Here is a 104,415-nt window from a genome sequence, read left to right on the forward strand (position 1 = left end):
GTCCCCCGTCTCGACATAAACCGCCTTCAGCTGCGAATAATGCGCCAGCGCCGCCAGCGAATTCTCGCGGCCGATCCCGGACTGCTTGACGCCGCCGAAAGGCATTTCCACCGGCGTGAGATTGTAGGCGTTGATCCAGCAGGTGCCGGCCTGCAGCTCGGCGATGACGCGATGCGCGCGCGGCAGGTCGCGCGTGAACACGCCCGCCGCCAGCCCGAATTCGGTATCGTTGGCTCGCTCGATCACCTCGTCCTCGCTGCCGAATTTGAGCACGCTCATCACCGGTCCGAAAATCTCCTCGCGCGCGATCCGCATGCGATCGGTGACGCTGGTGAATACCGTCGGCTCGATGAAAAAACCGCCTTCGAAACCCTGCAGTGACGGCAAATTGCCGCCGCAGGCTAGGCTGGCGCCATCCTGCCTGCCGGCCGCGATGTAGGAAACGACCTTGTCCTGTTGCGCCTTGTTGACCAGCGGCCCCATCTGCGTTTCCGGATCGAGCGGATCGCCGATGCGGATTTTCTTGGTGCGCTCGATCAGCCGGTCGACGAAGCGGTCATGAATGCCCTTCTGCACGAAAACGCGCGTGCCGTTCGAGCAGATCTGGCCGGTGGAGTAGAAGTTGCCGAGCATGGCGCCGCCGATGGCGTTCTCGAGATCGGCGTCGTCGAAGACGATCAGCGGCGACTTGCCGCCGAGCTCCATCGTCGCGTGCTTCATTTTCGAGCCGGCAAGCGACAGCACCTTGCGGCCGGTCGGCACCGAGCCGGTCACCGAAACTTTCGCCACGACATCATGGCCGACGAGACCTGCGCCGACATCGCCGTAACCCTGCACGACGTTGAACAATCCGTCGGGCAGCCCCGCTTCGCTGTATATTTCGGCCAGCGCCAGCGCCGAAAGCGGCGTGTTCTCCGACGGTTTGAACACCATGGCATTGCCCATGGCCAAGGCCGGCGCCGACTTCCAGCCGGCGATCTGGATGGGATAGTTCCAGGCGCCGATGCCGACGCAGACGCCGAGCGGCTCGCGGCGCGTGTAGGCGAAGGGCCCGCCGAGATCGATCATCTCGCCATTGAAGGCGGCGACCGCTCCGGCGAAATATTCCAGGCAGTCGGCGGCCGAAGGTGTGTCGGCCACCAGCGTCTCTTGGATAGCCTTGCCGGTGTCCAGCGTCTCGATGCGGGCCAGATCGGCATTGCGTGCGCGCAGGATGTCGGCTGCGCGGCGCAGGATGCGGCCGCGCTCGACCGGCTTCAGCCGCGCCCAGGCCGGCTGCGCGGCGCGCGCGGCCTCGATGGCGAGCTCCAGAACGTTCGGCGTCGCTGAATGCAGCGTTGCGATGGTCTCGCCCGTCGCCGGATAGATCACCGGCAGCGGCGCACCGCCTTCGTCCTCGATGTAGCGGCCGTTGACGTAGTGCGATGCCGTCGGTTGGGCGCGCATGGCTTTCTCCAGAACTGTTGGCCGATCGGGCGGTCTGCCCGACAATGCCCTATCGGTCCGCCACCTGCCAGCGCGGATTGATCCACGGTTCCTGGTTGGATGGCGCCAGCGGCGTTCGGCCAAGGATGTGGTCGGACGCCTTCTCGCCGGTCATGATCGAGGGCGCGTTGAGGTTGCCGTTGGTCACCCGCGGGAAGATCGAGGAGTCGGCGACGCGCAGCCCCTCGACGCCGATCACCCGGCATTCCGGATCGACGACACTGGTCAGGTCGTCGGCGCGGCCCATCCTGCAGGTGCCGCAAGGATGGTAGGCGCTCTCGGCATGGTCGCGGATGAAGGCGTCGAGCTCGTCGTCCGACTGCACATGGCTGCCCGGTGAAATCTCTTTGCCGCGAAAGCCGTCGAAGGCTTTCTGGCCGAAAATCTCGCGCGTAAGCCGGATGCAGTGGCGGAACTCGCTCCAGTCGTCCGGATGCGACATATAGTTGAAGCGGATCACCGGCTTGGCCTTCGGATCGGGCGAGCGCAAGCTCACCGAGCCGCGGGACTTCGAGCGCATCGGGCCGACATGCGCCTGGAAGCCGTGCGACTTCGCCGCCGACTTGCCGTCATAGCGCACGGCCGCCGGGATGAAGTGGTACTGGATATCGGGATAGTCGATGCCGGCCTGCGAACGCACGAAGGCTGCCGCCTCGAAATGATTGGTGGCGCCAAGGCCGGTCTTGAAGAACAGCCATTGCGCGCCGATCAGCGCCTTGGAGAAGGGATTGAGCACCGAGTTCAGCGTGATCGGCTTGGTCGATTCCTGCTGGATATAAAGCTCCAGGTGGTCCTGCAGATTGGCGCCGACGCCCGGCCGGTCGGCAACCACCTGGATGCCGTTTTCCTGGAGATGCGCACCCGGGCCGATGCCTGACAGCATCAGGATCTTCGGCGAATTGATCGACGACGCCGCGACGATCACCTCACGGCGCGCCTTAACGACCTGAATCTTTTTGTCAGCTTCGATCTCGACGCCGATCGCGCGTTGATTCTCGATTACCACGCGCCGGGCGAAACCCTTGAGCAGCCTGACATTTCCGCGTCTGAGAGCCGGCTTGAGATAGGCGTTCGCCGCCGACCAGCGGCGGCCGCCCAGAATGGTCTGTTCCATCGGCCCGAAACCTTCCTGCTTGGAGCCGTTATAGTCGTCGGTCAGCTCGAACCCGGCCTGGCGGCCCGCCTCAACGAAGGCGCCGTAGAGCGGATTTTTCCGAGTGCCGCGCTGCACATGCAATGGTCCGCCTTTGCCTCGCCAGCCGTCCTCGCCGCCGTCGCAATCCTCCATGCGCTTGAAATAGGGAAGCACGTCGGCGAACGCCCAGCCTGCGGCGCCCTGTTCGGCCCAGTGGTCGAAGTCATGCGCATGTCCGCGCACATAGACCATGCCGTTGATCGAGGACGAGCCGCCGAGCACCTTGCCGCGTGGGGTGGCAAGCACGCGCCCGCCGAGATGCGGCTCCGGCTCGCTGGCGAAACCCCAGTCGTAAAGGCTCATATTGAGCGGGATCGACAGCGCCGACGGCATCTGGATCAGCGGCCCCATATCGGTGCCGCCGAACTCGATGACGATCACCGAGTGCTTGCCGTCTTCCGACAGCCGGTAGGCCATGGCCGAGCCGGCGGAGCCGGAGCCGATGATGACGAAATCCGCTTCAAGCATTGTTCATGTGCGCCATAAAGTCGGCGAGCGAGACATTGCCGCCGGTTGCAACCACAAGGACGGTCTTGTCCTTCACATCCACCTTGCCGCCGAGCAGCGCTGCGAGCGATGCCGCGCCCGAAGGTTCGAGCACCAGCTTCATCCGCTCGAACGCGATCTTCATCGCCCGCCGCACCGAGGCGTCGTCGACGGTGACACCGCGCACCCCGGCAGCGCTCACCGCCGCGAAGGGCGCGTCGCCGGGCTTGCGCGCCATCAGCCCGTCGCAGATCGATTTCGGCCCGATCGGCATCGTCTCGATCGCGCCATGCGCCAGCGACGAGCCCATGCCGTTGAAACCTTCCGGCTCGACGGCGATGATCTCGGTCTTGGGCGACAGATAGTGGAAGGCCAGCGAAACACCGCCGATCAGTCCGCCGCCGCCGACCGAGCAGAACACCAGATCGGCATGCGCCTTCTTCATTGCCAGCTGGTCGAGCGCTTCAAGTCCCGCGCCGGCCTGGCCGGCCACGATCTCAGGATCGTCGAAGGGATGCAGCAAGGTGAGGTGCTCGCTCTCGGCGATCTCGCGCGCTTTTGCAGCCGCAACTTCCTCGCGGGCGCGCTCGCCATGGTCGGTCAGCACCACGCGCGCGCCATAACCGGCGGTCGCGTCGCGCTTGGCGGCGGGCGCGTCGATCGGCATGACGATGGTGACGGGAATGCCCAGCGCCTGGCCGGCCGCCGCCAGCCCTTGCGCGAAATTGCCAGAGGAATAGGCGACGACCCCCTTTTTCGCTTCATCCGGCGAAAGCCGGTTCAACCGCCAATAGGCGCCGCGCACCTTGAAGGAGCCGGCCCATTGCAGCGACTCCGGCTTGACGAAGATCCGCGCTGCACCTGTCTCTTTTGCGAGCGCAACCGACTCCAGCAGCGGCGTCACCTGCGTGGCCGTCGAGGTGATGGCATAGGCCTGTTTCAGATGGTCGAGGGTGGGAACGAGAACGTCAGCCATTATTCGCCTCTCGGATAGCGTTTGCTCTCTTCGAGATTGTCGAGGTTCATGTGATTGCGCATGTAGCGTTCCGACGCCTTCTGCAGCGGCTGGAAATCCCACGGGTAGTAGGCGCCGTTGCGCAACGCCGGATAGACAACCCAGCGGCGCGCCTGGCTTTCGCGCACGGCGGCGTCGAAGGCAGCCATGTCCCAGCGGGCCCTGACCTTGTCCATGAACATCGCCACCAGGGCTGCGTTCGCCGGATCCTCGGCGAGGTTGTCACGCTCGAGCGGATCGGTATCGAGATCGAACAGTTGCGGCGCGTCGAGCTCGCAATGGACGAATTTGTATTTGCCGTCGCGCATCGCGACCAGCGGCGCGTAGGAGCCTTCGGCCGCATACTCCATCAGCACCGGCCCGCTTCGCGCCTTGCCGTCGAGCAGCGGCAGCAGCGACTGGCCGTCGGTCCACGGCGCGATTGCGGCGATGTCTATGCCGGCGAGGTCGCAGAGCGTCGGCGTCACGTCGAGATTGGAAACTGGTGTCTTGATCGGCCCAGCCGGAACGCCCTTGCCGGCAATCATCAGCGGCACGCGGGCAGATCCCTCGAAGAAGCTCATCTTGAACCACAGGCCGCGTTCGCCCAGCATGTCGCCGTGGTCCGAACAGAACAGGACAGTGGTGTCGTCGAGCATGCGGGTACGCTTGAGGACGTCCAGAATCTCGCCCAGCTTGTCGTCGACATAGGAGATGTTGGCGAAATAGCCGCGCCGCGAACGGCGCACCTGTTCCGGCGTGATCTCGAAGGCTTGATAGTCGCTGGCCCGGTAGAGCCGTTGCGAATGCGTATCCTGCTCGTCATGCGGGATGAACGGGGTTTCAGGATCGAGCGCCTGGCAGTTCTCGTAGAGATCCCAATATTGCTTGCGCGCCACATAGGGGTCGTGCGGATGCGACAGCGAAACGGTAAGGCACCAGGGACGGTGACCCGCATCGTCCTGCTCGCGCGACAGCTGGTAGAGTTTTTGCGTGGCCAGGAACACGACCTCGTCGTCATACTCCATTTGGTTGGTGATCTCGGCGACGCCGGCACCGGTGACCGAACCCAGATTGTGATACCACCAGTCGATGCGCTCGCCGGGCTTGCGGTAATCCGGCGTCCAGCCGAAATCGGCGGGATAGATGTCGGTGGTCAGACGATCCTCGAACCCGTGCAACTGGTCGGGCCCGACGAAATGCATCTTGCCGGACAGGCAGGTGTAATAGCCGGCGGCGCGCAGATGGTGGGCGAAGGTCGGAATGGAAGACGTGAACTCGGCGGCGTTGTCATAGACCCCCGTGCGCGACGGCAATTGCCCGCTCATGAACGAAGCGCGGCCAGGCGCGCAGAGCGGCGAGGCAGTGTAATTGTTGGCGAAGCGCGCCGAGCGCGCGGCAAGCGCCTTCAGGTGCGGGGCATGCAGGAAGTCCGCCGGGCCGTCTGGAAAGAACGTGCCGTTGAGCTGATCGACCATGACGATCAGGAAATTGGGTCGCCGGGTGGTCAAGGCAGGCTCCGTCCGTTGAGCTTGGTTTCGAGATAATCTTCCACGAGCGCGATCGCGGTCTGCGCGTCGGGCACGCCGTCCTTCAGCGCGCGGCGGATATAAAGCCCGTCGATCAGTGCCGCGGTCGCTTCCGCCACACGGTCGGCCTCGGTCCGAGGCAGGATGCCGGTCAGCCCGCTCATCAGGTTCGAATTGAGCCGGCGCGCATAGATGCGGAGCAGCCGCCGCAGCTCAGTCGATTTCTGCGCCTCTACATAGAAGGCGAGCCAGGCGGCGATGATCTGTGGCTGGAACTGATCGTCGGAAAAGCTGACGGCGACGACGGCCGAGACGCGCTGGCGCGGCGTGGCGGCAATGCCGAACGCGCGCCTTGTGTCGGTGTTGAGCTCGGCGAGGATGTGCCGCATTGTGGCGAAGAGCAGTTCGTCCTTGGCGCCGAAATAGTGATGCGCCAGCGCCGACGATACGCCGGCGCGGCCGGCGATCTCCGACATCGTCACGTCCAACGACCCGCGCTCGCCGATCGCCGAGATCGTCGCGTCGATCAGCGCCTTGCGGCGCACTGGCTCCATTCCGATTTTCGGCATTTTGGAATCCGGTTCTGCGGTTAGATTATTTTTTATTGACGGATCAATCAATAAAAAATCGAGTGGGATCAACCTTTCATTTCGATCTGGTCCATGCCTGGGGCTGGAAAACGGTTCACTATTGAACAATATTGAATCACGTGCCGCGCGCGATCGTGCTAGGCTGCGGCGCAAATGGAGGCTGCCATGACCGCATGCATCGTCGGCTGGGCGCATTCGCGCTTCGGCAAGCTCGAAGGCGAGACGCTGGAGGGCCTGATCACCAAGGTCGCCGTCGAAGCGCTCGACCACGCCGGCATCGGTGCGGACGATGTCGACGAGATCGTGCTTGGCCATTTCAACGCCGGCTTCTCGCCGCAGGATTTCACCGCGAGCCTCGTGCTCCAGGCCGATGACCGGCTGCGCTTCAAGCCGGCGACGCGCGTCGAGAACGCCTGCGCCACCGGCTCGGCCGCTGTCCGTCAAGGCATCCGCGCCATCGACGCCAACGCCGCTCGCATCGTGCTGGTGGTCGGCGCCGAGCAGATGACGACCACGCCCGGACCCGAGATCGGCAAGAACCTGCTCAAGGCCTCCTACCTGCCGGAAGATGGCGACACGCCGGCTGGCTTCGCCGGCGTCTTCGGCAAGATCGCGCAAGCCTATTTCCAGCGCTATGGCGACCAATCGGACGCGCTTGCCATGATCGCCGCCAAGAACCACAAGAATGGCGTCGACAATCCCTACGCCCAGATGCGCAAGGATTTCGGCTACGAGTTCTGCCGCCAGGAAAGCGAGAAGAACCCGTTCGTCGCCGGTCCGCTGAAGCGCACCGATTGCTCGCTGGTCTCCGACGGCGCCGCGGCGCTCGTTCTCACCGACACGGCGACGGCGCTGAAGATGCGCCGCGCCGTGACTTTCCGCGCCAACGAACATGTCCAGGATTTCCTGCCGATGTCGAAGCGCGACATCCTCTCCTTCGAGGGTTGCGAGCGCGCCTGGGAGCAGGCGCTGAAGAAGGCCGGCGTGACGCTCGACGACCTCTCCTTCGTCGAGACGCATGACTGCTTCACCATCGCCGAGCTGATCGAATACGAAGCGATGGGGCTCGCCAAGCCAGGCGAGGGCGCCAGGCTGGCGCTGGATGGCACGACCGCAAAGGACGGTCGGCTGCCGGTCAACCCGTCCGGCGGCCTCAAGGCCAAGGGCCACCCGATCGGCGCTACCGGTGTCTCGATGCATGTGCTGACAGCCATGCAGCTCACCGGCGAAGCCGGCGGCATCCAGGTGCCGGGCGCAAAACTCGGCGGCATCTTCAACATGGGTGGCGCGGCGGTCGCCAACTACGTTTCCATCCTCGACCGGATCAGGTAGAAGCGGCCCGCATCAAAGCGCGCCCTCCTTGGGCGGCGCGTGCGGGAGGCAACATGACAAATCCGGTTCTGGTCGAAGTCACGCGCGGCGAGGTGGTCGAAAGCGCCCACCGCGGCGCGGTCTCCGTCTTCGACGCCGACGGCAAGACCGTCTGGGAGATCGGCGATACGGACCGCCCGGTGTTCCCGCGCTCGGCGGTGAAAGCAATCCAGGCATTGCCGCTGGTCGAATCGGGTGCCGCCGATGCCTACGGCTTCGGCAACCGCGAGCTGGCGCTGGCCTGCGCCTCGCATTCGGGCGAGCCGGCCCATGTCGAATTGGCCAACGCGATGCTCGCCAGGGCAGGCCTCGACAGGACGGCGCTGGAATGCGGTGCGCACTGGCCCTCGAGCCACGACGCCACCATCGCGCTCGCTCGCGCCGGCAACGTGCCCAACGCTTTGCACAACAACTGCTCCGGCAAGCATTCCGGTTTCCTCTGCACCTGCGTGCATGCCGGCATTTCCCACGCCGGCTATGTCAAAGCCGGCCATGCGCTGCAGGAGATGGTGCACGACGCCATGCAGTCCGTGACCGGCGCGGCGCATGACGTCGACCATTGCGGTATCGACGGCTGCTCGATCCCGACCTACGCCGTGCCGTTGAAGAATTTTGCTCAGGGCTTTGCCCGTATGGCGACGGGCAGGGGCCTTGCGCCCGCGCGCGCCAAGGCGGCGAAGCGGCTGCTTTCGGCCTGCATGGCCGAGCCGTTCCTGGTCGCGGGCACCGGCAGGGCCGACGTCGCGCTGATGCAGGCAGCACCCGGTCGCATCTTCGTCAAGACCGGCGCCGAAGGCGTCTATTGCGCGGCATTGCCCGAACTTGGCCTCGGCATTGCCTTGAAATGCGATGACGGCGCAGGCAGGGGGGCCGAAGTGATGATCGCCGCAGTACTGGCGAAGTTGCTCCGCGACGATGAGGCGGTTGCGGCAAGGCTTACCGAACTCGCCCATCCCGCAATCGAAAGCCGCAAAGGTGCGAAGGTCGGCTTGCTGCGGCCGACGGCGGCGCTCAACTAGCTGTCTTCAGCGACAGCACCAAAGTCATCGGATTTTTTGGGGAAGCCTGGAAGCCATAGCGCTCATAAAACGTCTTGGCTTCATCCGATATGGCATGAACCAGGAGACCGCGAATGCCGAGAATCGCTGCCGCTTGGCCCGTCCGCAGCACCGCGTCCTGCAGCAGAGCAACACCCAGACCCTTGCCTTGCCAGTTCGCATCGACAGCCAAACGGCCAAGCACAGCCATGGGCACGGGATCGGGCATATTGCGCCGGATCGAACCGGGCGCATCCGCCAGGTCAAGTCCGCCCGATGAAAGGCAGTAGTAACCGACGACGCGCGTACCTTCCGCAATCACATAGGTTCTGGACGCACCGCTGACTTGATTGGCGCGCGCCCGCCGTCGAAGCCATTGATCCAGGCTGTCGGTCCCGCTTTGAAGAAGGTCGAGTTCGTGCGCATCGGCTAAAAGAGCTGGCGCCGAAAGCATCAGTCCCGCCAAGGCTTGGGCGCATTCATCAGGCGGGCGAATCCCTCGCCGCTCGGCGGCTGGTCGAGGATATCGAGATAGTGCCGATAGCTTTCGGCATCGACCTTGACGAGCGTCTGGTCGAGCAGCGTGTCTTCGGCTGCGCGGTAGGCAGCGTCGATCATGAAGTCGGATCGGGTCTTCCCGCGGATCTTCGCGGCGCGGTCGATCAGGATGCGGACATCCTCGCGGATGCGCAGATTGACGGGCTTGGCGTGGGTATCTTGATTTTTGGTAGTCATGGCAAATCCTTTCGTTACCGGTTTAGCATTTTTGCATACACAATGTGTATCTAATTCTGAAATTGCCAATTTTCCTCGCTGGCGACCTGGACGGCGCCGGTCCTACGCAAAACCGAACAGCAGCGAGTTCATGTTTCTGCTAGTCTCCCTCACCACCAATCGGATGCTGGGCGCTGGCTATGCTGGAAGCGGACAAGGTGTTTGCCGGGTCGATCCCGGAAAATTACGATCGTCATATGGTGCCGCTGATTTTCGAGGCCTATGCCGCGGAGTCCGCGCGGCGGGCGGCGTCTTTCTCACCCTTGGCCGTTTTGGAGACCGCCGCGGGCACCGGGGCCGTCACCCGTGCCTTGGCGCCGAAACTCTCTCCTGATGCCAGCTACGTCGTAACCGACCTCAACCAGCCGATGCTCGATTATGCGGCTTCGCGCCAGGGGCCTGACAGCCGCATTACCTTGCGCCAGGCGGATGCCCTGAAGCTGCCTTTCAAGGATGCGGCCTTCGACCTCGTCTGTTGTCAGTTCGGCGCCATGTTCTTCCCCGACCGTTCCGCTGCCTATCGCGAGGCAAAGCGGGTGCTGAAGCCCGGCGGACATTTCCTCTTCAGCGTCTGGGATCGCATCGAGGAGAATATATTCGCCGATGATGTGACGAATGCTCTCGCCAGGATGTTTCCGCATGACCCGCCGCGCTTCCTGGCGCGCACGCCGCATGGCTACCACGACAAGGACCTGATCCGCAGCGACCTCGAAGCCGCGGGATTCTCCGATGTGACGATCGACACCAGGGCCGAGCAGAGCCGCGCATCCTCGCCGCGCGTTCCAGCCATCGCCTACTGTCAGGGCACCGTGCTTCGCAATGAGATCGAGGCCAGGGAGGCCGGAAGATTGGAGTCGGCAACTGACTACGCCGAAGCCGCAATAGCCGACAGACATGGCAGCGGCGAAATTGCCGCCAAGATCCAGGCGCATATCATCGTGGCCGTGGCCTAACTCACCTTGTTGCGCTCCACGGTGAGATGCGCGTAGCCCGTATCGGTTGACTGCGTTAGGTCCCCGGTCACTGGATCGGCCCAGCGCTGGCCGACAATGGCGCCGTTTTTCGCGCCGTCGATGACATTGTCTGAGATAACGGCGCTGCCTGAACCTTCGACGACCGAAGCGACGATGCCGGTGCCCGCCTTGCGGATGATATTGCCTGTCGCCACGACATTGCGCAGATAAGGACCCCAGCCGAGCTGCATGCCATAGAGCGGCGCGTTCTCGACGACGTTGCCGGACACCGTTGTGTCGGCCTCGGCGCTGATGCCGACGCCGAAGCCGGGCGGGTCAGCGGTGTAGGGGCCGATGGTCGAGAGGTTGCGCACGATATTGTTCGAGCAGACGGCCATCCGCCCGCCTTCGTTGAAATTGACGATCGAGATGCCGTTGGCGGCGCCGTCGACCAGATTGTTGCTGATGATTGCGCCTTCGAAGGAGAATTCCGAATAGATCCCGGTTTCGCCCGAGCGCGAGCAGGTGTTGCCGGTGATCTGCAAATTGCTTGAGCTGTTGGCGCGGACCGCGGTGAAAGCACAGTCGGAGACGACGTTGCCGGAGATGATGACGTTGTCGGCGCGGAAGGCATTGATGCCGTTGCCGTTCTGCCCGGTGCCGCCGCTGCGCGCGCCGATCCTCTGCACGCGGTTGCAGCTGACGATGGTGCCGTCTTCCGCAGCCTGCCAGCGATGCACCAGTATGCCGCCATTGGCGCAGTCCGAAATGTTATTGCCCGAAATCTCCAACCCGCCGGCCTCGACTGAATAGATGCCGGCATCTGCAGCACCCGAAATATCCGAGCGACCGACGCGACCGACGGCATGCTCGAGCGCCAGCCCGTTCTTGCCGCTGCCGGTCACCTGGCAATTGTCGATGACGAGATGGGCGACACGGCGCAGGTCGAGCAGCCCCTGCGTGTAGTCGGCTAGCCAGCGGTTGGCGCCGTCGAGCACCAGCCCGCTGAGCTCGATATGCTCGGCTTGTTCGGCCATCATCAGATGGCCGTTGCCGCCATAGACGATGCGAGTCGCGCCTGGCACACCCGACAGGCGCACGCGCGCGGGCAGCTTCAGGTTTGAGACGAGATAGCTGCCCGGCGGCAGGAATACCGGCTGGTCGCGGTCGCTGGCCTCGGCCAGCATCCTGGCAAAAACCTTGCTCTGGTCGTCGACCGCGCCCGGCTGCACGCCGATCTCCGTGGCGTTGATCGAGCCGCGCATCGCGGCCATCTCGATGCCCGGCAGCGACTTGGCCGATGCCTTGCCGGCAAAGACGCCGGCAACGGCGAAGCCGGCGGTCCGGGCAAGCAGCGTTCGTCTGTTCAACATCGGCACAGGTCCTGGCGTTTCGCCCTGTCTGTCGCAGGAATCGTGCCAAGGCGGGCTCATCGGCAAACCGCTTGTGCAGTCGCCTCGCCAAGCCTAAGTTCACCGCATGAGCAGAGCTTTCACGCGCGAAGAAGACAGCGAGAACGCCATTGCCGGCGTCGGCGAACGGCCGGTCAGCACGCACCGCAACCTGGTGACGGAGCGCGGCCTGGCGATGATCGAGGACAATCTCGCCGAGCTGCGCGACCTGATGGCCAAGGCTGAAAGGCGTGGCGACCGCGAGCGCCTCGCTGTCGTATCGCGCGACCTGCGCTACTGGACCGCGCGACGCGAAAGCGCGGAGCTTTCGGTGCCGGAGCCGGGCAGCGATGTGGTGCGCTTCGGCATGGGCGTCACCCTGGAAGGCGATGACGGCAGGAAGGTGCATTGGCGCATCGTCGGCGAGGACGAGGCCAATCCGTCGAAGGGCAGCATTTCCCATGTCTCGCCGATGGCCGTGGCTCTATTCGGCAAGAAGATCGGCGAGGTCGTGACCGTCAACGGCAAGGAATGGGAAATCGTCAAGCTCTCGGACAAGGTCGAGAACTAGCAGCCAAGCCTAATTGCCAGCTGCTGTAACAACCCAGCTTCGTATCTGTCCACGACATCGCGAGCAGCGTTCATTTCCCGTTTGTAGTTGTCGTGGCGGATTGGCCTTAGAATGACGCCGTCGTCGGTTTCGGCGATCTGGAGCTCATCGCCGACCTTGGAGGCTCAAGCTGTCAAGCATTTCGCGTGGCAGTAGCAAGGCCCCCGATCCGTCCTCAAGCCTCTGGACGACTGTCTGAATATCATCGCGCCATGGTTGCATCTATTTCCATAGAACAACCTTTTGGCCAAATCGCCAAGCCCTCACTGATCGGCCAGCAACCGATCCATCAGCCGGTTGGCCGCCTCCGGGATGACGGTTCCCGGCGGGAAGATCTCTGCCGCGCCTGCCGCCAGCACCGCGTCGTAGTCTTGTGGCGGAATGACGCCGCCGGCGACGATCAGCATCTCGCCATGGCCGAGTTTCTTCAGCGCGTCCTTGAGCTCTGGGATCAGCGTCAGGTGCCCGGCGGCTAAGGAGGAGGCGCCGATGATGTCGACATCGTGCTGCACCGCGAGCTTCGCGATCTCGTCCGGCGTCTGAAACATCGGTCCGACGGTGACATCGAATCCCAGATCGGCGAACGCGCTGGCGATCACCTTCTGGCCGCGGTCGTGGCCGTCCTGGCCCATCTTGGCGACCAGGATGCGCGGTTTGCCGCCGGATTTCTTTTCGAACGCTTCGATCTTCTCCTGCAGCCGCTCAAGCCCCGGGTTGTCGCCGAGCGCCTCGCGATAGACGCCGAAGATCGTCTGCACCGCCGCCGTGTGGCGGCCGAATACCTTTTCCAGCGCCAGCGAAATCTCGCCGACGGTAGCGTTGGCGCGCGCCGCGCGGATCGCGAATTGGAGCAGGTTCTCGTCGCCCTCGGCGGCACGGGTCAGCGCCGCCAGCGCATCCTCCAGCGCCGCGACGTCGCGTGTGCCTTTCAGCCGCTGCAGCTTCGCCAATTGCCTGGCCTTCACCTCGGCATTGTCGATCTTCAGCACATCGACCTCGATATCCGCTTCAGGCCGGTGCGCGTTGACGCCGACCAGAATTTGCTCGCCGGAATCGATGCGCGCCTGGGTACGCGCCGCGGCTTCCTCGATGCGCAGCTTCGGAATGCCCTTTTCGATCGCCGCCGCCATGCCGCCGAGGTTTTCGACCTCCTCGATATGGGCAAGCGCGCGCGCCGCCAGATCATGCGTCAGCCGCTCGACATAGGCCGAGCCGCCCCATGGATCGATCATGCGCGTGGTGCCGGATTCCTTTTGCAGGATGAGCTGCGTGTTGCGCGCGATCCGCGCCGAATGGTCGGTCGGCAGCGCCATTGCTTCGTCGAAGGAATTGGTGTGCAGCGATTGCGTATGCCCCTGCGTCGCCGCCATCGCCTCGATCATCGTGCGGGTGATGTTGTTGTAGGGATCCTGCGCCGTCAGCGACCAGCCCGAGGTCTGGCAATGGGTGCGCAGCGACAGCGAGCGCTCGTCCTTTGGCGCAAAATTCTTCTTCATCAGGTTCGACCACAGCAGCCTTGCGGCCCTGAGCTTGGCGACCTCCATGAAGAAGTTCATGCCGATCGCCCAGAAGAAGGACAGGCGCGGCGCGAAACGGTCGATGTCGAGGCCGGCGGCGACGCCGGCGCGGGCATATTCGATGCCGTCGGCGATGGTGTAGGCAAGCTCCAGATCGGCCGTCGCGCCGGCTTCCTGCATGTGGTAGCCGGAAATCGAGATCGAGTTGAACTTCGGCATATGCCTGGAGGTGTAGGCGAAGATGTCCGACACGATCCGCATCGAAGGTTTCGGCGGATAGATGTAGGTGTTGCGGACCATGAACTCCTTCAGAATGTCGTTCTGAATGGTCCCGGCGAGATCGTTCTGGGCGACGCCCTGTTCCTCCGCCGCCACGATGTACAGCGCCATGATCGGCAGCACCGCGCCATTCATCGTCATCGACACCGTCATCTCGTTGAGCGGAATGCCGTCGAACAGCTGCCGCATGTCGAGGATGGAATCGATCGCCACGCCCGCCATGCCGACATCGCCGGCGACGCGCGGATGGTCGCTGTCATAGCCGCGATGCGTGGCGAGATCGAAGGCGACCGACAGGCCTTTCTGGCCGGCCGCGAGGTTGCGCCGGTAGAAGGCGTTGGATTCCTCGGCCGTCGAGAAGCCGGCATATTGACGGATCGTCCAGGGCTGCTGGACATACATGGTGGGGTAGGGGCCGCGCATGAAGGGCGGCAGGCCTGGATAGGTGTCGAGATTGGCAAGCCCCTTGAGGTCGCCTTCCGTGTAGAGATGTTTTACGGCGATGCCTTCCGGCGTCATCCGCTGGCCCTTGATCTCGACCGGCGCGCGACGCGGCTCCGACCAGCCGATCTGGCTGAAATCCGGGATCATGATCCGGCTCCGATCGACTGATCGATGCGCACCGGAAACAGCGGCTCGCAGGTCGCCACGCCTTCGGTCAGCGCTGGACGCCGTTCCCGCGGCAGCGTCTCGACCGGACGCTCCACCGGCGCGCGGTAAAGCGTAGTGCCGACAATGCCGCGCTCGCCCGATCGGTAGGCGCCGTTGCGCTTGGCGGCGGCCGTCTGCACTCGGTTCTGGATATAGCCCTGCTGCAGGCTGGCGAGCACGCCGCCCTCGGCCTCGATGCGCTGGAATTCTTCCCAGGCCGCGGCGCAGAGATCGTTGGTCAGCGCCTCGACCGAACCGGAGCCGCAGGCCGGATCGGCGACACGGCCGATGTGGCTTTCCTCGGCCATGATCAGCTGCGCGTTGCGGGCGACGCGGCGGGCAAAGCCGGCCGGTAGCCCATGCGTGATGGTATGCGGCAGGATCGAGATCGAATCTGCGCCGCCGGTTGCCGCCGCGAAGGCCGCGATCGCCGTACGCAAGATGTTGGTCTCCGGGTCGGCCATCGTCATCATGCGATAGGAGGTCTCGGCATGGATGCTGGCGGTCGAGGCCGGGATCGAGCAGGCTTCCTGGACGCGCGCCCAGAGCTTGCGCAACGCCCGCACCTTGGCCATCGACAGGAACTGGTCCTGGTCCACGCTGAGCGCGAAGCCGATATAGGGCGCCGCATAGACCAGCGGCTGGCGCGCCTTCTCGAACATTCTGAGATAGGACACGACCGATGCCATCATCGTACCAAGCTCCTGCGCCTCGGTGGCGCCGGCATTGTGGAAGACGCGGCCGTCGGCCTCGAGCAGCACGCCCGGCACGCCCATCGAGAAGAAATGCGCCAGCGACTGCGGCATCGATTCCTGCAGCGCCTCGATCGAGGTGCGCAGCCGCCCGGTTCCGGCGAAGATCGCTGCCGGGTCGATGCCGAAGGAAAGGTTGAGCTTGGCCGGATCGGAGCGGCGGCGGCTCAGGAAAGCCAGCAGCCAGTCGGCCACGGCGCGGCTCCAGGGGTGCGCGTCGATGCGCACCTGAACGCGGTTGAGCGGCACGCCGTCGAGCACCCTTTCCAGCGCCTCCGCGGTGCGCGGCAAGCCGTAGCCGAAGGCATTCGGCGCACCTTCGAAGACAAGCGACAGGCCAGTGGCACCTTGGGCGATGTCTTCCAGGGCTTGCGCGCTGGCCCGGGCGACATCTGGGTCGTCGACGCGCTGACTGACGATCCAGGGCGCGGTCGGATTTGTACGCGGCAATGGCTCGGTCGTCGAGCGTTGGCTGAGCGGCTCGATGCGGATGCCGTCATCGGTGTGGGAGACGAGCTTTTCCTCGAAGGAACCGCCGGCAAGCGCCTTTTCCGCCAGCGCCTGCCAACGCTTGGCGTCCGGGTTCGGAAGGTCGACATCCCTGGTCAAGGCGCCGGCGCCCATCGCTCTCCTCGCTTCTCTGTCGCATCAGCCGGTCAAGCCAATCTAAGGTCAGGAACCGGATATCACAATGCATCATCCGGCCGGGTTCTCTCGGCCAGCCAATCGATTGCCAAACATGCACCGAATCCGCAAGCGCCAAAGGCCAAATTCGCTGCTCCCAAAATCGAGACTGGGCATTGCCGCATGCGACCGGCGTTACTATACCTCGGGAGAGGCCTTTGAGCGGAACAGATTGCGGAGACCGGACATGGTTGACGAGACCAGTATCTTCATCGGCGCCAGCCGCAAGCCCGACGATTCCTATCAGCGCGCCGAAGAGCTGCTGCTGCGCTACGGCAACCGCCACGGCCTCGTTACCGGGGCCACGGGCACCGGCAAGACCGTCAGCCTGCAGGTCCTGGCCGAGGGCTTTTCCAACGCCGGCGTGCCTGTCTTCTGCGCCGATATCAAGGGCGACCTTTCCGGCATATCCATGATGGGTGAGGCCAAGGATTTCCTGGTCAAGCGCGCCGAGCAGGTGAAGCTCGATCCTTATCAATTCCAGGAATTCCCTGTCATCTTCTGGGATCTGTTCGGCGAGCAGGGCCATCCGATCCGCGCCACCATTTCGGAGATGGGCCCGCTGCTTTTGTCGCGGCTGATGAACCTCACGGAAGCTCAGGAAGGCGTCATGAACATCGCCTTCCGCATCGCCGACGAGGAAGGCCTGCTGCTGCTCGATCTCAAGGACCTGCAGGCGCTGCTCGCCAACATCGCCGAGCGCGCCGACGAACTCAGCGCACGCTACGGCAATGTCACCAAGCCGTCGGTCGGCGCCATCCAGCGCACGCTGCTGGTGCTGGAGAGCCAAGGTGCCGCCAACTTCTTCGGCGAGCCGGCGCTGCGCATCGCCGACATCATGCGCACCACCCGTGACGGGCGCGGCGCGATCAGCGTTCTGGCGGCCGACAAATTGATGATGAATCCCAGGCTCTACGCCACCTTCCTGCTTTGGCTGATGTCGGAGCTGTTCGAGGAATTACCCGAGGTCGGTGATCTCGACCGGCCAAAGCTGGTGTTCTTCTTCGACGAGGCGCATCTTCTGTTCGAAGACGCGCCGAAGGTGCTGATCGACCGCGTCGAGCAGGTAGTGCGGCTGATCCGCTCCAAGGGCGTCGGCGTCTATTTCGTCACCCAGAACCCGCTGGACATTCCGGAAAAGGTGCTGGCCCAGCTCGGCAACCGCGTCCAGCATGCGCTGCGCGCCTATACGCCGCGCGAGCAGCAGGCGGTGCGCACCGCGGCCGAGACCTTCCGGCCCAATCCCGATTTCGACTGCGCCACCGCCATCACCCAGCTCGCCACCGGCGAGGCGCTGGTGTCGATGCTGGAGGACAAGGGCGTCCCGGCCATGGTCCAGCGCACGCTGATCCGGCCGCCGTCATCGCGGCTCGGACCGATCACGCCCGACGAGCGCCGCAAGATCATCGCCGAGAGCCCGGTCGCCGGCCAGTATGACGAGACCGTCGATCGCGAATCGGCCTTCGAAATGCTGCAGAAAAAGGCCAAGGAGGCGCAGGACGCCGAGGCTCAGGCACAGCAGCAGAACAGCGGCGGTTCGCGCTGGACCATTCCGGGCTTCGATGATGTCCTTGGGACAGGCAACCGGCGGTCTTCCAACCGCCAGACCGTTGCCGAAGCCGCCATCAAGTCGGTGGTGCGCTCGGTCGGCTCGTCCGTCGGCCGCGCTATCGTGCGCGGGATTTTGGGCAGCCTGGCGCGAGGCCGCTGAAGCAAAGAGACGGTACCGCGCGGAGCGCGACGCGAATCACGCCTGTAAGCTTTGACGTCGGGCGAAACCCGCTTGCCGTCGCGCGAATCCGTCGCGGAAATGCGCCGCCCCGGAAAGCTGCCCTCGTTACCTCGCGACGATCAAATCTTACCTGCCGACGGGTAAGCCGCATCAGCGGCAGCTAAAACTTTTCGCAAGGGAACTTTTCCCAGCAGAACCGCAATTTCATGAAATACCGGACGCGCCAAATCATGGCCTTTGACGTGCTGTTGCCGGGGGGCAAACTGGATAGCGCCGACAGCACGTGCGATCACGAATTATTGTGGCCAGGGAACCGAAAGCGCCCGCTAAGGTTGGGCCAAGACTGCGGAGGGCTGAGCATCAGGAGTCCAAGTTGCGGCGCGATGACGATCTGCAAGCTTGGTATTCGGAAATCCCTCCTGAAAGGCGGCCGCTGCTGAACGCGAAAGGTGGGCTGTCGCTCGGCCACGCTCGCCTCGTGGCGCAATTCCTGAGCGAAAACTTTTCGCGCAAGCTTTCGCTCGCCGAAATGGCCGCTGTGTGCGGGCTGTCGCCTTACCATTTCGCCCGTGCTTTCTCCAAGACGTTCGGCGTGACGCCGCATCAATATGTTCTTGCCCTTCGCCTTGACTTTGCCGAGAAGCTGCTGGCCGACAGGCGCATGTCGATCACGGACATCGCCTATCTGAGCGGCTTCTCGAGCCAGAGCCATCTCACCACCACGATGAAGAAATACCGCGACGTAACTCCAATGCAGGTGCGAGAGAGGCTGGTTCAATCGGGGGCCGGCAGGCAGGGCTAATTCCCGCGCAGTTATCTATGGATCGGCTTATAAAAGGTATTACTAAAGTAATTTTGCGTTAACCCATGGAAGACCTACGGTATATTTTCAGATAAACAGCAATTTGTTGGAATACGAGCCCCGGAAAACCTGTCTTTCTGCAGCAAATCCGGTATTCGGATTCTAAGCTGGCCGAGGGGACATGAGCGACGACACGGCGGTTCGCCGGAGCCTTTCCGAGGAGATCGGTTACTGGCTGGAGTCGGCATCGAGGACGCTTGAGAAGCGCTATGGAGATGGCGTGCCCCTGGCCAAGCAGGACATGCTGCTGGCCCATTATCTCTACGGCCTCACGACCGTCGTTCACGCGCATGACGCACCTGCCGTCCATCTGGCGGCGGTGCGGTCCTATCTCGAGCGGCTGATCCCGCCGGAGCGGGTTGCCGCGGCGCTTCAGGCTGTGCCCGAGGCGGGTGACGCCTGGCTTGAAAACACGCTCGATCGCGTCGAGGCGATCGGGGAAAAACAGGGCCACGCGCTGCTCGCGCGCGGCGCCGATGTGATCATCCCATTTTCGAGCAGACACGCTTTGGCGGCAGGGTCGGCGGAACCTGCCGTTATCGAGCGCGACCCACCAAAGGAGGCATTCTCGCAATGAACTTCAGGCAAGAACGTATCGCTCGGCGCGGGTCGGCCCGATTTGCTGGAAACTGGGTCTCCGGCGCTCCCGAGAGCCGTTCGCTGCGCCGCCGCCTGATGGCGACGCTGCGCAACGCGCATCGCGTGCTCGGCATGCGACGCAAGGGACGTGGGCTCGGCAAGCTCGGCGTCGGCGCAAGCCTTGGGTATATTGCATCGGCCGCCGCTTTGTTCCTGTTCGCGGCGCCGGCGCAAGCGCAATATGCCGCAGGCGGCGGGTCCGCGACCGCTCCCGAGACCATAGCGATCGGAAATGGCTCAACCGCCAGCCTCAACTGGGCCATAGCGCTCGGCTTCCAGGCTCAATCGACAGCGCAATACTCTGTCGCTATCGGCCGAACCGCGTCGGCCACCGGCCCCGGCGGCGCGGTGGCGCTGGGCTCCGGCACAATTTCGAACAACGTCAATACGGTAGCGATCGGCGTCAGCTCCAGTGCAACCGCCGCGGGCGCCAGCGCCCTGGGAACCTTCTCCGTTGCTTCGGGTGGCAACGCCACAGCCGTCGGCGTCAGTTCCTTGGCCAGCGGCGCCACCTCCTTCGCCGGCGGCTGGGGGACCCAAGCCACCGGGCTGCGCAGTACCGCGATTGGCAATTCATCTGTTGCGTCGGGAATAGATGCCTTTGCTCAAGGTACTTCCGCCACCGCAAGCAACCAGAATGCCATCGCGATCGGCTTCCAGTCGGTCGCTACACAGATCAACTCCATCAATATCGGCGGGCGCACTCTTGCGGGAGCGGGCGCTACTGCGCAGGGCGCCATCGCTCTTGGCACCGATGTGACGGCGTCTCAGCAAAACACCGTTGCCATAGGCATCCTGACCAAGGCAACGGGAACGAGCGCCACGGCTATGGGCAACACAGCCAGCGCCTGGGGCAACCAGTCCATCGCGCTCGGCTTGGGAGCGCAGGCGGGCGTTCAGGCCAATACGGCCCTGCCCAACAGCATCGCGATCGGCACCAATTCGCTCTCTTCGGGCGCTTTCGCCACGGCCATGGGTGCTACTTCAATTGCGAGCGGCTCCGCCAGCACGGCGGTTGGCAACACGGCCGTTGCCAGCGGCCAAAACGCGTCCTCGTTTGGGTCCGGAGCGAATGCGACGGGAGACAATTCGCTTGCTGCCGGCGTGAGCGCCAACGCGGCCGGCGCACAGTCCGTGGCACTCGGCATCGGGACCGTAGCCAGCGCCGACAATTCCACCGCCGTCGGACGTGACACCCGCGCCACTGGACTCAACAGTACCGCGCTCGGCCGCGGCGCCCAAAGCAGCGCCGTGAACTCCATCTCTCTCGGCGCAGGGACGAGGGCGTCCGGGATAGGCGCCGTCTATGTCGGCTCGAGCACTTTTGCAACGAGCGCCAGTGGAGACAACGCCATCGGCATCGGCACGGACGTGACGGCATCTGCGGGCGACGCCCTTGCGATGGGACGCGAGAGCCAGGCGACTGCAGCCAACGCCGTCGCGGTCGGTCTGCAGTCCGCTGCGCTCTCCGCCGACTCCATCGCCATCGGAACGGGCGCGACTACCGATGGCGGCAAGGCCGTGGCCATCGGCGCCGGCAACACCGCCTATGGCGACGGCGCGGTGGCCATCGGCGATCCGAGCTACGCCAGCGGTACCGGCGCCTTCACCGGCGGCGCCAACAACATCGCCAACAGCGACGGCACGGCGACCGCTACCGCCGCCAATATGGCCAACGGCGCCGTTGCCATCGGCAACAGCAACAAGGCGATCGGGCAAGGCTCCGTGGCGCTGGGCAACGGCTCTACCGCGGGCGCCGCCGGTCTCGCCGGCAATGTCGCCCTGGGCGACGGCGCTACTGCGGCGGCAAGCTCCGGCGACGTGGCGCTCGGCTCCGGCTCGGTAACCGCCGCAGCAGTCGGCACCAGCGGCACGACGATCGGCACCACGACCTACGCCTTCGCCGGCACGACGCCGACCTCGACCGTCAGCATCGGCGCTCCAGGCGCGGAGCGGACCCTCACCAATCTCGCCGCGGGCCGGCTCAGCAACGCCTCGACCGACGCCATCAACGGTTCGCAGCTTTTCGCCACCAATCAGCAGGTGACGCAGAACACGACCGATATCGCCAACATCGGGAATACGATCACCAACATCAACACGGGTGCCGGCATCAAGTATTTCCACGCCAATTCGACGCTGCCCGACTCCCAGGCTCTGGGGACGGATTCGGTCGCGATTGGCCCCAATGCTGTGGCCAACAACGCCGGCGACGTGGCAATCGGCCTGAACTCCGTATCCGGCACCACGACGGTGGTCGGCGGCACGACGATCGGCGGTGTGAACTACGCCTTCGCCGGCGGAACCCCGGCGGGCGCATTCTCGGTCGGCTCGGTGGGCGCGGAGCGCCAGATCCAGAACGTCGCGGCCGGGCGGTTGAGCAACTCCTCGACCGACGCGATCAACGGCTCGCAACTGTTCGCCACCAACCAGCAGGTAACCCAGAACACGACCGATATCGCGGCCAACACCGCCGACATCACCACTCTCGGCAACACGATCAACAACATCAATACCGGCGGCGGCATCAAGTATTTCCATGCCAATTCGACGCTTGCCGACTCCCAGGCTCTGGGGACCGATTCCGTCGCGATTGGCCCGAATGCCGTCGCCAACAATGCCGGCGACGTGGCGATCGGCCTGAATTCGGTGTCCGGAACCACGACCAATGTCGGCGGCACGACGATCGGCGGCGTCAACTACACCTTCGCCGGCGGAACGCCGGCCGGCGCGTTCTCGGTCGGTTCGGTGGGCGCGGAGCGCCAGATCCAGAACGTCGCGGCCGGGCAGTTGAGCAACTCCTCGACCGATGCGGTCAACGGCTCGCAGCTCTTCGCGACCAACCAGCAGGTGACGCAGAATACGACCGATATCGCCGCCAACACCGCCGACATCACCACGCTCGGCAACACGATCAACAATTTTGCCGGCGACACCTCGACTGCATACACGGACGCCAATGGCGACGGCATCCGCTACGTGCGCACCAACGACACCACGCTGCCGATTACCGACGCCTTCGCGCAAGGGGTTGGCTCCTCGGCGCTCGGCTATCAGGCGACCGCATCCGCCGCCAATTCCCTGGCCCTCGGCCGCGGCACCGCGGTCACCATCGCCGACGGCGTGGCGCTGGGCTCCGGCTCGGTTTCGGATCGCGCGGTCGCGCCCACGTCGGGATCGATCCTCTCCGGCACCGGCCTCATTCCCTACAACACCGCGGATATGAGCCTGCTCGGCGCCGTCTCGGTGGGAACCTCCACCGCTTATCGCCAGATCATCAACGTGGCCGACGGCACGCAGGACCAGGATGCGGTCACGCTTCGCCAGTTGAAAGGCGCGCTGAGCTCCTTCGCTGTGACGGGGAGCATGTACTTCCACGCCAATTCGACCGCGCCGGACTCGCTGGCAGTCGGCGCCGAGTCGGTCGCGATCGGTCCGCGCACCACCGTCAACGGCGACAACGGTATCGGCATGGGCAACGGCGCCATCGTCCAACAGACGGCGCCGGGCGGTATCGCGATCGGCCAGAACGCGACCTCCAACCAGGCTGACAGCATCGCCTTTGGCACCAACTCGACCGCCAACGGCGCCCAGTCCATGGCGCTCGGCGCCGGCGCCACGGCCAATGAGCCGGGCAGCGTCGCGCTCGGCGCCGGCTCGACGACCGCCGCGGCAGTCGCCACCACCGGCACGACAATCAACGGCGTCAACTACACCTTCGCCGGAACCGCTCCGACGAGCACGGTTAGCGTCGGCAGCGTAGGCAACGAGCGCACCGTCACCAACGTGGCGGCGGGGCGGATCAGTGCCTCCTCCACCGACGCCATCAACGGCAGCCAGCTCTACGCGACCAACCAGGCTGTCGAAGCAGTGCAGGGAAGTGTCGGCAATCTGAATGAGTTCGCCGTCCAGTATGACAAGAACCCGGACGGCACCAAGTCCAATTCGCTGACGCTCGTCGGCGGCGACGTGAATGCGCCCGTCGTCATCCACAATGTCGGTGCCGGTACCGCCGACACCGACGCGGTCAACGTCCTACAGTTCAATAACGGGCTGGCGACAACGTTCGACAACTCCAAGGCCTACACCAACCAGGTGGCGGCCACCACGCTGCAGCAGGCCAATGCCTACACCGACTCCAAGCTCAGCCAGCTCAACATGGATATGGGCGAGGCTCGGGGTGAGGCGCGCCAGGCCGCCGCGATCGGCCTTGCGGCCGCCTCGCTGCGCTACGACGACCGTCCGGGCAAGTTGAGCGTGGCGGCCGGCGGCGGCTACTGGCGCGGCGAAGGCGCCGTGGCGTTCGGCGCCGGTTACACCAGCGAAGACGGCCGGGCGAGGGCGAACGTCTCGGGCACGACGGCCGGCGGACACTGGGGTGTCGGCGCGGGTGTCAGCTTTACCCTGAACTGAGCTCGTTGATGACCAGGCAGACGGCCCTTGCCGTGATATCCGGGACTTGCCTCCTTCTGTCCGGCCCGCACGCGGCCGGGCAGGAGGCGGCCCAGCCTGCCTATCGGATAAAACCTTCCGACGTCGCGGTGCCCGGGGGCGTGAAGCTTGGCGACTATCAGCGCACCACTCGTCCGTTCGAGAACTGGACGCTGATCTGCGACGAGAACCTGCAGGCCAGGAAGAAGGTTTGCAATATCGGCCAGTCTTTCATCGACCAAAGCCAGGCGTTGGTCTTCAGCTGGTCGCTCGCGGCCGACGAGAAAGGCAAACCCTTTATGATATTGCGGACTCCGAGCGCGGCAGGTAAGGGCAGCAAGCTTTCGCTGAGACTCGCCGGCCGCAAACAGCCGGTCGACGTTCAACTGCAGGGTTGCGATGCGTCGGTTTGCGTCGGCTATGTGCCCGTTGGCCCGGTGCTTCGCGAGCAGATCGGCAAAGAGACCACGGTCCAGGTTTCCTATTCCCTGCCGTCGGGGGCGACCGTCAACCTTGATGCCCCGTTCAAGGGACTCAAGACCGCGCTGTCGGCCATCAACTAGAAAGACTTCGAGATGACACGCCAATCCATCGAGGACAGAATCCTGACGCAGCCGGTCGCGCTGCCGGAGCCGCCGGCAAGTCCGCCGCCACAGCGTTCGCCAGGCCGGCGCCTGGTGCGAAACACGGCGCTGCTCGGCGCGTTCGCCATCCTGGTCGCGGCGGCGGTGGTCCTGTCGTTCCGCCTCTATCCCGCGCTTGGAACATTCGTCGCGGGCACGGCCTCCGCGCAGGCGCAGGCACCCATGCAGGGCAAGCCGGCGGAAGCCGTGCCCGCGACGGCCGACGCCTCGGCAAACAAGAATCCCTTTCAGGCGCATGTCGCGCAGGCAGGCGTCCGCACCTGCGCCAATCTCTTTGCCACGATGGGGCAGGCTCTGACTGCCGGGTCGACCTATGCGATCCAGACGCAATGGGACAACACTTCGCCCGACACCCACGCCGTGCAGGCCGTCGCCGGGATGAGCTACAACCTGCCGAACTACAAGACACAAGCCGCGGGCGTCGTTTTTGCCTCGCCTCTCGGCCAGAGCTGCGAGGGCGGCTTCGTGCGCGTGGCGCCGTTCACGCGCTCTTGCCAGGAAGTCGCCGGAACGCTCCCGAAGGGCAGCCTGCTGGCGGACAATCTTTCGAACTCGATGCTTTTCAACCTGGCCGACAATGCCGGCCAGGCGCTGCTGGTCCCGACCGGCAACGCTTGCATCGTCGTCTCGGTCGCGCGCATGGGCGGCTAGAGCCGGGCATGACAGTCGACTGCTGAATAGCTGCAACTGGAGCACGAAGATGCTGATCAATCCCCGCCTTTCGATCCCGCTGCTTGCGGCGCTCGCCGGGCTTACGATTGCGAGCAACGCGGCTGACCTGATCGCCCCGTCACCGCCGGCGCAGACCGGCGAGGAAAAAGGCATCTGGGGCGCGATCGCCTATTCGCCGGGCGACGGCCGTCACGGCTTCTTCTGGGGCGCCGACAAGCGGCAAGAGGCGGAAGACATCGCGCTCAAGCATTGCGAGAATGCAGATGGCAAGGGCTGCCGGGTGGTCGAAGTGTTCCGCAACCATCGCCATTGGGACGATGATGACGGCACCGGCTTTCCCTATGAGCACTGCGCGGCGCTTTCGGTAGGCAAGAGCCGTGGCGAGGCGACGCCGTTCTGGAGTGCAGCATCAGCCGCGACCCGCCGCGAAGCCGAGGAGAAGGCGACAGCCCAGTGCGGAGGCGAGAGCAAGGAGTGCAAGATCCGCGAGTGGGTCTGCACCTGACTTGCTGCGGAACTCAAGCAGCCGCGGCGGTTGGCCGATATCGCGCCGTTCACACTGGAATGAGCGGCGCGACCTCGCGGTCTGAAGGCCGGTCGCTGGATGAGAGGCCGGACACGATACCGGCGCGATCGGCGGCGTTGCGGTTCTGGCTCATCTTGCGCTTGCCTTCGACCTTTGTAATCGGCATGCGCAGGCCGACAATGCCCTTCAGCTGCGATTGGATGAAATCCGCCGGCGCGTCCGACACCGCCCAGGGCGCGGCGCGCTCGCCTTCATGCAGGTTGGTCAGGCGGGTCACGACCTCGAGCAGCCTGTCGGCATCCTCGAAGAATTCGATCGGCCCATGGGCGTGGACGGCGACATAGTTCCAGGTCGGGACGACCTTCCCGGTCTCCTGCTTGGTCTGGTACCAGGCCGGCGTCACATAGGCATCCGGGCCCATGAATATCGCCAGGCCGTTGCCCAGCGGCGGCACGCGCCACTGCGGGTTTGCCTTTGCGACGTGGCCGTAGATCACGCCGTGCTCACCCTCGTTCTCGTCGAGCAAAAGCGGCAGATGCGTCGCCAGCGGCCCATCGGCCGTGGCGGTCACCAGAATTGCCAGCCGCGCCGCGCGGGTCGTGGCCATCAGGCTCTCTTGATCGTCGTCGCGGAAGGCAGGTGGTGTGTACATGATGAAATTCCTTGCGTTGCACAGCAAGATGCCGGAAGCTGGCTTGCTTGGAACATCCAGTTTTGAAGGTTTTTGGTGGTCCAGTTGGAGCAGGACGGCGTCGCGCGCCGCATCATCGCGGCCATCAAGACGCGGATCCACAGCGGCGCCTACAGGCCCGGTGATCGCTTGCCGTCGACGCGGGCCTTTGCCGCCGAATGGGGCGCGTCGCGGACCACGGTGACCGCCGCCTACAGCCAGCTCGATGCCGAGGGCTATCTGATCATCCGGCAAGGGGCGCGCGCTATCGTTGCTCCGGGGCTGGAGAAGGCGTCGGGAGAAGCGCCCGTCGCGGCCGCTTCGCCACGGCACCTGTCGGCATTCGCGCGACGGTTGCTGACCCTATCTCCAGCGGCGTTGGCGCAGCCGGCCAAGATTGCGGATTTTCGCTATGGCGACCTGTCCGGAGCGGACTTTCCCGTGCTGGCTTGGCGGCGGGCGTCGAACAAGGCAATCGTCAACCGCGCCGCGCGGCTGCGCTATGGCGACCCGCAGGGCTCTTCCGGTCTGCGTAATGCGCTTCAGGCTTATCTCTGGCGGGCTCGCGGCATCAATTGCACGCCGGACCAGATCGTCATCGTCAACGGCTCGCAGCAGGGGCTCGACCTCTGCGCGCGACTGCTGCTCGACCCCGGTGACCCCTTTGTGATCGAGAACCCGGGCTATCTGCTGGCACGCCACGCCTTCGTGGCGGCGGGAGGCATTGCCGTGCCCGTTCCTGTCGATGCGGATGGGCTACAGACGGAAAAGCTGCCGCCGGCCCGTCTCGCCTATGTGACGCCCTCGCATCAGTTTCCGCTCGGCGGCGTGCTTTCGGCGACGCGGCGGCGTTCGCTGCTGGCCTGGGCCGTCGGCACGAGGGCCTATATTGTGGAAGACGATTATGACGGCGAATACCGTCACGACATCAGCCCCATTCCGCCGCTGCAGGCGCTGGACGCGGACACGGTCATCTATGTCGGCACGTTGTCCAAGACGCTCTCGCCGACCTTGAGGCTCGGCTATCTCGTCGTCCCCGTCAGCCTGCGCCGGGCGTTCGGCGAGGCCAAGCGTCTGACCGACCGGCATGCTCCGATGCTGGAACAGGACGTGTTGGCCGAGCTGCTGGCGAGCGGAGCCTATGAGCGCCACGTGCGCAGCATCCGCAGGAAGAACGCCGAACGCAGACAGGTCCTGCTGAAGGCTTTGACTGACCATCTGGGGCCGCGGGTCACTGTCTCCGGAGCGGACACCGGCCTGCATGTCGTCGCCTGGATGAACGGCATCGATGCCGGACGCGAACCGGCGATCATCGCCGCGGCGCGCGCTGCCGGCATCGGCCTCTATCCCGTGTCGCCCCTTTATGATCCGAGCAGGCCTAGGCCGGAAACGGCCGGCTTCATCCTGGGCTACGCCGGGCTCGACGCGGAGGCATTGCGACGCGGCGTTGCGGTGCTGGCCGCCATTTTGGCCGAGCACCGCTGACCGATTGGGGTCTTAGAAAATCTCGTTGGTGAGCCGCTTCACCGGGCCGAGCAGGATCGAGCCCGTCGGCACGCCATTGTCGATCGGGATCGCCTTGCGCTCCGGCATGTCCTCTTCAGGCGCGCCGATATTGGCCGTCACGATGACCGGCGTCTTGGTCGGCACGCGGTCGTAGAGGTCGATGATGTCCTGGTTGATCAGACGCACGCAGCCCGACGATACCGACTTGCCGATCGACCACCATTCGGGCGAGCCGTGCAAGCGGTAGAGCGTGTCCTGATTGCCTTGGAAGAGATAGAGCGCGCGCGCCCCGAGTGGGTTCTTCAGGCCGCCTGGCATGCCGCCATTCTTGGCGCTGAATTGCGTCAGTTCCGGCTGGCGGGCCACCATCTCGTCCGGCGGCGTCCATTTCGGCCATTTCTGCTTCCACTGCACGACCGCGTCACCCGACCATTCGAAGCCGGCGCGGCCGAGGCCGACGCCGTAGCGGATCGCCTGGCCGCCCTCGCGCACCAGATAGAGGAAGTGACCGGTGGTATCGACGACGATGGTGCCCGGACGCTGTCCGGTCGGATCGGGGACGATCTGGCGCAAGAATCTGTGATCGATCTTGTTGACCGGGATGGCCGGCAGGTCGAAGCCATTGTCCGACATCGCACCATACATCGTCTCATAATCGCCGAGCGGCGGCTCGACATAGGCGGGCGGCGGCGGCTGGACGGGGGCTGGTGCAGGACCGGTGGTGGTGCAGGCGGACACGGCGGCCGAGGCAGCGCCGAGGGCTGTGAAATTGAGGAAGCCACGGCGGCTGATGCGGAAGGAAGCGTCTGACATGGTTGCCTTTTCTAGGTCTTAATTCGCAAGAAAGCATGAACCCGCGGGCACGTCGCGGCGGCATTCATAACAGTCGGCGGCGATAGGCGGTTCCAATTCTGGCCTGAGGGTGGACAGAAAAAGGCGAAGCTGTGACTGCGCCACAGCTGTTGCCCTGGAGCAACAGCGGCGTTAGGTCTCTGCCAGGAGACCTTCGAGCGAAGGCAGGATCAGCCCCGGCGGGAGGTCGCGATACTCGTCCGGCTGGTTGGTCCGGTTGATCCATACCGTGCGAAAACCGAATCTCGTCGCGCCGGCGATGTCCCAACGGTTCGACGACTGGAACGAAACCGCGCCGGGGTAAAGCCGCCAGCCGGTGACCACCATGTCGTAGACCGAGGGGTCGGTCTTGAAGCGTTTGACCTCGTCGACCGAAAACACGTCGTCGAGGATCTGGTCGAGCGCCGCGGATTGGACCGCCGCGTCGAGCATTTCAGGCGAGCCGTTGGATAAAATAGCGAGCTTCGCGCCCGACGCCTTGAGCGCCTTCAGCACTGCCGGCACTTCCGGATAGCAGTCGAGTCGCCAATAGGCTTCGAGCAGTTTCGTCCGCAGCGCCGGATCGGCCGAGGGCACCTTGCGCAAAGCGAAATCCAGCGCCTGTTCGGTCAGTTTCCAGAAGTCGGCGTATGATCCCATCAGCGTCCGCACCCAGGAATATTCGAGCTGCTTGGCGCGCCAGATTTCGGAGAGAAGCTGGCCGTCCGGGCCGATCTCGCCGGCATGACGGCGCACGGCGGCATGCACGTCGAACAACGTGCCATAGGCGTCGAAGACATAAGCCGCATGATGCATGTCTCAAGTTTTGCGGCGCGCAGGCTTGCCGCGCAAGCATTGATTGCGGCCAAGTGCCTCTGGCCTCAACGATTTTTCCCGATGTCAATTGACGCCAACCGTCAAAGCATCGTCCTATGGCGGACTGAAATCACTCAATTGGACGGCGACCATGACACTGGCGGCGGCGGCGCATACCGCGACTTGGACCTATGTGGACGGCGACTGGTACGAGGGCAACGTCGCCATTCTCGGGCCGCGCAGCCACGCCATGTGGCTCGGCACCAGCGTCTTTGACGGCGGTCGCTGGTTCGAGGGCGTCGCGCCCGACCTCGAACTGCACTCCGCTCGCGTCAACGCCTCCGCGATCGCGCTTGGCCTGAAGCCTTCGATGACGACCGAAGAGATCGTCTGCCTGACTTGGGACGGCCTCAAGAAATTCGACGGCAAGACGGCGGTCTATATAAGGCCGATGTATTGGGCCGAGCATGGCGGCTATATGGGCGTGCCGGCCGACCCGGCCTCGACCCGGTTCTGCCTCTGCCTCTATGAATCGCCGATGATCCCGCCATCCGGCTTTTCGATCGGCGTCTCGCCGTTCCGGCGCCCGACCATCGAGACCATGCCCACCAACGCCAAGGCCGGCTGCCTCTACCCCAACAATGGCCGTGCCATTCTGGAGGCCAAGAACCGCGGCTTCGACAACGCTTTGGTGCTCGACATGCTGGGCAATGTTGCTGAGACCGGGACCTCCAACATCTTCCTGGTCAAGGACGGTCATGTGATGACTCCGGCCCCGAACGGCACGTTTCTCTCGGGCATCACCCGCTCGCGCACCATCAGCCTGCTCGGCGACTACGGTTTCAGGACCACCGAGAAGACGCTGTCGGTCCGCGATTTCCTCGAAGCCGACGAGATATTCTCGACCGGCAACCACTCAAAAGTGGTGCCCGTCACGCGCATCGAAAACCGCGATCTGCAGCCCGGTCCGGTAGCCAAGAAGGCGCGCGAGCTCTATTGGGAATGGGCGCATTCAACGTCCGCCGCCTGACCCGCTGGAGCGTTTCACCGTTTCAGGGAAACGGCGACACGCTCCATCTTCCTGTTTTGCGCAATTCCGCACGGAAAACCGTTTCGCACTTTTCCTGGAATTGCTCTAAAAAGTCGCTCGGCGCTCCATTCCGGAGTTGCCCCGATCCATTCCAGACCTATCTTAGCCCGGTAGTATCACCGGACTTTTTTCCTCGAGGGAGTACCATCCATGGCTTTTGAGTTGCCCGCCTTGCCCTATGACTACGAGGCCTTGCAGCCTTACATGTCGAAGGAGACGCTGGAGTATCACCACGACAAGCACCACAAGGCCTATGTCGACAACGGCAACAAGCTGGCGGCCGAGGCCGGAATGGGCGACCTGTCCGTCGAAGAGGCCGTGAAGCAGTCCTTCGGCAAGAATGCCGGGCTCTTCAACAACGCCGCCCAGCACTACAACCACATCCATTTCTGGAAATGGATGAAGAAGGGCGGCGGCGGCAACAAGCTGCCGGGCGCGCTGCAGAAGGCCTTCGACAGCGATCTCGGCGGCTACGACAAGTTCAAGGCGGATTTCATCGCCGCTGGCACCACCCAGTTCGGCTCCGGCTGGGCCTGGGTCTCGGTCAAGAACGGCAAGCTGGAAATCTCCAAGACCCCGAACGGCGAGAACCCGCTGGTCCATGGCGGCTCGCCGATCCTCGGCGTCGACGTATGGGAGCACTCCTATTACATCGACTACCGCAACGCGCGGCCGAAATACCTCGAGGCCTTTGTCGACAGCCTGATCAACTGGGACTACGTCCTGGAGCTTTACGAGAAGGCCAAAGCCTGAGTGATTTTGACGAAAAGCCCCGGTTTGCCGGGGCTTTTCTTTTTCGGGCAGTGGAAACGGCAAGCCAGCCGGCAAAATCGTCACGGCGAAGGGGAATAATCCCGTTGTGACGTCCGTTAACGTTCAGTCGCGTACCCTCTTTCCTCACCATGGAGCCAATTGAATGAGAAAGCTTGTTCTCGCCATTTCTATGCTCGCTTTTGCCGGTTCGGTCGCCTTTGCCGATCCGATAAAGGATCGCCAGGCCTTGATGAAGGAGCGCGGCAAGCTTGCCGGTCAATTGTCTAAAGTCGTCAAGGGGGAGGAGGATTTCGACGCCGCCGCTGTGCTGACGACGCTGAAGGCCCTGCAGGCCAATGCTGAGAAATGGGATGCCGAGAAACTGTTCCCAGCCGGCAGCGACAAGGGCGACACCACGGCGGCGCCGAAGATCTGGGAAGACAAGGCCGGCTTCAATGCGGCAGAAGACAAGCTGCTGGCCGATGTCAAGGCCGCGGTGGCTTCGCCGCCGGCCGACGTCGACGCGCTGAAGGCGCAACTCAACACGATCGGCGGCGATTGCGGCACCTGCCACCAGACCTACCGGATCAAGAAGAGCTGATCGCCCGGCGATGGCCTGGCTGAGGAAGCTTGTCGGCGCCGCCGTCGTGCTTGGCGGCGCCGCGGCCGCTGCCGGCTGGGTCCTGTCGGCGCCCGCCAGGCTGGACGCCGGCACCGTCGCGCAACTCGGCCCCGGTGACGCCGCCAAAGGCAAGCGCATCTTCTATGCGGGGGGCTGCACCTCCTGCCATGCGAAACCGGGCGCGCAGGGCGACGCCCGGCTGCAATTGGTCGGCGGTTTGGAACTCAAGACGCCGTTCGGCACCTTCGTCCCACCCAACATCTCGCAAGACCGGAAGGACGGCATCGGCGCCTGGAGCGAGGCGGACTTCGCCAATGCCATGCTGAAAGGCGTCTCTCCTTCCGGCGAGCACTTCTATCCGGCCTTTCCCTATGCCTCCTATGCGCGCATGAAGCCGGCCGACATCGCCGATCTCTACGCCTTCATGAAGACGCTGCCGGCGATTGCCGGCAAGGCGCCGGATCACAGGCTTTCCTTCCCCTTCACCATCCGTCGCGGCATTGGCCTCTGGAAGCTTGTCTATCTCAGCCCCGAACCGGTGATCGCGCTGCCAGAGGGCGCGCCGGACAAGGTTCTCGCCGGCCGCTACCTAGTCGAGGGTCCGGGCCATTGCGGCGAATGCCACACGCCGCGCGATTTCGCCGGCGGCGTCAAGAAGACCGAGTGGCTGGCGGGCGCCGTGGCCGCCGAAGGCTCGGGCGTTGTGCCCAATATCACCCCGCAGGGCGGCACCAAGGACTGGTCCGAGGCCGACATCGCCAATTACCTCGAAACCGGCTTCACACCCGATTTCGATTCGGTCGGCGGCTCCATGGTCGACGTGCAGCGCAACATCGCGCAACTGACCGCCGACGACCGCGCGGCGATTGCCGCCTACCTCAAGGCCGTCCCGCCACACCCCAACGGCTATCCGGCGCGCAAGCCGGCGAGTTAACCTGCGCACGCGGCGTCAAACCCGCGACCATACATGATGGCGTAAAGCGGTTTGGCATGCCAATCGGTGGCGAATTAGTTGACTTGAATACTCATGTATTATAGGCGCTTCGGGCCCCGAGGACCGAAGCTTGCCCACGCCCTCCATCGACCTTGTGTCCGGATTCACCCATGACGAGCAGCGCGTGGCGCTTGTCCTCGCCGGCGGACGCATACTGTCCTACAGGGAACTCGGCGGTCTTGCGCTAGACTTCGCGTCACAGTTGGGACGAAGACAAAAGCGGCTCGTGGCGATTGCGGCGGAAGCTTCCGAGCACGCAGTCGCCGCCTATATCGGAGCCCTGCAGGCTGGGCACGCAGCGGCCATGCTGCCGCCATGCGACAATAGGCTTTGGGACGATTTCCAGGCAGCCTTCCAGCCGGATTTCACCTACAGGCCAATTGACGGCCGCTGGCGTCTCGTTGAGGAAGCTCGATCAGCTGGAGATGCGGAGCCGCTGCATCCCGATCTCGCGCTGCTGCTGATGACATCCGGCAGCTCGGGCGCCGCCAAGGCGGTCAGGCTTTCCTACGGCAATCTCGAATCCAATGCACGCTCGATCGCGGCCTATCTCGAGCTCTCTTCCTTCGACCGTGCCGCTCTCGTGCTGCCTCTCCACTATTCCTATGGGCTGTCGGTCCTCAATTCGCATCTGATTGCGGGCGCTAGCGTCCTCTTCACCGGCATGTCGGTCATGGACAGCGACTTCGTCAGCACGATAGACCACGGCGGCTGCACGAATCTGTCTGGTGTCCCGTATTCTTACGAGCTTCTGGAACGGGTGCGTTTCCGCGACGCTGAGCTCAAGGCGTTGCGCATGATGACGGTGGCGGGCGGAGCGCTTGGCCCGGATCTCATCCGCCTTTATCGGAACCACATGGTCGCCAGGGGCGGCCGCTTCTTCGTCATGTATGGCCAGACCGAGGCGACGGCACGCATGGCTTTCGTGCCGCCGGAGAGCCTTTCCGACAAGGAGGATCGGATCGGCGTGGCGATTCCGGGCGGCAGCCTCGGTATCGTCGACGCTGCAGGCGAGCCGATCAGCCAACCAGGCATTCCCGGAGAGCTCGTCTATCGCGGTCCGAATGTAATGATGGGTTACGGCACGCGGCGCCTCGACCTCGCGCGCGGCGCAGAGCTCGAGACCCTGAACACTGGCGACATTGCCGTACGGGACCAACATGGTTTCTTCCGCATCGTCGGGCGCAGAAGCCGCTTCGCCAAGATCGCAGGCCTCAGGATCGGCTTTGATACGATGGAGCAGGCGCTGGAGCGCGCCGGCATTGCCGCCGCGGTGGTTGGCGACGATCGGGGATTGCAGGCCTACGTGATAGGCGCCGACCCGACCGGGAGAGCACGGCGCATTCTTGCCGAGATCAGCCACCTGCCAGCCAATCTGGTTTGGGTTGCGACGCGCGAGGACTTTCCCAGACTTGCCTCTGGCAAGATCGACTATGCCTGCCTCCAGCAGGAGATGTTGGAAGGGCGAACGGAAATCCGCTGTGAGCGGGGCGGTCTGCTCGGTGCCTACGCCCGCGTATTCTATCCCCTGGCCGTCGGCCGCAATGACAGCTTCGTCTCTCTTGGCGGGGACTCCCTTCGATTCCTGCAATTGGCTCTGGAACTCGAGCGTCTCGGCATGAACCTGCCGGACGGATGGGAACGCTTGAGCATTGCCGAGCTGGCAAACCGCGAGGCGGCGGGACTTCCCGAACACCGGCACGCAAGCGAGATGCCGACCGATTTAGTGCTGAGGGTTATCGGGATCCTGCTGGTGGTCGTGCATCACGAAACGCTGTGGCCCATCCCCGGCGGCTCCGGCGTCATGATGCTGCTGGCCGGCTACAGCCTTGCTCGTTTCCAGTCGGCCCATTTCCTTGCCGGTCGAATTGGGCACGCGCTCAAACCTGCGATCAACGTCCTGATCCCGTATTTTCTCATTGTCGCCGCTTACGCTGCAGCCTGGCGGACGATCCCCTGGGCTTCGATGACGCTTACTGGGAATTTCGGCTATGCCGAACCGGAGCGTCACGAGATGATTCCGTACCTTTACTGGTTCATCGAGGCCTATTCGCAGACGCTCCTGCTCTTCGCTCTGATCTTTGCCATTCCTGCAGTCCGCAAGCTTGCCCGGGCTCACCCCTTCGTTTTCTCGCTCGGCCTTTTGGGGGTTGCCGCTGTCGCGCGCTTTTCGTCCCCATCGCTCGTCGACCTAGGCAACCGCCAGATATTCACGATCTATTGGGTTTTCCATTTGGCCGTATTCGGTTGGTGTGCCTGTTTCGCCGATACTCCGGCGAGAAAGCTGACTCTGACCGCGCTTGCCGCCGCTATGCTGGGTTATTTGGCCTTCTGGGAGTCGGTCTGGTTCGGGACGACGGTCAAATATCTGATGATCTTCGCGGCGCTTTTGGTCCTTCTTTACCTGCCGCGCGTTCGCCTGCCGGCCGGGATAGGGCGGCTGGTTGCCCAGGTCGCCGTCGCGGCGTTTCCGATCTATCTTTTCCACCGTTTCGTCCCGGAAATATTGATGGCGCCGGCCGCGGGCAAGCTGCCGGTTCCGATCTTCCAGCTGCTCGCGATCGTCGGTGGCATTGCCTTAGGCATCGTTTCAGGCAAGGCCTTGGCAGGCATCCGAAACCTGCGTGGCAGATTGGCCCTGGGACGCCAGCCGGAATTGCTCTCCGCCTGATCCACGCTCGTGCCGCTCTAAATCAAAGTGATGGAGCATGACGTCGTCCGAAAACCGCTCCACACTTTTCGGGCATCATGCTCTACGGGTGGCGGTCGCCCAGGAAGTCGAAGCCGTTCTCGAAAAAGTGGTTGTAGTCGCAGGTCAGTTCCTCGCCGGGCGCGATGTCGCGCAACGCATAGGCCTCTTCCGGAGAGGAGATATCGCAGTTCGGGTCGTCTGCGTGGTTCATATAGCGGGCATCGTCCGCCTCGAAGACGATGAAGTTGGGATCGCGCCGGTCCGGATAGGAATAGCGGTCGAGATAGGACTTCACCGGACCGGATTCCCCCTCATAGGTCTCCACGGGAATGCGTCGATCGAACCTTGGATCGAGCTTCCAGATCAATGTGCCCCGCGCAATGCGGTGTTTGGCGAAGACGCCGATGCCCTGGATGGGCGATTTGTCGAGATAGACGTCGACGAGCAGCATAGCGAACCTTGCGAATATATCTGGACGCGGCCCCGAAATGGCCACGACCGAAAACGACGGCGCATTGCCTAGCGCGCGAGCCGTGCGATTGCGAGTAGAAAATCAGGCCTTGCCTGTCACTTTCAAGGCAAAGGTGTAAATATAGGCGATCTCCTCCAGCCGCGAGAAGCGACCCGAGGCGCCGGCATGGCCGGACTCCATGTTGATCTTGAACAGGACCGGGTTGCCGCCTGCCTTGCGTTCGCGCAGCCGCGCCACCCATTTCGCCGGCTCCCAATAGGTGACGCGCGGATCGGTCAGGCCCGCCAGCGCCAGGATCGGCGGGTAGTCGAGCGCCGCCACATTGTCATAGGGCGAATAGGCCGCGATCGTCTGGTAGTCGGCGGCGGACGCGATCGGATTGCCCCATTCCGGCCATTCCGGCGGCGTCAGCGGCAGGCTGGCGTCGAGCATGGTGGTCAGCACATCGACGAACGGCACCTCGGCGACGATGCCGCCGAAGCTTTCCGGGGCCAGGTTGGCGATCGCCCCCATCAGCATGCCGCCGGCGGAGCCCCCTTGCGCCACAATGCGGTCGTGCTCAGTGTAGCGCTCGGCAACGAGATGGCGGGCGCAGGCGATGAAATCGGTGAAGGTGTTCATCTTCCTTGCCCGCTTGCCGTCCTCGTACCAACCGTACCCCTTGTCCTTGCCGCCGCGCACATGCGCGATGGCATAGACAAAGCCGCGGTCGACCAGCGACAGGCAATTGGTGTTGAAAGCGGAAGGAACGGTGATGCCATAGGAGCCGTAGCCGTAAAGTAGGCAGGGTGCCGAACCGTCGAGGGGCGTGTCGCGATGATATAGCAGCGAGATCGGCACCAACTCGCCGTCGTCTGCCGGCGCCATCAGCCGGCGCGTGACATAGTGCGCAGGATCGTGGCCGGAGGGCACTTCCTGCGTCTTCAAAAGCACGCGTTCGCGGCTGCGCATGTTGTAGTCGAACAGCTGCGCCGGCGTCGTCATCGACGAATAGGTGAAGCGCATCACTTCGGTGTCGTATTCGTAGGAGCCGGAGAGACCGAGCGAAAAAGCTTCCTCGTCGAAAGAGATGAAATGCTCCTCGCCGCTGGCGCGCTCGCGCACGACGATGCGCGGTAGGCCTTCCTTGCGCTCGAGCCGGACCATGTGATGCTTGAAGCCGAGCACCGACAGGATCAGCCGGCCGGGCTCGTGCGGCACCAGTTCCTGCCAGTTGGCGCGCCCGGGATTGTCGACCGGCGCGGTCATGATCTTGAAGTCCTTGGCGCCGTCGGCATTGGTGAGGACGAAGAAGACGTCGCCGCCTTCTTCCAGATCGTATTGCAGGCCGGTCTCGCGCACCGCCACAAGCTTCGGCTCTGCGGTTGGATCATCGGCGGGCAGCAGGCGGTATTCCGACGTTTCATGATCGTTGATGCCGATCATGATCCAGTCGTTGGCGCGCGTGCCGCCCACGTCCATGAAGAAGCCCGGATCGGTCTCCTCATAGATCAACCGGTCGTTTTCGGACCTGTCGCCCAGCGCGTGGAAGAACACTTTCGACGGACGATGGTTGTCGTCGAGACGGGTATAGAAGAAGCCGCCGTCGCCGGCGTCCCAGACCCCGCCGCCGCCCGTATCCGGGATCTGGTCGGCAAGTTCTTTGCCGCTCGCAAGATCGCGCACGCGCAGCGTGAAGAACTCCGAACCCTTGTCGTCGAAGCCCCACAGCAGCTTCCTGTGGTCGGCCGAATGGTCGACGCCGCCAAGCCGGAAATAGGGCTTGCCCTCGGCTTCCGCGTCGCCGTCGAGCAGGATCTCCTCAGTGCCGCCGTCGCGCGGCGTGCGGAAATAGCGCGGCTGCTCGCCGCCCTGCCGGAACGACGATCCGTAGGCATAGCGGCCGTCCTTCATGGGCACCGTCGAGTCATCCTCCTTGATGCGCCCCTTCATCTCGGCAAACAGCCTGGCGCGCAGGTCCGCGGTGCCGGCCATGAGCGCGGCCTGATAGGCGTTCTCGGCATTGAGATGGGCGCGGATGCGGCCGTCGAGCAGGGAAGGGTCGCGGAACACGGCCTGCCAGTTGTCGGCCCGCATCCAGGCATAGTCGTCGCTGCGGGTGATACCATGATGCGCGTCGGAAACCGGGTGTTTCTCAGGGGTCGGCGGGCTGGCGGCCGGGAAGGCGGAAGTCAAGGCGGAAGCTCTGGTCATTACGTCTCGCTGCGGAATTTGCTTGAATGCCGAATGAACACGCCGCTCAGCGGCGGTTCAAGGGGCGCGGTCCAAGTTGGTCTTCAGAAGCCAAGTTGAAGGGGGAAAGATGAAATCCTGTGTTCTTATCGCGGTGGCAGTTGCGGTCGCAGTATCCGTTCTGGCTTTTTCCACCCAGTCTCATGCAACCGTCTTTGCCGCCTGGCAAGTGGCGGGGGTGCCGTTCGGCGATACGCTCAATGCGCGAAAATATCCGTCCAATGCATCGCAGAAACAGGCCGCCTATCCGAACGGTACGGTGCTGCAGATGACCGGCCACTGCACCGGTGGCGTAAACCTGCTCGATATCGGCCGGCAGCCACAATGGAAGCAGCGCCAGGCGATCCGCTATCGCTGGTGCGAGATCTGGCACGATCCGGCGCAGAATGGTCATTTCGTCACCGGCTGGGTCTACGGCAAATACATCGCGCCTTACTGATGGATCCCGTCGCGTCGCCTTGTCGGTCCAGCCGCCAAGGCGGTATCCTTGCGCTTCGCTGTGCCGCAGGATTCGTTGTGCAGGCGAAAGGGCACCCAAGCATTAGCCAAGCATTGAACGTGGTGTCGAGTGGCGATCGGATGTCTAACATGCGGATGACGCAACGTCATGCCATGCTGGTCTGACCAGAAAAATCTCGCGAAGTTACACGGCGCACGAATTTTTGAAGCTGAATCGGCAATAGTTGATGAATATCGACCAATATAAGTCAATATGCGAATTGACTTACTTTCAATGCGGCGTCATTAAGATAACCGACGCGAATCTCAGAGCCTTTCCTGAACGAAATCCGCGCGATGCCCGATCCATAAAAAAGGGCGCAGTTTTAGAAACAACTCTCGTTGGGGCCTTAGCACTATGGAAATCGTCGAAACACCTTCGAAAAACGGTGACGCGCTGATCGAGCTGACCGCCGATGTCGTCGCCGCCTATGTCAGCAACAATCCGGTGCCGGTTGGGGAACTGCCGAACCTTATCGCCGACGTCCATGCCGCGTTGGGCCGCGTCGGTGGCTCGTCGGAGCAGCCGTCGGCTGAGAAGCAGAAGCCGGCCGTCAATCCGAAGCGCTCGGTCCATGACGACTACATCGTCTGTCTCGAGGACGGCAAGAAGTTCAAGTCGCTGAAGCGGCATCTGATGACCCACTACAATCTCACGCCGGAAGAGTATCGTGAGAAGTGGGGCCTGGACGCCAACTATCCGATGGTCGCCCCCAATTATGCTGCTGCCCGCTCGCAGCTCGCCAAGAAGATGGGTCTGGGCCGCAAGCGCAAGGGCCGTTGATCGGTCTCAGCTCGTCAAGCAGTTCGACGGCGCCCTTGCGGCGCCGTTTTGCTTTCTTGACAGGAGCGATATCGGCCGGATCAGGCCGTCTGCTTCAGCGCCGCTTCCGCATCGCGCTTGATGCGCTTGACCATCGAACGGAGGCCGTTGGCGCGCTGCGGCGACAGATGTTCGTCAAGGCCGAGCTCCTTCAGGGTCGCTTCGGCGTCCGTGTTCTGGATTTCGCTTGCCCGCCGGCCCGAAAACAGCGCCAGCATGATGGCGACGAGGCCGCGCACGATATGGGCGTCCGAATCGCCCTGGAAGCCGATCACCGGATCGGCGCCCGCTCCCTGCTTGGTGGTGAGCCACACCTGGCTCACACAGCCAGGCACCTTGTTCGCAGCCGTGCGCTCCTCCTCAGGGAAAGGCGGCAGGCTCTCGCCGAGCTCGATTACATAGCGATAACGGTCCTCCCACTCGTCGAGCAGGGAAAAGTCGTCGCGGATGGTCTGAATCGAGGTGGCCATTGCCCGCATATAGTGGCGCGATACGGCCGCGTCACGGAAAAAGAAAGACGCCGCGGGCGTCGAGAGATCGGACGGGGCCCGCGGCGTTAGAGCAATCCCAGGAAAAGCACGTAGCGGTTTGCGCCAGGAATTGCGCCAAAACTAAAGTGCCGAGCGAACGGCCGGAAAGAATTCAGTTCTTGGTCGTCAACATCTCCGGAATGTTGACCTTGGTCGGCAACACGATGTCCTCGGCGACGCTGCCGGTGGTCGTGACGGAGCCATCCGCGACCTTCGTTTCGGGCGCGCCTGCCGGCCCGGACTGCTGGTCGTCGATCATGGCCGCGGCGATCTTGGCCGTTTCCTTGGCGCGAACGGTGATGGTGTACATGGCCGATTTGCCGGTCTCGCAGACATCGGGCTTGCGCTCGCAGAGCCCTGCAATGTCGCCGACCGCCTCGCGCGCCGCAAACAGCGCCTGGATCGGTCCGACGCTCTGCTGGCCGTTCTCGCCCGGGCCGACGTCGAGCGGCAGCGCCAGCAGCACCAGCGAAAACCAGAAAGCCATCCTGATCAGAAAGCCCATCTTACTTGCCTCTCATCGGGGATGGAATGATGCATCCATCCGTGACGGATCACGCATCCATCGGCATGACCTCTTTTATGGGCACGATAGTGGCACGGTCACGCAAAGGACGGCTTGCATCGAAGCCGCGAATTTTCCTCAAATTTTAGGCAAATTCGAAAGGATCGGTTTTGACATGGGCTTGTGTCGAATCTCATCGATACCGTTAACTTTATGATAACCATATATCGCGTTGTTATCAAACGACTTTATTCCAGGCGGAACTTAGCCGGTTCAAGTTTCGACCCGTTTTGGCACAGGCCTTGCGGCTAACCCGCCGTTTACCATGGCGCCAACTCGGCATGCTTTGCCGGGCTGGCATCACAATATTTGCCTTGGCGCGGTCGCCGGCTTCGCCAGCCTTATCCATTCCTTAAACGCTGGATGCGAGTTTCAAGCCAATTGATGAGTCACCTGCCAGGCAGGCGTTTTTCACGACCGGGTACGCGTGCGTTGAGTTCTATTTCAGCCAGATACGTTCAATTGCCTGGCGCGGTTTCCGCCGGCTGCGAACGCATGGTTCACCCGACCGTGACGGGTGAGGCGGAACGCCTGCGCCAGCGCCGCTTCATCGGTGTCATGCTCGCCGCGCCGTTCCTTGCCGCGGGCGCCGCGGTCACGCTGGTCACTTCAAGTCTCGGCGCTGCCGTCACGATAGCCGCGATCTTTGCCGCTTTCGGCCTGTGCTGGTTCGCGGCGCTTCTGGTGGCGGCCACCGGCCATATGGCGCTTGCCGGCCGCATGGCGGTCGCGTTGGGTGGGCTTGCCCTAGCCGGCGCTATCGCTGCGGCGGGCGGATTGGCCTCGCCGGCGGCACTCCTTGCTGTCGCATTGCCGGTTGAAAGCTGGTGGGTCTCAGGGTCGCGGCGCGCCGCGCTGACGGGCGCGCTGGCGGCGCTTGCCGCTATCGTGCTGCAGCCCTTTGCCGGGCAGTTGCTGCCGTTCGGCGAGATCGCCACCTGGCATTGGCTGCTGCCGCTCGCCTGGGCGCTGACGCTGTTGCCGCGGGCCGCCGCCTTAGCCAGCCCGGCCGGCTTAGGGTCGGCGGAGCCTGCCGGCGATCGTCTCGAGGACGTCATGGACGCCGTCGTGCTCCGCCTCGGGCGCCAGGGCGAAGTGGCCGACGCGTCCGCCAAAGCACGTTCGATCCTGAAATTGGCGCCCGAGCTTCTGCTCGGCACCGGCCTGTTCGACCGCATCCATCTTTCCGACCGCGTCGCTTATCTCACCGCTCTGGCCGACATGCGCGAGGGCGCGCCGAAGCGTCGGCTTGATCTGCGCATCCGCTTGCCGCGCGAGGGTTCTGGCGCGGTCGACAATTTCCGCCCGTTCAGCCTCGAGCTGCTGCGCGGCGCGGTCGACCGCGACGTCTTCACCCTGGTTCTGCGCGAAAATGACGATGTCGCAGCACTTCGCGAGGAGCTTGCGCAGGCGAGGGAAGCCGCTGCGGCTGCCGAAGTGGCCAAGGGCCGCTTCCTGACCGTGGTCAGCCACGAGCTGCGCACGCCGCTCAATGCGATCCTCGGCTTTTCCGACATGCTCCTGCATGAGATGTTCGGGCCCTTCAAGGATCCGCGTCAGAAGGAATATGTCGGCCTGGTCAGGGAGTCCGGCCAGCATCTGCTGTCCGTCGTCACCTCGATCCTCGATGTTTCGCGCATCGAGGCGGGCGCCTATGCGACCGAGCTGGAGCCGTTCCGCTTTGTCGAGGCCGTCGACATGTGCCGCTCGATGATGCGACCGCTGGCCGACGCCAAGAGCATAGTTCTTGCCACGCAGATTGCCCCGGATGCGGGCGAGATCAATGCCGACCGCCGGGCGGTCCAGCAGATTCTGATTAATCTCGCCTCGAACGCGGTGAAGTTCACGCCCGATGGCGGCAGCGTGGTGATCGGCGCCAAGCGTGTCGGCTCGCACCTGCATTTCTGGGTGAGCGATACCGGTATCGGCATCGCCGAGGAGGACATGGCCAATCTCGGCAAGCCGTTCATGCAGATCCAGAACGACTACACGCGTCGTTTCGAGGGAACCGGACTCGGCCTGTCGCTGGTCAAGGGCCTTGTGGCGCTGCACGAGGGTACGATGTCGATCGAGAGCGCGCCGGGTGAGGGCACCACGGTGACGATCGGCCTGCCGGTGAACGGGCCGAAGCGGCGATCCGGTGCGCCATCCGGCGTGCTGGCCATGCCGGCGGCCAAGCCGAAGGGGGACGCAAATGGGGAGAGGAATGGCTCGCTCCGCAAAACGGCCTAAGATGGTCGAACCCGAGCGCGGCGTTCTTGCCGAGGGCGCGGTTGCCGTCGGTCAACTGATCGCCAGCAATCCGGTTCTGGTCGGCGGCTCGACCGCTTTCCTGGTGACGCTGTTCTACGTCTCGGCCAACGCGCTCTGGTATCAGCCCTTTCCGCATACCGGCGCGTTCTTCGCCACCCGAAGCATCGAGAACTTCCCGCATACGGTCTCCGACGAGCCGGAGACCACCATCAACATCGTGCGCCAGGCGCCGGCGCAGCCCGCGGCCAAGCCGGATCCGGTCGTCCAGCAGGTGCAGGGCATTCTGAAGGACCTCAACTTCTACGACGGCACGGTCGACGGCCTCACCGGACCGGCCACGCGCAAGGCCATCCAGACCTATCAGCTGAAAGTCGGGCTGCCGGGGTCGGGCGAGATCGACACGGCGCTGCTGGATCAGCTTGGCGCCCGCCAGACGACGGCGGCCATTCCCCACCCGATGCCGCGGCCGGCCGATGGCGCAGTCGCCGCGTCTGCCAAACCGCAGGTGATCCAGGTCTCCGCTCCGGCCGATGGGGCCACGCAGCCGCCCGACGCCCGCATCGTCAAGATCCAGGCCGGCCTCAAGGCGTTCGGCAATGGCGACATGCAGCTCGACGGCAAGGTCGGCGCCCGCACAAAGGCCGCGATCAAGGAATTCCAGGCCTTGTTCGGACTGCCCGAGACCGGCGAGCCGGACGAGGCCGTCTATGTCAAAATGCGCGAGATCGGCCTGACGAACTGAGCGGCAGCATCGCAAAATTGTTATTCGAGCCAATGCTCGGGGTCCCGCATCCCGTGAACAACAGCTACTGCCAGGATGCCGTAGTCCATGGGCTCGTAGATAACGACATATCGGCCCTCTACGAGGATACGCGCGGTGGTGCTCAACTCTGGCCGGGCGACCCCCATATTGGGATGATTGCAGGCGAGCTCCAGCTTATCGAAGATGCGTCCTAGAAGTCTGTCCGCTGCCTGTTCGTTGTCAGTCGCAATATGGCGCCAGATATTCTTCAGGTCTTGTTCTGCGCGAGGTGTAAGTCGATAGCTAGCCACGTTCCGAGCGCTCGGCCTTCAGGGCGCGAAGAAAGGCGCTGCGATCGATGTCCTTGCCTTCGCCGCTAGCCATCCCTTCGTCATAAGCCTGCTTGAGCTGAGCGAGTTCGAGCACGCGAAGCTCCTCGCGGCGCTCCCACAACCTGAGGGCCTCCCTGACGATTTCGCTGTTCGAGGCGTAGTCGCCGCTCTCGACCGCGTCCTGCAGACGGGCGGCCTGCTTCGGCGTGAGCGATATGGTGAGGGTGCGCATTGCTTGACTTTTCATTGCTCCTTTATAGCGCGCCTCACAAAGCCTAACAAGATTTGTTAGGTAAGGCTCCGACATCCAAGCACTCGCAGGCTTGGGTGAATCTCGCTAAACCACTTGAATGTCATCCAGGACCTTCCCGTGCGCGTGACCACCGATCTCTGGGTATCGGCCCTTGTGCGCCGCGTGTTCGGCGCCGGCGGCTTCGCCGCCGTCGTCAAGCGCGGCGCGACCGAGGCTGGCGCCGTCTTCGTCTTGTCGCGCGGGCGTCTGGGGGAGGTGACCTTCTACGGGCCGGCGCCGCAGACCAGCTACGATTCGGCCAAGCCCGATGAGCGCTTTTTCGCTGTGCTCGGGACGAGTGACGACAGCTCGGCCTTCGATGCGCGGCTGGAGCGGGAGAAGAAATTCGATCCCGACATTTGGGTGGTCGAGATCGAGGGCGGGACCGTTCCCGTCGAGGAGCTTCTTTCGGTGAAGGCCGACTAGGGCGTTTTACCGTCTACGGGAATCACCATGAGAGCAAGAGCGCCGGCCGCGGGCTAAGGAAGCGCAGAAGGTTCATCACGCCGCTTCCCCGTTCTGGGCGGGAAACCGTGCGGCGAAGACTTCTTTGGCCGCAAACAACCCGTTGAGCGCCGCGGGAAAGCTGGCATAGACCGTCATTTGGATGATGGTTTCGACGATTTCGTCCTTGGTCAGCCCGACATTGAGCCCCGCCTCGATATGGACTTTCAGTTGGGGGGTAGCGGTTCCCATCGCTGTCAGCGCCGCGATGGTCGCGATCTCACGGGCGCGCAGATCGAGACCGGGGCGGCTGTAGATGTCGCCAAACGAGAACTCGAACACGTAGTTCGCGAAGTCGGGGGCAATGTCAGCAAGAGCGGCAATGACTTTGTGGCCGGCTTCGCCGTCGATTTCAGCGAGCGCCCGCTTGCCGCGTTCCAGCCGGCTTTCGCCGATGTTCATGGATTGATGCGTCATAGTCCTTCATCCTCTGTTTCACGCCGGCATATCCGGCGATCTTGGTGTCGAGGACGAGAAGGCAGGCTTGCAGTTTGGCCACATGCGCACGGACACGCTCACGGTGCTGCTTGAGCAGCGCGCCGCGCTCCGCTTCCGTGTCGGCGCCGCGCTCCCGCAAGGCCGCGTAACGCAGCATTTCCCGAATAGGCATCCCGGTAGTTTTGAGCCGGTCGAGAAATTCTATCCAGGTCAGGATTGATGCGTCGTAGTCACGTTGGCCCGATTGGTCCCTCTCGGCATGGGGAAGCAGCCCGATCCGCTCATAGTAACGGATTGTGTAGGCAGACAGTCCCGAACGCTTCGCCAGCTCGCCAATCTTCATCAATGCCATTCTTTCGTCACGACGCCCAGAAAGCTACGAGTTAGAACGCACTCTAAGTCAAGAGGCGTTGTCACTTTGTCGTGTCGCGGAAATGCCCGGTCTCGCGACGAACATCGGCTCGTTGATTTTAAAATAAAAAACAAACGCTTGAAGCGCGTCGCCACCGGGTTTCTTCAGCGCGAGGCGCTTTAAACCGATCAGGATGCCTTGACGCTGGCACTCGCCGCGTCGCTGTTCGAGGCTGCGCGGCTCTCGATGTCAACCGCATCGGAAGCACTGCCGCGGATCGCCCGCGAAAGCGTCTCGGCCTTCCAGGCACGTACCTTGTCCAGCGCCGTCTCGCGGTGCAGCAGCCGATAGCTGTCGAGGAACAGGCGGATCGCCTGCGGATGCGGGAACTCGCCGGGATAGACCGCGACTGCGATCAGGAAGGCCCTGTCTTCGCTGAGGTCGAGGGCACGCAGCGCCGCAAGCAGCGCGACATAGCCCGATTGCCCGGTCACCGAGCGGGCCGTCGCGAAGTCGATCTCCAGCGCATCGGCCAGCGCGGTCTGGAAGAATGCCAGGTTCCCCGTCAGCGCCGTCTCGCGCAACTTCACATAGGTCGGCTGGCCAAGGAAGGTGTTGACGTCGGCAGCGTCGCCGGTCGGGCGCATCATCGCCCGCAGGCGGCGCCGCGCGTGCTCCGCGGCTTCGCCTGGCGCGGGACGGTCGGTATCCGCCTTGGCCACGGGCTCGGGTTTCGGCGCAAGCCTGGTGACCGTCTCGGGCGGCCGTGCCTTGACCAGCGTCGGCCTTTCCAGCACGCGGATCAGGTCGGCGATCGTCGGGTTGAGCTCCTTGCGGCGCGCAATGGCGCGCGCATGTGGCAGGCCGTGCCGGCCGATCAGCGCGATGAGGTCGATGTCGCTCAGCGCGTTGGAGCGGGTGAGCAAGGGGGCTGCGATCTCGACCGGCTGTTCAGCCAGCCGCCGCACCAATGCCGTCGGTGCGTAATCGCATTCGGAAAGGGCAGCAGCGACGTAGCGGCGCGACTCGACCGAGACTTCGTCGAACAGCGGCAGCGTCAGGTCTTCGAGCTGGGCGATCTCGCGGCGCGAGGGACGCGTCAGCGAGCAGAAGGCCGACACAGCGGCGCGGAACAGCCTTTCGGCCTTTCCCGCTTCGGTCCGGATAGCGATTTGCCTGAAATCGGAAGATGACACGGAGGATACGCCCGATACTCGACACAATCCCGAACCGCGCAATCCGGCCGGGCCGGTTTCGCACTTTCGGGAAAACAAACGTCAAATTAGCCGCGATCCGTTAGCGCTCCGTTAACCCTCTACGCCCCTTAATCAACTTTGGAGGCGTTGCGTTGTGCTCCGGTCAAACCGAGAGGAATGCGCGAACCATGGGCATGGTCCTGTCTTTTGTGCCGCGAGCGGCACCAGTAAATCGAGCAAGTCACGACACCACGACGGCGGCGGCGGTTATCATTTTCCCCGGCGTCCGTTACGAGTTGCATCCGCAGGCCGGTGAGGCACGGCCCGGCGACAGCAGCTCCGACAGGCCGGGCTCTCCGCCTCCTGCCAAGCCGCATCACTGATCGGGCGCCTTTCTCAGTAGTCCTGCAATTCGCAGGCACCCTGCTCGAGGAAGCGTGACACGATCGGCTTCCAGCTCCCGTCCGGCACGAAGGCGCGGACGACGAAAATGCCTTCCTCGATCGGCGCCTCGACGAAGATCGCGCCCTGCAGATCCTCCGGAAGGTCGCGCCGCACGTCGATCATCTGCGCCGGCGTCAACACCACCGCGTCGAGCTTCTCGCCATTGGCGTTGTGGTCGTTGAAGGAATAGATGTTGTGGCCGTTGCGGTCGTAGACCGAGGCCGACCAGAACGGCACGTCGCCCGGCGCCCTGATCCTGACCAGCCCGTCGGCAAGGTTGAAACGGCAGGCGGCCGCATAAAACAATGGATCCACCGATTTCACCACCGGCGCGCCGCCGGCCTCGGCGTCTAGCCGCGTCATCTTGTAGAAATCGGATGCCATCGCCAGGCGCGACCAGGCATCGCGTTCGGAAAATTCCGGCACCAGGAACAGCACAACGATGTGCACGATGCCGGCGCCGAGCAGGCCGAGGATCAGGGCATGCAGCAGTCTACGCATCGCAGCCCGCCTTCAGGATGCGCGGCAGTGTCACGTCCGAGAGGCCGGTGCTCGAGGCGATCGGCGTGTCGTAGAAGGTCAGCACGAAATACATCTTGCCGGAGCCGCCGGTCAGCAGCCAGTTTCCGGGCGCCGGCCGGCTGCCGACGGAGATGACGACGGAATTGTCGGGCTGGCGCAGCACTTCGTAGGATTGCAGCGCCGACTGCCTCGGCTTGCCTGTGTCGATCACGCCAAGCGACTGGTCGGCGGCATAGAGCGTCCAGAAGCGGGCGGTCGGGTAACCGCCTTCGATCGTATAGGTGCATTCGCGTTTCAGCGGCTCGCCGGCATCGTCGCGCTCAGCGACGAAGGCAAGTCCCTCGGCCTGGCCGAGCGCCAGCACGCCCTCGCGTGCAACGCGCGCCTTGGAATAAGGGTCGGCGGCCAGTGTCCCGACTTCCGGGAAAGCGGTCCATTGGCCGATGCGGATCGCGCCCACGCCGTCCTGCGCGTTGAGCGCATACCAGACGCTGTAGCCGCCAAGCCCGATGGCTATGGCAAGCGAAAGCAGCGTCAGGATGGCGTTCTTGAGCATGAGAGCCGCAAACAGAGGAGGTTGCCCGGGATATCGCGGCGCGGGGTGCCGTGGCAAGCCGGCTTCACGCGACGGCCGCCCTAAAGCGCCGAAAGCGTCTCCGGCATGGTGGGCGCAACGAGCGCCGGCGCGGCCTGGAACGCCTTGGTCATGTCCCGTAACGTTTGGCTTGTGCGGCTGGAAAGCACCGGCGGGCGCTCGGCCTCGGCTTGCGCCGCCGCTGCGTCGGCTTCCTTCTTGGCCGCTTCCTCGGCCTTGGCCGCGACCTCCGGATCGACCCAAGGATTGTCGAGACCGGGGATCGGCTTCAGATCGATGTTCTGATGCGCGTAGACCATCAGCCGCTGCCAGACCATCGCCGGCAGGGAGCCGCCTGTCATCTTGTTGGTCGCCGTGAAGTCGTCATTGCCGAGCCAGACGGCGGCTGTGTAATTGCCGGTGAAGCCGACGAACCAGGCGTCGCGGTAGGATTGCGTCGTCCCGGTTTTGCCGGCAACGACGATGTTCGGAAGCTGGGCGCGTCTCGCGGTGCCGATAACCGGCACCGCCGCCAGCATGGTGTTCATGTATTTCAGCGCCTTTTCCGACAGCACGCGGTGCGGTGGCGGCGCGTCCTTGGCCCAGTCATAGACCACGTCGCCGGTGCGGGTGACGAGCTGGGTGATGCCGTGGCGCGAGCCGACGAAACCGTTCTGCGCAAAGACGCTGTAGCCCGTCGCCTGGTCCATCACCGTCATGCCGGATGTGCCGAGCACCATGGTCTTGTGCGCTTCCAGTGGCGATTCCACGCCCATCGATTCGGCCATCGCCTTGATCGGGCCGATGCCGAGGTAATCCTTGGCGAGCCGCACCGGCACCGTGTTGATCGACTTGGCGATCGCCGTGAGCAGCGTCACGTTGCCGGCCGATCCGCCGCTGTAATTGTGCGGCGACCAGCTGCCCCAGCTGATCGCGCCGCCGGAAACCACCGAGTCCGGCGTGAACCCGTGCTCCATCGCTGTGGCGTAGACATAAGGTTTGAAGGATGAACCGGTCTGGCGCAGAGCCTTGGTGGCGCGGTTGAACTGGCTGGTGCCATAATCCCGTCCGCCGACGATGGCGCGCACCGCGCCGTTGGTCTCGATCACCACCACCGCGCCTTCGGTGACATTGTATTCCTTGCCGAACTGGCGAAGATGGAACTCGACCGACTCCTCGGCCGCCTTCTGGATGTTGGCGTCGAAAGTGGTGTGGGCGACCAGCGAGTGCTGGCCGGGCTTGGCGATCTTCTTGACCTCGTCGAAGGCCCAGTCGAGGAAATAATCCGGGCTCTTCTGCTCGCCGCGATCGACGACGTCGGCCGGATGCAGGCGCGCCTGCAGCACCTGGCCCTCGGTCATGAAACCGGCATCGACCAGGTTTGACAGCACCACATTGGCGCGGGCACGGGCCGCCGGCAGGTTGATGTGCGGGGCGTATTTGGTCGGCGCCTTGAACAGGCCGGCCAGCATCGCCGCTTCGGCGAGGCTCAGATCCTTGACGCTCTTGCCGAAATAGAAATCCGCCGCCGCCTCGATGCCGAACGTGCCGCCGCCCATATAGGCGCGGTCGAGATAGAGCTGCAGGATCTCTTTCTTGGACAGGTTTGCTTCCAGCCATAGCGACAGGAAGGCTTCCTTGATCTTGCGCTCCAATGTGCGCTCGTTGGAGAGAAACAGGTTCTTGGCGAGCTGCTGCGTGATGCTGGAGCCGCCCTGGACCACGGAGTTGGCGCGCACATTCTCGAAGATCGCGCGCGACAGGCCGAGGACATCGATGCCGTAATGGTCGAAGAAACGCCGGTCCTCGGTCGCCAGCACCGCCTTGATGACGATGTCGGGCATCTCGTCGACCGGCACGGAATCGCGCTGGATGATACCGCGCTGGCCGATCTCGTTGCCGTAGCGATCCAGGAAGGTCACGGCGAAGTCGCCCTGGCTGCGCCAGTCGCCGGTGGTGATGTCGAAGGCGGGCATGGCGAGCGCGAGCAGCACCACGAAGCCGCCGGCGCCCATGGTGAACCCTTCGCTCAGCACCTCGATGACCGTGCGGCGCCAGCCATACACCCGGAAACGGCGGGAAAAGATGGTCGCCGCTTCCCAGAATTCGCGGGCCTTGAAGCCGATCTCGTAGAGCGAGCTATCGAACCAAGCGTCGACGCCGAGCAGCGCCGAAGCGATGCGGCCTCTTCTCCTCTTGCGTGGTTTCGAAGGACTTGCCATTCCGACTTCCGCCCCAACGCCCTTTCGCCCGAAAACAGCATGCGGGCAGTTTCAGGGTGGCACCCTGTCAAACTATTCGACCATTTTATCACCGCTCACAAGGGCAGCGAAGCCACAGCACCAGCTTTGTTGATCGGAGGTGTGCTGGCCGTCAACGGCCGATCGAAATCACCGCGCTGCGATGAATCGCATACGATGCACTGCATCCGCCTCGGTCGGTTCCTGGCCGATGAAAGAGCGCAGATAGGCGGCGAGATGGCTGACGTGCGCCTTGCCGCATCGAGGCGTCTGTCACGCGAGGTTGGCCCATTCTTACCGCGCAAATTCATAGACTCGCACGATTATGCTCCGGGGTGCTCTCGACCCGTTCATCTGAACGGCCGGCGCCACGGGAGGCAGCTGTGGTGCTTGGGAACCGCACGTCCAGCATATGTTCGACAGCATTCCATCTAGCCTCTTGGTATCGACGAAGGGCGAAGACGCTGACGGCGAATACCAACATGCCAATTCCGGTTGCCGGAATGATACCCAGGATTGCGACGGCTTTCGCCAGCACGCCGGCGAAGACACCTGCGATGACACTCGCGACGACGCTCACCATCCCCGCTGTGCTCATGAATGACTGCCAATGCGAGGAATGAAGGGCTTTGCTGACGAGCAATGCCTCGTCGTCGTCGTGACGGGAGTGGATCAAGTATTTCTCCACGCCTGGAGCCGTCTCCACGAAATAGTGCCGGATGCGAGCCATGCCACGTGCGAGGACCATGTCCTCGATTGCGACCTGGACCGCCCGAACGAAGGTGACGATGCCGATGAAATACAGGCAGGGAAGCAGGATCAGACTGAAAAAAACGAATGGCTGCCCCATGCGCGTTACTTGAGCGACGAATGCCAGCGCGACGGTCGTGCTGGAAACGGCGGTCAGGAAAAGGTCTGCCCGCGAATTGGCTTCCTGGATGGTGGCCGACCGCGCCGTCTGCAACACGAAATGTTCGGTCGTGAGGCATTGCAGGGTTTGATCGCTGGTTTTGTCCTGGCCCGTCGTCATTGGATGCCGTCAACTCGCTGCCTTGAAATGACGCGGCTTTGTGATGGACCTTGAACTGAAACAATCTTTAATTGTTCCAAAATGCATCCGATTCTTCGGAAGGTCGCGAGACGTGGGTGTCCAACGGTCGTCGGCTTGAACGAACAGATAGGAACCTCAGCGCCGGCAGGGTGCATTGCTACAGGGTCGCCAAGAGGGTCGCCCTGGCGTTGCCCGATGACGGTTTAGCCGGGGAGGGGACCGAGCTTTCCGTACACATTGTCGGGGTCGAACGGCCGGCGCGCGTCATCGCGGCCTCGCCCCTACGACGCCGAAGGCAAGGCGATGCGGCAATGAGGAGGAACCGCCATGATTGAGGAAGCCGCACGCGATCTCAGGCGCGAGCGCCGCCGGGGACGCACCGGGGAGGCCGGCAGCGAGTCGAGCCGCCATCCGAACTACCGGTCACTGAAGAACCCGTTCCTGCCGCAGCCGATCTTTTCCGACGATCAGGTCGCGGCCATCCACGCTACCGCGCTGCGCGTGCTGGAGGAGCTAGGCATCAAGGTGCTGCTGCCCGAGGCGCGGACGATCTACGGCAAGGCCGGTGCATTTGTCGACGAAGACAGCCAGATGGTCAGGATCGGTCGCGACATGGTCGAAGCCGCGCTCGCCTCGGCGCCGCGCACGATTCCGGCACTCGGCGGCGACCGCTCCCGCGACCTGACGCTCGAGCTCGGCTCGATGACCTTCCTTGCTGGCTCCGGAGCCCCTAATGTCACCGATCTCGAGCGCGGCCGCCGGCCGGGAACGCTCACCGCCTTCGAGCAATTCATCAAGCTGGTCCAGCATTTCGACGTGCTGCATATGCTCGGGCCTTGCGTCGAGCCGCAGGAACTCGACAACCGCTTCCGCCACTATGCCGTCAACCGGGCGCAGCTGACGCTGTCGGACAAGTTCCCCTTCGTCTTCGCGCGTGGCACCCCGCAGGTCGAGGACGGCTTCGAGATGATCCGCCTGGCGCGCGGCCTCTCGCAGGACGAGTTCCGCGCCGGTGCCTATTGCTACACCGTCATCAACACCAACTCGCCGCGCCAGCTGGATATCCCGATGGCGCAAGGCATCATCGACTTCGCCAAGGCCGGTCAGGTCCTGGTCATCACGCCTTTCTGCCTGGCGGGCGCTATGGCGCCGATCACGGTCGCCGGCGCGCTGACCTTGCAGCATGCCGAGGCGCTCGCCGGATTGACGCTGGCCCAGATCGTGCGGCCTGGCGCGCCGGTGGTCTATGGCTCCTTCTCGTCCAATGTCGACATGAAGTCCGGCGCTCCGGCCTTCGGCACGCCGGAGCACGTCAAGGCGACGCTTGGGGCGGGGCAGCTGGCTCGCCACATCGGCCTGCCCTGGCGCTCCGGCGGCGGCAGCGCCGCCAATGTCTCCGACGCGCAGGCCGCGCACGAGACCCAGTTCGCGCTGTGGGGCTCGGTGCTGGCCGGCGCCACCGTCTGCATCCACGCCGCCGGCTGGCTGGAAGGCGGTCTCAGCGTCTCGCTGGAAAAGCTGATCACCGACGTCGAGGCGCTGCAGACGGTCGCCGAGCTTTGCGCCACGACGCCGGGCGACGAGGATGCAATTGGCTTCGAAGCGATTGCCGAAGTGCAGCCCGGAGGTCATTTCTTCTCGGCCGCCCACACCATGACGCGCTACCGCAGCGCCTTCTACGAGCCGCTGGTGGCCGACTGGTCGAACTTCGGCAACTGGACGCAGGCCGGCGGCAAGACAGCCACGGAGCGCGCGACCGACATCTGGAAGCGGATTATCGCCGACTTCCAGCCGCCAGCCACCGCTGCCGCCGCCGCGGGAGTGCTCGACGAGTTCATTGCCAGACGCACCGAAGAAGGCGGCGCGGCTCCGGTCTCATGATTTGACGAAAACATAATAAATTCTAGACCTTCGCCCTTCAGGCTATACTCAAATCGATTTGCGATCTGGCATCGGATCGCGAGCGCGGCTACGCTGCCGGAATTGGCTGCGGCGCGGAGACATGTTGGCGATGGACTGTAGATGACGGCGCCTGGCGATTTGATGCAGGCCTTGTTCCTGAGGCTGAAGACCGATGAGTCGCTGTCGGCGTTGCTTGGCGGCGCGGGCCTGCTCGAGCAGGCGAGCGACAAGGCCGCCTTTCCGCACGTCACATATGGCCGCACCAGCGCCTTCGACCTCGAGACCGGCGTCGACAACGACAATGACCAGCTGGTCACCTTGCACGTCTGGTCGAAAGCCCAGGGCGAGGCCGAGACACGCCTCATCATGGACAGCATCAAGGCGAGCCTCGATGGCGCGGCGCTGTCCATTGGCCCGTGCGGCCAGACGCGCCTGTCCCTGGAATTCGCCGAGGCGCGCTATGACGAGGATCTTGCAGTCTATCATGGATTGCTGCGCTTCCGCGCGCTGACCCAGGAAAGTGCATAGGGTGTGTTGAGATTCAGGTCAGGCCGAGTCGAAAATGATGGCTTCCGAGAACCGGCGCGGAGCGTACTTAAAGTACGTGAGCACCGGAGCGCAGGAAGCCGGCATTTGCAGGCCAGCCTCACCTGAACATCAACACACCCTAAAGCTGCGCCTGGATCGCGGCCTTGTCGATGACCGACCAGACCTCCCTTATGCGGCTGTCGTGGAATTCGTAGAACACGTTCTCGGCGAAAGAAACCCGCCTGCCGTGGACCGGCAGGCCGAACAGCACGCCTTTGGGATGGCAGTCGAAATGCAGGCGCGCCGCCACGCGCGGCGGCTCCGAGATCAGAAGCTCGACATTGAAACGCAGGTCGGGAATGGCCTCGAAATCGCCTTCCAGCATGCGCCGATACCCCGACAGCCCGATCGTCTCGCCATTATACTGCACCTCCTCGCCGACGAACCGGCCGAGATTGCCCCAGTCCTGCTCGTTAAGGCAGACGATGTAGCCCCGGTAGAGATCGGCAATATCCGCACGCGTCATCGCATCCTCCCATGGCCGTCCGGCGTTTCTACACTAGGTAGCGCGGGGCGCGGAATCGGCAGGCCGAAAAGCGTAGCGGACCGACTGATTTTCCGGCTATGAATTTGCACCCGGGCTTGAGGGAGCGTTGGCGTCCATAGGGGGTGTGGCGGGCATGGATTTTCGATCGTTCACCGTTCATTTCACGTTCAGCCCATATGCGTTAGAACCGTGATCATGAAAAAGTTTGGCCCTCATCTCCGCAAAGCAGTGCTGGCGCTCGCCGCAGCCGGCCTCTTTGCGTCGCAGGCGATTGCCCTGCCGGTCACCGAGCCGTCGGTCGATCGGCCGGTGGTGCTCGCCGCCAGCGATTGCTACGCCATCGGCCAGCAGGTCGCCGCGCAGAATGGCGGCACGCTGGCCAAGGCCTCGCAGGCGACGCGGGGCGGCCAGCAGGTCTGCGTCATCGTCGTCCTGGTTCCCGGCAAGGAAGGCCAGCGTCCCCGCCGCTCGGAAATCGTCGTTCCGATGGGCTGACCCTGTCGTTTCCCAGGCTGGTGGAATCGGCCTATAGGTCTACCCAACAACAGGCTTCAACCCCATGCGCGTGCTCGTCGTCGAGGATGACAAGGATCTCAACCGGCAACTGGCCGACGCGCTGGTCGACGCCGGCTATGTGGTCGACCGCGCTTATGACGGCGAGGAGGGGCACTTCCTCGGCGATACTGAGCCTTACGATGCCGTCGTCCTCGATATTGGCCTGCCGCAGATGGACGGCATCAGCGTCGTCGAGCGCTGGCGCCGCGGCGGCCGCAAGATGCCGGTGCTGATCCTGACCGCGCGCGACCGCTGGAGCGACAAGGTGGCCGGCATTGACGCCGGCGCCGACGATTATGTGACCAAACCCTTCCACATCGAGGAGGTGCTGGCGCGGGTGCGGGCGCTGATCCGCCGCGCGGCCGGCCATGCCTCGTCGGAACTCACCTGCGGGCCGTTGCGCCTGGACACCAAGGCGTCCAAGGCCGACGTCAACGGCGTGCCGCTCAAGCTCACCTCGCACGAGTTCCGGCTGCTCGCCTATCTGATGCACCATATGGGCGAGGTGGTGTCGCGCACCGAGCTGGTCGAGCATCTCTACGATCAGGATTTCGATCGCGATTCCAACACGATAGAAGTGTTTGTCGGCCGGCTTCGCAAGAAGATGGGCATCGATATGATCGAAACCGTGCGTGGCATGGGCTATCGCATGCGTGAGCCGGAGGCGTGACGCGGAACCGCTGAAGCCAACCATGGAAACGCGGCTTTCGAAGCTGCGGCTCTGGCCGCGCTCGCTGACCTTCCGCGTCATCGCCTTTTCCACCATCTGGGCGATCCTGACTCTGGTCGTCATCTTCACCCTCATCACCACGCTTTACCGCCAGGCCAGCGAGCGCGGCTTCGACAGCCTGCTTTCGGCGCATTTGTTCAACCTGATCGGCTCCGTCGGCATTTCCGACAACGGCGCGCTGACCGGCTCGCCCGACCTCGGCGACCTGCGCTTTTCCGAGCCGAATTCCGGCTGGTACTGGTCGGTGGAGCCTGCCTCCGAAGGCGTGCATGGCGAAATCCATTCCTCCTCGATGACGACCTCGCTCCTGTCGCCGAGCGTCGCGGAGGTCCCGTTCAATGCGAACTTCCAGCGCAGCTACTCGATGGAGGGCATCAAGGGCGAGCGGCTCGAAGTGTTCGAGAGCGAGTTCGTGCTCGACGCCAAGAACCGCGCCGCGCGTTTCCGCGTCATGGGCAACCACAGCGAGCTCGAGCAGGAGATTGCGAGCTTCCAGCGTCGCCTGCTCACCTATCTCTCGCTGTTCGGCGTCGGCATGATCGCCATCAACGCCATCGCCATCCTGCTGGGTCTCCAGCCTTTGCGCCGGGTCCGCAATGCGCTCGCCATGGTGCGCGAGGGCACCGCGCAGCGGCTCGACGGCAGCTTCCCGGCCGAGATCGAGCCGCTGGCCAGCGAGACCAATGCGCTGATCGAGAACAACCGGCGCATCGTCGAGCGCTCGCGCACGCAGGTCGGCAACCTTGCCCATTCGCTGAAGACGCCTTTAGCCGTGCTGATCAATGAGGGCCGCGCGCTCGGCGGCGCCAAGGGCCAGTTGATTGTCGAGCAGGCCGCCTCCATGCAGAAGCAGGTCGACCATTATCTGCAGCGCGCCCGCGTCGCCGCGCAGCGCGACAGCGTCGTTTTCCGCACGCCGGTTTCGCCGCTGGTCGAGCGCATGGTGCGCGTGTTGCGGAAGCTCAATCCGCAAACGAGGCTGACGCTGTCGCTGCCGCCGGCGGAGATCGTCTTTGCCGGCGAGCGCGAGGATCTGGAGGAATTGCTCGGCAACCTGCTCGACAATGCGATGAAATGGGCAAAGAGCGCTGTTGCCGTTTCGGTCGCGCTTGCACCGGGAATGAGCAACATGTTCGAAATCGTTATAGAGGATGATGGCCCGGGCATTCCCGAGGACAGCGCGCGGGAAGTTTTGAAACGTGGCAAGAGACTCGACGAGACGAAGCCGGGAACAGGGCTCGGGCTGGCCATTGTCGCCGACCTCGTCAACGAGTATGGAGGCTCGCTGGCGCTGGAACGGTCCGGCATGGGCGGCTTGAGGGCGGTGGTGGGATTGCGGAGCCTTCAATGATGTTTTTTATCGATTTGCGAGCAGCGGCCGACGGCCAAATTTCCGACAAATATCAACACTATGGCGATGAAAACGTCCTGATGGCGCGCCCCCAGTCCATCCAGTTCCATCCCGCTGAAGAGAACCGGTTGTCGGCATGAAGATTCGCGTCGCGCTCGTTTCCGCCCTGCTCGCCGTTTCCGGCTGCACGACCCTGGGCAAGGGTGGTCCGACCTCTCCCGTCACGCCTGTTTCCACGCCGCCGACCGGCGGCAAGGTGTCGACCGGCATCGTTTCGGCCATGAATGGCGGGCTTATCGGCGGGTCGATCGGTTCGGGCCTCAGCGATGCCGAAAAGCGCAAGGGCCTGGAAGCGGAATACAAGGCGCTGGAATACAACACCAGCGGCCAGAAGGTGACGTGGAAGAGCGACAACTCCTCGCATTATGGCGAGGTCGTCGCCGCCCAGCCTTACAGGGTCGGCTCGCAGGATTGCCGCCAGTACACCCACACCGTCTATACGAGCGGCGCGGGTGTCACCGCGCGCGGCACCGCCTGCCGCAATGCCGACGGCAGCTGGACGCCGCTGACCTAGAAAGAAACCCGGCCGGCCCCCGTTATTCGGTCGGATTGACCTCGATCAAGGTCGGACGGCGCGTCTGCCGTCAAAGCGTCGCAGTACGTCCGTGTTGGCAGGGCAGGGCTCTGCCTTTATTGGAAGGGCCATGCTGTTCTGGGTCATAGCCGCAATCCTCACGCTGGGCGCCAGCCTGGCCGTGCTGTTGCCGCTTACCGGCGGCATGAAAGGCGCGTCGCCGGCCGGCGATCACGATCTCGAAGTCTATCGCGACCAGCTGTCCGAGCTCGACCGCGACATGGCGCGCGGCCTGATCCAGCCCGGGGAGGCCGACGAGGCGCGTGCCGAGATCGGCCGCCGCATCCTGCGTCTGGGCGCGGCCGTGCAGCCGGACGCGGCAATACTCAAGCCTGCGCGCAGCGCCAAGTGGGTCGCCAGCATAGCCGTGCTTGCGGTTCCCCTGCTGAGCTGGGGGCTCTACGGAATGCTCGGCTCTCCCGATCTGCCTTCGCAGCCGCTGGCCGAACGTCTGGCCAAGAACCCGGCCGATGCCTCGGTCGACGAACTGGTCGCCCGCGCCGAAGCCCATCTCGCTGCCAATCCGTCGGACGGCAAGGGCTGGGACGTGCTGGCGCCGATCTATCTTCGGCTGCAGCGCTTTCCCGACGCCGTGACCGCCTATCGCAACGCCATCCGCCTCGACGGCGACAGCGCCGTGCGCCAGTCGGGTCTCGGCGAAGCGATCGCCAGCGCTGCCGGCGGCATCGTTTCGGCAGACGCCCAAAAAGCCTTCGAGGCGGCCCTGAAGCTCGATCCGGCCAACGCCAAGGCGAATTTCTACCTGGCGGTGGGCCTGGCACAGGAAGGCAAGAAGGCCGATGCCGTCGCCGCCTGGCAAAAGATGCTCGGCCAGCTCGCGCCGGATTCGCCCTGGCGCAGCGCCGTCCGGCAGGCGCTTGCCGAGGCGGGAGGTCCGGCTGTCGCCGATGCAGCGCCGGCTAACGGCCCCGACGCGCAGCAGGTGGAAGCCGCGCAACAGATGTCGCCGCAGGACCGGCAGGCGATGATCGAGACCATGGTCGCCGGTCTCGACGACAAATTGAAGCAGAATCCCCGCGACGAGGAAGGATGGATGCGGCTCATCCGTTCCTATGTCGTGCTTGGCAAGGCCGACCAGGCGCGCGACGCGCTCGGCCGCGCTGTCGCCGCCTTTGGTGCCGACAGTGAACAGGCCAAGAAATTCACCGCCTTCGCCGCCTCGCTCGGCGTGACGGCGACGGAGTAAGGCAATGACGCGCAAGCAGAAGCGGATGTCGGTGATCCTGGCGGGGCTGGCTTTCCTCGGCGCCGCTGCCGGGCTCACCTTCTATGCGCTGGGACAGAAGGCCTCCTATTTCTACATGCCGGCCGACCTCGCCACGGCAAGCGTGCCGCCCGGACAGCGGATCCGGCTCGGCGGCCTCGTCGAGAAGGGCACCATCATGCGCGGGCAAGGCGCCACCGTCGCCTTCTCCGTCACCGACAAGCAGAAGTCGGTCAAGGTCACCTATACCGGCATCTTGCCCGATCTGTTCCGCGAGGAGCAGGGCGTCATCACCGAGGGCGCTTTCGGCCCGGACGGTGTGTTCGTCGCCGACAGCGTGCTGGCCAAGCATGACGAGCGCTACATGCCCAAGGAAGTCGCCGACGGCCTGAAGGCCAAGGGTGTTTGGCAGGAAAGCACGAACTGATGAGCTGGTTCCGCAAAAGTGCCATGCGGTTTTGCGATCAGAACCTGCGAGAGAACAGGTAACCAATGGTTGAGACCGGACACTTCGCTCTTGTCCTCGCCTTCGCGCTGTCGCTGGTGCAGATGCTGGTGCCGCTCGTCGGCGCCCGCACCGGCAGCCAGCGCCTGATGGCGGTTGGCGGTCCGGTCACGGTCACCGGCTTCGCATTGACCGCGTTGTCCTTCGCCGCCCTTGCAAGCGCCTATGCCGGCTCGGACTTCTCGGTGGCGAGCGTTTGGGAGAACTCCCATTCGCTGCAGCCGATGATCTACAAGATCACCGGCACCTGGGGGAATCACGAAGGCTCGATGCTGCTTTGGGTGCTGATCCTGACCTTCTTCGGCGCGCTGGTCGCCGTCTTCGGCAACAATCTGCCGGCGACGCTCAAGGCCAATGTGCTGGCCGTGCAGGGCATGATTGGCGCCGCGTTCTTCCTGTTTATCCTGGCGACGTCCAACCCGTTCATCCGCCTCAATCCGGCGCCGATCGAGGGCCGCGACCTCAATCCGATCCTGCAGGACCTCGGCCTCGCGATCCACCCGCCGATGCTTTATCTCGGCTATGTCGGCTTCTCGATCTGCTTCTCTTTCTCGGTCGCGGCGCTGATCGAGGGGCGCATCGACGCCTCCTGGGCACGCTGGGTGCGGCCCTGGACGCTGGTCGCCTGGATGTTTTTGACCGGCGGCATCGCCATGGGTTCCTACTGGGCTTATTACGAGCTCGGCTGGGGTGGCTTCTGGTTCTGGGACCCGGTCGAGAACGCTTCCTTCATGCCCTGGCTCGCCGGCACCGCGCTGCTCCATTCGGCCATCGTCATGGAAAAGCGTTCGGCGCTGAAGATCTGGACGCTGCTCTTGGCTATCCTGACCTTCTCGCTGTCGCTGCTCGGCACTTTCCTGGTGCGTTCCGGCGTGCTGACCTCCGTGCACGCCTTCGCCACCGATCCGGCGCGCGGCGTCTTCATCCTGTGCATCCTGACCTTGTTCATCGGCGGCTCGCTGGCGCTGTTTGCGCTGCGCGCCTCGCGGCTGACGGCGGGCGGCCTGTTCCATCCGATCTCGCGCGAAGGCGCGCTGGTGCTGAACAATCTATTTCTCACCACCGCCACGGCAACGGTGCTGGTCGGCACGCTTTACCCGCTGGCGCTGGAGGCGCTGACCGGAGGCAAGATCTCGGTCGGCGCACCGTTCTTCGATCTGACCTTTGGCCCGCTGATGCTGCCGCTATTGGCGATCGTGCCGTTCGGCCCCTTGCTCGCCTGGAAGCGTGGCGACATCATTGCCGCCTCGCAGCGGCTGATGGCGGCTTTCGCGGCGGCGATCGCCGCGATGCTGGTAACCGGCCTGTTCATCGACGGCGCCTCGGTCTTTGCCGCCCTCGGCGTCGGCCTCGCCGTCTGGCTGGTCGGCGGCGCGCTGACCGACCTTGCCGTCAGATCCGGCTTCGGCTCTGTGGCGCCGGCCGTCATGCTTCGCCGCTTCGCCGGCCTGCCGCGCTCCGTCTTCGGCACGGCATTGGCCCATCTCGGCCTCGGGCTGACCTTGCTCGGCATCGTCGGCACGCTCTGCTTCGGCACCGAGAAGATCCTCTCCATGCGCCCTGGCGAAACGGTGGAGCTCTCCGGCCACACGCTGCGCTTCGAAGGGCTCTCCCCGCAGAAAGGCCCGAATTTCACCGAGGATCGCGGCCGCTTCCTGCTGATGGGCGCCGACGGCAACGCCGATGGCGTGATTACCTCCGCAAAACGCTTCTATCCGGTGCGCCAGACGGTGACGACGGAGTCCGGCATCAGGACGCTGGGCTTGAGCCAGCTTTATCTGTCGCTCGGCGACGAGAACAATGACGGCTCCGTCGTCGTGCGCCTCTGGTGGAAGCCGCTGGTGACGCTGATCTGGGGCGGCGGGCTGGTGATGATGGCGGGCGCGGCCATGTCGCTGCTCGACCGACGCCTGCGCGTCGGCGCGCCGGCAAAGCGGCGCAAGCCGGCCGCGGTCCTGGCGAGCCCGACATGAGCGCAAGATTTTCGCTCGCCTCGCTGGTCCTGCTGCTGGCGCTGTTCTTCGCCGGCGCAGCTCAGGCGGTGAAGCCTGACGAGGTGCTGCAGGATCCCGCATTGGAGGTGAGGGCGCGGGCGCTGTCCGAAGGCCTGCGCTGCATGGTCTGCCAGAACCAGTCGATCGACGAATCCGATGCCGATCTTGCTCGCGACCTGCGCATTCTCGTGCGCCAGCGCCTCGTCGCCGGCGACACCGACCAGCAGGTGATGGACTATATCGTCTCGCGCTATGGCGAGTTCGTGCTCTTGAAGCCGCGCTTCAGCCTGCGCAACGCGCTTTTGTGGGGCACGCCGGTGTTTCTGCTTCTGGCCGGCGGACTGTTCATCGTGCTCAGCGCCCGCTCGCGCCGAACTGTGCCGGACAGCACCCTGAGCGCCGAGCAACAGGCGGCGCTGGATAAGATGCTAAGCGACTAACATGAATTGCGGACCTCGGAGATTGGCCGAGACCCCTGTGTCGTCGTCATCCACGGGCGAAGCAAGGAGCGAAGCGACGCGCGCAGACCCGAGGATCCATTCCGTGACTTCAAGGCGTCGCGGCCGTCCAGAATTTCTGCTCTGCTGCAACCCTCGCGCGAGGTAACGGCATGGATTCCAGGGTCTTCGCGACGGAGCTTCGCTCCTGCTTCGCCCTGGAATGACGAAGTCTCGGGCGCTTCCGCCAAGCCTTCGAAGCGCGGCATGCCTGTGGTCATCGTCGCCAATCCCCAACATTACAAAACTTTCATGTACCGGAAATGGCGCCGTAATGTGCGGCTCTCTAATCCTCTTGCCCGAGGATGCTTCGCCTGAGTGCATCCACGTCGATAGAGGATAGGAAACCCCATGAATAATGCCCCCAATTCATTTGCCTCCACCCGCAAGCGCCTGATGGCGGCTGCAGCGTCCCTGGCCGTTATCGGTGCGGTCGGCGCGGGCGCGCTTGCCACCGGCACCGCCCCCGTGCTGGCCGATGCCGTGCGCGTCGAAGCCCCGCAGGTGCCGAGCTTCGCCGATGTCGTTGAGCATGTCTCGCCGGCGGTCGTCAGCGTCAAGGTCAAGGCCAAGATCCAGCCGACGGCCGACGATGGTTCCGACGACCAGGACGGTTTCGACAACCTGCCCGACAATCCGCAGCTGCGCCGCTTCTTCAAGGAATTCCGTGGCTTCGGTGACCAGGGTGGCCAGTTCGGCATGCGCCGCTTCGACCACCGCGACCATGGCAATGGCCAGCCGCGTCCGATCGCTCAGGGCTCGGGCTTCTTCATCTCCGAGGACGGCTATCTCGTCACCAACAACCACGTCGTCTCGGAAGGCTCGGATTTCAGCGTCGTCACCAATGATGGCAAGGAGCTCGACGCCAAGCTGATCGGCACCGATCCGCGCACCGATCTCGCCGTGCTCAAGGTCGATGGCGGCGGTAACAAGTTCACCTATGTCGACTTCGCCGACGATTCCAAGGTCCGCATCGGCGACTGGGTGGTCGCCGTCGGCAATCCGTTCGGCCTGGGCGGCACTGTCACCGCGGGAATCGTCTCGGCCCGCGGCCGCGACATCGGCGCCGGCCCTTATGACGACTTCATCCAGATCGACGCTTCGGTCAACCGCGGCAATTCGGGCGGTCCGACCTTCAACCTCAACGGCCAGGTGATCGGCATCAACACCGCCATCTTCTCGCCGTCGGGCGGCAGCGTCGGCATTGCCTTTGACATCCCGGCCTCGACCGCCAAGCAGGTGGTCCAGGACCTGATGAAGAGCGGCTCGGTCCAGCGCGGCTGGCTCGGCGTCGAGATCCAGCCGGTCACCTCCGATATCGCCGAGTCGCTCGGCCTGAAGTCGGACAAGGGCGCGCTGGTCTCGAGCGCCCAGGATGGCGGGCCGGGCAAGAAGGCGGGTATCGTCGCGGGCGACGTGATCACCAAGGTCGACGGCAAGGATGTCGCCTCGCCGAAGGAGCTCGCCCGGATGATCGGTGCATTCGCGCCGGGCAAACCGGTCGATGTCACCGTCTGGCGCAACGGCAAGGACGAGACGGTCAAAGTCGATCTCGGCACGCTGCCGGCAAGCGACAAGCAGGCCTCGAACGACGACAGCAACAAGCAGTCGGCGCCAGCGGCCAAGGCCGACACGCTTGCCGATCTCGGCCTGACGGTCACCAAGGCGGAAAAAGGCAAGGGCCTCGTGGTCACCGACGTCGATCCCGACAGCGACGCGGCCGATCGCGGCATCCAGCCCGGCGACGTCATCACCTCGATCAATTCGAACGACGTGAACACCACCGACGACGTTTCCAAGGCGATGACGGATGCCGCCAAGGCCGGCCGCAAGGCCGTGCTGATGCAGATCACCCGCGACGACTCGAATCGCTTCGTGGCGCTGCCGGTCGGCAAGGGCTGACATCGACTTTCAGCTTCCCCATGGCGGTATCAACACCCCCGAGCCGCCCTGGGGAAACATGGGGCCGAGCACGTAAGTCAGTCACCGTGTTTCGCTCCTGACGGCAGTGGGTTTCCCATCACCCGCTGCCGTTTTAACTTGAAGGCAAGACGATATGACTGCCCCTCAACCTTCCAATGAAATCGCGTATAACGGCTCCATGAAGATTCTCGTGATGGAAGACGATCGCGAGGCGGCGGACTACTTGCAGAAAGCCTTCGCCGAGGCGGGCCACACCGCCCATGTCGCCGGCGACGGCGAGACCGGCTTCGCGCTCGCCGATGCCGGCGACTATGACGTGATGGTGGTCGACCGCCTGATGCCGCGCCGTGACGGCCTGTCGGTGATCGCCGCGCTTCGCTCGCGCGGCAACACCACGCCGGTGCTGATCCTTTCGGCGCTGGGCGAGGTCGATGACCGGGTCACGGGTTTACGCGCCGGCGGCGACGATTACCTCACCAAACCCTACGCCTTTTCCGAATTGCTCGCCCGCGTCGAGGTGCTGAACCGCCGCGCCAGCGCGCGCGAGTCCGAGACGGTCTACCGCGTTGGCGATCTCGAGCTCGACCGGCTGTCGCATTCGGTCAAGCGCGCCGGCCGCGAGATCACGCTGCAGCCGCGCGAGTTCCGCCTGCTCGAATATCTGATGCGCCATGCCGGCCAGGTGGTGACGCGCACCATGCTTCTGGAAAATGTCTGGGACTATCATTTCGATCCGCAGACCAACGTCATCGATGTCCACGTCTCGCGCCTACGCGGCAAGATCGAAAAAGGCTTCGACAAGCCGATCCTGCACACGATCCGCGGCGCCGGCTACATGCTGAAAGGCGGCTAGAACCCGTCATGGCATTGTCCCTGCCGGCCATCATGAAGACGACGGCGGCCCGGCTTTCGGCGCTTTATCTTCTGCTTTTCGCGCTCTGCGCGGTGCTGCTCGTCCTCTACATGACGTCGCTGTCGGCGCGCATGCTGACCGCGCAGACGCAGGAGACCATCAACGACGAGGTGCTGGGCCTGGCCCGCGCCTATCAGCGCGGCGGCCTGCCGGTGCTGGTGCGCGTCGTCGAGGCCCGCTCGCGCCAGCCCGGCGCCAATCTCTATCTGATCGCCGACGCCAACGGCCAGATCTTGACCGGCAATGTGCAGAGCCTGGAGCCCGGGGTCATCGAGACCGAGGGCTGGACGACGGACCCGTTTTCCTACCAGCGCTTCGGCGAGGGCGAGCTCGATCGGCTGCGCAGCGGCGGTTCGGACCAGACCACGCCTCCGGCCAACGAGGGCAACACTCCACAATCGACAGGTGAGAAGGGGCACAACGCCATCGCGCTGGTGCTGAGGCTGCCTAACCAGATGATCATGCTGGTCGGCCGCGACCTCGGCGAGCCCGAGCGCTTCCGCGCCGTCATCAGCCGCGCGTTGACGCTGGCGCTTGGCATGATGGGTTTGGGCGGCATCCTGATCTGGTTCTTTGTCGGGCGCGCCGCGCTGAAGCGCATCGACAGCGTCTCGGACGCCAGCCGCCGCATCATGGGCGGCGATTTGTCCGGACGGCTGCCGGTCACCGGCGCCGGCGACGAATTCGACCGCCTGTCCGAAAACCTCAATTCGATGCTGGCCAGGATCGCCATGTTGAACGAGGGGCTGAAGCAGGTCTCCGACAACATCGCCCATGATCTGAAGACGCCGCTGACCAGGCTGCGCAACCGCGCCGAGGCGACGCTCGCCGGCAGGCACAAGACGGAGGAGTACCGCCAGGCGCTTGAAGGCACGATCGCGGAGTCCGACCAGCTCATCAAGACGTTCAACGCCATCCTGATGATCTCGCGCCTGGAGGCCGGCTACTCCTCGGAACAGACCGGTCCCGTCGATCTCGCCGCCACGGTGAGCGATGTCGTCGAGCTTTACGAGCCGGTGGCGGAGGAGGCGGGGGTTGCCCTGGAAACGACCGTGTCCGAGGCCTTCACGATCAACGGCAATCGCGAGCTGATCGGCCAGGCGTTGTCCAACATCGTCGACAACGCCATTAAATACTCGACTGACGCTGCCGAGGCGCCGAAAGTACGGGTGGTGCTGGAGCGCGCCGGCAACGAGATCAAGCTTGCCGTCACCGACAATGGCCACGGCATCCCGGACGACGCCGATCGCGCCCGCGCCACCGAGCGCTTCGTGCGCCTGGAAAAGAGCCGCTCGCAACCGGGCTCGGGCCTCGGCCTCAGCCTTGCCAAGGCAATCATGACTTTCCACAACGGCAGGCTTGATCTTTTACCCGCCAATCCCGGATTGTCCGTGGTCATGAGTTTCCCGTTGCGGGAGACGCATTGACAGCGCGGACAAATGGCGAAGAAGAAAATCGAATCCGAGTTCCGGCTTAGCCCGACAGTGGCGCTCCGCCCCCTTGATGCGGAGCATGCCCGGCGTGAATTGTCGGAAATCGCCGATGCCGCCGAGGAAGAGGGGCTTTCGCGCCTCGCCGCGTTCCTGGCGGGCGAGGGGCCGCTGCAGGAGCTGCTGGCGGCCGTCTTCGACCTCTCGCCCTTCCTGCGCGATGTCGCGCGCCGCCGGCCATCCGTTCTCGACACGCTGTTCGACCGGACGATCGAAGCGCGGCTCGTCGCCATCGGCGAAGCGATAGGCGGCGCGGCCAAGGTGGATGACGCCTCGGAATCGAGCCTGATGATGGCGTTGCGACAATGGAAGACCGAAGCGCATTTCCTGATCGCGCTGGCCGACCTTTCGGGCGAGGCGGAGACCTCGGTGACGGTGCGCCGTCTCAGCGATCTCGCGGATGCCTGCACAAAAGCCGCTGTCGATTTCCTGCTGCTCGACGCGCAACGGCAAGGCAAGCTCAAGCTGCCGGATCGGGCGGAACCGGCGAAGGATTCGGGCTGGATCCTGCTCGGCATGGGCAAGCTCGGCGCGCATGAGCTGAATTTTTCCTCCGACATCGATCTCGTCGTCTTCTTCGATCCGGAGGCGCCGGCCGTCATCGATCCGCTCGACGCCACCGAGCTGTTCTCACGCCTCACCCGCCGGCTCGTGCGCATCCTGCAGGACCGTACCGAGCACGGCTATGTGTTTCGCACCGATCTGAGGCTCCGCCCTGATCCCGGCTCGACGCCGCTGGCGATCCCCGTCGAGGCCGCACTTCGCTATTACGAGGCGCGCGGCCAGAACTGGGAGCGGGCGGCCATGATCAAGGCGCGGCCGGTTGCCGGCGACCTTGCCGCGGGCGCGGCCTTCCTCAAGGAATTGCAGCCCTATGTCTGGCGCAAATACATGGACTATGCGGCGATCGCCGACGTCCATTCGATCAAGCGCCAGATCCATGCCCACAAGGGCCATGGCGAGATCGCGGTGAAGGGCCATAACGTCAAGCTCGGCCGCGGCGGCATCCGCGAGATCGAGTTCTTCGTCCAGACCCAGCAACTCATCGCTGGCGGCCGCTTCCCGGAGCTGCGCGGCCGCGAAACCGTGCCGATGCTCGCAGCGCTCGCCGCGCGCGGCTGGATCACCGCCGACGCACGCGACGCGCTCACGCGACAATACTGGTTCCTGCGCCGCGTCGAGCATGCCATCCAGATGGTGGCGGACGAGCAGACGCATATCCTGCCGGAAGAAGACGAGGAGCTGAAGCGCATCGCGCTGATGCTGGGTTTTGCCGGCGAGGCGGATTTCACACAGGCCTTCCGCGCCTCGCTGCAGCAGGTGGAGCGCCATTATGCGGCGTTGTTCGAAACCGCACCCGAGCTTTCGGCCGGCGTCGGCAACCTGGTCTTCACCGGCGATGTCGACGATCCCGACACGCTGCAGACGCTCGATCGCCTGGGCTTCCAGCGGCCGAGTGACATCTGCCGTGTCATCCGCGGCTGGCATTTCGGCCGCTACCGCGTCACCCAGTCGGCCGAGGCGCGCGAGCGGCTGACCGAACTGACGCCGGCGCTGCTCAAAGCCTTCGGCCAGACCCGGCGCGCCGACGAGGCGCTGATGCGCTTCGACGAGTTCCTCGCCGGCCTGCCGGCCGGTATCCAGCTTTTCTCGCTGCTGCAGTCGAACCCGGCGCTGCTTAAGCTGATGGCGACCATCATGGGGGCCGCGCCTCGGCTGGCGGGGATCATCACGCGTCGTCCGCATGTCTTCGACGGCCTGCTCGATCCGGCATTGCTCACCGAACTGCCGGATCGCGCCTATCTTTCGGCCCGGCTTGCCGCCTTTATCGAAGGCGACCGCGCCTATGAGGATGTGCTCGACCGGCTGCGCATCTTCGCTTCCGAGCAGAAATTCCTGATTGGCGTTCGCCTGCTTGCCGGCTCTATCGATCCGGCGCGGGCGGGGCGCGCCTTCTCGGATCTCGCCGATCTCACCATCGAGGCGGCGCTTCAAGCGGTGATCGCCGAATTCGCGCTGCGCCACGGCAGCATCGCAGGCGGCAGGGTGGCGTTGCTCGGCATGGGAAAGCTGGGCAGCCGCGAGCTCACGGCGGGTTCGGATGTCGATCTCATCCTGCTCTATGACCACGACACCGACGCCGAGGACTCCGACGGCGAGAAGCCGCTGGCGCCTTCGCATTACTATACCCGCATGACGCAGCGCCTGATCGCGGCCGTCTCGGCGCCGACAGCTGAAGGTGTGCTCTACGAGCTGGATCTGCGCCTGCGTCCATCAGGCAACAAGGGGCCGGTCGCCACCCATATCGACGCGTTCAAGAAATATCAGCGCCAGGACGCCTGGACCTGGGAGCACATGGCGCTGGCACGGGCCCGCGTCGTCGGCGGCGATGCCGAGCTCTGCGCCGAGCTCGATACGGAAGTGGCTGTGGTACTGGCACAGCCGCGCGATGCGGCCAAGGTCAAAGCCGAGGCCTCGGACATGCGTGCGCTGATCGAGAAGGAGAAGGCGCCGCGCGATCTCTGGGACATCAAGCTGATCCCGGGCGGGCTCATCGACCTGGAATTCATCGCCCAGGTCGCGGTCATCATCGGCAAAGTCGAACCTGGCCGCCGGGTCACGGCGACCGCCGACATTCTGGCCCGGCTTTCTCCGGATTTCGCCTCAGCCGATATGCGTGAAGAGCTTGGCGAGGCCTATCGGCTCTATCTGGCGCTGACCCAGATGATCAGGCTTTGCCTCACCGGCGAGTTCCAGCGCGACGATGTTCCGCCGGGACTCTCGGATCTGCTGCTCGCGGTCACCGACCTGCCGGATTTCGGTGTGCTGGAAGCACATCTCAAGGAGATGTCGCGGAAGGTCAGGAGAGATTTCGACCGTCTGCTTCGTGCGGGAGCGTCGCCATCAACCGCATCGTTGCCATGAGATTCCCCGGGTGGCACATTAGCCACAGTTAATATTAATCGGCGATCCGGTCTTGCGCCATTGGCAGAGGTGTCCCGTAATAGGTCAATAGGTCTGGCACCGCAATTGCACTGTCAGCAATGCCGGGGTCAACCATCACCCCGACGATGGGGGGCCCCGCCGCTTCGCAAATGGAGCGGCGGGTTCTTAACGGCTGATTTGAAAGCCGCCTAAATCGCCATGCATTGGGGCGCTGGGCAATTATGGATCTTCCGAAATTTTTGGTAGGCATGTTCACGACGTCATTCATCGTGGCGATCTGGGCTTACAACGAAATTGGTTTTGTCTGGGCGGTGCTTGGATGGGCAATCCTGGCCACGATCATTCTGCAGGTCGGATATATCGGTCTGGTCATCAGCTTGATCTATAGACGGGCGTCGAAAGGCGCCGATGCAAGTCCGGCATCTAAGCAGCAAATGATTTAAACCTTACCGGTCCAGTTTAGCGACCCGACAGTCCGTTGGGTTTGACTGATTGCCGCCCTGACCGGCCCGGGGCAAGCCGGAAGTGAGATGTCCAGCAGGACGGAGGGGGCGCTGTCCGCCGGAGCCTTTGGAAATTCCGCATTCCAAACTAGAGCAATTCCAGGAAAAGTGTGTGCGGTTTTCCGTTCGGAATTGCGTAAAAACAAAGAGCTAGAGCGGTTCGCCGTTTTCATGAAACGGTAAAACGCTCTAAGCCGCCGCCTTCACCGCGGACGGCGCCTTCTTCAGCGGAATGCGTACCGACACGATAGTGCCGACACCCTCGGTCGAACGGATCTTCAGCGCGCCGCCCTGCAATTCGGCCAGCGAGCGCGAGATGGCGAGCCCGAGGCCCGAGCCTGTGTGGTTCTTGGAGAACTGGTTCTGCACCTGCTCGAACGGCCGGCCGAGCTTGCTCAGCGCCTGCTTGGGAATGCCGCAGCCATTGTCCTCGATGGTGAGCAGCAGCGCGCCCGACGTGTTGCGCGCTCTGACCGTGATCTTGCCGCCCTGTCCGGTGAATTTCACCGCATTGGAGAGAAGGTTGATGGCGATCTGCTTGATCGCGCGGCGGTCGGCATAGAGCCGCATCGTATCGGCGATGCGCGTCTCGACATTGATCGACTTCTCCGCTGCCTGCAGCGAGATCACCCGCACCGTTTCCTTGATCAGCGGGCAGAGGTCGATCTCCTCGTGGTCGAGCGAGAACTGGCCCGCTTCGATCTTCGACATATCGAGGATGTCGTTGATGACGCCGAGCAGGTATTTGCCGCTGCCGTTGATGTCGGTCGCGTATTCCTCATAGCGCTCCGAGCCGAGCGGTCCGAACAGGCCCTGCTGCATCAATTCGGAGAAGCCGATGATGGCGTTGAGCGGCGTGCGCAATTCATGCGACATGTTGGCGAGGAATTCCGACTTGGCGCGATTGGCCGCCTCGGCGCGCTCGGTTTCCTTCATGTATTTGCGGTTGAGCTCGACCAGTTCGCTGGCGCGTTCCTCCTCGGCGCGCCGCGCGAGGCTGAGATCGTGGATCGTCGCCATCAGCCGGCGCTCGCTGTCGACCAGCTTTTCCTGATGCAGCTTGATCTGGGTGATGTCGGAGCCGACCGAGACGACGCCGCCGTCGCGGGTCCTGAGCTCGTTGACCTGCAGCCAGCGGCCGTCGGCAAGCTGGCGCTCGAGTGTGATGCCGCCATGCGGCCCGTTGGCATTGGCCAACCTGCGCTCCGAGGCGAAGGCCAGCATGCGCTGCTCCAGCATATCGCGCGTCGCGCCCGGCACCACGTCGCGATCCGACAGCCCATTGTCCTTCTGGAACTTCGAATTGCACATGATCAGCCGTTCGGCGGCATCCCACAGAACGAAGGATTCGTTGATGTTCTCGATCGCTGTCCTGAGCCGCATGTCGGCCGCTTCCGAACGCAGCGCCAGATGCCGCTGCTCGGTGACGTCGACAGCGATGCCGATCAGCTGAATCTCCGGCGCCTCCGGGTCGATCACCTGGGCACGGGCTCGCATCCATACCCATTGTCCGTCGGCGTGGCGCATGCGAAAGACCTGGTCGATATGGTCAATCTCGCGTTCGATGATGCGGTTGGCGAGCTCGAACAGGTCGCCGTCTTCCGGGTGGACGATCTCGTCGACCTCGCCGAAGGAGAGCATCGTGTCGCAGGGCTCATAGCCCAGCATGTCGTACATCGAGCGCGACCAGTACATCTTGCCGCGCACCATATCCCAGTCCCACAACCCACAGCGGCCGCGCACCAGCGCCATGTCGATGCGCTGATGCGCTTCGAGATAAATGCGGTCCGCCGCCTGGGCGCGCGCCGCCTGGCCGAAATAGGCGTAGAGGATGACGATCAGCACGCCCGCCGTCAGCACGAACAGCGTGACGTTGAGCGACATAGACTTGCGCCAGCTGTCGAACACCGCTTCCTGCGGCACCAGCACGGCCGCCGCGTGTTTGCGGTCGCCGCTGAGGCTGACGGCGGCAAACCAGTCCTGTCCTGCGATTCCGACGTCCATCACGCCGGCGCGGTCGCCGAACATGAACAGCGGCTGGCCGCCCAGGACCAAGCTGTCCAGCGTGCGGCCCTGCCAGCCCGTCGACAACGGCGAAACGGCGATGACCTTGAAGTTGGCGTCGGTGACGGCGAGCACATGGGCGCGGCTCATGGCGCCCTGGCGGCTGATGTTCTCCAGGAGGCTTGTGGCATTGACGCCGGCCGCGCTGGGGTCCGCGGCGATCGCCTGCGCCATCTGGCCGGCGGCGAGCGCCAGCACTGCCTTGGCGTCGCGCTCGATCTCGTCATGCTCGTTCATCAGCGACAGGAAGCGCAATGCCGCGATGACGATGAGGAAAACGACGATCAGCGCCGGGATCGACCGGCGCAGCAGCGGCTCGGCGGCCAGGAGCCGCTGATAGGTGGGTTCGGCGATCAGGCGCGCATTGCCGGCAAGTCCGTCGCTCCTTGCCTTGCGACGCGCAAAAGCCTTCCCTCCGGGCGCGCCCCACGCGTCCGCCTTGGCCATAAATGGCACTCCCCGATTTGCCGCATACTTGGATGATCCGGCTACGCCGCACGCCCCGAATCGCCATTAAAGAATCAAAGCCGATTCGCCTTGTCCAGAGGCGCGGGCGAAAAAGATTAAAAGTTGATTGAAATTCGTCCTTTTCCCTTCTCCCCCTGCGGGAGAAGGTGGATCGGCGCGATAGCGCCGAGACGGATGAGGGGTGTTCCAGCGGAGCGAGGCGTAGGAGTTCCCTGGAGCACCCTTCATCCGTCGCCTTCGGCGACACCTTCTCCCACAACAAGGGGAGAAGGCAAAAGGCGCTACGCCAGCGTCCGCTCGACGATATCGCGCAGATCCGCCGACAGGTTCTCAACCTTCGCCATGTCGAGCAGCGCTTGTCTGGCCTTGGCCTGGCGTCCAGGCTCCAGCGAGCGCCAGGAGCGTAGCGCCGTGGCCAGTCGCGCCGCCACTTGCGGGTTGCGCTTCTCCAGTTCCAGCACCGTCTCGGCGAAGAAACGGTAACCTTCGCCGTCGGGGCGATGGAAGCCGGTCTGGTTGGCGCTGGAGAAGGTGCCGATCAGGGAACGAACCCGGTTCGGGTTGGCGATCGAGAAAGCCGGATGCTGCGTGAGCTCGCGCACTTTCTCGACGGTCCTTGCTCCGGGCACGCCAGCCTGGATCTGGAACCATTTGTCGAGCACCAGCGCGTCGCCGCGATAGCGGACCTCGAAAGCGGCCAGCGCTTCTTCGGCCCCGGCCGTGCCTGAATGGCGATGCGCCAGCACGGCGAGCGCCGCGGCGCGGTCGGTCATATTGGTGGCGGCGGTGAAGTGTCGCGCGGCGAGGCCCGCGCCGCCCGGCAGCAGCGAAAGATAGTCGAGCAGGGTGTTGCGCAGGGCCCGGCGTCCGGCGCTCGCCGCGTCCGGACTGAAAGGCCCGTTGTCGGCAAGCCGGTCATGGAGCGCCGCGAAGGTCTCGCCGTTTGCCTCGGCAATCGCCCGCGCCAGCGCCTCGCGCGCGGCGAAGATGGCGTCTGGATCGATGCCCTTGCCGATGTCGCGGGCGATGTCGGCTTCGCCGGGCAGCGACAGCGCCAGTGCCCGGTAGGCCGGCTCCAGCGCCTCGTCGCCGGCAATCCTGCCGGCAAGCTCGGCGAGCCGTGCCGCGAAGGCCGGCTCCCTGCCGCCGAGGATCTGGCGGAAGGCGACGATCAGCGCGTCGGTCAGCAGCGTGTTGAACGCCTGCCAGCGCGCGAAGGCGTCGCTGTCATGCGCCGCGAGGAAGAACTGGTCGTCGGCCTTCTGCTGCACGGAAAGCGTGATCGGCGCCGAGAAGCCGCGGTTGAGCGACACCGAAGGCCGTTGCGAAATACCCGAGAAGCGCACCGTGTGCCGGCGCTTGCGGATATGGATGACACCGTCATCCACCGTTGCGCCCTCGACGGCCGTCCAGGTGACGGGCTTGCCATTGGCGCCGACCAGGCCGAAGGCCAAGGGGATATGCATCAGCCGCTTGCGGCTTTCCGACGGCGTCGGCGGCACCGACTGCTCGATCTCCAGGGTGAACTCCTTCGCCGCCGCATTGTGCGTGGAACTCACCGTCAGGTTCGGGGTGCCGGCCTGGTGGTACCAGAGCGCGAATTGCCCAAGGTCTCTGCCCGAGACGTCCTCGAACACTTTGAGGAAATCCTCGATGGTCGCCGCCTCGCCGTCATGCCGCTCGAAATAGAGGTCCATGCCGGCACGGAAGGTCTCCGCGCCGAGGATGGTGCGGATCATGCGCACCACTTCCGAGCCCTTCTCGTAGACGGTCGCCGTGTAGAAGTTGTTGATCTCGCGGTAGCGGCGCGGCCTGACCGGATGCGCCAGCGGCCCCTGGTCTTCCGGGAACTGGTGCGCGCGCAGCGTGCGCACCTCGGCGATGCGCTTCACCGCCCGCGAGCGCTGGTCGGCGGAGAATTCGTGGTCGCGGTAAACCGTCAGCCCTTCCTTCAGGCAGAGCTGGAACCAGTCGCGGCAAGTGATTCTGTTGCCGGTCCAATTGTGGAAATACTCATGCGCGATGATCGCCTCGATATTGGCGAAGTCGGCATCAGTTGCAGTCTCCTCGTCGGCCAGCACATATTTGTCGTTGAAGACGTTGAGGCCCTTGTTCTCCATGGCGCCCATGTTGAAGTTGGATACGGCGACGATGTTGAAGACGTCGAGGTCGTATTCGCGGCCGAAGGCTTCCTCGTCCCATTTCATCGAGCGTTTCAGCGCGTCCATCGCGTAGCCGGCAAGCCGTTCCTTGCCGGGTTCGACATAGATGCCGAGCTCGACCTCGCGGCCGGACATGGTGGTGAAGCTGCCAGCCACCTTGCCAAGCGCGCCCGCCACCAGCGCGAAAAGGTAGGAGGGTTTGGGGAAGGGGTCGTGCCAGACCGCATAATGGCGTCCGTCGGCGAGCGCGCCGCGTTCGACGGGATTGCCGTTTGAAAGCAAAAGCGGCGCCTCGTTGTGCGGCGCTTCGATGCGCACAGTGTAGACCGACAGGATATCGGGACGGTCGAGAAAATAGGTGATGCGGCGAAAGCCCTCGGCCTCGCATTGCGTGCAATAGACGTTGCTGGAGCGGTACAAACCCATAAGCGCCTCGTTGCGCGAAGGTGCGATCTCCGTCTCCAGGCGGAGCTCGAAACGTTGCGCCGCCGGCGGCTTCAGAATCGTCAGCCTGTCCGGCGTCGCCTCATAGTCGCCGGCTGCGAGCGCGTGCCCATCGATGGCGACGCCGAGTAGCGTCAGCCCGTCGCCGTCAAGCACCAGCGGCGCCGAGGCGGCGACGCCCTCGCGCCGCTCTATGGTGAGCAGCGCGGTGACATGGGTCGCGTCCGGCGACAGGCGAAAGTCGAGGCTGGTCGCAGGGATCAGATAGTCGCTGGGGCGATAGTCTTCGAGCCTGAAGACATGGCCGGTATCGGTGCGCATTCCTTGAGCTTTTCCTGTCGAGGCGGCCAGCCGGCCTGGCTGGTCCAAGAATTTTGAGGGTGCGCGCTCTTTACACGAAACGGCCACTCGACAAAACTGCGGCATAGCTTGTGTTTCGCAATTCCGGACGGAAAACCGTTACACACTTTTCCTGGAATTGCTCTTGGCCTATTTCGCGGCTTCGTTTCCCGACCATCAATACGAGGCAAGATGACCGTCGATCATGCCGTCGGCCACAACACGCTGCGCGGCATTACGCTGAAGATCGTCTCGGTGACGGTCTTCGTTGGCATGCAGACCTGCATCAAGGCGGCCGGCGACGTGCCCGCCGGACAGATCGTTTTCTTCCGCTCCTTCTTCGCCATCTTCCCGATCGTCGCTTTCCTGGCCTTCAAGGGTGAGCTCGCCACCGCGTTCACGACCAGGCGGCCGTTCAACCATATCGCGCGTGGCGTCGTCGGCGTCGGTGCCATGGGGCTCGGCTTCTTCGCGCTGACCAGGCTGCCGCTGCCGGAGGCCATCACGCTAAACTACGCCCAGCCGCTGCTGGTCGTGGTGTTCTCCTCTGTCTTCCTGGGCGAGACGATCCGCGTCTACCGCTGGAGCGCGGTTGCGGTCGGTCTTGCCGGCGTGCTGATCATCTCCTGGCCCGAGCTGACGCTGCTCAATTCCGGTGAAGGCCTCGACGACCAGGAGCTGCTGGGCGTCATGGCCGCGCTGATCGCCGCCGCGATTTCGGCGGTCGCCATGCTTCTGGTGCGCAATCTCGTGCAGACGGAGAAGACGGCGACCATCGTGCTGTGGTTCTCCTCGACGGCTTCGGTGTTGTCGCTCTTGACGCTGCCCTTCGGCTGGCAGGCCCTGACGCCGATGCAGGCCGCGCTCCTCGTCTTCGCGGGCTTCTGCGGCGGGCTCGGCCAGATCCTGATGACGGCGGCCTACCGCCACGCCGAAGCCTCGGTCGTGGCGCCGTTCGAATACACCTCGATGATCCTCGGTGTCGTCGTCGGTTATTTCGTCTTCGGCGACGTCACCTCGCTCAACACGCTAATCGGCGGCGTGATCGTGGTCGCCGCCGGCATTTTCATCATCTGGCGCGAGCGGCAGCTCGGCCTGGAGCGCACGCGCACCAGGACGGCCGCGCCGCCGCAGGGGTGAACTGTTTCAAAGAGTAGCTTCAAAGGCCGAGTTCCTTCACACCCCCCTCTGGCCTGCCGGCCATCTCCCCCGCAAGGGGGGAGATTGGCAGTTCCCTCGGCGGCGCACTACCCGCCATGTTGATGATTGGCGAAAGCGGCCGCGACAGCTGATCTTCCCCCTTGCGGGGGAGATGTCCGGCAGGACAGAGGGGGGTGCTGTCCCTCGGCCTTTCTAATTTTGAGCTATTGAGAGCTCCGCTCCTTCGCCAGCCGCACCAGCACCGCCCGGGTTTGCTCATCCGCAGGGAAGAAGGATTCGATCGCCAGCTCCGACAGCGTGACGTCGAGCGGCGTGCCGAAGACGGTGATCGTGCTGATGAAGGACAGCACCTGATCGCCATGCGCGAGCCGTAGCGGATGGACGATGCCACTCGGCTCGACCGGTGCGGGCCGGCTGCTTCTCAGGCCCGACGGATAGGCGCGCAACTCTCGCTCCAGCTCAATCAGCACCGGGTCGCCGGTGGCGTCGTTCTGGTGCTTGAGCCGCTCCAGCAGATGCGCGCGCCACTCCGCCAGATTGACGATGCGCGGTGCCACGCCGTCCGGGTGCAGGCTGAGCCTCAGCACATTGACCGGCGGCGTAAGCAGGGACGGCTCGGAAATATCGGCAAGGAACGGGGCGATCGCGCCATTGGCGGAAATAAGGTTCCAGTGCCGGTCCACCGCCAGTGCCGGAAAGGGCTCGTGGCCCTTGAGCACGGTCTCGACGGCGGCAAGCGCCGGCGCCAGCGTCGCATCGGTCAGCGGCTTTTCGCTGAAGCTCGGCGCGAAGCCGGCGGCAAGCAACAGTTGATTGCGTTGGCGCAGTGGAATCGACAGCTGCTCGGCCAGATGCAGAACCATGTCGCGCGACGGCTGGGCCCGGCCGCTTTCGACGAAGGAGAGATGCCGCTGCGAGATATCGGCCTCCATGGCGAGGTCGAGTTGGCTCATGCGCCGCCGCGTGCGCCATTCGCGGATCAGGCCGCCGGCGGAGATGTCGGATGTGGTCATGGGAGAGGAGTAGGGCGGCGAGGGGCGGAGTTCAATTACCTGGGAGGTCATAGCTCCGCCTTCTCTCCTTGTGGGAGAAGGTGGATCGGCGCGCAGCGCCGAGACGGATGAGGGGTGTTCCAGCGGAGTGAGACGCTGGCATTCCCTGGAGCACCCCTCATCCGCCCTTCGGGCACCTTCTCCCACAAGGGGAGAAGGAAAAAGTGCTCACGCCAGCCCCTTCAACTTTGCCTTCACCTCGAGAAAATCCCGCCATGCCAGCTTCTTGTGCGCCGGCGTCCTGAGCAGATAGGCCGGGTGCAGCGTGGGCATCGCTGGAATGGCTATGCCCGATGCGGTCGTGTGCACCCGCCAGTTGCCGCGCAGCCGCAGAATCCCCTCGGTCGTGTTAAGCAGCGTCTTGGCCGATGGGCCGCCGAGATTGATCAGCACCTTGGGATTGACCAGTTCGATCTGCCTTTCGATGAAGGGCCGGCAGATCTCGGTCTCGTGCGGCGTCGGCGTGCGGTTGCCCGGCGGCCGCCACGGAATGACGTTGGCGATATAGGCCGAACCGCGGTCGAGGCCGATCGCGGCCAGCATGCGGTCGAGCAGCCGGCCGGAGCGGCCGACAAAGGGCAGGCCTTCAAGATCCTCGTCTCTGCCCGGCGCTTCGCCGACCAGCATCAGGTCGGCGTTCGGATTGCCGTCGGCGAAGACCAGGTTCTTGGCCGTGAATTTGAGATTGCAGCCGTCGAAGGCAGCCATGTGCTGGCACAGTTCCTCGAGCGTCGAGGCGCTTGCGGCCAGTTGCCGGGCAAGCAGCGCCTGCGCCTCGTCGGGGACGGTGGCGGCCGGTATGCGCGCCGGAGCGTCCGGAATATTGCGCGCGTCGAGACCGGATGATGGCGTTGCCGGCACGGACGCCTGGGGCCGCTCCGGGACCTGCCCGGATGCCGGGCGGCTCTCGGATCTTGCGTCGCGAGGTGGTGCGGCTGGCGCCCGCTCGGCAGGCCTGCCTTCGGCCGACTTCGCCGCCGCTTCGGCAAACCGGTTGACCGGCGCGTCTTCAAGCGCGTCGTCGACGCCGGCGCTGGCATAGAAGGCGAGCAGTTCGGCGATCTCGGCAGGTGTGCTGGGGGAGGCGGCAGTCATGGCGCCACCATTGTCCGCGCGGCGCCGATTTGCAAGGTTAAGCCACGTTCGCCTGTATTGGAGCATGTCGAGATTCAGGTCAGGCCGAGTCGAAAATGGTGGTTTCCGAGAACCGGAGCGGAGCGTACTTTTCGTACGTGAGCACCGGAAGCGCAGGAAACCGCCATTTGCAGGCCGGCATCACCTGAATATCGATATGCTTTCACCCAGTGGGTATGCGGGGATCCTGCACGATGTAAAACGTCCAGCGCGGCGTATAATCGGTGACCAGGAAATCGAAGGTCGCCGTCTTCAGCGGGTCGATCTTGCCGTTGCGGAACAGCAGCCGGTCATAGGGTTCGAACCGGCGGTCGAAATCGGCGAAATTGCTCGACCAGATGTTGTCGGGCGTCTTGTTGCGCTGGTCGAAGGACAGGCCGTCGCCGAACACGCTCGGCTGGTCGAGGATCTCCTGCAGCTCGAACTGGAATTCCACCCAGGGCAGCGCGCTGTTGTTGAGCACGTCGATGCGCATATACATCACGCCGTTGGCGACCGCGCCGGCCTTGCCGAAGGGCTCGATCGGCTTGGTCGCACGGATCGTCAGCGTTACCGGCGTCGCCGTGTTCAATTCCTCCCTGATGACCAGCGGGTCTTCCTTGGTGCCGATGCCAGACGCCCCCGTGATGCGGAAGCCACCCAGCTCGTCGGAGAAGGAATAGGCGCCGGTCGCCCAGACCTTCACCGGATCGGCTTCCGCCGGAAGGGTCAAAAAGAGGAGCGGAAGAACCGCGCGCCAGGCCATGCCTGGCGTGAAGAGTAAGCGCTTCGATGAAAAGCCGGCTGGCTCTGGACTGCGCATGACGCGAAGTATCGCCGATAACCAAGCCGTCGAACAATTAAAAACATGCCGTCGCCGCCTGGCCTGTCAACCAAGTGGCGCTGGCCTATGCTTGGCCATGGTCTCCGCTGCTGCCTTTTCGTAGGGAAAACCGCGACTTTTTGTCGAAATCGGCATTGTCACGTCAGCGCCGGTTTCGCGTCGCGAATTGATGCGCTATGCAGCGCATGAGCCAGCACAATGCGAGAACATGGCGAGCCAGTGAGGGGCCGATGAGCGAAATCGAACGCGAGAGCATGGAATTCGACGTGGTGATCGTCGGCGCTGGTCCCGCCGGCCTTGCCGCCGCGATCCGTCTGAAGCAGCTCAACCCGGACCTTTCCGTCGTCCTCCTGGAGAAGGGCGGCGAGGTTGGCGCCCATATCCTCTCCGGCGCCGTCGTCGACCCGATCGGCATCGACCGGCTGCTGCCCGGCTGGCGCGAAGAGGAGGGCCATCCGTTCAAGACACCGGTGACGGACGACCATTTCCTGGTGCTCGGGCCCGCCGGTTCCTTCCGCCTGCCGAACTTCCTGATGCCGCCGCTGATGAACAACCACGGCAATTACATCGTCTCGCTGGGCAATGTCTGCCGCTGGCTCGCGACCAAGGCAGAGGCGCTGGGCGTCGAGATCTATCCGGGCTTCGCCGCGGCAAGCCTCGTCTACAACGAGGCCGGCGCCGTCAGCGGCGTCATCACCGGCGACATGGGCGTCGAGAAGGACGGCACGCATGGCCCGGCCTACGCGCCAGGCATGGCACTGATGGGCAAATATGTGCTGATCGGCGAAGGTGCGCGGGGCTCTTTGGCCAAGCAGCTCATCGCCAAATACAAGCTTTCCGAAGGCCGCGAGCCCGGCAAATATGGCATCGGCCTCAAGGAGCTGTGGCAGGTCAAGCCCGAGAACCACAAGCCTGGTCTCGTGCAGCATTCCTTCGGCTGGCCGCTAGACATGAAGACCGGTGGAGGCTCCTTCCTCTACCATCTCGAGGACAACCAGGTGGCGGTCGGCTTCGTCGTCCACCTGAACTACAAGAACCCGTATCTGTCGCCCTTCGAGGAATTCCAGCGCTTCAAGACCCATCCGGCGATCGCCGGCACCTTCGAGGGGGCCAAGCGCATCGGCTACGGCGCACGCGCCATCACCGAGGGCGGCTGGCAGTCGGTGCCGAAGCTTTCCTTCCCCGGCGGCGTGCTGATGGGTTGCGCGGCAGGCTTCGTCAACGTGCCGCGCATCAAGGGCTCGCACAATGCGGTGCTCTCCGGCATGCTGGCGGCCGAGCATGTGGCCGGGGCGATTGCCGGCGGCCGCGCCAATGACGAGCTCGCTTCCTACGAGGAAGCCTGGCGCGGCACCGATATCGGCAAGGACCTGAAGAAGGTGCGCAACGTCAAGCCGCTCTGGTCGCGCTTCGGCACCATTGTCGGCGTCGGCATCGGCGGTCTCGACATGTGGCTGAACACGCTGTTCGGCTTCTCGCCTTTCGGTACGCTGAAGCATGGCAAGGCCGACTATGCGACGCTCGAACCCGCCGCCCAGCATCAGAAGATCGCCTATCCGAAGCCGGATGGCGTGCTGACCTTCGACCGGCTGTCCTCGGTGTTCCTGTCGAATACCAACCACGAGGAAAACGAGCCGGTGCACCTGATCGTCGGCGACATGGCGCTGCAGCAGCGTTCCGAGCACGATGTCTTTGCCGGTCCCTCGACTCGCTATTGCCCGGCCGGCGTTTATGAATGGGTGGACAAGGACGGCAACGCCGCCGCCGATCCTTCGGCCAAGGACGTGCGCTTCGTCATCAACGCGCAGAACTGCGTCCACTGCAAGACCTGCGACATCAAGGATCCGAACCGGAACATCAACTGGGTGCCGCCACAAGGCGGCGAAGGCCCGGTTTACCAGGGCATGTGAGCCGCTCCGACCGGGCCGTCTCGACTGCCGCTCCAACAGGCCCGGCGAAGGTCGGGTAGCCGCGCCTTATCGGCAGAGACCGTTGAAGCCGGGCGCCGAGTATGGTCTGCTTCGCGTCAAACGAGGAGGCGGACATGCGGCGCATCAGCCTGGCGATTTTAGCTGCTGCCGGCATGCTTTCTTGCGCGCCTGCCTTCGCCGGCACCAAGCTGACCGTGCATGTGCGCAGCTACGACGTCACCGGCAGGACCGGGGCTGAACTGATCGAGGCGATGGATGGCCTCGGGCCGAGGCACGGCCATGCCACGCGCGCCATCGCCGAGACCGGCTATACCGTGCATTGGAACCTCGACGTGAAACGGGACAACGGCATCTGTCGGCTGCGTCAGGCCACCGGCACGATCGACCTGACCTACACCTTTCCGCGCCGGACGTCCCCATCCGGTCCGGTCCTGCGCAAGCGCTGGGATCGCTTCATGGCCGGCGTGCGCCAGCACGAGCATACCCATGGCCGCATCGCCAAGCAGATGATGCGGGCGACCGAGACGGCGCTTGCCGGGCTCGAGCGGCTGGACAACTGGTTCTGCACCGGTCTTCGCTGGGACGCCAGACGCCGCATCGACACGATCTATGCCGACTACGAGGCCAGGCAGATTGCCTTCGACGCGCGCGAGCACCGCGACGGCGGCCATGTCGAGAAACTGGTCAATGCATTGATGGGGAAGAACTGAAACTCCAGCCCGTTCGCCGACCGAGCGGACGTCAGCTCCGCGGCTTGTTCGGCGCGTCGTTCGCCGCCAGCGCCGATTTGTGCTCGTCCTCGGGCGCGTTGCTGTCGGTCGGCAGCGTGAATTCGACCAGGACCGGCAAATGGTCGGAGCCGATGTCCTCCAGCCGGGCCGATGACAGGATCGTCACCCCGCCCTTGCTGAACACCTGGTCGATCGGCAGGCCCGCATAGCGGCGCAGAAAGTCAGGCAGCGTGCGGTGGATCCAGGTCGGACCGGCCGAAGGCATCAGAGTCATACCGCTCATTCGCGCCACCCGCCGCACCGCCGCGCTCCACGGCACGGCATTGCAGTCGCCTGCCATGATGGCGGTCTCGCCGAGCGCGGCCAGCGGTTGCGCCAGTTCGCCGATCTGCCAGTATTGCTCCTTCGGCCACGGCCAGCTGAGATGGATCGCGGCGACATTGACCGGAATGCCACCGAAATCGATCATCGCGGTAGCCATCGCGCCGCGCGGCTCGCAACGCGGCGCGGTGCCGGCGGCGAAGGGACGGCGCGAGAGCAGCGCGACGCCGAAAATGCCGTTGGGGTAGTCGCACAGGATACGATAGGGGTAGGCGCCGGCGATATAGCTGAGCTCCTTCGCCCACATGCCGGACACTTCGTCGAGCGTGATGACGTCCGGGTTGGTCCTGCCGATCAGCGACAGCACCTTCTTCGGCGTCGGGTTGTTGAAGCGCAGGTTCATCTGCAACAGGCTGTAGGTGATGCGGTCGGCCGGCTTTGCGACCGCCTGCTGCGCCGACAATCTGGGCAGTGCGCCCGTCGTCGTAACGAAGCAGGCGATGGCGAAGACCAGCACGGCGACGGCCTGCAGCCGGTAGGGACCGGCCAGCAGGGCCAGCGCGAGCAAGGCCGTCAGCAGGCTCAGATGCATGCGGAAATGAGAGAAGGAATCGAAGGCCGGATGCAGCGCGCCGAAGAACCCGGCCAAGAGCGCAGCCGAGCATGCTATCATCGCCAGGACTATCAGCTGAGCCATCATGCTCAAGCGCGCACCGCCCGTTGTCATTTTCTCCGAAGCCCCAGTCTTCCGTTCGGACCGGTTATCGGCCAAATTGCGGCCCAAGCAAGACGACCGATTGCCTCGCCGGTCGCTGGCAGGCGTGCGGTTATTGGAATGCCGTTTCGGAAAAGCTTCTGAGCTTGCGCGAATGCAGCCGCTCCATCGGCATTTCGGCCAGCTTCTCCATCGCCTTGATGCCGATGGTCAGATGCTGCGCCACCTGTCGCTTGTAGAACTCGGTCGCCATGCCGGGCAGCTTCAGCTCGCCATGCAGCGGCTTGTCGGAAACGCACAGCAGCGTCCCGTAAGGCACGCGGAAGCGGAAGCCGTTGGCGGCGATGGTGGCCGATTCCATATCGAGCGCGATGGCCCGGGACTGCGACAGGCGCTGCACCGGTCCGCGCTGGTCGCGCAGCTCCCAGTTGCGGTTGTCGATGGTGGCGACGGTTCCGGTGCGCATGATGCGCTTGAGGTCGTAGCCCGACAGGCCGGTCACTTCGGCGACCGCCTCCTGCAGCGCCACCTGGATTTCGGCCAGCGGCGGGATCGGCACCCAGACCGGCAGGTCGTCGTCGAGCACATGGTCCTCGCGCACATAGGCATGCGCCAGCACATAGTCGCCCAACGCCTGCGTGTTGCGCAGCCCGGCGCAGTGGCCAAGCATCACCCAGGCATGCGGCCTCAGCACCGCTATATGGTCGGTGATGGTCTTGGCGTTGGACGGGCCGACGCCGATATTGACCATGCTGATGCCGCCATGGCCCGGCTTCTTCAAGTGGTAGGCCGGCATCTGCGGCAGGCGGTGCGGCGGCGTTCCTTCCGGGACCGTCTCCCCGTTCCTGGTCACGACATTGCCGGGTTCGACGAACTCGACATAGCCGCTGTCGCCATTGGCCATCAACTCGCGGGCGCGCGCCACGAATTCGTCGATGTAGAACTGGTAATTGGTGAACAGCACGAAGTTCTGGAAGTGCTGCGGGCTGGTCGCCGTGTAATGCGTCATGCGGTGCAGCGAATAATCGATGCGCTGCGCGGTGAAAGGCGCCAGCGGCCGCGGCTCGCCGAACGCCACCTCGAAGGTGCCGTTGGCGATCTGGTCGTCGGTGCCGTCGAGATCGGGCACGTCGAACAGGTCGCGGATCGGTCGCTTGATGCGCTCGGCGGCGGCGCCGTCGACATAGGTGCCTTCCAGGAAGGCGAAATGCAGCGGGATGGGTGTCGTCGATTCCGAGACCGTCACCGTCACGCCGTGATTGCGCATGATGAGCCGAAGCTGCTCGATGAGATAGTTCTCGAACAGTTGCGGCTGCGTGATCGTGGTGGCGAAATGGCCGGGCGTCGGCATATGGCCATAGGCCTGGCGCGAGTCGACCTGGCTGAACGAGGTCGTGGTGACGCCGATCTGCGGATAGAAGGCCCGGTAGCGCTTGCTTTCATCTCCGCCCGCGGCAAGGGCTGAGAAAGAATCGCGCAGGAATTTGGTGTTGCGGTCGTACAGCGTCTGCAGCGCCGCGACGGCCTTTCTGGCGTCGTGGAAGTCCTGCTTGCCGAAGGGCTCCGGCATGACGACCGAGTCGATGGCTTGGGGATAGATTCGCTTTTCCATGGCCCAATATAGAGATTTGGAAGAGCGGTTGGGAGGGGTGAGCGGACAGGAACCGCAACCCAGCTGGAGATTTTTTGTTATCGCTCCGATTCAAGGTGTGACGCGATTCAGGTCAGGCCGAGTCGAGAAAGGTGGATTCCGAGAACCGGAGCGGAGCGTACTTTTCGTACGTGAGCACCGGAAGCGCAGGAAGCCGCGTTTCGCAGGCCGGCCTCACCTGAATATTGTCACATCTACCCGCGCTGCAGGCTGATCAGCAACACGAAGCCTACGCTGGTGTTCTTGTGCGGCGGCGCCTCGATCCTATGGCTTGTATCGGCCCGCATCATCGGCACCGCCAGCACCGGGGCTGCCAGCAGCATCAGGATAAGCATCGCCCGCGGCAGCAGCCGGAGGATCTTTGTTGCATTGTCGGCGATGCGGTTCATTTTGGTGGTATCCCGGTTTCCAGCTTGGTCGATTTTAAGCTTTGTCGTTTCAGCGCTCGATTTGGTTCACGAGGCCGACAATGCGGGCACCGGCCGTTCCCAAGGGCGGGCCGAATGACCGGCCTCCGCCACCAGGATGGCGAAGAGCATGCCGAACAGGCTCATCAGCAGGCAGACGATGGTGAAGCGACGGGCAAGCATTTCTCTCTCCTTCAATGCGGGAGAAAATGCCTGACGGCCTCTGAACCGGTTCTGAGACCGGTATTCATCTGCGGTTCAAATTGATTGACGAGAGTCTTGCACCGTGCCGGTGCCACAGCGCGGCGGAGGGCTGTCGCTGCAAAAGAAAACGGGGCCGCGTAGAGCAATTTCAGGAAAAGTGAGCGGTTCTCCGCCCGGAATTGCGTCAAACAAAGAAATAGGGCGTTTCACCGTGCCGTGAAAACGGTGAAACGCCCTTGGCCGTCTCGTTGGTCTGGAGTTTGGCGCTTAGAGCTTGTGCCAGGTCTGGCTCTTGCAGATCAGGCCGCCGAGCACGCAGCCGCTCATCTTGAGCGCGGTGCCCGAGAGCGTCGCCTTGCCGGAATAGGTCTTGTCGTTTGCCGGGTCGGTGATGCTGCCGGCATATTTGTTGTCGCCGGCCGCCTTCAGCGAGCCGATCGTCTTGCCGGCGTATTTGCCGGTCTTGAGCGTGATCGAGAAAGAACCGCTCCCGCCGATCGCCGCGGTGTCGCCGGCCTGCGTCTTCCAGTTGCCTTCGATCGGGTCAGCGCATGCGGCGCCCGCCATGATCAAGGTGGCCGCCAGGGCCACAGTCAGCTTTCGAAACATCGTGTCCACCTCCCTATGGGGTTGCGGCGGGCTCCAGTCCGCCTTCCTGCCCCTTACGCAAAGGTAAAGCTAATCCAGCCGCCGCCAAAACGAAAGCGGTGCCGCGACGGAAGGTTGCAAGGATTTTCGCAGCGCGGCCGACTGAAAATAAACGCGACCGAAAAACGCTTCGGTTTCCGTGGTTAGCGAAGTCTTGATTCTGCCGCCGGCAATTTTCATCGAATTTGATGCAAAATGGCTGAAACGCTGGATTCCCATGCTTAACGGTTTTCCGCGTTTACCTCTTGTTTTAGCTTTGTTTTCCTCAAATTAAGCAAGCCATTTAACGACGGATTCAAGGCCAGCCGTCATCCTCGAAAGCATCGAAAGAGCGGCTCGCCCCGAGGGATACCAAGGGAAAAGGAGGCAGCTCTCGGGAGCCAGACAGGGGATTGAAATGGCACGCTTTGAAATGCTTGAGGACGGCTTCGGCGCCATGGGGGCAACTGCCCAGGCCGACATTCTTTTCGAACTGGGCATGATGTATGCGACGGGGCGCGATTGCGAGACCGATGTCGTTGCCGCCCACAAATGGTTCAACATCGCCGCGATCAAGGGCTCGGCCCGCGCCGCCGAGCTGCGCTCGGAACTGTCGGCCACCATGTCGAAAGTCGAGATCGCCACGGCGCTGCGCGAAGCCCGCGAATGGATGACGATGCACTGATCCTCAGCGCGTAGCGCTCAGAGCTCATCGGGACAAGGCCGCGAAAAGACGGCCGGTCAAGAAGAACGAGAACGTGGCGGGTTGAGACAACCGAGGCCACGCAAAAAACAGGGAAGCGAGCGGGTTTCAGGCGCGGGGGCGTCTGGGGAGCTCGACTGCAAAAGCCGTGACCGACCGAAACAAGGTCGGCGCGGCTTTTTGCATTACACTTGGCAATCAGGCGCGTGGCCCAAGAAATCCTCGTCGGAATGAACCAAAGCCGGCCTCACTGTCCTCTCGACAGTTTCGGCGAAGGGTGAAATTGTCCCGGCTCTGTGGAAGAAGCGCGGCCGGATCGGCACGCGCAAGTGGAGGAGTTCTTATAGTCATGAAAAAATTGGGTATTTTGAGCGCGGCCGCTTTTGGCCTGATGATGAGCGCCCCGGTTGCCTTCGCCGACGACATCACCATTTCGGTGGTCGGCCCCATGACCGGCCAGCTCGCCACCATCGGTGACCAGTTCAAGCAGGGCGCGCAGGCCGCCGCCGACGCGATCAATGCGGCTGGCGGCGTCAACGGCTCCCAGATAAAGCTCGACATCGAGGACGACCAGTGCGATCCCAAGCAGGCGGTCTCGGTCGCCAACCGCATCGTCGCCAACGGCGTCAAATTCGTCGACGGCCATGCCTGCTCGGGCTCCAGCATTCCGGCCTCGGCCGTCTATGCCGAAGCCGGCACGCTGATGATGAGCCCCGCCTCGTCCAACCCGGTGCTGACCGACGCCGCCGCCAAGGCCGGCTGGCCGACCATCATGCGCCTCTACACGCGTGACGACGCGCAGGGCGCCTTCATCGGCCCCTGGATCGCCAAGAAATACGCCGGCAAGAACGTTGTCGTCCTGCACGACAAGAGCGCCTACGGCCAGGGCGTTGCCGACGCCGTGAAGGCGACGATGAATGCCGGCGGTCTCAAGGAAGTCGACTACGAAGGCATCAATGCCGGTGAGAAGGACTATTCGGCCCTCGTCACCAAGCTGAAGGAACTGAAGGCCGACGTCGTCTATTTCGGCGGCTATCACCCCGAGGCGGGTCTGATCCTGCGTCAGGCGGCCGAGCAGAACGTCAAGTTCCAGCTGATCATGCCGGACTCGATCGCTTCGCCGGAATTCTGGCAGGTTGCCGGCCCGGCCGGTGAAGGCACCATGTTCGTCTTCCCGTCGGACCCGCAGGCCAAGCCTGAAGCGAAGGACGCGGTCGCCAAGATCAAGGCCGGCGGCTTCACGCCCGAGGGCTTCACGCTGTTCTCCTATGCCGTGATCCAGGCTGTGGCCGAAGGCGTCAAGCGCGCCGGCACCGACGATCCGGCCAAGGTCGCGGAGGCGCTCAAGGACGGCAAACCGATCAGCACCGTGGTCGGCGACGTCATCTTCGACGAGAAGGGCGATCTGAAGAACGCCAGCTACGACATCAACCAATGGCACGACGGCAAATACGCGCCGATCAAGCCGTAATCGGTTCTGCAAGAATCAAGGAAATGGCCGGGACGAGCCCGGCCATTTCCGTTTGTGCTGCGGCATTGACGTGCAGGGGAGGCTGTCCCGCCATATCTAATTATTTTGTCTCGTTAACGAGACAACTCGAACAGCCGCTTCAGCCCTGCCCATTCTCCGCGAACCGCACCAGCACAGTGCCGTCGCTGACCTGAGCGCCCTCGGCCGCGATCTCGGCGATCACGCCGTCATGCGGGGCGGCGATCATGTGCTCCATCTTCATCGCTTCGAGGATCAGAAGCGGCTGGCCCTTGATCACGGCATCGCCCGTTGCGGCGCGCACCAGCTTGACCAGCCCCGGCATCGGCGCGCGCAGGCTGCCTGAGGCAGCTCCCGCCTCGTCGGCCTTGGCGAGCGGATCGGGGACCGTGAACGTATAGCCGACCGCGCCCTCGAAGACGGTGACATGGCCTGGCCAGCGGGCCGCATGCGGCATGGTCCTCAAATCATGCGTGTTCACCGCATCGTGCGGTGCCTCCAGCGCCACCTGGAAGCGGCCGTCCGAGCGTGCCGAAACCCGCGCCAGGATGTTCTCCTCGCCATAGCGCAAGCGGGTGCGGCGCGAGAGCGGGTGGAAATGGGCATAGCTGGAAAGCGTGGACCAGGGATCGGCGGCGGAAGCGGGCACGGCGGTATCCGCCGCCGCCAGCGCCGCGGCTGCGATCGTCTCGTCGCTCGGCGGGGGAATGGCGGTGAGCGCCGCCTGGTGCCGGCCGATCAGCCCGGTATCGAGATCGCCGGCAGCGAAATCGGCGTCGGCAGCGAGCGCCGCCAGGAAGGCGGTGTTGACGGTCGAGCCGGCCACTTCCGTCCGCGCCAGCATCTCGCGCAGCGTGCCGAGCGCCGACGCCCGATCCTTGCCGTGCGCTACCAGCTTCGCGATCATCGGATCATAGAAGGGAGAGATCGCATCCCCGGCGCGCACGCCGGTCTCGATGCGTATCGCGGCACCTTCCGGCGCCGCGTCGGGGAATTTGAGATGATGCAGCGTGCCGGTCGCCGGCAGGAACCCTCTCGCGGCGTCCTCGGCATAGAGGCGGGCCTCGAAAGCGTGGCCGGACAAAGCGATCTCATTCTGCATCTTCGGCAGCGTTTCGCCGGACGCGACGCGAAGCTGCCATTCGACGAGATCGACGCCGGTGACCATCTCGGTGACGGGATGCTCGACCTGCAGTCGGGTATTCATCTCCATGAACCAGAAGCGGTCGGCCTTGAGCCCCTGGGAGGCATCGACGATGAACTCGATCGTGCCGGCGCCCGAATAATTGATCGCCTTGGCAGCCTTCATGGCCGCCTCCGTCATTGCCTTGCGCAGCGCCGGCGTCATGCCGGGGGCGGGCGCCTCCTCGATCACCTTCTGATGGCGGCGTTGCGCCGAGCAATCGCGTTCGAAAAGATGCACGGCGTTGCCGAAATTATCGCCGAACACCTGCACTTCGATGTGACGCGGCTTGTCGACATATTTTTCCACCAGCACGCGATCGTCGCCGAACGCCGCCTTCGCCTCGCGACGCGCGCTGGAAAGCGCCTCCGAGAAATCGTCGGGGTGCTCGACGCGCCGCATGCCCTTGCCGCCGCCGCCGGCGCGCGCCTTGATCAGCACCGGGTAGCCGATCTCGCGCGCCTTGGACGCAAGCAGCACAATTTCCTGCGCTTCGCCGTGATAACCCGGCACCACCGGCACGCCGGCCTTTTCCATCAGCCGCTTGGCGGCGTCCTTCAATCCCATGGCGCGGATCGAGGCGGCGGAAGGACCGATGAAGACAAGGCCTGCCGCCGTCGCCTGATCGACGAAATCGGGGTTTTCCGACAGGAAGCCGTAGCCGGGATGGATGGCCTCGGCGCCGGTGGCGAGCGCCGCCGCCACGATCCTGTCGCCGCGCAGATAGCTTTCGCCGACGGGCGAGGGGCCGATATGCACGGCCTCGTCGGCCATCTCGACATGGAGCGCGCGGGCATCCGCGTCCGAATAGACGGCGACGGTGCGCACACCGAGCCTGCGGGCGGTTCGGATGACGCGGCAGGCGATCTCGCCGCGATTGGCGATCAGGATCTTGCCGAACATGGAACCTCCGCAGCCAGGGTGTGTCTCGGGCGACGACGGCATACCTTCGCGCCCCTCCAGCTGATCATCTGAATTTGCCTGTACTGAGCCTTTTGCTCCAAGATCAGCTCTCCCCAATGGCCGCAACGGCCTGCCGATATAACTCCGCCGTCTGCTCGTCGAAGCAGCAGAAAGTAACCGTATCCGGCAGCGCATTTTGCCTCAGGAAGGCGCTTACGGCACCAACAGCGATCTCCGTCGCCTGGTCTTTCGGATAGCCATAGATGCCGGTCGAGATCGCCGGGAAAGCGATGGTTCGACAATCATGGCCGAGCGCGATTTCGAGCGAGCGCCGGTAGCAGGAGGCGAGCAGCTCGGCTTCGCCCTGGCCGCCGCCTCGCCAGACCGGACCGACCGTGTGGATGACATAGCGCGCCGGCAGCCGATAGCCCTTGGTCAGCTTGGCGTCGCCGGTCTTGCAGCCGTGAAGCGTGCGGCACTCGGCAAGCAGCTCCGGCCCGGCCGCGCGATGGATGGCGCCGTCGACGCCGCCGCCGCCCAGCAGCGAGGAATTGGCGGCATTGACGATCGCGTCGACCGCGAGCATGGTTATGTCGCCGGTGTGGATACGGATCCTGTCGCCGAGAGCGCTCATCGTCACATCCTGAACACGCCGAATTTCGTCGCCTCTGTCTCCGCATTGAGCGCTGCCGAGAGGCTCAGCGCCAGCACGTCGCGGGTCTTGGCCGGATCGATGATACCGTCGTCCCAGAGCCTGGCCGAGGAATAGAGCGGATGACCCTCATGCTCGTATTTCATCAGGATCGGCTTCCTGAACTTCGCCTCCTCCTCGGCGCTCCATTCACCGCCCTTGCGCTCGATGCCCTCGCGCTTGACCATGGCAAGCACCGTCGCCGCCTGCTCGCCACCCATCACCGAGATGCGCGCGTTCGGCCACATCCATAGGAAGCGAGGCGAATAGGCGCGGCCGCACATGCCGTAATTGCCGGCGCCGAACGAGCCGCCGATGATCACCGTGAGCTTCGGCACCTTTGCGGTGGCGACCGCCATCACCAGCTTGGCGCCGTCCTTGGCGATGCCGCCGGCCTCGTATTTTCGCCCGACCATGAAGCCGGTGATGTTCTGCAGGAAGACCAACGGAATGCCGCGCTGGCAGCAAAGCTCGATGAAATGCGCCCCCTTCAGCGCGCTTTCGGAAAACAGCACGCCGTTGTTGCCGATGATGCCGACCAGCATGCCGTGCAGATGGGCAAAACCAGTAACCAACGTGGTGCCATAGTTTTGCTTGAACTCGTCGAACTCCGAGCCGTCAACGAGTCGGGCAATCACCTCGCGCACGTCATAAGGCTGGCGCAGGTCCGTCGGCACGATGCCGTAAAGTTCGCTCGGGTCATGACGCGGCGGCACCGGTTTCTGCAGATTGAGCTTTAGAGCCTTGTTCCGATTCAGGTTCTTGACGATGCGCCGGCAAATGGCCAAGGCGTGTTCATCGTCCATCGCATAGTGGTCGGCCACCCCGGAGAGCCTGGTGTGGACATCGGCGCCGCCGAGCTCCTCGGCGCTGACATCTTCTCCGGTGGCGGCCTTCACCAGCGGCGGGCCGCCGAGAAAAATGGTCGCCTGGTTGCGCACCATGATCGTCTCGTCCGACATCGCCGGCACATAGGCGCCGCCCGCCGTGCAGGAACCCATGACGCAGGCGATCTGCGGGATGCCGGCGGCCGACATGTTGGCTTGGTTGTAGAAGATGCGGCCGAAATGCTCGCGGTCGGGAAACACCTCGTCCTGGTTGGGCAGGTTGGCGCCGCCGCTGTCGACCAGATAGACGCAAGGCAGGTTGTTCTGCAGCGCGATCTCCTGCGCCCTGAGATGCTTCTTCACCGTCAGCGGATAATAGGTGCCGCCCTTCACAGTGGCGTCGTTGACGACGACCATGACTTCGGTGCCCTCGACGCGGCCGACGCCGGTGATGATGCCGGCCGAGGAAATGTCCTCGCCATACATCGACCATGCCGCGAACTGCCCGACCTCGAGGAAGGGCGAGCCGGTGTCGAGCAGTTGCGCCAGCCGCTCGCGCGGCAACAGCTTGCCGCGTGAGACGTGGCGTTCGCGGGCTTCGTCCGAGCCGCCGCGCTCGACGCTTGCCGCCTTCTCGGCGATGTCGGCGACCAGTGCGCGCATGCGCTCCGCATTGGCGCGAAACGTGTCGGAGGAGGGGGAAATTTGAGTTTGCAGTGTGGCCACGTTAAACCCCCTCCGCCATGATCTCGCGACCGATTAGCCAGCGGCGGATCTCGCTGGTGCCGGCGCCGATCTCGTAGAGCTTGGCGTCGCGCAGCAGCCGGCCCGTCGGATAGTCGTTAATGTAGCCGTTGCCGCCGAGCAGCTGGATAGCGTCGAGCGCCATCTGCGTCGCTTTCTCGGCGGCGAACAGCACGCAGCCGGCGGCGTCCTTGCGCGAGGTCTCGCCGCGGTCGCAGGCGGCCGCCACCGCGTACACGTAGGCCCGCGCGGCGTTCATCGTCGAGTACATGTCGGCAAGCTTGCCCTGCACCAGCTGGAACGTGCCGATCGGCTGGCCGAACTGCTTGCGCTCATGCACGTAAGGCACAGCGACGTCGAGGCAGGCCGCCATCAGCCCGATCGGGCCCCCGGACAGCACCGCGCGCTCGTAGTCGAGCCCCGACATCAGCACCTCGACGCCGCGCCCTTCCTCATGCAGCACGTTCTCGAACGGCACCTCGACATCCTCGAACACGAGCTCGCCGGTGTTGGAACCGCGCATGCCGAGCTTGTCGAGTTTTTGCGCCACCGAAAAGCCGGCCATCGTCTTCTCGACGATGAAAGCCGTGATGCCGCGCGCATGGCGTTCCGGATCGGTCTTGGCATAGACCACCATCGTCCCGGCGTCGGGACCGTTGGTGATCCACATTTTCGAGCCGTTGAGCACGTAGCGGTCGTTGCGCTTTTCGGCGCGCAACCGGAGCGACACCACGTCCGAGCCGGCGCCTGGTTCCGACATCGCCAGCGCGCCCACAGTTTCGCCCGAGCAAAGGGCAGGCAGGTACTTCTCTTTCTGCGCCGGGGTGGCCCAGCGGTTGATCTGGTTGACGCAGAGGTTCGAGTGCGCGCCGTAGGAGAGGCCGACCGAGGCGGACGCGCGCGAAATCTCCTCCATCGCGACGACATGCGCGAGATAGCCCATGCCGCTGCCGCCGAAGTCCGGATCGGCGGTGATGCCGAGCAGGCCGAGCGCGCCGAGCTCGCCCCAAAGATGCGCGGGAAATTCGTTGCAACGGTCGATCTCGGCCGCGATCGGCGCGATCCTGTCCTGGGCGAAGCGCCTCACCGTGTCGCGCAGCGCCTCGATGTCGGGATCCAGTCCGAAGTTCAGCGTATTCGTGTACATGCCGTTCCTCCCTGCGCGGGTCTTCGCGGAGATCGCGCCGTATCAGAGTGCCACGGCGTCCCTGGCGCGCGCCGAGGGACGCGCGGTGCCATGGCTGATTGTCGCGCCGACCAGGCGCATTGTCATCGAAAGATATGATGCCGTGACTTCGGCGATCGACAGCCGCTCGCCCGGCCGGAACCAGACGATGACGCCGGTCATCATCTGGATCAGCGCCATGGCAGTGAGCCCGGTGTCGTCGACCTGAAAGACACCAACCTCGGCGCCGTCGCGCAGGATCGTGCGCAGTTCCTTCTCATAGGCCGTGCGCATTTTGAGGATCTGCGTCAGCCTTTCATGCGAAAGGCTGCGCAATTCCATGTTGGAGACATGGGTGGCGTGACGCCGCCCGATGTGGAAAGCGATGTGGTTTTCGACATAGGCGGTGAGCCGGTCCACCGGATCGACGCTCGCCGGTCGCGCCGCTTCCCAAGCCTCGAGCAGGCCTTCCATATGCTCTCGCATCAAGGTGAAAAGCAGATCTTCCTTGGTCGGGAAGTAGCGATAGAGCGCTGCCGCCTGCACGCCGACCTCGGCCGCCAGCTGCCGCATCGACATCGCCTCGTAGCCGAGACGCGCGATCAGGCTGACCGCCGCCTCGCGAACGGCCGCTTCGGTTTTCTCCCCGTCGGAACCTGTGGTGCGTGCCATATTTGCCTCTGGCAGCAATAATAAAACGAACGTTCAATTAATTCAAGCCTTTCCCTTCGAGGGTACGGCTGTCCAAAGCCATATGCGATTGCCCTTCCCTTCAGGGGAAGCTACCTGGCCTACTCGATGATTCTGAAATCGACGGGCGCCGCTTCGGCCGCCTCCTCGACCTCGACATTCGAGACGAGCGCGCCCCGCGGCCCTTGCCACAGGCGTTCGATCATCGCCGTGACAGCACCATCGTCGCCGGCGATCAGCGCGCTGACCGAGCCGTCACGCTCGTTGCGCACCCAACCCGTCAGCCCGAGACGTATTGCTTCTGCGCGCGCCCAGACGCGGTAACTCACACCTTGAACCGTACCGGAAACGCGCGCCCGAACGATTCTATGTTCGCCTTGCATTGCCTGTGCTCCGCGTTGCGCTTGGCGGAATCTGGCACAGCAAAGGGCAAAGGCAACAGGGGTTTGGGCTAGGGTGTGTTGAGATTCAGGTCAGGCCAAGCCGAAAATGGTGGCTTTCGAGAACCGGAGCGGAGCGGACTCGGGTCCGTGAGCACCGGAAGCGCAGAAAACCAGCATTTGCAGGCTGGCATCACCTGAATATCAACACATCCTAGTTCCCTCGCGCCGACGCCAAGGCGCCCGGCAATTCCTCGGCGAAGATGTCGAGCTCATGGTCGAGGCCGACGCTGACCCGGATGCAGCGGTCGAGCACTGGCGCCATCGGCTTGCGGATGAACACGTCGCGCGACAAAAGGTTCTGCATCACCTTCAGCGCGAAGGCGCCATCGCGGCCGCAGTCGATGGTGACGAAATTGGTCGCAGACGGCAACGGCTTCAGGCCGTTCTGCCTGGCAATGGCTGAAATACGCTCACGGCCTGCCGCCACCCGCGTCACGACCGAGCGCAGGTAATGCTGGTCGGCAAGCGCCTCGAGGCCGGCGACCTGCGCCATGCGGCTGACGCCATAATGGTTGCGGATCTTCTCGAAGTCGCGGATCACCTCCGCCTCCGCCACCGCGTAGCCGCAGCGTATGCCGGCCAGGCCGTAAGCCTTGGAGAAAGTGCGCATGCGAATGACGTTCGGCCGTGCGACATCGATCGCCGGCAGCGCCGAGGCCGGTCCCAGCTCGCCATAGGCCTCGTCGAGCACCAGCATGGTGGTTTCCGGCAGCGCTTCGATGAAGCGCACGACATCCGGCGCCTCCCACCAGCTTCCCATCGGATTGTCGGGGTTCGAAAGATAGACCAGCGGCGCCTTTTCGCTCGCGACCTTGGCGAGAAGACCATCCAGGTCCTCCTTGTCATTGGCATAGGGGACCGTGACCAAGCGGCCGCCGACCCCGGCGATATGAAAATTGAAGGTCGGGTAGGCGCCAAGCGAGGTGACCACCGCATCGCCGGGGCCGACATACATGCGCGCCACCACGCCGAGCAGGCCGTCGATGCCTTCGCCCACGACCACGTTTTCGATCGCCACGCCGTGATGCGCGGCGGCCGCCACCTTCAGCTCGTAATTGTCGGGGTCGCAATACATCCACTGGTCGCGGGCAACGCTCTCCATGCGGGCTATGACGCGCGGCGAAGGCCCGAAGCTGCTTTCATTGGCGCCGATGCGGGCCCGGAACGGCCGCCCCCGCTCGCGCTCCTGCGCCTCCGGGCCAACGAACGGCACCGTTGTGGGAAGCGCGCCGATGATTGGCGTGAGGGAAGGGCGACGAAGCATGGCACAGGCTCGCGTGGAAATGGCGTTCTTGCTAGCGTGAGCGGGGGAAGGGTGCAAGTTGGATGGCAAGCTGAAATTGACTGGCTTGACCGGCAGCCGGCGTCAGCTCTTGCGAGGTTTGCCGCTTGCATGGGGCTGGTGGACGCAGCGGCAGGCGCTGCTGTTGGCCTCGAGTTCGATGCGGACGACGTCTCGCTGGATTCTGCCTGCCGCTTTTGCTAGCGAGGCAGGATGAGCAACCGATTGCCGCCCGCTTGGGCAAAGCATCTCAAGACGCAACCCTCGGCTAAAGCGCTGCCGCCGAACGCTGCGCTGCCGAAAGCCAAGACGCAGGCCGGTCCATCGCGAGCGCATGCGGACGATATGCTGTTGCGGCGGGCGCTAGAGCTGCAAAAAGCCGAGCAATTGCCGGAGGCCGAGGAACTCTGTCTCAAGGTTCTGGCAAGAACGCCAAACCATCCGCTGGCATTCTATATCCTGGGAACTCTCGGACTCGGATACGATAACGAGAAGGCCTTGCGGTATTTCGCGCGGGCGGTCGCAGAGGAGCCACGAAATCCCTACTACCACCTTAGCCTTGGCGAAACCTATCTGAAGCTCAGCGAATTTACGCCGGCAATCAGGCACATTCAGCAGGCCTTGGCGTTGAAGCCTGACCTTGTGGAAGCTCTTTGCGCCTTGGGCGATGCCTACAACTCATTTGACAAGGGAGAAATGGCGCTGCCGCTGTTTGAGAAGGCACTCAAGATCGACCGGGATCATCCTCTGGCCCGGTTGGGGTTGCCCCGCGCGCTCGCAAGCCTCGGCCGTATGGACGAAGCCGCGGTTCATTTGAAAGAGGCGATAGAGCGGCGGATCGCGGTACCGGCTGCCTACAGTGCATTGGTGCAGACGCGTAAATTCACGGAAGAGCCGCCGGAGCTCGCGGCAATTCTAGCGGAGCTTCGAGACCCGGCCCATGGAGCGGAAGGAGCGGCGGCACTCCATCACGCTGCAGGGAAGCTGCTTAACGACCTCCGTCGCTACAGGGAGGCGATGGATCACTTCAAGAAGGGAAATCAAGCCGGGGGCCATAAATTCGATCTGGAAAACTACCGTCGCTGGGTCGATGTCATGATCGAAACCTTCACACCGGAGCTGGTGGCTTCAATGGCCGCTCATGGCAATCCCTCGGAGGTGCCTGTATTCGTTGTCGGCATGCCTCGCTCGGGTACGACGCTGACCGAGCAGATCTGTGCCAGCCATCCTGGTGTTCACGGTGCCGGCGAGCTCAGCAAGCTCAGCAGAATGGCCAATGGGATCGGTCTCAAAGGCAACTCCGACACAGACCTCGGCAAATCGATCGCGACGATTACCCCCGAACTGACCGAGACGCTAGCAGCAGAGCATCTTGCCTATCTGCGCGAGCGGGCTCCCGATTCGCTTCGAATCGTCGACAAGATGCCCCACAATTTCGAACTGATCGGGCTGATCGGCATCCTCTTTCCGAACGCGCGCATCATTCATTGCCGGCGCGATGCCATCGACAATTGCGTCTCATGCTTTGTCCTGCAGTTCAATGAAGCGCACAACTACAGCGCTGATCTTCGGACATTAGGACTTTACTACAGAGAGTATGACCGCCTGATGCGGCATTGGAACAAGGTTTTTCCGGGTCGCATATTCGAGAACCGTTACGAGACTTTGATTGAAAACCAAGAGGCGCAGTCGCGACGCCTCATCGATTATCTCGGGCTGCCTTGGGACGATGCCTGCCTGCGCTTTTTTGACAAGGATCGCTCGGTAAATACTTACAGCCTTTGGCAGGTTCGCCAGCCGATTTATAAGTCATCCGTCAAGCGATGGAAGAACTACGAGAGCGAGATCCAGCCGCTGATCGACGCGTTGGGAGATCTAGCTGAGGTTTGATCAGTAGCAATTCGCGTCGAGCCATAGCACTCCATCCGCTGATTGCTCGGGCCTAAGCCTCCTAATAGCGTGTGCAATTCCGGCGATCGCGCCGAATGCAGCGCTTTGTGCAAACGGTGCCGGGGTGCTGGAAGGGAGAAAGAAAAACCCGGCGGTTGCCCGCCGGGTTATCGATTTCGATCAGGCAATGCCTGTTAGAACGAACGCTGGAAGCGGAGCAGGCCGCCGACGCTGTTCTTCTTGTCCGCACCGGTGAAGTTGACGGTCGAGGTGGGATCGGCGTTCCACTGGTCAAACTTGCCAAAGTGATCGTAGTCGACTTCGGCGGTGACCGTGAAGCCGGGAACGATGTCGTAGGCGACGTTCGCCGCCACGCCGTAGTTCTTGTCCTCGTCACCCGACACCTGGAGGTTGAACGAGGTCTTCTCGTTGAACTTGTAGGTGCCGCCGGCCCAGAATGCCCAGTTGCCGCCCCAGATCTTGTAGAAGCCGCGACCGCGGGCGTCGATGACATTGGTCGGGTCGCTCAGATTGTTGTCGCTGCCGTAGCCGAACATGCCGAACAGCGACAGTTCATTGGTGACGTTGACGTCCAAGCGGACCTTGCCGGCGACTTCCTCGTAGTTGCTGTCGTAGGCCACGACGCCGGTGATGGCGCCCCAGCCCTGCGTCCACTTCACACCGCCGACGACATGCGGAACATAGCTGTCGATGGTCCCGACAGTGCCTTCCCCTTCTTCGAGCGAGACCACGGCCGAGAAGCCGTTGCCGGCGTCGAAGTAATACTGGACGACGTTGGTGTCGAAGTCGCCATAGGGGACCAGCGTATCCTGGATGACATTGCCGGCATAGCCGATGAACGTGTCGAAGGCCGATTCGTCCTTACCGACGCGCAGACCACCGAGCTGGATCCAGGCGAAGTTCAGCGTGACGCCTTTGTTGCCCGCAGGATTGTCGGTGAAGCCGGTGATGGCGCCACCACCGGTGCGTGAAACGGAGGCGCCGCGATTGTTGTTGCCGAAGTTGAAGCGGGTCTCGGTGTAGGTCTTCAACGTGCCGAGCTCGGTCTCCTGGCCCGTCCACGTCTTCAGCGTGAAGCGGGTGTTCTTGTACCAGGTGCTGTGGATGTCGCCGTCCTGGTGGTCGACGTTCTTCGCTCCGTCGAACGAGCCGACGTCTCCGAGGCCGATGTCGTAACGGACATAGCCGCCGATGCGCAGGCAGGTCTCGGTGCCGGGGATATAGAAGTAGCCCGAGCCGTACACGTCGCAGATCTTGACGTATTCAGCCGGTTCCGGCTCGGCGACGGTCACCGCGTCGGCGGCGCGGGCGCCCGAAACTGCGATCAGGGCCGCAGCTGAGCCGAGAAGAAGGCTCTTGATGTTCATTTTCTGACCTCCAGTCAGAATCGAACGGAAGAGTCGACTTCATTCGACCGCCATCAACGCCAGTGCTTTGTTATTGCTACTTTTTTGCTCTGGTGAATTCTACCAAAGGCGTTTGCTGGCGAACGCGTGGCCGGATCCGGATTTGAGATAGCGCTCGAATGAAGCCGCCTTCGCCTGGCTCGAAAAGGCCAAGTAGGTCACGATTCGCCACGGGAGAAACTTGGAAGTGTGACTGGACTTCCCAGCATTGTGCTCGGCCATCCGTCGCTTCAGGTCGGATGTCACGCCGATATAGCGCTCGCCTTCCGAAGCCTCGCTTTCCAGAAGATACACGTACCACAGAGCTCGGCCCCTTTCGCTGCGGCTTCGGAGGACATCCTGCTTCGCGCCTGGGGTACTGCCAATCCTATATTTGCGCGGGATTCGTTGGATGGTGCGTAGCGCGTAGCGCATGCCGAACGAACCGGCCCTCCTACGCCAAGGCTTCGGAGGGCATCCTCTCCGCCATCCTGCTTCGCGCGAACTGTTGGGGCTTGTCCTGCGAAGCGCGTAGCGCGAAGCAGGATGGCGGAGAGGATGGGATTCGAACCCACGAGAAGCTTTTGACCTCTACTCCCTTAGCAGGGGAGCGCCTTCGACCACTCGGCCACCTCTCCGTCGCGCCGCTGGATAAAGAAAAGCGCCGGCACAATCAACAAGCCGGCGCCATAATCGCCGAAAATTCGGCATGGTGCAGCTCGGCGGGCGGAGCCATGCGGCGATTCCATGGCGATTCCCTGCCCGGCGACTCGGGACTGGCACCGCAATTTCGGCCGTCCATCGCCGGATTCGACCGGCTGCAAGGCCTTATTGGTTAATGAGAACTTTCGGAGTGAGGCCAAATCGTGTCATTTGTGCAACAACGTCCGGGGATAGAGTCCGGATAGGGCTTTCGCCGATACGATCGTGGTTGAACCCCGCCGCCGCCTGGGTAAAGGTCACGTTCGAAGGAGCGGCGCGGTGCGCATCTTTTTCGGTAAGTGGGGATGGGGCAGGGAACGCTGTCCTTCAGCAAAAAATACCCAGACCCGTTTTTTAACTTTTGACTGGAGGTCAGAAAATGAACATCAAGAGCCTTCTTCTCGGCTCAGCTGCGGCCCTGATCGCAGTTTCGGGCGCCCGCGCCGCCGACGCGGTGACCGTCGCCGAGCCGGAACCGGCTGAATACGTCAAGATCTGCGACGTGTACGGCTCGGGCTACTTCTACATCCCCGGCACCGAAACCTGCCTGCGCATCGGCGGCTATGTCCGTTACGACATCGGCATCGGCGACGTCGGCTCGTTCGACGGCGCGAAGGCGTTCGATCATGAGGATGGCGACCAGCAGGACACGTTCTACAAGCAGGCCCGCTTCACGCTGAAGACCTGGACGGGCCAGGAGACCGAGCTCGGCACGTTGAAGACCTACACCGAGACCCGCTTCAACTTCGGCAATCACAACGACTACGGCTACCGCACCAATGGGGACACCAATTTCGCCCACAATAAGGGCGTTTCGCTGAACTTCGCCTGGATCCAGCTCGGTGGTCTCCGCGTCGGTAAGGACGAATCGGCCTTCAACACGTTCATCGGCTATGCCGGCAACGTCATCCAGGATACGCTCGTTCCCTACGGCGATTTCGACACCAACGTCGTCCAGTACTACTTCGACGCCGGCAACGGCTTCTCGGCGGTGGTCTCGCTGGAAGAAGGCCAGGGCCTCGTCGGCACCATCGACAGCTATGTTCCGCACGTCGTCGGCGGCGTGAAGTGGACGCAGGGCTGGGGCGCCATCACCGGCGTCGTGGCCTACGACAGCAACTACGAGGAAGTGGCCGGCAAGGTTCGCTTGGACGTGAACGCCACCGACGCGCTCTCGCTGTTCATCATGGCTGGCTACGGCACCGATGACAACCTCAGCGACGCGACCTGGGCAATCCCGGCCGGTGGCCGCGGCTTCTACAAGCAGTGGGGCGGCAACTGGGCAGTCTGGGGCGGCGGCACCTACAAGTTCAACGAGAAGACCTCGTTCAACCTTCAGGCGTCGTATGACGAGTGGAAGAATCTCGGTATCGCCGCGAACGTCGCTTACGACATCGTGCCCGGCCTGACGATTACGGCCGAAGTCGACTACTTGCACGCTGGCAGGTTCGACGATTTCGGCACCGGTACCGACAGACTCAACTGGACCAACGCTGACAAGAAGAACAGCGTCGGCGGCATGCTTCGCTTCCAGCGCTCCTTCTAAGGGCTGGACTGCTACAAGGGAAATCCGGCCCGAGCGTACGCTCGGGCCGTTTTGTTTTCGCGATAGGCCAAACGAAAGGATGGGGGTGAAAACGGTAAGCTGATCGGGTCTGTGGAGCGACTTTGTGGGATCCGCCACTGGCGGATGTGGTCGGCCGCGAGATTCGAAAACTCTTGAAAGGACATCTCCGAACGGTTAGGGCTGAAAGCTTAACCACAGGGGGTGTGGCTAAAAATGTCGAACGAAGCGATTCAAGAGGGGGAGCCCTCTGGTCAATTTGCGGTATTTTCTTCTCAGAATTCGAAGTTTAGGTACACCTACAACAAGATCCGGGAAGTAAAATCGTACAGGATCGGGGAACTCTTTGCAGCATACCGGGATATACTCTGGGATGATGGGCGGCATAAATACAATGTCAGCTCGTTCATCGGTGAAATAGACGAGATCCTTCTCGGAGAACGTTTCAGCACCTTCGACCAGAACACCTTGGACAATCTTATCGGTACCTTGCGCCAGCGCGGGAACAGCAACGCAACCATCAATCGCAAGATGGCTGCACTCAGCAAGCTGCTGCGCAAGGCTCATAAGATGGGAGATATCCACAGCCTGCCCGAGTTTCGCCGCCAGAAGGAGCGTGCGGGACGGATTCGTTTCCTCGAGAGGGACGAAGAAGCGAGGCTGTTCGCGGCGATCAGAAGCCGCAGCGAGGACGCCTACAGGCTCTCCGTCTTTCTGGTCGATACCGGCTGCCGCCTCGGCGAGGCGCTCGGCCTGATCTGGAACGACATTCAGGAGCACCGCGTTTCCTTCTGGATCACCAAATCGGGCCGCAGCCGCACCATTCCGATGACCGAGCGGGTCAAGGAGGTGATCAAGCTGCCGCCAAACACGGAAGGGCGCCGGCCGAAAGGTCCCTTCACCAAACTGACGCAGGCGCAGTACCGCGCCATCTGGAACGAAGCGAAAGCGGAAGTCGGTCTTGGCGCCGATGAACAGGTGGTGCCGCATATCCTGCGCCACACCTGCGCCTCCCGCCTCGTTCAGGGCGGCATCGATATAAGGCGCGTGCAGATGTGGCTCGGCCACCAGACGCTGTCGATGACCATGCGTTACGCGCATCTCGCCACCAACGACCTCGATGGCTGCGTCGTCGTTCTGGAGAAGCCGCGTACCGACGAGGCCCCGCGCCCGGCGGAGAGCTCGGTTTTTGCGTCTCCGTTGACCGCGCCGTCACCCGTCAAGACGGCTCGGAAGCAGAGCGGATCGGAACCGGCGAAGGCGCGCCGCAAGAGCTCGAAGGGCAAATAGGCGAGCGGCGCGCGTCGGCGAATCTATATTTTATCGACAAGCCCGAGATTGAGTTAGTCTCGGGCTTTACTTTATTTTGATTTGCGCTCTGCCCGATCAAGGAAATCCGCAATCTCCCGCGGCAGAGTGCCGGTTTCCAGAAAGGGCGCGTGTCCCTGACCTTCGACGGTGATCGTTTCCATGCCGGGATGCCGCCTTCCCATCTCCTCGACGGTCGCAGCGGATAATAGTTTTGAATTGCCGCCGCGAATGGCAAGCAGCGGCACGGTGGCTAAAGCGTCGAACTGCGGCCACAGATCCGGCAACGGCTTGCTGAAATCGACGCCGGCCAGTGTCCCCACCAGCGCCGGATCGAAATCCGGCAGCCAGCCGGCCTCCGTCTCGCGGCAGATTGCCCGGACCATCCGCAGCCAGTCGGCGTCGGTGAGCGCCGGGAAATCGGCGCCATGCACGCTGCGCTGAGCATCCACCGCCTCGGCGAATGTCTTCGGTCTCGGCGCCGGGTCGAGATAGGAGCGGATATGAGCCAGGCCCGCTGCCTCGATTACCGGGCCGATGTCGTTGAGCACGATGGCTTTCAGCACGGCGGGCTTCAATGCGCCGAGCACATGGATGATCAGGCCGCCCCGCGACGTGCCGACGAAGGCGGCCTGCTCGATGCCGAGCGCCGACAATCCGGCAAGGACATCGCCGGCTTCGACGCCGACATTATAGTGGCCGATATCCGGGTCGTGGTCGGATTGTCCGCGCCCGCGATAGTCAAAGGCGAGGACTTTTCGCGGCCTTTCCGCCTTGCTTGAGAGGTGGAGTGCCAGTTCGTGGAAATCGCGGGCGTTACGGGTGAGTCCGGGCAGGCAGACGACCGGCCAGCTGCCGGCATTCGCTTCGCCATAAATCTGGGCGTGGAGTTTCAGGCCGTCTGGCGCGGCGTAGAAGAAGTCGGAGAAACCTTCGCCGCTCGCCATCGCAATGCCGCTCCTCGCTAGGGGTGATCGACAGCTACAGGCGAGGGCAGGGATCGTCAAATGGGAGTTCTTCCTTCTCCCCTTGTAAGGGCTTTGCACAGAATCGGATCGGTGATTCCATGCGGATATCCGGCGAGGAGGGATTCGCGATGGTCGATCGAGT

General features: G+C 63.8%; 94 protein-coding genes and 1 tRNA gene (1 of these 95 only partly in view). 46 read left to right on the forward strand and 49 right to left on the reverse strand.

Annotated features, from left to right (window positions below):
- The 5 genes in view from betB to betI are tightly spaced (at most 49 nt apart) and all read right to left on the reverse strand, a layout consistent with a single transcriptional unit that may run on beyond the window.
- A protein-coding gene (betB, locus tag LB538_RS05880) for a betaine-aldehyde dehydrogenase (protein WP_224529987.1) crosses the window boundary here: on the reverse strand, nucleotides 1-1,446 show its 5' portion. It extends 18 nt beyond the left edge of the window; the window shows 1,446 of its 1,464 coding nt (coding positions 1-1,446); the start codon lies at nucleotides 1,444-1,446; its stop codon lies beyond the left edge, outside the window.
- A 49-nt stretch (nucleotides 1,447-1,495) separates the two neighbouring features.
- Entirely contained in the window at nucleotides 1,496-3,148 is a 1,653-nt protein-coding gene (betA, locus tag LB538_RS05885; RefSeq protein WP_224529982.1) for a choline dehydrogenase, read from the reverse strand.
- Nucleotides 3,141-4,142 (reverse strand): threonine/serine dehydratase, encoded by a 1,002-nt coding sequence (locus tag LB538_RS05890; protein ID WP_224529978.1) that lies wholly within the window; start codon nucleotides 4,140-4,142, stop codon nucleotides 3,141-3,143. The genes betA and LB538_RS05890 overlap by 8 nt, the downstream gene beginning before the upstream one ends.
- Entirely contained in the window at nucleotides 4,142-5,671 is a 1,530-nt protein-coding gene (gene betC, locus LB538_RS05895; protein ID WP_224529974.1) for a choline-sulfatase, read from the reverse strand. Before betC ends, LB538_RS05890 begins: the two co-directional genes overlap by 1 nt.
- Nucleotides 5,668-6,258, reverse strand: coding sequence for a transcriptional regulator BetI (gene betI, locus LB538_RS05900; RefSeq protein WP_224529972.1), 591 nt, complete (start codon nucleotides 6,256-6,258; stop codon nucleotides 5,668-5,670). Before betI ends, betC begins: the two co-directional genes overlap by 4 nt.
- A gap of 186 nt (nucleotides 6,259-6,444) precedes the next feature.
- On the opposite strand from betI, the gene LB538_RS05905 reads away from it, so the two are divergent.
- Both LB538_RS05905 and LB538_RS05910 read left to right on the forward strand, forming a co-directional pair.
- Complete coding sequence (locus LB538_RS05905) at nucleotides 6,445-7,611, forward strand: acetyl-CoA acetyltransferase (RefSeq protein ID WP_224529971.1); 1,167 nt, start codon at nucleotides 6,445-6,447, stop codon at nucleotides 7,609-7,611.
- Between the two features lie 53 nt (nucleotides 7,612-7,664).
- A complete protein-coding gene (locus LB538_RS05910; RefSeq protein ID WP_224529961.1) occupies nucleotides 7,665-8,669 on the forward strand; it encodes an asparaginase in 1,005 nt (334 codons plus the stop codon).
- Here LB538_RS05910 and LB538_RS05915 read toward each other — a convergent pair.
- Complete coding sequence (locus tag LB538_RS05915; RefSeq protein WP_224529960.1) at nucleotides 8,662-9,141, reverse strand: GNAT family N-acetyltransferase; 480 nt, start codon at nucleotides 9,139-9,141, stop codon at nucleotides 8,662-8,664. The genes LB538_RS05910 and LB538_RS05915 overlap by 8 nt on opposite strands.
- Entirely contained in the window at nucleotides 9,141-9,422 is a 282-nt protein-coding gene (locus LB538_RS05920) for a DUF1778 domain-containing protein (protein ID WP_224529957.1), read from the reverse strand. Before LB538_RS05920 ends, LB538_RS05915 begins: the two co-directional genes overlap by 1 nt.
- A gap of 179 nt (nucleotides 9,423-9,601) precedes the next feature.
- Between LB538_RS05920 and LB538_RS05925 the strand changes: the two genes are divergently transcribed.
- Entirely contained in the window at nucleotides 9,602-10,414 is an 813-nt protein-coding gene (locus LB538_RS05925; protein WP_224529956.1) for a class I SAM-dependent methyltransferase, read from the forward strand.
- Here the strand turns inward: LB538_RS05925 and LB538_RS05930 are convergent.
- A complete protein-coding gene (locus LB538_RS05930) occupies nucleotides 10,411-11,787 on the reverse strand; it encodes a TIGR03808 family TAT-translocated repetitive protein (RefSeq protein ID WP_224529952.1) in 1,377 nt (458 codons plus the stop codon). The genes LB538_RS05925 and LB538_RS05930 overlap by 4 nt on opposite strands.
- Nucleotides 11,788-11,893: 106 nt before the next feature.
- Here LB538_RS05930 and greA point away from each other — a divergent pair, with 106 nt between their 5' ends.
- Nucleotides 11,894-12,376: a transcription elongation factor GreA gene (gene greA / locus LB538_RS05935; protein ID WP_140845738.1), complete on the forward strand. Its 483-nt coding sequence runs from the start codon at nucleotides 11,894-11,896 to the stop codon at nucleotides 12,374-12,376.
- A gap of 302 nt (nucleotides 12,377-12,678) precedes the next feature.
- Here greA and scpA read toward each other — a convergent pair whose 3' ends face one another.
- Both scpA and LB538_RS05945 read right to left on the reverse strand, forming a co-directional pair.
- On the reverse strand, nucleotides 12,679-14,802 hold the full coding sequence (gene scpA, locus LB538_RS05940) for a methylmalonyl-CoA mutase (RefSeq protein WP_224529949.1): 2,124 nt from the start codon (nucleotides 14,800-14,802) through the stop codon (nucleotides 12,679-12,681).
- Nucleotides 14,799-16,238, reverse strand: coding sequence for a methylmalonyl-CoA mutase subunit beta (locus tag LB538_RS05945; RefSeq protein ID WP_224529947.1), 1,440 nt, complete (start codon nucleotides 16,236-16,238; stop codon nucleotides 14,799-14,801). Before LB538_RS05945 ends, scpA begins: the two co-directional genes overlap by 4 nt.
- Nucleotides 16,239-16,485: 247 nt before the next feature.
- On the opposite strand from LB538_RS05945, the gene LB538_RS05950 reads away from it, so the two are divergent.
- The 7 genes from LB538_RS05950 (at nucleotide 16,486) to LB538_RS05980 (ending at nucleotide 25,783) form a co-directional block, all read left to right on the forward strand.
- Complete coding sequence (locus LB538_RS05950; protein WP_224529946.1) at nucleotides 16,486-18,009, forward strand: helicase HerA-like C-terminal domain-containing protein; 1,524 nt, start codon at nucleotides 16,486-16,488, stop codon at nucleotides 18,007-18,009.
- A gap of 322 nt (nucleotides 18,010-18,331) precedes the next feature.
- Nucleotides 18,332-18,832 carry a helix-turn-helix transcriptional regulator gene (locus tag LB538_RS05955; RefSeq protein ID WP_224529945.1) on the forward strand — a complete coding sequence of 167 codons (501 nt, stop codon included), beginning with the start codon at nucleotides 18,332-18,334 and terminating at the stop codon, nucleotides 18,830-18,832.
- Nucleotides 18,833-19,013: 181 nt separating this feature from the next.
- On the forward strand, nucleotides 19,014-19,469 hold the full coding sequence (locus LB538_RS05960) for a hypothetical protein (RefSeq protein WP_224529943.1): 456 nt from the start codon (nucleotides 19,014-19,016) through the stop codon (nucleotides 19,467-19,469).
- The gene (locus LB538_RS05965) at nucleotides 19,466-23,944 is read left to right on the forward strand and encodes a YadA-like family protein (protein ID WP_224529941.1); all 4,479 of its coding nucleotides are present in this window, start codon (nucleotides 19,466-19,468) and stop codon (nucleotides 23,942-23,944) included. Before LB538_RS05960 ends, LB538_RS05965 begins: the two co-directional genes overlap by 4 nt.
- Nucleotides 23,945-24,084: 140 nt before the next feature.
- The gene (locus LB538_RS05970; protein ID WP_318011864.1) at nucleotides 24,085-24,525 is read left to right on the forward strand and encodes an invasion associated locus B family protein; all 441 of its coding nucleotides are present in this window, start codon (nucleotides 24,085-24,087) and stop codon (nucleotides 24,523-24,525) included.
- A gap of 12 nt (nucleotides 24,526-24,537) precedes the next feature.
- The gene (locus tag LB538_RS05975) at nucleotides 24,538-25,257 is read left to right on the forward strand and encodes a hypothetical protein (RefSeq protein WP_224529914.1); all 720 of its coding nucleotides are present in this window, start codon (nucleotides 24,538-24,540) and stop codon (nucleotides 25,255-25,257) included.
- Nucleotides 25,258-25,306: 49 nt separating this feature from the next.
- Complete coding sequence (locus tag LB538_RS05980; RefSeq protein WP_095766862.1) at nucleotides 25,307-25,783, forward strand: DUF4189 domain-containing protein; 477 nt, start codon at nucleotides 25,307-25,309, stop codon at nucleotides 25,781-25,783.
- Between the two features lie 49 nt (nucleotides 25,784-25,832).
- Here the strand turns inward: LB538_RS05980 and LB538_RS05985 are convergent, their stop codons facing one another.
- The gene (locus LB538_RS05985; protein ID WP_224529912.1) at nucleotides 25,833-26,456 is read right to left on the reverse strand and encodes an FMN-binding negative transcriptional regulator; all 624 of its coding nucleotides are present in this window, start codon (nucleotides 26,454-26,456) and stop codon (nucleotides 25,833-25,835) included.
- Nucleotides 26,457-26,531: 75 nt separating this feature from the next.
- Between LB538_RS05985 and LB538_RS05990 the strand changes: the two genes are divergently transcribed.
- On the forward strand, nucleotides 26,532-27,959 hold the full coding sequence (locus LB538_RS05990; RefSeq protein WP_224529910.1) for a PLP-dependent aminotransferase family protein: 1,428 nt from the start codon (nucleotides 26,532-26,534) through the stop codon (nucleotides 27,957-27,959).
- Nucleotides 27,960-27,971: 12 nt separating this feature from the next.
- Here the strand turns inward: LB538_RS05990 and LB538_RS05995 are convergent, their stop codons facing one another.
- Nucleotides 27,972-28,793: a L,D-transpeptidase gene (locus LB538_RS05995; protein ID WP_095766864.1), complete on the reverse strand. Its 822-nt coding sequence runs from the start codon at nucleotides 28,791-28,793 to the stop codon at nucleotides 27,972-27,974.
- Between the two features lie 171 nt (nucleotides 28,794-28,964).
- On the reverse strand, nucleotides 28,965-29,627 hold the full coding sequence (locus tag LB538_RS06000; RefSeq protein ID WP_224529906.1) for a haloacid dehalogenase type II: 663 nt from the start codon (nucleotides 29,625-29,627) through the stop codon (nucleotides 28,965-28,967).
- 151 nt (nucleotides 29,628-29,778) lie between these two features.
- On the opposite strand from LB538_RS06000, the gene LB538_RS06005 reads away from it, so the two are divergent.
- The 5 genes from LB538_RS06005 to LB538_RS06025 all read left to right on the forward strand — a co-directional run bounded on the left by LB538_RS06005 (nucleotide 29,779) and on the right by LB538_RS06025 (nucleotide 35,757).
- Nucleotides 29,779-30,657 carry a branched-chain amino acid aminotransferase gene (locus tag LB538_RS06005; RefSeq protein WP_224529897.1) on the forward strand — a complete coding sequence of 293 codons (879 nt, stop codon included), beginning with the start codon at nucleotides 29,779-29,781 and terminating at the stop codon, nucleotides 30,655-30,657.
- Between the two features lie 210 nt (nucleotides 30,658-30,867).
- Nucleotides 30,868-31,470: a superoxide dismutase gene (locus LB538_RS06010; protein WP_095766866.1), complete on the forward strand. Its 603-nt coding sequence runs from the start codon at nucleotides 30,868-30,870 to the stop codon at nucleotides 31,468-31,470.
- A gap of 163 nt (nucleotides 31,471-31,633) precedes the next feature.
- Nucleotides 31,634-32,071, forward strand: a complete 438-nt coding sequence (locus LB538_RS06015; protein WP_041002227.1) for a c-type cytochrome — start codon at nucleotides 31,634-31,636, stop codon at nucleotides 32,069-32,071.
- Nucleotides 32,072-32,081: 10 nt separating this feature from the next.
- Complete coding sequence (locus LB538_RS06020; protein ID WP_224529895.1) at nucleotides 32,082-33,026, forward strand: cytochrome c; 945 nt, start codon at nucleotides 32,082-32,084, stop codon at nucleotides 33,024-33,026.
- Between the two features lie 286 nt (nucleotides 33,027-33,312).
- Complete coding sequence (locus tag LB538_RS06025) at nucleotides 33,313-35,757, forward strand: AMP-binding protein (RefSeq protein ID WP_224529892.1); 2,445 nt, start codon at nucleotides 33,313-33,315, stop codon at nucleotides 35,755-35,757.
- 82 nt (nucleotides 35,758-35,839) lie between these two features.
- Here LB538_RS06025 and LB538_RS06030 read toward each other — a convergent pair whose 3' ends face one another.
- A complete protein-coding gene (locus LB538_RS06030; RefSeq protein ID WP_095766869.1) occupies nucleotides 35,840-36,229 on the reverse strand; it encodes an SET domain-containing protein in 390 nt (129 codons plus the stop codon).
- 102 nt (nucleotides 36,230-36,331) lie between these two features.
- Entirely contained in the window at nucleotides 36,332-38,443 is a 2,112-nt protein-coding gene (locus tag LB538_RS06035; protein WP_224529890.1) for a S9 family peptidase, read from the reverse strand.
- A 109-nt stretch (nucleotides 38,444-38,552) separates the two neighbouring features.
- Between LB538_RS06035 and LB538_RS06040 the strand changes: the two genes are divergently transcribed.
- Together LB538_RS06040 and LB538_RS06045 are read left to right on the forward strand one after the other, a co-directional pair.
- Complete coding sequence (locus LB538_RS06040) at nucleotides 38,553-38,921, forward strand: SH3 domain-containing protein (RefSeq protein WP_140845753.1); 369 nt, start codon at nucleotides 38,553-38,555, stop codon at nucleotides 38,919-38,921.
- 417 nt (nucleotides 38,922-39,338) lie between these two features.
- A complete protein-coding gene (locus LB538_RS06045; RefSeq protein ID WP_040991330.1) occupies nucleotides 39,339-39,764 on the forward strand; it encodes a MucR family transcriptional regulator in 426 nt (141 codons plus the stop codon).
- An 80-nt stretch (nucleotides 39,765-39,844) separates the two neighbouring features.
- On the opposite strand, the gene LB538_RS06050 is transcribed toward LB538_RS06045, so the two are convergent.
- On the reverse strand, nucleotides 39,845-40,273 hold the full coding sequence (locus tag LB538_RS06050) for a SufE family protein (RefSeq protein ID WP_095767172.1): 429 nt from the start codon (nucleotides 40,271-40,273) through the stop codon (nucleotides 39,845-39,847).
- Between the two features lie 172 nt (nucleotides 40,274-40,445).
- Nucleotides 40,446-40,838: a DUF5330 domain-containing protein gene (locus tag LB538_RS06055; RefSeq protein WP_224529889.1), complete on the reverse strand. Its 393-nt coding sequence runs from the start codon at nucleotides 40,836-40,838 to the stop codon at nucleotides 40,446-40,448.
- Between the two features lie 555 nt (nucleotides 40,839-41,393).
- Here LB538_RS06055 and LB538_RS06060 point away from each other — a divergent pair.
- Nucleotides 41,394-43,130 carry a PAS domain-containing sensor histidine kinase gene (locus LB538_RS06060; protein WP_224529888.1) on the forward strand — a complete coding sequence of 579 codons (1,737 nt, stop codon included), beginning with the start codon at nucleotides 41,394-41,396 and terminating at the stop codon, nucleotides 43,128-43,130.
- The gene (locus tag LB538_RS06065) at nucleotides 43,105-43,893 is read left to right on the forward strand and encodes a peptidoglycan-binding protein (RefSeq protein WP_224529887.1); all 789 of its coding nucleotides are present in this window, start codon (nucleotides 43,105-43,107) and stop codon (nucleotides 43,891-43,893) included. Before LB538_RS06060 ends, LB538_RS06065 begins: the two co-directional genes overlap by 26 nt.
- Before the next feature lie 20 nt (nucleotides 43,894-43,913).
- Here LB538_RS06065 and LB538_RS06070 read toward each other — a convergent pair whose 3' ends face one another.
- A complete protein-coding gene (locus tag LB538_RS06070) occupies nucleotides 43,914-44,204 on the reverse strand; it encodes a type II toxin-antitoxin system RelE/ParE family toxin (protein WP_095766875.1) in 291 nt (96 codons plus the stop codon).
- Entirely contained in the window at nucleotides 44,197-44,457 is a 261-nt protein-coding gene (locus LB538_RS06075; RefSeq protein ID WP_181174899.1) for a type II toxin-antitoxin system ParD family antitoxin, read from the reverse strand. The genes LB538_RS06070 and LB538_RS06075 overlap by 8 nt, the downstream gene beginning before the upstream one ends.
- 138 nt (nucleotides 44,458-44,595) lie before the next feature.
- Between LB538_RS06075 and LB538_RS06080 the strand changes: the two genes are divergently transcribed.
- Complete coding sequence (locus LB538_RS06080) at nucleotides 44,596-44,943, forward strand: DUF1491 family protein (RefSeq protein WP_224529885.1); 348 nt, start codon at nucleotides 44,596-44,598, stop codon at nucleotides 44,941-44,943.
- A gap of 75 nt (nucleotides 44,944-45,018) precedes the next feature.
- Here the strand turns inward: LB538_RS06080 and LB538_RS06085 are convergent, their stop codons facing one another.
- The 7 genes from LB538_RS06085 to LB538_RS06115 all read right to left on the reverse strand — a co-directional run bounded on the left by LB538_RS06085 (nucleotide 45,019) and on the right by LB538_RS06115 (nucleotide 51,817).
- On the reverse strand, nucleotides 45,019-45,438 hold the full coding sequence (locus LB538_RS06085) for a carboxymuconolactone decarboxylase family protein (protein ID WP_224529883.1): 420 nt from the start codon (nucleotides 45,436-45,438) through the stop codon (nucleotides 45,019-45,021).
- Entirely contained in the window at nucleotides 45,374-45,802 is a 429-nt protein-coding gene (locus LB538_RS06090; protein WP_224530034.1) for a MerR family transcriptional regulator, read from the reverse strand. The genes LB538_RS06085 and LB538_RS06090 overlap by 65 nt, the downstream gene beginning before the upstream one ends.
- A 197-nt stretch (nucleotides 45,803-45,999) precedes the next feature.
- Nucleotides 46,000-47,007, reverse strand: a complete 1,008-nt coding sequence (locus LB538_RS06095) for a DUF2336 domain-containing protein (RefSeq protein ID WP_224529881.1) — start codon at nucleotides 47,005-47,007, stop codon at nucleotides 46,000-46,002.
- A gap of 396 nt (nucleotides 47,008-47,403) precedes the next feature.
- Nucleotides 47,404-47,952: a DUF1254 domain-containing protein gene (locus tag LB538_RS06100; RefSeq protein WP_095766880.1), complete on the reverse strand. Its 549-nt coding sequence runs from the start codon at nucleotides 47,950-47,952 to the stop codon at nucleotides 47,404-47,406.
- The gene (locus tag LB538_RS06105) at nucleotides 47,945-48,529 is read right to left on the reverse strand and encodes a DUF1214 domain-containing protein (protein WP_224529879.1); all 585 of its coding nucleotides are present in this window, start codon (nucleotides 48,527-48,529) and stop codon (nucleotides 47,945-47,947) included. The genes LB538_RS06100 and LB538_RS06105 overlap by 8 nt, the downstream gene beginning before the upstream one ends.
- Before the next feature lie 80 nt (nucleotides 48,530-48,609).
- The gene (locus LB538_RS06110; protein WP_224529877.1) at nucleotides 48,610-50,769 is read right to left on the reverse strand and encodes a transglycosylase domain-containing protein; all 2,160 of its coding nucleotides are present in this window, start codon (nucleotides 50,767-50,769) and stop codon (nucleotides 48,610-48,612) included.
- Between the two features lie 325 nt (nucleotides 50,770-51,094).
- Nucleotides 51,095-51,817 (reverse strand): hypothetical protein, encoded by a 723-nt coding sequence (locus LB538_RS06115; RefSeq protein ID WP_224529875.1) that lies wholly within the window; start codon nucleotides 51,815-51,817, stop codon nucleotides 51,095-51,097.
- Between the two features lie 348 nt (nucleotides 51,818-52,165).
- Here LB538_RS06115 and LB538_RS06120 point away from each other — a divergent pair, with 348 nt between their 5' ends.
- Both LB538_RS06120 and LB538_RS06125 read left to right on the forward strand, forming a co-directional pair.
- On the forward strand, nucleotides 52,166-53,719 hold the full coding sequence (locus LB538_RS06120) for a trimethylamine methyltransferase family protein (protein ID WP_224529871.1): 1,554 nt from the start codon (nucleotides 52,166-52,168) through the stop codon (nucleotides 53,717-53,719).
- 141 nt (nucleotides 53,720-53,860) lie between these two features.
- On the forward strand, nucleotides 53,861-54,268 hold the full coding sequence (locus LB538_RS06125; protein WP_224529869.1) for a DUF3168 domain-containing protein: 408 nt from the start codon (nucleotides 53,861-53,863) through the stop codon (nucleotides 54,266-54,268).
- Between the two features lie 139 nt (nucleotides 54,269-54,407).
- Here LB538_RS06125 and LB538_RS06130 read toward each other — a convergent pair whose 3' ends face one another.
- Complete coding sequence (locus LB538_RS06130; RefSeq protein ID WP_224529861.1) at nucleotides 54,408-54,794, reverse strand: ester cyclase; 387 nt, start codon at nucleotides 54,792-54,794, stop codon at nucleotides 54,408-54,410.
- A gap of 216 nt (nucleotides 54,795-55,010) precedes the next feature.
- Here LB538_RS06130 and LB538_RS06135 point away from each other — a divergent pair, with 216 nt between their 5' ends.
- From LB538_RS06135 to LB538_RS06200, 14 genes are all read left to right on the forward strand, one after another.
- The gene (locus tag LB538_RS06135; protein WP_095766886.1) at nucleotides 55,011-55,310 is read left to right on the forward strand and encodes a hypothetical protein; all 300 of its coding nucleotides are present in this window, start codon (nucleotides 55,011-55,013) and stop codon (nucleotides 55,308-55,310) included.
- A gap of 64 nt (nucleotides 55,311-55,374) precedes the next feature.
- A complete protein-coding gene (locus LB538_RS06140; RefSeq protein WP_041002188.1) occupies nucleotides 55,375-56,040 on the forward strand; it encodes a response regulator transcription factor in 666 nt (221 codons plus the stop codon).
- A gap of 22 nt (nucleotides 56,041-56,062) precedes the next feature.
- Nucleotides 56,063-57,451 (forward strand): ATP-binding protein, encoded by a 1,389-nt coding sequence (locus LB538_RS06145; RefSeq protein WP_224529858.1) that lies wholly within the window; start codon nucleotides 56,063-56,065, stop codon nucleotides 57,449-57,451.
- Entirely contained in the window at nucleotides 57,448-57,591 is a 144-nt protein-coding gene (locus tag LB538_RS06150; RefSeq protein ID WP_176476990.1) for a hypothetical protein, read from the forward strand. The genes LB538_RS06145 and LB538_RS06150 overlap by 4 nt, the downstream gene beginning before the upstream one ends.
- Nucleotides 57,588-58,025: a hypothetical protein gene (locus tag LB538_RS06155; RefSeq protein WP_140845770.1), complete on the forward strand. Its 438-nt coding sequence runs from the start codon at nucleotides 57,588-57,590 to the stop codon at nucleotides 58,023-58,025. The genes LB538_RS06150 and LB538_RS06155 overlap by 4 nt, the downstream gene beginning before the upstream one ends.
- Nucleotides 58,026-58,155: 130 nt before the next feature.
- Nucleotides 58,156-59,292 (forward strand): c-type cytochrome biogenesis protein CcmI, encoded by a 1,137-nt coding sequence (ccmI, locus tag LB538_RS06160; protein WP_224529856.1) that lies wholly within the window; start codon nucleotides 58,156-58,158, stop codon nucleotides 59,290-59,292.
- Between the two features lie 4 nt (nucleotides 59,293-59,296).
- The gene (ccmE, locus tag LB538_RS06165) at nucleotides 59,297-59,737 is read left to right on the forward strand and encodes a cytochrome c maturation protein CcmE (protein ID WP_140845772.1); all 441 of its coding nucleotides are present in this window, start codon (nucleotides 59,297-59,299) and stop codon (nucleotides 59,735-59,737) included.
- Nucleotides 59,738-59,802: 65 nt separating this feature from the next.
- Nucleotides 59,803-61,788, forward strand: coding sequence for a heme lyase CcmF/NrfE family subunit (locus LB538_RS06170; protein WP_224529852.1), 1,986 nt, complete (start codon nucleotides 59,803-59,805; stop codon nucleotides 61,786-61,788).
- Complete coding sequence (locus LB538_RS06175) at nucleotides 61,785-62,249, forward strand: cytochrome c-type biogenesis protein (RefSeq protein WP_224685808.1); 465 nt, start codon at nucleotides 61,785-61,787, stop codon at nucleotides 62,247-62,249. The genes LB538_RS06170 and LB538_RS06175 overlap by 4 nt, the downstream gene beginning before the upstream one ends.
- Nucleotides 62,250-62,657: 408 nt before the next feature.
- Entirely contained in the window at nucleotides 62,658-64,208 is a 1,551-nt protein-coding gene (locus LB538_RS06180; RefSeq protein ID WP_095766893.1) for a Do family serine endopeptidase, read from the forward strand.
- Nucleotides 64,209-64,407: 199 nt separating this feature from the next.
- Nucleotides 64,408-65,082 (forward strand): response regulator transcription factor, encoded by a 675-nt coding sequence (locus LB538_RS06185; protein ID WP_040991372.1) that lies wholly within the window; start codon nucleotides 64,408-64,410, stop codon nucleotides 65,080-65,082.
- Between the two features lie 8 nt (nucleotides 65,083-65,090).
- Nucleotides 65,091-66,569, forward strand: coding sequence for a sensor histidine kinase (locus LB538_RS06190; RefSeq protein ID WP_224529848.1), 1,479 nt, complete (start codon nucleotides 65,091-65,093; stop codon nucleotides 66,567-66,569).
- A 12-nt stretch (nucleotides 66,570-66,581) separates the two neighbouring features.
- Nucleotides 66,582-69,557: a bifunctional [glutamine synthetase] adenylyltransferase/[glutamine synthetase]-adenylyl-L-tyrosine phosphorylase gene (locus tag LB538_RS06195; protein WP_224529846.1), complete on the forward strand. Its 2,976-nt coding sequence runs from the start codon at nucleotides 66,582-66,584 to the stop codon at nucleotides 69,555-69,557.
- 242 nt (nucleotides 69,558-69,799) lie between these two features.
- The gene (locus LB538_RS06200) at nucleotides 69,800-70,021 is read left to right on the forward strand and encodes a hypothetical protein (RefSeq protein ID WP_224529845.1); all 222 of its coding nucleotides are present in this window, start codon (nucleotides 69,800-69,802) and stop codon (nucleotides 70,019-70,021) included.
- A gap of 249 nt (nucleotides 70,022-70,270) precedes the next feature.
- Here LB538_RS06200 and LB538_RS06205 read toward each other — a convergent pair whose 3' ends face one another.
- Nucleotides 70,271-72,592, reverse strand: a complete 2,322-nt coding sequence (locus tag LB538_RS06205; protein WP_224529843.1) for a PAS domain-containing sensor histidine kinase — start codon at nucleotides 72,590-72,592, stop codon at nucleotides 70,271-70,273.
- Nucleotides 72,593-72,894: 302 nt separating this feature from the next.
- Complete coding sequence (gene pepN, locus LB538_RS06210) at nucleotides 72,895-75,540, reverse strand: aminopeptidase N (protein ID WP_224529840.1); 2,646 nt, start codon at nucleotides 75,538-75,540, stop codon at nucleotides 72,895-72,897.
- A 210-nt stretch (nucleotides 75,541-75,750) separates the two neighbouring features.
- Here pepN and LB538_RS06215 point away from each other — a divergent pair, with 210 nt between their 5' ends.
- Nucleotides 75,751-76,698, forward strand: coding sequence for a DMT family transporter (locus tag LB538_RS06215; RefSeq protein WP_224529836.1), 948 nt, complete (start codon nucleotides 75,751-75,753; stop codon nucleotides 76,696-76,698).
- Between the two features lie 224 nt (nucleotides 76,699-76,922).
- Here the strand turns inward: LB538_RS06215 and LB538_RS06220 are convergent, their stop codons facing one another.
- The 3 genes from LB538_RS06220 to LB538_RS06230 all read right to left on the reverse strand — a co-directional run bounded on the left by LB538_RS06220 (nucleotide 76,923) and on the right by LB538_RS06230 (nucleotide 79,707).
- A complete protein-coding gene (locus LB538_RS06220; protein WP_224530030.1) occupies nucleotides 76,923-77,732 on the reverse strand; it encodes a helix-turn-helix domain-containing protein in 810 nt (269 codons plus the stop codon).
- A gap of 207 nt (nucleotides 77,733-77,939) precedes the next feature.
- Entirely contained in the window at nucleotides 77,940-78,866 is a 927-nt protein-coding gene (locus LB538_RS06225; RefSeq protein WP_224529833.1) for a uracil-DNA glycosylase family protein, read from the reverse strand.
- 202 nt (nucleotides 78,867-79,068) lie between these two features.
- Complete coding sequence (locus LB538_RS06230) at nucleotides 79,069-79,707, reverse strand: hypothetical protein (protein ID WP_140842566.1); 639 nt, start codon at nucleotides 79,705-79,707, stop codon at nucleotides 79,069-79,071.
- Between the two features lie 251 nt (nucleotides 79,708-79,958).
- On the opposite strand from LB538_RS06230, the gene LB538_RS06235 reads away from it, so the two are divergent.
- Nucleotides 79,959-81,638 (forward strand): electron transfer flavoprotein-ubiquinone oxidoreductase, encoded by a 1,680-nt coding sequence (locus tag LB538_RS06235; protein ID WP_224529830.1) that lies wholly within the window; start codon nucleotides 79,959-79,961, stop codon nucleotides 81,636-81,638.
- A gap of 134 nt (nucleotides 81,639-81,772) precedes the next feature.
- On the forward strand, nucleotides 81,773-82,369 hold the full coding sequence (locus tag LB538_RS06240; RefSeq protein WP_224529827.1) for a DUF922 domain-containing protein: 597 nt from the start codon (nucleotides 81,773-81,775) through the stop codon (nucleotides 82,367-82,369).
- 31 nt (nucleotides 82,370-82,400) lie between these two features.
- Here the strand turns inward: LB538_RS06240 and LB538_RS06245 are convergent, their stop codons facing one another.
- The 6 genes from LB538_RS06245 to LB538_RS06265 all read right to left on the reverse strand — a co-directional run bounded on the left by LB538_RS06245 (nucleotide 82,401) and on the right by LB538_RS06265 (nucleotide 86,555).
- Nucleotides 82,401-83,411, reverse strand: coding sequence for an endonuclease/exonuclease/phosphatase family protein (locus tag LB538_RS06245; RefSeq protein WP_224529824.1), 1,011 nt, complete (start codon nucleotides 83,409-83,411; stop codon nucleotides 82,401-82,403).
- Between the two features lie 127 nt (nucleotides 83,412-83,538).
- Nucleotides 83,539-84,996, reverse strand: coding sequence for an AMP nucleosidase (locus LB538_RS06250; RefSeq protein WP_224529820.1), 1,458 nt, complete (start codon nucleotides 84,994-84,996; stop codon nucleotides 83,539-83,541).
- Nucleotides 84,997-85,271: 275 nt separating this feature from the next.
- Entirely contained in the window at nucleotides 85,272-85,466 is a 195-nt protein-coding gene (locus LB538_RS06255; RefSeq protein ID WP_095766908.1) for a hypothetical protein, read from the reverse strand.
- Nucleotides 85,467-85,532: 66 nt separating this feature from the next.
- Entirely contained in the window at nucleotides 85,533-85,667 is a 135-nt protein-coding gene (locus LB538_RS29155; protein ID WP_263481629.1) for a hypothetical protein, read from the reverse strand.
- Between the two features lie 288 nt (nucleotides 85,668-85,955).
- Nucleotides 85,956-86,297, reverse strand: a complete 342-nt coding sequence (locus LB538_RS06260) for a DUF2147 domain-containing protein (RefSeq protein WP_224529817.1) — start codon at nucleotides 86,295-86,297, stop codon at nucleotides 85,956-85,958.
- A gap of 69 nt (nucleotides 86,298-86,366) precedes the next feature.
- Nucleotides 86,367-86,555 carry a hypothetical protein gene (locus LB538_RS06265; protein WP_224529814.1) on the reverse strand — a complete coding sequence of 63 codons (189 nt, stop codon included), beginning with the start codon at nucleotides 86,553-86,555 and terminating at the stop codon, nucleotides 86,367-86,369.
- Nucleotides 86,556-86,733: 178 nt separating this feature from the next.
- On the opposite strand from LB538_RS06265, the gene LB538_RS06270 reads away from it, so the two are divergent.
- Nucleotides 86,734-87,000: a sel1 repeat family protein gene (locus LB538_RS06270; protein ID WP_027164869.1), complete on the forward strand. Its 267-nt coding sequence runs from the start codon at nucleotides 86,734-86,736 to the stop codon at nucleotides 86,998-87,000.
- A gap of 367 nt (nucleotides 87,001-87,367) precedes the next feature.
- Nucleotides 87,368-88,489: an ABC transporter substrate-binding protein gene (locus tag LB538_RS06275; RefSeq protein WP_095766910.1), complete on the forward strand. Its 1,122-nt coding sequence runs from the start codon at nucleotides 87,368-87,370 to the stop codon at nucleotides 88,487-88,489.
- Between the two features lie 139 nt (nucleotides 88,490-88,628).
- Here LB538_RS06275 and LB538_RS06280 read toward each other — a convergent pair whose 3' ends face one another.
- The 7 genes from LB538_RS06280 to LB538_RS06310 form a co-directional block, all read right to left on the reverse strand.
- Entirely contained in the window at nucleotides 88,629-90,593 is a 1,965-nt protein-coding gene (locus LB538_RS06280) for an acetyl/propionyl/methylcrotonyl-CoA carboxylase subunit alpha (RefSeq protein ID WP_224529812.1), read from the reverse strand.
- 103 nt (nucleotides 90,594-90,696) lie between these two features.
- Nucleotides 90,697-91,227 (reverse strand): O-acetyl-ADP-ribose deacetylase, encoded by a 531-nt coding sequence (locus LB538_RS06285; RefSeq protein WP_224529809.1) that lies wholly within the window; start codon nucleotides 91,225-91,227, stop codon nucleotides 90,697-90,699.
- Between the two features lie 2 nt (nucleotides 91,228-91,229).
- The gene (locus LB538_RS06290) at nucleotides 91,230-92,837 is read right to left on the reverse strand and encodes a carboxyl transferase domain-containing protein (RefSeq protein ID WP_224529807.1); all 1,608 of its coding nucleotides are present in this window, start codon (nucleotides 92,835-92,837) and stop codon (nucleotides 91,230-91,232) included.
- A 1-nt stretch (nucleotide 92,838) separates the two neighbouring features.
- The gene (locus LB538_RS06295; protein ID WP_224529804.1) at nucleotides 92,839-94,002 is read right to left on the reverse strand and encodes an isovaleryl-CoA dehydrogenase; all 1,164 of its coding nucleotides are present in this window, start codon (nucleotides 94,000-94,002) and stop codon (nucleotides 92,839-92,841) included.
- Between the two features lie 42 nt (nucleotides 94,003-94,044).
- Entirely contained in the window at nucleotides 94,045-94,692 is a 648-nt protein-coding gene (locus tag LB538_RS06300) for a TetR/AcrR family transcriptional regulator (RefSeq protein WP_224529803.1), read from the reverse strand.
- A 119-nt stretch (nucleotides 94,693-94,811) separates the two neighbouring features.
- Complete coding sequence (locus tag LB538_RS06305) at nucleotides 94,812-95,093, reverse strand: acylphosphatase (RefSeq protein ID WP_224529801.1); 282 nt, start codon at nucleotides 95,091-95,093, stop codon at nucleotides 94,812-94,814.
- 211 nt (nucleotides 95,094-95,304) lie between these two features.
- On the reverse strand, nucleotides 95,305-96,417 hold the full coding sequence (locus LB538_RS06310) for a pyridoxal phosphate-dependent aminotransferase (RefSeq protein WP_224529792.1): 1,113 nt from the start codon (nucleotides 96,415-96,417) through the stop codon (nucleotides 95,305-95,307).
- Nucleotides 96,418-96,648: 231 nt separating this feature from the next.
- Here LB538_RS06310 and LB538_RS06315 point away from each other — a divergent pair, with 231 nt between their 5' ends.
- A complete protein-coding gene (locus tag LB538_RS06315) occupies nucleotides 96,649-98,325 on the forward strand; it encodes a tetratricopeptide repeat-containing sulfotransferase family protein (RefSeq protein WP_224529790.1) in 1,677 nt (558 codons plus the stop codon).
- Nucleotides 98,326-98,519: 194 nt separating this feature from the next.
- Here the strand turns inward: LB538_RS06315 and LB538_RS06320 are convergent, their stop codons facing one another.
- From LB538_RS06320 to LB538_RS06330, 3 genes are all read right to left on the reverse strand, one after another.
- Nucleotides 98,520-99,713 carry a porin gene (locus tag LB538_RS06320; RefSeq protein ID WP_224529788.1) on the reverse strand — a complete coding sequence of 398 codons (1,194 nt, stop codon included), beginning with the start codon at nucleotides 99,711-99,713 and terminating at the stop codon, nucleotides 98,520-98,522.
- Between the two features lie 99 nt (nucleotides 99,714-99,812).
- A complete protein-coding gene (locus LB538_RS06325) occupies nucleotides 99,813-100,055 on the reverse strand; it encodes a GIY-YIG nuclease family protein (RefSeq protein ID WP_224530027.1) in 243 nt (80 codons plus the stop codon).
- A 223-nt stretch (nucleotides 100,056-100,278) separates the two neighbouring features.
- A tRNA-Ser gene (locus LB538_RS06330) sits at nucleotides 100,279-100,369 on the reverse strand.
- Between the two features lie 443 nt (nucleotides 100,370-100,812).
- On the opposite strand from LB538_RS06330, the gene LB538_RS06335 reads away from it, so the two are divergent.
- Both LB538_RS06335 and LB538_RS06340 read left to right on the forward strand, forming a co-directional pair.
- Nucleotides 100,813-101,979 carry a porin gene (locus tag LB538_RS06335; protein WP_224529786.1) on the forward strand — a complete coding sequence of 389 codons (1,167 nt, stop codon included), beginning with the start codon at nucleotides 100,813-100,815 and terminating at the stop codon, nucleotides 101,977-101,979.
- Nucleotides 101,980-102,213: 234 nt separating this feature from the next.
- A complete protein-coding gene (locus LB538_RS06340) occupies nucleotides 102,214-103,287 on the forward strand; it encodes a tyrosine-type recombinase/integrase (protein ID WP_224529784.1) in 1,074 nt (357 codons plus the stop codon).
- 71 nt (nucleotides 103,288-103,358) lie between these two features.
- Here the strand turns inward: LB538_RS06340 and LB538_RS06345 are convergent, their stop codons facing one another.
- Nucleotides 103,359-104,252: an alpha/beta fold hydrolase gene (locus LB538_RS06345; RefSeq protein WP_224529781.1), complete on the reverse strand. Its 894-nt coding sequence runs from the start codon at nucleotides 104,250-104,252 to the stop codon at nucleotides 103,359-103,361.
- Between the last annotated feature and the right edge of the window lie 163 nt (nucleotides 104,253-104,415).

It is taken from the genome of Mesorhizobium sp. Ca11 (genome assembly GCF_020165275.1).
Taxonomy (GTDB): Bacteria; Pseudomonadota; Alphaproteobacteria; order Rhizobiales; family Rhizobiaceae; genus Mesorhizobium.

What these genes read in the sequence shown, in the direction of transcription:
- betA (WP_224529982.1), bottom strand. Translation starts at nt 3,148, where the DNA reads ATGCTTGAAGCGGATTTCGTCATCATCGGCTCCGGCTCCGCCGGCTCG.
- LB538_RS05890 (WP_224529978.1), bottom strand. Translation starts at nt 4,142, where the DNA reads ATGGCTGACGTTCTCGTTCCCACCCTCGACCATCTGAAACAGGCCTAT.
- betI (WP_224529972.1), bottom strand. Translation starts at nt 6,258, where the DNA reads ATGCCGAAAATCGGAATGGAGCCAGTGCGCCGCAAGGCGCTGATCGAC.
- LB538_RS05905 (WP_224529971.1), top strand. Translation starts at nt 6,445, where the DNA reads ATGACCGCATGCATCGTCGGCTGGGCGCATTCGCGCTTCGGCAAGCTC.
- LB538_RS05910 (WP_224529961.1), top strand. Translation starts at nt 7,665, where the DNA reads ATGACAAATCCGGTTCTGGTCGAAGTCACGCGCGGCGAGGTGGTCGAA.
- LB538_RS05915 (WP_224529960.1), bottom strand. Translation starts at nt 9,141, where the DNA reads ATGCTTTCGGCGCCAGCTCTTTTAGCCGATGCGCACGAACTCGACCTT.
- LB538_RS05920 (WP_224529957.1), bottom strand. Translation starts at nt 9,422, where the DNA reads ATGACTACCAAAAATCAAGATACCCACGCCAAGCCCGTCAATCTGCGC.
- LB538_RS05925 (WP_224529956.1), top strand. Translation starts at nt 9,602, where the DNA reads ATGCTGGAAGCGGACAAGGTGTTTGCCGGGTCGATCCCGGAAAATTAC.
- LB538_RS05930 (WP_224529952.1), bottom strand. Translation starts at nt 11,787, where the DNA reads ATGTTGAACAGACGAACGCTGCTTGCCCGGACCGCCGGCTTCGCCGTT.
- greA (WP_140845738.1), top strand. Translation starts at nt 11,894, where the DNA reads ATGAGCAGAGCTTTCACGCGCGAAGAAGACAGCGAGAACGCCATTGCC.
- scpA (WP_224529949.1), bottom strand. Translation starts at nt 14,802, where the DNA reads ATGATCCCGGATTTCAGCCAGATCGGCTGGTCGGAGCCGCGTCGCGCG.
- LB538_RS05945 (WP_224529947.1), bottom strand. Translation starts at nt 16,238, where the DNA reads ATGGGCGCCGGCGCCTTGACCAGGGATGTCGACCTTCCGAACCCGGAC.
- LB538_RS05950 (WP_224529946.1), top strand. Translation starts at nt 16,486, where the DNA reads ATGGTTGACGAGACCAGTATCTTCATCGGCGCCAGCCGCAAGCCCGAC.
- LB538_RS05960 (WP_224529943.1), top strand. Translation starts at nt 19,014, where the DNA reads ATGAGCGACGACACGGCGGTTCGCCGGAGCCTTTCCGAGGAGATCGGT.
- LB538_RS05965 (WP_224529941.1), top strand. Translation starts at nt 19,466, where the DNA reads ATGAACTTCAGGCAAGAACGTATCGCTCGGCGCGGGTCGGCCCGATTT.
- LB538_RS05975 (WP_224529914.1), top strand. Translation starts at nt 24,538, where the DNA reads ATGACACGCCAATCCATCGAGGACAGAATCCTGACGCAGCCGGTCGCG.
- LB538_RS05980 (WP_095766862.1), top strand. Translation starts at nt 25,307, where the DNA reads ATGCTGATCAATCCCCGCCTTTCGATCCCGCTGCTTGCGGCGCTCGCC.
- LB538_RS05985 (WP_224529912.1), bottom strand. Translation starts at nt 26,456, where the DNA reads ATGTACACACCACCTGCCTTCCGCGACGACGATCAAGAGAGCCTGATG.
- LB538_RS05995 (WP_095766864.1), bottom strand. Translation starts at nt 28,793, where the DNA reads ATGTCAGACGCTTCCTTCCGCATCAGCCGCCGTGGCTTCCTCAATTTC.
- LB538_RS06000 (WP_224529906.1), bottom strand. Translation starts at nt 29,627, where the DNA reads ATGCATCATGCGGCTTATGTCTTCGACGCCTATGGCACGTTGTTCGAC.
- LB538_RS06005 (WP_224529897.1), top strand. Translation starts at nt 29,779, where the DNA reads ATGACACTGGCGGCGGCGGCGCATACCGCGACTTGGACCTATGTGGAC.
- LB538_RS06010 (WP_095766866.1), top strand. Translation starts at nt 30,868, where the DNA reads ATGGCTTTTGAGTTGCCCGCCTTGCCCTATGACTACGAGGCCTTGCAG.
- LB538_RS06015 (WP_041002227.1), top strand. Translation starts at nt 31,634, where the DNA reads ATGAGAAAGCTTGTTCTCGCCATTTCTATGCTCGCTTTTGCCGGTTCG.
- LB538_RS06020 (WP_224529895.1), top strand. Translation starts at nt 32,082, where the DNA reads ATGGCCTGGCTGAGGAAGCTTGTCGGCGCCGCCGTCGTGCTTGGCGGC.
- LB538_RS06030 (WP_095766869.1), bottom strand. Translation starts at nt 36,229, where the DNA reads ATGCTGCTCGTCGACGTCTATCTCGACAAATCGCCCATCCAGGGCATC.
- LB538_RS06035 (WP_224529890.1), bottom strand. Translation starts at nt 38,443, where the DNA reads ATGACCAGAGCTTCCGCCTTGACTTCCGCCTTCCCGGCCGCCAGCCCG.
- LB538_RS06040 (WP_140845753.1), top strand. Translation starts at nt 38,553, where the DNA reads ATGAAATCCTGTGTTCTTATCGCGGTGGCAGTTGCGGTCGCAGTATCC.
- LB538_RS06045 (WP_040991330.1), top strand. Translation starts at nt 39,339, where the DNA reads ATGGAAATCGTCGAAACACCTTCGAAAAACGGTGACGCGCTGATCGAG.
- LB538_RS06050 (WP_095767172.1), bottom strand. Translation starts at nt 40,273, where the DNA reads ATGGCCACCTCGATTCAGACCATCCGCGACGACTTTTCCCTGCTCGAC.
- LB538_RS06055 (WP_224529889.1), bottom strand. Translation starts at nt 40,838, where the DNA reads ATGGGCTTTCTGATCAGGATGGCTTTCTGGTTTTCGCTGGTGCTGCTG.
- LB538_RS06060 (WP_224529888.1), top strand. Translation starts at nt 41,394, where the DNA reads ATGGTTCACCCGACCGTGACGGGTGAGGCGGAACGCCTGCGCCAGCGC.
- LB538_RS06065 (WP_224529887.1), top strand. Translation starts at nt 43,105, where the DNA reads ATGGCTCGCTCCGCAAAACGGCCTAAGATGGTCGAACCCGAGCGCGGC.
- LB538_RS06075 (WP_181174899.1), bottom strand. Translation starts at nt 44,457, where the DNA reads ATGCGCACCCTCACCATATCGCTCACGCCGAAGCAGGCCGCCCGTCTG.
- LB538_RS06085 (WP_224529883.1), bottom strand. Translation starts at nt 45,438, where the DNA reads ATGACGCATCAATCCATGAACATCGGCGAAAGCCGGCTGGAACGCGGC.
- LB538_RS06090 (WP_224530034.1), bottom strand. Translation starts at nt 45,802, where the DNA reads ATGAAGATTGGCGAGCTGGCGAAGCGTTCGGGACTGTCTGCCTACACA.
- LB538_RS06100 (WP_095766880.1), bottom strand. Translation starts at nt 47,952, where the DNA reads ATGCGTAGACTGCTGCATGCCCTGATCCTCGGCCTGCTCGGCGCCGGC.
- LB538_RS06105 (WP_224529879.1), bottom strand. Translation starts at nt 48,529, where the DNA reads ATGCTCAAGAACGCCATCCTGACGCTGCTTTCGCTTGCCATAGCCATC.
- LB538_RS06110 (WP_224529877.1), bottom strand. Translation starts at nt 50,769, where the DNA reads ATGGCAAGTCCTTCGAAACCACGCAAGAGGAGAAGAGGCCGCATCGCT.
- LB538_RS06115 (WP_224529875.1), bottom strand. Translation starts at nt 51,817, where the DNA reads ATGACGACGGGCCAGGACAAAACCAGCGATCAAACCCTGCAATGCCTC.
- LB538_RS06120 (WP_224529871.1), top strand. Translation starts at nt 52,166, where the DNA reads ATGATTGAGGAAGCCGCACGCGATCTCAGGCGCGAGCGCCGCCGGGGA.
- LB538_RS06125 (WP_224529869.1), top strand. Translation starts at nt 53,861, where the DNA reads ATGACGGCGCCTGGCGATTTGATGCAGGCCTTGTTCCTGAGGCTGAAG.
- LB538_RS06130 (WP_224529861.1), bottom strand. Translation starts at nt 54,794, where the DNA reads ATGACGCGTGCGGATATTGCCGATCTCTACCGGGGCTACATCGTCTGC.
- LB538_RS06135 (WP_095766886.1), top strand. Translation starts at nt 55,011, where the DNA reads ATGAAAAAGTTTGGCCCTCATCTCCGCAAAGCAGTGCTGGCGCTCGCC.
- LB538_RS06140 (WP_041002188.1), top strand. Translation starts at nt 55,375, where the DNA reads ATGCGCGTGCTCGTCGTCGAGGATGACAAGGATCTCAACCGGCAACTG.
- LB538_RS06145 (WP_224529858.1), top strand. Translation starts at nt 56,063, where the DNA reads ATGGAAACGCGGCTTTCGAAGCTGCGGCTCTGGCCGCGCTCGCTGACC.
- LB538_RS06150 (WP_176476990.1), top strand. Translation starts at nt 57,448, where the DNA reads ATGATGTTTTTTATCGATTTGCGAGCAGCGGCCGACGGCCAAATTTCC.
- LB538_RS06155 (WP_140845770.1), top strand. Translation starts at nt 57,588, where the DNA reads ATGAAGATTCGCGTCGCGCTCGTTTCCGCCCTGCTCGCCGTTTCCGGC.
- ccmI (WP_224529856.1), top strand. Translation starts at nt 58,156, where the DNA reads ATGCTGTTCTGGGTCATAGCCGCAATCCTCACGCTGGGCGCCAGCCTG.
- ccmE (WP_140845772.1), top strand. Translation starts at nt 59,297, where the DNA reads ATGACGCGCAAGCAGAAGCGGATGTCGGTGATCCTGGCGGGGCTGGCT.
- LB538_RS06170 (WP_224529852.1), top strand. Translation starts at nt 59,803, where the DNA reads ATGGTTGAGACCGGACACTTCGCTCTTGTCCTCGCCTTCGCGCTGTCG.
- LB538_RS06175 (WP_224685808.1), top strand. Translation starts at nt 61,785, where the DNA reads ATGAGCGCAAGATTTTCGCTCGCCTCGCTGGTCCTGCTGCTGGCGCTG.
- LB538_RS06180 (WP_095766893.1), top strand. Translation starts at nt 62,658, where the DNA reads ATGAATAATGCCCCCAATTCATTTGCCTCCACCCGCAAGCGCCTGATG.
- LB538_RS06185 (WP_040991372.1), top strand. Translation starts at nt 64,408, where the DNA reads ATGAAGATTCTCGTGATGGAAGACGATCGCGAGGCGGCGGACTACTTG.
- LB538_RS06190 (WP_224529848.1), top strand. Translation starts at nt 65,091, where the DNA reads ATGGCATTGTCCCTGCCGGCCATCATGAAGACGACGGCGGCCCGGCTT.
- LB538_RS06195 (WP_224529846.1), top strand. Translation starts at nt 66,582, where the DNA reads ATGGCGAAGAAGAAAATCGAATCCGAGTTCCGGCTTAGCCCGACAGTG.
- LB538_RS06200 (WP_224529845.1), top strand. Translation starts at nt 69,800, where the DNA reads ATGGATCTTCCGAAATTTTTGGTAGGCATGTTCACGACGTCATTCATC.
- LB538_RS06205 (WP_224529843.1), bottom strand. Translation starts at nt 72,592, where the DNA reads ATGGCCAAGGCGGACGCGTGGGGCGCGCCCGGAGGGAAGGCTTTTGCG.
- pepN (WP_224529840.1), bottom strand. Translation starts at nt 75,540, where the DNA reads ATGCGCACCGATACCGGCCATGTCTTCAGGCTCGAAGACTATCGCCCC.
- LB538_RS06215 (WP_224529836.1), top strand. Translation starts at nt 75,751, where the DNA reads ATGACCGTCGATCATGCCGTCGGCCACAACACGCTGCGCGGCATTACG.
- LB538_RS06220 (WP_224530030.1), bottom strand. Translation starts at nt 77,732, where the DNA reads ATGACCACATCCGACATCTCCGCCGGCGGCCTGATCCGCGAATGGCGC.
- LB538_RS06225 (WP_224529833.1), bottom strand. Translation starts at nt 78,866, where the DNA reads ATGACTGCCGCCTCCCCCAGCACACCTGCCGAGATCGCCGAACTGCTC.
- LB538_RS06230 (WP_140842566.1), bottom strand. Translation starts at nt 79,707, where the DNA reads ATGCGCAGTCCAGAGCCAGCCGGCTTTTCATCGAAGCGCTTACTCTTC.
- LB538_RS06235 (WP_224529830.1), top strand. Translation starts at nt 79,959, where the DNA reads ATGAGCGAAATCGAACGCGAGAGCATGGAATTCGACGTGGTGATCGTC.
- LB538_RS06240 (WP_224529827.1), top strand. Translation starts at nt 81,773, where the DNA reads ATGCGGCGCATCAGCCTGGCGATTTTAGCTGCTGCCGGCATGCTTTCT.
- LB538_RS06245 (WP_224529824.1), bottom strand. Translation starts at nt 83,411, where the DNA reads ATGATGGCTCAGCTGATAGTCCTGGCGATGATAGCATGCTCGGCTGCG.
- LB538_RS06250 (WP_224529820.1), bottom strand. Translation starts at nt 84,996, where the DNA reads ATGCCGGAGCCCTTCGGCAAGCAGGACTTCCACGACGCCAGAAAGGCC.
- LB538_RS06255 (WP_095766908.1), bottom strand. Translation starts at nt 85,466, where the DNA reads ATGAACCGCATCGCCGACAATGCAACAAAGATCCTCCGGCTGCTGCCG.
- LB538_RS29155 (WP_263481629.1), bottom strand. Translation starts at nt 85,667, where the DNA reads ATGCTTGCCCGTCGCTTCACCATCGTCTGCCTGCTGATGAGCCTGTTC.
- LB538_RS06260 (WP_224529817.1), bottom strand. Translation starts at nt 86,297, where the DNA reads ATGTTTCGAAAGCTGACTGTGGCCCTGGCGGCCACCTTGATCATGGCG.
- LB538_RS06265 (WP_224529814.1), bottom strand. Translation starts at nt 86,555, where the DNA reads ATGGGAATCCAGCGTTTCAGCCATTTTGCATCAAATTCGATGAAAATT.
- LB538_RS06270 (WP_027164869.1), top strand. Translation starts at nt 86,734, where the DNA reads ATGGCACGCTTTGAAATGCTTGAGGACGGCTTCGGCGCCATGGGGGCA.
- LB538_RS06275 (WP_095766910.1), top strand. Translation starts at nt 87,368, where the DNA reads ATGAAAAAATTGGGTATTTTGAGCGCGGCCGCTTTTGGCCTGATGATG.
- LB538_RS06280 (WP_224529812.1), bottom strand. Translation starts at nt 90,593, where the DNA reads ATGTTCGGCAAGATCCTGATCGCCAATCGCGGCGAGATCGCCTGCCGC.
- LB538_RS06285 (WP_224529809.1), bottom strand. Translation starts at nt 91,227, where the DNA reads ATGAGCGCTCTCGGCGACAGGATCCGTATCCACACCGGCGACATAACC.
- LB538_RS06295 (WP_224529804.1), bottom strand. Translation starts at nt 94,002, where the DNA reads ATGTACACGAATACGCTGAACTTCGGACTGGATCCCGACATCGAGGCG.
- LB538_RS06300 (WP_224529803.1), bottom strand. Translation starts at nt 94,692, where the DNA reads ATGGCACGCACCACAGGTTCCGACGGGGAGAAAACCGAAGCGGCCGTT.
- LB538_RS06305 (WP_224529801.1), bottom strand. Translation starts at nt 95,093, where the DNA reads ATGCAAGGCGAACATAGAATCGTTCGGGCGCGCGTTTCCGGTACGGTT.
- LB538_RS06310 (WP_224529792.1), bottom strand. Translation starts at nt 96,417, where the DNA reads ATGCTTCGTCGCCCTTCCCTCACGCCAATCATCGGCGCGCTTCCCACA.
- LB538_RS06315 (WP_224529790.1), top strand. Translation starts at nt 96,649, where the DNA reads ATGAGCAACCGATTGCCGCCCGCTTGGGCAAAGCATCTCAAGACGCAA.
- LB538_RS06320 (WP_224529788.1), bottom strand. Translation starts at nt 99,713, where the DNA reads ATGAACATCAAGAGCCTTCTTCTCGGCTCAGCTGCGGCCCTGATCGCA.
- LB538_RS06335 (WP_224529786.1), top strand. Translation starts at nt 100,813, where the DNA reads ATGAACATCAAGAGCCTTCTTCTCGGCTCAGCTGCGGCCCTGATCGCA.
- LB538_RS06340 (WP_224529784.1), top strand. Translation starts at nt 102,214, where the DNA reads ATGTCGAACGAAGCGATTCAAGAGGGGGAGCCCTCTGGTCAATTTGCG.
- LB538_RS06345 (WP_224529781.1), bottom strand. Translation starts at nt 104,252, where the DNA reads ATGGCGAGCGGCGAAGGTTTCTCCGACTTCTTCTACGCCGCGCCAGAC.